The organism is Nocardia sp. NPDC050175, from assembly GCF_044459885.1.
Lineage (GTDB): Bacteria > Actinomycetota > Actinomycetes > Mycobacteriales > Mycobacteriaceae > Nocardia.
Map to the genome: position 1 here is coordinate 225,377 of NZ_JBITJI010000004.1, position 113,322 is coordinate 338,698.

108 protein-coding genes and 2 tRNA genes (1 of these 110 running past the window's edge) are annotated in these 113,322 nt (G+C 66.7%); 53 read left to right on the forward strand and 57 right to left on the reverse strand.

Annotation, left to right across the window (positions count from 1 at the left end; all coding sequences use genetic code 11):
• The first annotated feature begins 624 nt into the window (after positions 1-624).
• Genes ACIBK2_RS15535 through ACIBK2_RS15545 form a run of 3 tightly spaced genes read left to right on the forward strand, consistent with a single transcriptional unit; the run spans position 625 to position 4,073 of the window.
• Complete coding sequence (locus ACIBK2_RS15535; protein WP_396967656.1) at positions 625-2,514, forward strand: ThiF family adenylyltransferase; 1,890 nt, start codon at positions 625-627, stop codon at positions 2,512-2,514.
• Positions 2,511-3,566 (forward strand): 3-oxoacyl-ACP synthase III family protein, encoded by a 1,056-nt coding sequence (locus ACIBK2_RS15540; RefSeq protein ID WP_396967658.1) that lies wholly within the window; start codon positions 2,511-2,513, stop codon positions 3,564-3,566. The genes ACIBK2_RS15535 and ACIBK2_RS15540 overlap by 4 nt, the downstream gene beginning before the upstream one ends.
• A gap of 12 nt (positions 3,567-3,578) precedes the next feature.
• Positions 3,579-4,073 carry a hypothetical protein gene (locus ACIBK2_RS15545; RefSeq protein WP_396967660.1) on the forward strand — a complete coding sequence of 165 codons (495 nt, stop codon included), beginning with the start codon at positions 3,579-3,581 and terminating at the stop codon, positions 4,071-4,073.
• A gap of 242 nt (positions 4,074-4,315) precedes the next feature.
• On the opposite strand, the gene ACIBK2_RS15550 is transcribed toward ACIBK2_RS15545, so the two are convergent.
• Both ACIBK2_RS15550 and ACIBK2_RS15555 read right to left on the reverse strand, forming a co-directional pair.
• Positions 4,316-4,624, reverse strand: a complete 309-nt coding sequence (locus ACIBK2_RS15550) for a hypothetical protein (protein ID WP_357383003.1) — start codon at positions 4,622-4,624, stop codon at positions 4,316-4,318.
• The gene (locus tag ACIBK2_RS15555) at positions 4,621-4,860 is read right to left on the reverse strand and encodes a DUF6364 family protein (protein ID WP_150403078.1); all 240 of its coding nucleotides are present in this window, start codon (positions 4,858-4,860) and stop codon (positions 4,621-4,623) included. Before ACIBK2_RS15555 ends, ACIBK2_RS15550 begins: the two co-directional genes overlap by 4 nt.
• 85 nt (positions 4,861-4,945) lie before the next feature.
• Between ACIBK2_RS15555 and ligD the strand changes: the two genes are divergently transcribed.
• The 9 genes from ligD (at position 4,946) to ACIBK2_RS15600 (ending at position 13,843) form a co-directional block, all read left to right on the forward strand.
• Entirely contained in the window at positions 4,946-5,920 is a 975-nt protein-coding gene (ligD, locus tag ACIBK2_RS15560; protein ID WP_396967663.1) for a non-homologous end-joining DNA ligase, read from the forward strand.
• Positions 5,921-6,419: 499 nt separating this feature from the next.
• On the forward strand, positions 6,420-7,370 hold the full coding sequence (locus ACIBK2_RS15565; protein WP_396967665.1) for a D-isomer specific 2-hydroxyacid dehydrogenase family protein: 951 nt from the start codon (positions 6,420-6,422) through the stop codon (positions 7,368-7,370).
• 183 nt (positions 7,371-7,553) lie between these two features.
• Positions 7,554-7,910, forward strand: a complete 357-nt coding sequence (locus tag ACIBK2_RS15570) for a nuclear transport factor 2 family protein (RefSeq protein ID WP_379282479.1) — start codon at positions 7,554-7,556, stop codon at positions 7,908-7,910.
• A 46-nt stretch (positions 7,911-7,956) separates the two neighbouring features.
• On the forward strand, positions 7,957-8,376 hold the full coding sequence (locus ACIBK2_RS15575; protein ID WP_396967667.1) for a hypothetical protein: 420 nt from the start codon (positions 7,957-7,959) through the stop codon (positions 8,374-8,376).
• 228 nt (positions 8,377-8,604) lie between these two features.
• Complete coding sequence (locus tag ACIBK2_RS15580; protein ID WP_396967669.1) at positions 8,605-9,558, forward strand: alpha/beta hydrolase; 954 nt, start codon at positions 8,605-8,607, stop codon at positions 9,556-9,558.
• 2 nt (positions 9,559-9,560) lie between these two features.
• Complete coding sequence (locus ACIBK2_RS15585) at positions 9,561-10,466, forward strand: SDR family NAD(P)-dependent oxidoreductase (protein ID WP_396967671.1); 906 nt, start codon at positions 9,561-9,563, stop codon at positions 10,464-10,466.
• 7 nt (positions 10,467-10,473) lie between these two features.
• On the forward strand, positions 10,474-11,394 hold the full coding sequence (locus ACIBK2_RS15590; RefSeq protein WP_396968468.1) for a ferritin-like domain-containing protein: 921 nt from the start codon (positions 10,474-10,476) through the stop codon (positions 11,392-11,394).
• Positions 11,395-11,399: 5 nt separating this feature from the next.
• The gene (locus ACIBK2_RS15595; protein WP_396967673.1) at positions 11,400-12,902 is read left to right on the forward strand and encodes a flavin-containing monooxygenase; all 1,503 of its coding nucleotides are present in this window, start codon (positions 11,400-11,402) and stop codon (positions 12,900-12,902) included.
• A 122-nt stretch (positions 12,903-13,024) separates the two neighbouring features.
• Entirely contained in the window at positions 13,025-13,843 is an 819-nt protein-coding gene (locus tag ACIBK2_RS15600) for a MerR family transcriptional regulator (RefSeq protein WP_396968470.1), read from the forward strand.
• A gap of 16 nt (positions 13,844-13,859) precedes the next feature.
• On the opposite strand, the gene ACIBK2_RS15605 is transcribed toward ACIBK2_RS15600, so the two are convergent.
• The 3 genes from ACIBK2_RS15605 to ACIBK2_RS15615 all read right to left on the reverse strand — a co-directional run bounded on the left by ACIBK2_RS15605 (position 13,860) and on the right by ACIBK2_RS15615 (position 16,897).
• Complete coding sequence (locus ACIBK2_RS15605; protein ID WP_396967675.1) at positions 13,860-14,741, reverse strand: alpha/beta fold hydrolase; 882 nt, start codon at positions 14,739-14,741, stop codon at positions 13,860-13,862.
• An 81-nt stretch (positions 14,742-14,822) separates the two neighbouring features.
• Entirely contained in the window at positions 14,823-15,590 is a 768-nt protein-coding gene (locus tag ACIBK2_RS15610; RefSeq protein WP_396968472.1) for an ABC transporter permease, read from the reverse strand.
• A 26-nt stretch (positions 15,591-15,616) separates the two neighbouring features.
• Positions 15,617-16,897 carry a glycosyltransferase gene (locus ACIBK2_RS15615; RefSeq protein ID WP_396967677.1) on the reverse strand — a complete coding sequence of 427 codons (1,281 nt, stop codon included), beginning with the start codon at positions 16,895-16,897 and terminating at the stop codon, positions 15,617-15,619.
• An 81-nt stretch (positions 16,898-16,978) separates the two neighbouring features.
• On the opposite strand from ACIBK2_RS15615, the gene ACIBK2_RS15620 reads away from it, so the two are divergent.
• The 3 genes from ACIBK2_RS15620 to ACIBK2_RS15630 all read left to right on the forward strand — a co-directional run bounded on the left by ACIBK2_RS15620 (position 16,979) and on the right by ACIBK2_RS15630 (position 20,969).
• Positions 16,979-19,543 (forward strand): cytochrome P450, encoded by a 2,565-nt coding sequence (locus ACIBK2_RS15620; RefSeq protein WP_396967679.1) that lies wholly within the window; start codon positions 16,979-16,981, stop codon positions 19,541-19,543.
• Between the two features lie 44 nt (positions 19,544-19,587).
• The gene (locus tag ACIBK2_RS15625) at positions 19,588-19,779 is read left to right on the forward strand and encodes a hypothetical protein (RefSeq protein WP_396967681.1); all 192 of its coding nucleotides are present in this window, start codon (positions 19,588-19,590) and stop codon (positions 19,777-19,779) included.
• 95 nt (positions 19,780-19,874) lie between these two features.
• The gene (locus ACIBK2_RS15630; protein ID WP_396967683.1) at positions 19,875-20,969 is read left to right on the forward strand and encodes a methyltransferase; all 1,095 of its coding nucleotides are present in this window, start codon (positions 19,875-19,877) and stop codon (positions 20,967-20,969) included.
• Here the strand turns inward: ACIBK2_RS15630 and ACIBK2_RS15635 are convergent.
• Complete coding sequence (locus tag ACIBK2_RS15635; RefSeq protein ID WP_396967685.1) at positions 20,966-21,538, reverse strand: TetR/AcrR family transcriptional regulator; 573 nt, start codon at positions 21,536-21,538, stop codon at positions 20,966-20,968. The two genes, ACIBK2_RS15630 and ACIBK2_RS15635, sit on opposite strands and share 4 nt — an antisense overlap.
• A gap of 150 nt (positions 21,539-21,688) precedes the next feature.
• On the opposite strand from ACIBK2_RS15635, the gene ACIBK2_RS15640 reads away from it, so the two are divergent.
• The gene (locus ACIBK2_RS15640; protein ID WP_396967687.1) at positions 21,689-22,450 is read left to right on the forward strand and encodes a class I SAM-dependent methyltransferase; all 762 of its coding nucleotides are present in this window, start codon (positions 21,689-21,691) and stop codon (positions 22,448-22,450) included.
• A 198-nt stretch (positions 22,451-22,648) separates the two neighbouring features.
• A complete protein-coding gene (locus tag ACIBK2_RS15645) occupies positions 22,649-23,281 on the forward strand; it encodes a hypothetical protein (protein ID WP_396967689.1) in 633 nt (210 codons plus the stop codon).
• Between the two features lie 16 nt (positions 23,282-23,297).
• Here the strand turns inward: ACIBK2_RS15645 and ACIBK2_RS15650 are convergent, their stop codons facing one another.
• From ACIBK2_RS15650 to ACIBK2_RS15690, 9 genes are all read right to left on the reverse strand, one after another.
• Positions 23,298-23,645: a hypothetical protein gene (locus tag ACIBK2_RS15650; protein ID WP_396967691.1), complete on the reverse strand. Its 348-nt coding sequence runs from the start codon at positions 23,643-23,645 to the stop codon at positions 23,298-23,300.
• 149 nt (positions 23,646-23,794) lie between these two features.
• Positions 23,795-24,724 carry a hypothetical protein gene (locus tag ACIBK2_RS15655; protein WP_396967693.1) on the reverse strand — a complete coding sequence of 310 codons (930 nt, stop codon included), beginning with the start codon at positions 24,722-24,724 and terminating at the stop codon, positions 23,795-23,797.
• Positions 24,706-25,314 carry a nitroreductase family protein gene (locus ACIBK2_RS15660; RefSeq protein WP_396967695.1) on the reverse strand — a complete coding sequence of 203 codons (609 nt, stop codon included), beginning with the start codon at positions 25,312-25,314 and terminating at the stop codon, positions 24,706-24,708. Before ACIBK2_RS15660 ends, ACIBK2_RS15655 begins: the two co-directional genes overlap by 19 nt.
• Complete coding sequence (locus ACIBK2_RS15665; protein ID WP_396967697.1) at positions 25,314-26,300, reverse strand: ScbA/BarX family gamma-butyrolactone biosynthesis protein; 987 nt, start codon at positions 26,298-26,300, stop codon at positions 25,314-25,316. The genes ACIBK2_RS15660 and ACIBK2_RS15665 overlap by 1 nt, the downstream gene beginning before the upstream one ends.
• Positions 26,297-27,217: a nucleoside-diphosphate kinase gene (locus ACIBK2_RS15670; RefSeq protein WP_396967699.1), complete on the reverse strand. Its 921-nt coding sequence runs from the start codon at positions 27,215-27,217 to the stop codon at positions 26,297-26,299. Before ACIBK2_RS15670 ends, ACIBK2_RS15665 begins: the two co-directional genes overlap by 4 nt.
• On the reverse strand, positions 27,214-28,305 hold the full coding sequence (locus tag ACIBK2_RS15675; protein WP_396967701.1) for an SDR family oxidoreductase: 1,092 nt from the start codon (positions 28,303-28,305) through the stop codon (positions 27,214-27,216). Before ACIBK2_RS15675 ends, ACIBK2_RS15670 begins: the two co-directional genes overlap by 4 nt.
• Before the next feature lie 67 nt (positions 28,306-28,372).
• A complete protein-coding gene (locus ACIBK2_RS15680) occupies positions 28,373-28,642 on the reverse strand; it encodes an acyl carrier protein (RefSeq protein WP_396967703.1) in 270 nt (89 codons plus the stop codon).
• Positions 28,639-32,187 carry an AMP-binding protein gene (locus ACIBK2_RS15685; protein ID WP_396967705.1) on the reverse strand — a complete coding sequence of 1,183 codons (3,549 nt, stop codon included), beginning with the start codon at positions 32,185-32,187 and terminating at the stop codon, positions 28,639-28,641. Before ACIBK2_RS15685 ends, ACIBK2_RS15680 begins: the two co-directional genes overlap by 4 nt.
• Entirely contained in the window at positions 32,177-34,873 is a 2,697-nt protein-coding gene (locus tag ACIBK2_RS15690) for a phosphoenolpyruvate synthase (protein WP_396967707.1), read from the reverse strand. The genes ACIBK2_RS15685 and ACIBK2_RS15690 overlap by 11 nt, the downstream gene beginning before the upstream one ends.
• Before the next feature lie 223 nt (positions 34,874-35,096).
• On the opposite strand from ACIBK2_RS15690, the gene ACIBK2_RS15695 reads away from it, so the two are divergent.
• The 3 genes from ACIBK2_RS15695 to ACIBK2_RS15705 all read left to right on the forward strand — a co-directional run bounded on the left by ACIBK2_RS15695 (position 35,097) and on the right by ACIBK2_RS15705 (position 37,356).
• On the forward strand, positions 35,097-35,801 hold the full coding sequence (locus tag ACIBK2_RS15695) for an ESX secretion-associated protein EspG (protein WP_396967709.1): 705 nt from the start codon (positions 35,097-35,099) through the stop codon (positions 35,799-35,801).
• Positions 35,802-35,887: 86 nt separating this feature from the next.
• Entirely contained in the window at positions 35,888-36,262 is a 375-nt protein-coding gene (locus tag ACIBK2_RS15700) for a hypothetical protein (RefSeq protein ID WP_357383055.1), read from the forward strand.
• Positions 36,259-37,356 carry a hypothetical protein gene (locus ACIBK2_RS15705; RefSeq protein ID WP_396967712.1) on the forward strand — a complete coding sequence of 366 codons (1,098 nt, stop codon included), beginning with the start codon at positions 36,259-36,261 and terminating at the stop codon, positions 37,354-37,356. Before ACIBK2_RS15700 ends, ACIBK2_RS15705 begins: the two co-directional genes overlap by 4 nt.
• Positions 37,357-37,907: 551 nt before the next feature.
• Here ACIBK2_RS15705 and proB read toward each other — a convergent pair.
• The 10 genes from proB to ACIBK2_RS15755 all read right to left on the reverse strand — a co-directional run bounded on the left by proB (position 37,908) and on the right by ACIBK2_RS15755 (position 50,682).
• Complete coding sequence (gene proB / locus ACIBK2_RS15710) at positions 37,908-39,044, reverse strand: glutamate 5-kinase (RefSeq protein ID WP_396967714.1); 1,137 nt, start codon at positions 39,042-39,044, stop codon at positions 37,908-37,910.
• A complete protein-coding gene (locus ACIBK2_RS15715; RefSeq protein ID WP_396967716.1) occupies positions 39,041-39,235 on the reverse strand; it encodes a hypothetical protein in 195 nt (64 codons plus the stop codon). The genes proB and ACIBK2_RS15715 overlap by 4 nt, the downstream gene beginning before the upstream one ends.
• A 128-nt stretch (positions 39,236-39,363) precedes the next feature.
• Positions 39,364-40,818, reverse strand: a complete 1,455-nt coding sequence (obgE, locus tag ACIBK2_RS15720; protein WP_396967718.1) for a GTPase ObgE — start codon at positions 40,816-40,818, stop codon at positions 39,364-39,366.
• A 156-nt stretch (positions 40,819-40,974) separates the two neighbouring features.
• Positions 40,975-41,241, reverse strand: a complete 267-nt coding sequence (rpmA, locus tag ACIBK2_RS15725) for a 50S ribosomal protein L27 (RefSeq protein ID WP_396967720.1) — start codon at positions 41,239-41,241, stop codon at positions 40,975-40,977.
• A gap of 22 nt (positions 41,242-41,263) precedes the next feature.
• A complete protein-coding gene (gene rplU / locus ACIBK2_RS15730; RefSeq protein ID WP_040732804.1) occupies positions 41,264-41,575 on the reverse strand; it encodes a 50S ribosomal protein L21 in 312 nt (103 codons plus the stop codon).
• A 344-nt stretch (positions 41,576-41,919) separates the two neighbouring features.
• Positions 41,920-45,015: a translation initiation factor IF-2 N-terminal domain-containing protein gene (locus ACIBK2_RS15735; protein WP_396967722.1), complete on the reverse strand. Its 3,096-nt coding sequence runs from the start codon at positions 45,013-45,015 to the stop codon at positions 41,920-41,922.
• A 506-nt stretch (positions 45,016-45,521) separates the two neighbouring features.
• The gene (ndk, locus tag ACIBK2_RS15740; protein WP_357383066.1) at positions 45,522-45,938 is read right to left on the reverse strand and encodes a nucleoside-diphosphate kinase; all 417 of its coding nucleotides are present in this window, start codon (positions 45,936-45,938) and stop codon (positions 45,522-45,524) included.
• Between the two features lie 61 nt (positions 45,939-45,999).
• Entirely contained in the window at positions 46,000-46,416 is a 417-nt protein-coding gene (locus ACIBK2_RS15745; RefSeq protein WP_396967724.1) for a DUF4233 domain-containing protein, read from the reverse strand.
• 73 nt (positions 46,417-46,489) lie between these two features.
• Positions 46,490-47,860, reverse strand: a complete 1,371-nt coding sequence (locus tag ACIBK2_RS15750) for a bifunctional folylpolyglutamate synthase/dihydrofolate synthase (RefSeq protein WP_396968474.1) — start codon at positions 47,858-47,860, stop codon at positions 46,490-46,492.
• Between the two features lie 95 nt (positions 47,861-47,955).
• Positions 47,956-50,682 (reverse strand): valine--tRNA ligase, encoded by a 2,727-nt coding sequence (locus ACIBK2_RS15755; protein WP_396967726.1) that lies wholly within the window; start codon positions 50,680-50,682, stop codon positions 47,956-47,958.
• Positions 50,683-50,802: 120 nt separating this feature from the next.
• Between ACIBK2_RS15755 and ACIBK2_RS15760 the strand changes: the two genes are divergently transcribed.
• Together ACIBK2_RS15760 and ACIBK2_RS15765 are read left to right on the forward strand one after the other, a co-directional pair.
• Complete coding sequence (locus ACIBK2_RS15760) at positions 50,803-51,144, forward strand: helix-turn-helix domain-containing protein (protein ID WP_396967728.1); 342 nt, start codon at positions 50,803-50,805, stop codon at positions 51,142-51,144.
• 342 nt (positions 51,145-51,486) lie between these two features.
• Positions 51,487-52,161: an AAA family ATPase gene (locus ACIBK2_RS15765; RefSeq protein WP_396967730.1), complete on the forward strand. Its 675-nt coding sequence runs from the start codon at positions 51,487-51,489 to the stop codon at positions 52,159-52,161.
• A gap of 8 nt (positions 52,162-52,169) precedes the next feature.
• Here ACIBK2_RS15765 and ACIBK2_RS15770 read toward each other — a convergent pair whose 3' ends face one another.
• Both ACIBK2_RS15770 and ACIBK2_RS15775 read right to left on the reverse strand, forming a co-directional pair.
• Positions 52,170-53,120 (reverse strand): diacylglycerol kinase, encoded by a 951-nt coding sequence (locus tag ACIBK2_RS15770; protein ID WP_396967732.1) that lies wholly within the window; start codon positions 53,118-53,120, stop codon positions 52,170-52,172.
• A complete protein-coding gene (locus ACIBK2_RS15775; RefSeq protein ID WP_396968476.1) occupies positions 53,117-54,694 on the reverse strand; it encodes an FAD-binding oxidoreductase in 1,578 nt (525 codons plus the stop codon). The genes ACIBK2_RS15770 and ACIBK2_RS15775 overlap by 4 nt, the downstream gene beginning before the upstream one ends.
• 139 nt (positions 54,695-54,833) lie before the next feature.
• On the opposite strand from ACIBK2_RS15775, the gene ACIBK2_RS15780 reads away from it, so the two are divergent.
• Both ACIBK2_RS15780 and ACIBK2_RS15785 read left to right on the forward strand, forming a co-directional pair.
• Positions 54,834-55,436, forward strand: coding sequence for a TetR/AcrR family transcriptional regulator (locus ACIBK2_RS15780; RefSeq protein ID WP_396967734.1), 603 nt, complete (start codon positions 54,834-54,836; stop codon positions 55,434-55,436).
• 103 nt (positions 55,437-55,539) lie between these two features.
• Positions 55,540-57,090 carry a glycerol-3-phosphate dehydrogenase/oxidase gene (locus tag ACIBK2_RS15785; RefSeq protein WP_396967736.1) on the forward strand — a complete coding sequence of 517 codons (1,551 nt, stop codon included), beginning with the start codon at positions 55,540-55,542 and terminating at the stop codon, positions 57,088-57,090.
• Here the strand turns inward: ACIBK2_RS15785 and ACIBK2_RS15790 are convergent.
• Both ACIBK2_RS15790 and ACIBK2_RS15795 read right to left on the reverse strand, forming a co-directional pair.
• Positions 57,087-57,632, reverse strand: a complete 546-nt coding sequence (locus tag ACIBK2_RS15790) for a GNAT family N-acetyltransferase (RefSeq protein ID WP_396967738.1) — start codon at positions 57,630-57,632, stop codon at positions 57,087-57,089. The genes ACIBK2_RS15785 and ACIBK2_RS15790 overlap by 4 nt on opposite strands.
• Positions 57,633-57,649: 17 nt before the next feature.
• Positions 57,650-58,321, reverse strand: a complete 672-nt coding sequence (locus ACIBK2_RS15795) for a TetR/AcrR family transcriptional regulator (protein ID WP_396967740.1) — start codon at positions 58,319-58,321, stop codon at positions 57,650-57,652.
• Positions 58,322-58,534: 213 nt separating this feature from the next.
• On the opposite strand from ACIBK2_RS15795, the gene ACIBK2_RS15800 reads away from it, so the two are divergent.
• Positions 58,535-59,950, forward strand: a complete 1,416-nt coding sequence (locus ACIBK2_RS15800) for a DHA2 family efflux MFS transporter permease subunit (RefSeq protein ID WP_396967742.1) — start codon at positions 58,535-58,537, stop codon at positions 59,948-59,950.
• A 69-nt stretch (positions 59,951-60,019) separates the two neighbouring features.
• Positions 60,020-60,856 carry an NAD(P)H-binding protein gene (locus tag ACIBK2_RS15805; RefSeq protein WP_396967744.1) on the forward strand — a complete coding sequence of 279 codons (837 nt, stop codon included), beginning with the start codon at positions 60,020-60,022 and terminating at the stop codon, positions 60,854-60,856.
• A gap of 614 nt (positions 60,857-61,470) precedes the next feature.
• Here the strand turns inward: ACIBK2_RS15805 and ACIBK2_RS15810 are convergent.
• Positions 61,471-62,481 carry a hypothetical protein gene (locus tag ACIBK2_RS15810; RefSeq protein WP_396967746.1) on the reverse strand — a complete coding sequence of 337 codons (1,011 nt, stop codon included), beginning with the start codon at positions 62,479-62,481 and terminating at the stop codon, positions 61,471-61,473.
• Between the two features lie 169 nt (positions 62,482-62,650).
• On the opposite strand from ACIBK2_RS15810, the gene ACIBK2_RS15815 reads away from it, so the two are divergent.
• Positions 62,651-63,031 carry an FHA domain-containing protein gene (locus tag ACIBK2_RS15815; protein WP_396967748.1) on the forward strand — a complete coding sequence of 127 codons (381 nt, stop codon included), beginning with the start codon at positions 62,651-62,653 and terminating at the stop codon, positions 63,029-63,031.
• Positions 63,032-63,204: 173 nt separating this feature from the next.
• On the forward strand, positions 63,205-63,792 hold the full coding sequence (locus tag ACIBK2_RS15820; protein ID WP_396967750.1) for a hypothetical protein: 588 nt from the start codon (positions 63,205-63,207) through the stop codon (positions 63,790-63,792).
• A gap of 68 nt (positions 63,793-63,860) precedes the next feature.
• On the opposite strand, the gene ACIBK2_RS15825 is transcribed toward ACIBK2_RS15820, so the two are convergent.
• Entirely contained in the window at positions 63,861-64,697 is an 837-nt protein-coding gene (locus ACIBK2_RS15825; RefSeq protein WP_396967752.1) for a hypothetical protein, read from the reverse strand.
• Positions 64,694-65,050 (reverse strand): hypothetical protein, encoded by a 357-nt coding sequence (locus ACIBK2_RS15830; RefSeq protein ID WP_396967754.1) that lies wholly within the window; start codon positions 65,048-65,050, stop codon positions 64,694-64,696. The genes ACIBK2_RS15825 and ACIBK2_RS15830 overlap by 4 nt, the downstream gene beginning before the upstream one ends.
• Positions 65,051-66,043: 993 nt before the next feature.
• Here ACIBK2_RS15830 and ACIBK2_RS15835 point away from each other — a divergent pair.
• The 3 genes from ACIBK2_RS15835 (at position 66,044) to ACIBK2_RS15845 (ending at position 69,788) form a co-directional block, all read left to right on the forward strand.
• Entirely contained in the window at positions 66,044-68,341 is a 2,298-nt protein-coding gene (locus ACIBK2_RS15835) for an FdhF/YdeP family oxidoreductase (RefSeq protein ID WP_396967756.1), read from the forward strand.
• Positions 68,334-69,173 (forward strand): formate dehydrogenase accessory sulfurtransferase FdhD, encoded by an 840-nt coding sequence (gene fdhD / locus ACIBK2_RS15840; protein ID WP_396967758.1) that lies wholly within the window; start codon positions 68,334-68,336, stop codon positions 69,171-69,173. The genes ACIBK2_RS15835 and fdhD overlap by 8 nt, the downstream gene beginning before the upstream one ends.
• A gap of 78 nt (positions 69,174-69,251) precedes the next feature.
• Entirely contained in the window at positions 69,252-69,788 is a 537-nt protein-coding gene (locus ACIBK2_RS15845) for a hypothetical protein (protein WP_396967760.1), read from the forward strand.
• Positions 69,789-69,982: 194 nt separating this feature from the next.
• On the opposite strand, the gene mihF is transcribed toward ACIBK2_RS15845, so the two are convergent.
• The gene (gene mihF, locus ACIBK2_RS15850; protein ID WP_029895202.1) at positions 69,983-70,297 is read right to left on the reverse strand and encodes an integration host factor, actinobacterial type; all 315 of its coding nucleotides are present in this window, start codon (positions 70,295-70,297) and stop codon (positions 69,983-69,985) included.
• Positions 70,298-70,827: 530 nt separating this feature from the next.
• Between mihF and ACIBK2_RS15855 the strand changes: the two genes are divergently transcribed.
• The 6 genes from ACIBK2_RS15855 to ACIBK2_RS15880 all read left to right on the forward strand — a co-directional run bounded on the left by ACIBK2_RS15855 (position 70,828) and on the right by ACIBK2_RS15880 (position 75,546).
• A complete protein-coding gene (locus tag ACIBK2_RS15855) occupies positions 70,828-71,205 on the forward strand; it encodes a nuclear transport factor 2 family protein (RefSeq protein WP_396967762.1) in 378 nt (125 codons plus the stop codon).
• A gap of 191 nt (positions 71,206-71,396) precedes the next feature.
• Positions 71,397-72,212 (forward strand): hypothetical protein, encoded by an 816-nt coding sequence (locus tag ACIBK2_RS15860; protein ID WP_396967764.1) that lies wholly within the window; start codon positions 71,397-71,399, stop codon positions 72,210-72,212.
• 222 nt (positions 72,213-72,434) lie between these two features.
• Entirely contained in the window at positions 72,435-73,049 is a 615-nt protein-coding gene (locus ACIBK2_RS15865) for a DUF3558 domain-containing protein (protein WP_396967766.1), read from the forward strand.
• 3 nt (positions 73,050-73,052) lie between these two features.
• On the forward strand, positions 73,053-73,445 hold the full coding sequence (locus ACIBK2_RS15870) for a hypothetical protein (RefSeq protein ID WP_396967768.1): 393 nt from the start codon (positions 73,053-73,055) through the stop codon (positions 73,443-73,445).
• Positions 73,442-74,764 carry a hypothetical protein gene (locus tag ACIBK2_RS15875; protein ID WP_396967770.1) on the forward strand — a complete coding sequence of 441 codons (1,323 nt, stop codon included), beginning with the start codon at positions 73,442-73,444 and terminating at the stop codon, positions 74,762-74,764. The genes ACIBK2_RS15870 and ACIBK2_RS15875 overlap by 4 nt, the downstream gene beginning before the upstream one ends.
• Positions 74,765-74,766: 2 nt before the next feature.
• Positions 74,767-75,546 carry an ESX secretion-associated protein EspG gene (locus ACIBK2_RS15880; protein ID WP_396967772.1) on the forward strand — a complete coding sequence of 260 codons (780 nt, stop codon included), beginning with the start codon at positions 74,767-74,769 and terminating at the stop codon, positions 75,544-75,546.
• 7 nt (positions 75,547-75,553) lie between these two features.
• On the opposite strand, the gene ACIBK2_RS15885 is transcribed toward ACIBK2_RS15880, so the two are convergent.
• Positions 75,554-75,937 carry a DUF4254 domain-containing protein gene (locus tag ACIBK2_RS15885; protein ID WP_396967774.1) on the reverse strand — a complete coding sequence of 128 codons (384 nt, stop codon included), beginning with the start codon at positions 75,935-75,937 and terminating at the stop codon, positions 75,554-75,556.
• 56 nt (positions 75,938-75,993) lie between these two features.
• A complete protein-coding gene (locus ACIBK2_RS15890; protein ID WP_396967776.1) occupies positions 75,994-76,455 on the reverse strand; it encodes a DNA-directed RNA polymerase subunit beta in 462 nt (153 codons plus the stop codon).
• Between the two features lie 246 nt (positions 76,456-76,701).
• Here ACIBK2_RS15890 and ACIBK2_RS15895 point away from each other — a divergent pair, with 246 nt between their 5' ends.
• The 3 genes from ACIBK2_RS15895 (at position 76,702) to ACIBK2_RS15905 (ending at position 78,733) form a co-directional block, all read left to right on the forward strand.
• On the forward strand, positions 76,702-77,586 hold the full coding sequence (locus tag ACIBK2_RS15895; RefSeq protein ID WP_396967778.1) for a helix-turn-helix domain-containing protein: 885 nt from the start codon (positions 76,702-76,704) through the stop codon (positions 77,584-77,586).
• Positions 77,583-77,795 (forward strand): DUF397 domain-containing protein, encoded by a 213-nt coding sequence (locus tag ACIBK2_RS15900; protein WP_396967780.1) that lies wholly within the window; start codon positions 77,583-77,585, stop codon positions 77,793-77,795. The genes ACIBK2_RS15895 and ACIBK2_RS15900 overlap by 4 nt, the downstream gene beginning before the upstream one ends.
• Positions 77,796-77,899: 104 nt before the next feature.
• Positions 77,900-78,733 carry an aminoglycoside adenylyltransferase domain-containing protein gene (locus tag ACIBK2_RS15905; protein ID WP_396967782.1) on the forward strand — a complete coding sequence of 278 codons (834 nt, stop codon included), beginning with the start codon at positions 77,900-77,902 and terminating at the stop codon, positions 78,731-78,733.
• 80 nt (positions 78,734-78,813) lie between these two features.
• Here ACIBK2_RS15905 and ACIBK2_RS15910 read toward each other — a convergent pair whose 3' ends face one another.
• From ACIBK2_RS15910 to ACIBK2_RS15920, 3 genes are all read right to left on the reverse strand, one after another.
• Complete coding sequence (locus ACIBK2_RS15910; protein ID WP_396967784.1) at positions 78,814-78,975, reverse strand: hypothetical protein; 162 nt, start codon at positions 78,973-78,975, stop codon at positions 78,814-78,816.
• Positions 78,976-79,125: 150 nt separating this feature from the next.
• Positions 79,126-79,842, reverse strand: a complete 717-nt coding sequence (locus ACIBK2_RS15915) for a GNAT family N-acetyltransferase (RefSeq protein ID WP_396967786.1) — start codon at positions 79,840-79,842, stop codon at positions 79,126-79,128.
• 28 nt (positions 79,843-79,870) lie between these two features.
• Positions 79,871-80,065: a hypothetical protein gene (locus ACIBK2_RS15920; RefSeq protein WP_396967788.1), complete on the reverse strand. Its 195-nt coding sequence runs from the start codon at positions 80,063-80,065 to the stop codon at positions 79,871-79,873.
• A 138-nt stretch (positions 80,066-80,203) separates the two neighbouring features.
• On the opposite strand from ACIBK2_RS15920, the gene ACIBK2_RS15925 reads away from it, so the two are divergent.
• On the forward strand, positions 80,204-81,901 hold the full coding sequence (locus ACIBK2_RS15925; protein WP_396967790.1) for an alpha/beta fold hydrolase: 1,698 nt from the start codon (positions 80,204-80,206) through the stop codon (positions 81,899-81,901).
• An 87-nt stretch (positions 81,902-81,988) separates the two neighbouring features.
• Positions 81,989-82,504: a hypothetical protein gene (locus ACIBK2_RS15930; protein WP_396967792.1), complete on the forward strand. Its 516-nt coding sequence runs from the start codon at positions 81,989-81,991 to the stop codon at positions 82,502-82,504.
• A gap of 279 nt (positions 82,505-82,783) precedes the next feature.
• Here the strand turns inward: ACIBK2_RS15930 and ACIBK2_RS15935 are convergent, their stop codons facing one another.
• Positions 82,784-83,401, reverse strand: a complete 618-nt coding sequence (locus tag ACIBK2_RS15935; protein ID WP_396967794.1) for a LysE family translocator — start codon at positions 83,399-83,401, stop codon at positions 82,784-82,786.
• A 110-nt stretch (positions 83,402-83,511) separates the two neighbouring features.
• On the opposite strand from ACIBK2_RS15935, the gene ACIBK2_RS15940 reads away from it, so the two are divergent.
• Positions 83,512-83,964: an Lrp/AsnC family transcriptional regulator gene (locus ACIBK2_RS15940; RefSeq protein ID WP_150403128.1), complete on the forward strand. Its 453-nt coding sequence runs from the start codon at positions 83,512-83,514 to the stop codon at positions 83,962-83,964.
• A 3-nt stretch (positions 83,965-83,967) separates the two neighbouring features.
• On the opposite strand, the gene ACIBK2_RS15945 is transcribed toward ACIBK2_RS15940, so the two are convergent.
• The 7 genes from ACIBK2_RS15945 to ACIBK2_RS15975 form a co-directional block, all read right to left on the reverse strand.
• Positions 83,968-84,243, reverse strand: coding sequence for a ribosomal protein L7/L12 (locus ACIBK2_RS15945; RefSeq protein ID WP_396967796.1), 276 nt, complete (start codon positions 84,241-84,243; stop codon positions 83,968-83,970).
• Positions 84,244-84,278: 35 nt separating this feature from the next.
• Positions 84,279-84,737, reverse strand: coding sequence for an STAS domain-containing protein (locus tag ACIBK2_RS15950; protein WP_396967798.1), 459 nt, complete (start codon positions 84,735-84,737; stop codon positions 84,279-84,281).
• Positions 84,738-84,928: 191 nt separating this feature from the next.
• Positions 84,929-86,209 carry an ATP-dependent Clp protease ATP-binding subunit ClpX gene (clpX, locus tag ACIBK2_RS15955; RefSeq protein WP_150403131.1) on the reverse strand — a complete coding sequence of 427 codons (1,281 nt, stop codon included), beginning with the start codon at positions 86,207-86,209 and terminating at the stop codon, positions 84,929-84,931.
• A 448-nt stretch (positions 86,210-86,657) separates the two neighbouring features.
• The gene (locus tag ACIBK2_RS15960) at positions 86,658-87,329 is read right to left on the reverse strand and encodes an ATP-dependent Clp protease proteolytic subunit (RefSeq protein ID WP_357383138.1); all 672 of its coding nucleotides are present in this window, start codon (positions 87,327-87,329) and stop codon (positions 86,658-86,660) included.
• A gap of 66 nt (positions 87,330-87,395) precedes the next feature.
• Positions 87,396-87,986, reverse strand: coding sequence for an ATP-dependent Clp protease proteolytic subunit (locus tag ACIBK2_RS15965; protein ID WP_396967801.1), 591 nt, complete (start codon positions 87,984-87,986; stop codon positions 87,396-87,398).
• A gap of 193 nt (positions 87,987-88,179) precedes the next feature.
• A complete protein-coding gene (gene tig / locus ACIBK2_RS15970) occupies positions 88,180-89,595 on the reverse strand; it encodes a trigger factor (protein WP_396967803.1) in 1,416 nt (471 codons plus the stop codon).
• A 169-nt stretch (positions 89,596-89,764) separates the two neighbouring features.
• Entirely contained in the window at positions 89,765-90,340 is a 576-nt protein-coding gene (locus ACIBK2_RS15975) for an FKBP-type peptidyl-prolyl cis-trans isomerase (RefSeq protein WP_396967805.1), read from the reverse strand.
• Positions 90,341-90,450: 110 nt separating this feature from the next.
• On the opposite strand from ACIBK2_RS15975, the gene ACIBK2_RS15980 reads away from it, so the two are divergent.
• The 4 genes from ACIBK2_RS15980 to ACIBK2_RS15995 all read left to right on the forward strand — a co-directional run bounded on the left by ACIBK2_RS15980 (position 90,451) and on the right by ACIBK2_RS15995 (position 99,030).
• Complete coding sequence (locus ACIBK2_RS15980; protein WP_396967807.1) at positions 90,451-92,916, forward strand: phosphoketolase; 2,466 nt, start codon at positions 90,451-90,453, stop codon at positions 92,914-92,916.
• Between the two features lie 68 nt (positions 92,917-92,984).
• The gene (locus tag ACIBK2_RS15985) at positions 92,985-94,766 is read left to right on the forward strand and encodes a 3' terminal RNA ribose 2'-O-methyltransferase Hen1 (protein ID WP_396967809.1); all 1,782 of its coding nucleotides are present in this window, start codon (positions 92,985-92,987) and stop codon (positions 94,764-94,766) included.
• A complete protein-coding gene (locus ACIBK2_RS15990) occupies positions 94,766-97,360 on the forward strand; it encodes a polynucleotide kinase-phosphatase (RefSeq protein WP_396968478.1) in 2,595 nt (864 codons plus the stop codon). The genes ACIBK2_RS15985 and ACIBK2_RS15990 overlap by 1 nt, the downstream gene beginning before the upstream one ends.
• A gap of 434 nt (positions 97,361-97,794) precedes the next feature.
• Positions 97,795-99,030, forward strand: a complete 1,236-nt coding sequence (locus ACIBK2_RS15995; protein WP_396967811.1) for a serine hydrolase domain-containing protein — start codon at positions 97,795-97,797, stop codon at positions 99,028-99,030.
• A 1-nt stretch (position 99,031) separates the two neighbouring features.
• Here the strand turns inward: ACIBK2_RS15995 and ACIBK2_RS16000 are convergent, their stop codons facing one another.
• Positions 99,032-99,421: a DUF1801 domain-containing protein gene (locus ACIBK2_RS16000; protein WP_396967813.1), complete on the reverse strand. Its 390-nt coding sequence runs from the start codon at positions 99,419-99,421 to the stop codon at positions 99,032-99,034.
• 68 nt (positions 99,422-99,489) lie between these two features.
• On the opposite strand from ACIBK2_RS16000, the gene ACIBK2_RS16005 reads away from it, so the two are divergent.
• Positions 99,490-100,134: a TetR/AcrR family transcriptional regulator gene (locus ACIBK2_RS16005; protein WP_396967815.1), complete on the forward strand. Its 645-nt coding sequence runs from the start codon at positions 99,490-99,492 to the stop codon at positions 100,132-100,134.
• Here the strand turns inward: ACIBK2_RS16005 and ACIBK2_RS16010 are convergent.
• Both ACIBK2_RS16010 and ACIBK2_RS16015 read right to left on the reverse strand, forming a co-directional pair.
• The gene (locus ACIBK2_RS16010; protein WP_396967817.1) at positions 100,121-101,554 is read right to left on the reverse strand and encodes an MFS transporter; all 1,434 of its coding nucleotides are present in this window, start codon (positions 101,552-101,554) and stop codon (positions 100,121-100,123) included. The two genes, ACIBK2_RS16005 and ACIBK2_RS16010, sit on opposite strands and share 14 nt — an antisense overlap.
• Positions 101,555-101,617: 63 nt before the next feature.
• On the reverse strand, positions 101,618-102,388 hold the full coding sequence (locus ACIBK2_RS16015) for a trans-aconitate 2-methyltransferase (RefSeq protein ID WP_396967819.1): 771 nt from the start codon (positions 102,386-102,388) through the stop codon (positions 101,618-101,620).
• 264 nt (positions 102,389-102,652) lie between these two features.
• Here ACIBK2_RS16015 and hspQ point away from each other — a divergent pair, with 264 nt between their 5' ends.
• Positions 102,653-102,880, forward strand: coding sequence for a heat shock protein HspQ (gene hspQ, locus ACIBK2_RS16020; protein ID WP_396967821.1), 228 nt, complete (start codon positions 102,653-102,655; stop codon positions 102,878-102,880).
• 25 nt (positions 102,881-102,905) lie between these two features.
• On the opposite strand, the gene ACIBK2_RS16025 is transcribed toward hspQ, so the two are convergent.
• Positions 102,906-103,109, reverse strand: coding sequence for a hypothetical protein (locus ACIBK2_RS16025; protein WP_396967823.1), 204 nt, complete (start codon positions 103,107-103,109; stop codon positions 102,906-102,908).
• Positions 103,110-103,360: 251 nt separating this feature from the next.
• On the opposite strand from ACIBK2_RS16025, the gene ACIBK2_RS16030 reads away from it, so the two are divergent.
• Positions 103,361-105,085 (forward strand): type IV secretory system conjugative DNA transfer family protein, encoded by a 1,725-nt coding sequence (locus tag ACIBK2_RS16030; protein WP_396967825.1) that lies wholly within the window; start codon positions 103,361-103,363, stop codon positions 105,083-105,085.
• A gap of 36 nt (positions 105,086-105,121) precedes the next feature.
• A complete protein-coding gene (locus ACIBK2_RS16035; protein ID WP_396967827.1) occupies positions 105,122-106,186 on the forward strand; it encodes a serine hydrolase domain-containing protein in 1,065 nt (354 codons plus the stop codon).
• Positions 106,187-106,188: 2 nt separating this feature from the next.
• Here the strand turns inward: ACIBK2_RS16035 and ACIBK2_RS16040 are convergent, their stop codons facing one another.
• The 5 genes from ACIBK2_RS16040 to ACIBK2_RS16060 form a co-directional block, all read right to left on the reverse strand.
• Positions 106,189-106,656 (reverse strand): flavodoxin family protein, encoded by a 468-nt coding sequence (locus ACIBK2_RS16040; RefSeq protein WP_396967829.1) that lies wholly within the window; start codon positions 106,654-106,656, stop codon positions 106,189-106,191.
• Positions 106,657-106,789: 133 nt separating this feature from the next.
• Entirely contained in the window at positions 106,790-107,686 is an 897-nt protein-coding gene (locus ACIBK2_RS16045) for an RNA polymerase sigma-70 factor (protein WP_396967831.1), read from the reverse strand.
• On the reverse strand, positions 107,683-108,825 hold the full coding sequence (locus ACIBK2_RS16050) for an NAD(P)/FAD-dependent oxidoreductase (RefSeq protein ID WP_396967833.1): 1,143 nt from the start codon (positions 108,823-108,825) through the stop codon (positions 107,683-107,685). The genes ACIBK2_RS16045 and ACIBK2_RS16050 overlap by 4 nt, the downstream gene beginning before the upstream one ends.
• Positions 108,826-109,010: 185 nt before the next feature.
• Positions 109,011-109,084, reverse strand: a tRNA-Pro gene (locus ACIBK2_RS16055).
• Positions 109,085-109,131: 47 nt separating this feature from the next.
• Positions 109,132-109,205: transfer RNA gene (locus ACIBK2_RS16060), tRNA-Gly, on the reverse strand.
• A gap of 914 nt (positions 109,206-110,119) precedes the next feature.
• Here ACIBK2_RS16060 and ACIBK2_RS16065 point away from each other — a divergent pair.
• Positions 110,120-111,070 carry a diguanylate cyclase domain-containing protein gene (locus tag ACIBK2_RS16065; RefSeq protein WP_396967835.1) on the forward strand — a complete coding sequence of 317 codons (951 nt, stop codon included), beginning with the start codon at positions 110,120-110,122 and terminating at the stop codon, positions 111,068-111,070.
• Between the two features lie 115 nt (positions 111,071-111,185).
• On the opposite strand, the gene ACIBK2_RS16070 is transcribed toward ACIBK2_RS16065, so the two are convergent.
• On the reverse strand, positions 111,186-111,998 hold the full coding sequence (locus ACIBK2_RS16070; protein WP_396967837.1) for an Fpg/Nei family DNA glycosylase: 813 nt from the start codon (positions 111,996-111,998) through the stop codon (positions 111,186-111,188).
• Between the two features lie 13 nt (positions 111,999-112,011).
• Positions 112,012-112,485, reverse strand: coding sequence for a ribose-5-phosphate isomerase (locus ACIBK2_RS16075; protein WP_357391733.1), 474 nt, complete (start codon positions 112,483-112,485; stop codon positions 112,012-112,014).
• Between the two features lie 178 nt (positions 112,486-112,663).
• On the opposite strand from ACIBK2_RS16075, the gene ACIBK2_RS16080 reads away from it, so the two are divergent.
• Positions 112,664-113,322, forward strand: the 5' portion of a protein-coding gene (locus ACIBK2_RS16080) for a M48 family metallopeptidase (RefSeq protein WP_396967840.1). The gene runs 421 nt beyond the window's last position; the window shows 659 of its 1,080 coding nt (coding positions 1-659); its start codon is at positions 112,664-112,666; its stop codon lies beyond the right edge, outside the window.

Sequence of the window (113,322 nt, forward strand, 5' to 3'; positions counted from 1 at the left end):
CCGCGCCGGTGTCCTCAGGATCTGCACTCTGTCTCGGGATCGGCACTCGGAATAGGGCCCTAAAGCCAGTGCAGGTCCCGAGTTAAGGTGCGGATTCTGCTGTCGGCGTGGCGAGTTGGAGGCCGCTCACCCTTTGTGTTATCCGAACACCCCCTGTACGCGGTGTTCGGGTAACACAAAGGGTGAGCGGCTGGGTTCTAGCCCGGTGATCGGGCTGTCAGTGTCGGGATTTGCACTACTTCTCGGGATCTGCCGTTGAACCCAAGTCGGAATAGGGCCCGAAAGCCAGTGAAGAATCAAGCCGTACACCCGCTGTGTCAGCTGCACACCCACTACAGGCGGTGTCGGGCTGACACAGTGGGTGTACGGATGGGTTCTCGCGTAGCGATCTGCCGCGGTTGCGCCCTCGGGGTGCCCGAATCGTCCCTTTGGTGCTCAAGATCAAATGTAGCTACTATGTAGCGATCGCCAGGTTGCGCTGCTCTGCGCGCGGATCTGGCGAATCTTCTCGCTGTTGGATCTGCCGGTTGTTATCGCGTTTGCGTTCTGTGGTTCCGCTTCGCCGCTCGGCATATCTGCAGCTCCAACCCCTCTTTCACGCATCCCTGGAAAGGACCACGCCCCGTGGCAGCATCGGGCGGACTGTGCGCACCCGCGCACGGATACTCCGCATGCGATCGTAATCCTGCTGTGCAGTGGCATATTTCGGCGTGTTCGGTGCCGCGTGACGGCATCGAACAGGCGGATCTGGTCGCTGAGTTACGCGAGTTACGTGCCAGGATTCTGTATGACCGGGGTCGGCGGCCGGACTTTCAGGCCGCCGACGGGACGCATGTCGATGATCAGGAATTGGATTACGGTGCATGGCATTTCGTGGCGCGATGGGAGGCGGACGGCGTCCCGCTCGGCTATATTCGGCTGTCCACACCGGCTACCGGTGACCTGTTCCAGTCGCGTGCGTACCTCGGCGACGAGGCCTACGACGCGGTGCTCGCCGCCGAGGGCGTGACCACTGGCGAGACGTTCGAGCACAGCAGATTGGTCGTCGAGCATCGTGCCCGCAAACTTGGCTTGGGTGCATTTCTGAACGCCGTGGCAATCGGCGCGGCCCACCATCTCGGCGCGAAGATCATGATCGGCACCTCGGGCACCAAGGACGGCCAGGATCAGTTCCACGGCCGGTTCGGCTTCGACCCGGTGGCGGGCACCCGTCGCTACGTCGAGCGCTACACCGAAGACGTGGTGATCCTGGTCCATCGGACGGCGGCGGGTGCGGGTGAATACACCGACCTGGTCGCCGAGATGTCCGCGCGGTTTCCCACCTGGGCGCCGATAAGTCGTTACGCCGCAACGATCCCGGCGGATCAGCACGCCGCGCCGCCGGCCCTGCGATCGAGCGCTCCCGATGACGTCGACTGGCGGCCGGTGTTGTTCGAGCCTGCGCGCGCCGCCGACCGGGCCGCACTGGCCGGACTGCTCGAATCCGGCGTGGTCGGCGCGGTGCACGACACCATCGATACCCAACTCGTCGAGTTGATCCACAGCCGCGAGCCCTCCCGGCGCACCAGTGGCAGCGCCCTCGAAGCCGATGTGGCCACCCAGCTCGCGGGCGTCGAACCGTGGGCGTACGGCACCTGGGTCTGGTATCCCTGGTCCGCCCGGCTGGTGCACGTGCTGCCGCGTGCGGAGTTCCGCCTGGTCCGCACCGATCGCAATCGTGAGAAGATCCAACGCCCGCAACAGCGCCGCCTGCTCGATCGCAGAATCGGGATAGTCGGTCTATCGGTAGGTAACTCGGCCGCGGTCACCCTCGCACTCGAGGGCATCGGCGGCGCCTTCCGTCTCGCCGATTTCGACGAGTTGAGCCTGTCGAACATGAACCGCTTGCGCGCCGGGGTGCACGACATCGGCGTCGGCAAGGCGGTGCTGTGCGCGCGTCAACTGTTCGAGATCGACCCGTACCTGGACATCGAGATCATGCCGACGGGGCTCACCGAGGCCACCATGACCGAGTTCTTCGGCACCGGCGCGGCGGTGATCGACCTGCTCGTCGAGGAATGCGATACCCCGTACGTCAAGATCGCGGCCCGCGAACATGCTCGCGCCCTTGGCATTCCGGTGATCATGGACTGCAACGATCGCGGGATGCTCGACATCGAACGATTCGATATCGAGCCGGACCGCCCGCTGCTGCACGGCAGGCTCGGCGATATCACGTCGCGCGACCTGCCGACCCTCACGGCCCAGGACAAGGCCGATCTCATCCTCGCGATGGTCGACGCGGACCGGATCAGCCCCGAGCTCGCCGCGGCGTTCCCGGAAATCGGTCGGACACTGAGCAGTTGGCCGCAACTGGCCTCCGATGTCGCACTCGGCGGCGCACTCGTCGCGGAGGCGGCACGGCGCATTCTGCTCGGAGTGCCGTGCGAATCCGGGCGGTTCTACATCGATCTCGAGGCCCTGATCGCGCCGGAGCACAACACCGTCACGCCGCGCGAGAGCGCGTTCGCATGAACGCGGTGCTGGAGGAGCCGGTACCGCGGATCGCACCGGTCCGCCCGGCGATCCCGATTGCGGTGGCGGGCACCGGAATACACCTGCCGGACCGGGTCATCACGAACGAGCAGCTCACCAGGACGCTGGACACGACCGACGAGTGGATCGTCGACCGTACCGGTATCCGGGAACGTCGGCGGCTGGCCGCGAATCTGGCGGTCTCGGACATGGCCGCCGCGGCGGCGCGCTCCGCACTGACCGATGCGGCACTCGCGGCGGCCGACCTCGACGCGGTCATCGTGGCCAGCTACACCTCGGATCAACCGCTGCCGTCCACCGCCCTGATCGTCAAAGAACAGATCGGGGCGCACCACGCGCTGCCACTCGACATCACCCAGGCCGCCTGCGCCAACGGGCTGCAGGCAATCCTGGTGGCGGCGCACCTTTTACAGGTGTCGGCGCGGGCGGTCCTGGTCGTCGCCGCCGACTGCGCCTCGCGGGTCACCGATCCGCGCGACCGGACCACCGGGGTGTTCTTCGGCGACGCCGCGGGCGCCGTCGTGCTCACCCGCACCGAGTCCGCCGGTGCCGGATTGCTCGCCTGGGACTTCGGCTCGCAGCTGTCCTACGACGTGGAGATCCGGGCGGGTGGCTCGCGGCTGCCGACCACCGAACACACCGTCGCCGACCGGGATCACTATCTCCGGATGGACGGCCGGGCCGTGTGGGCGACCGCGACAAGTCAACTGCCGCAAAGCATTCGCACCGCCGCGGCGGGCGCCGGTCTGCTGATCACCGAGATCGATCATTTCTTCCTGCACCAGGCCAACCTGAACATCCTCACGGCGGCCATGACCGAACTCGAGGTCCCGATGGAGCGGGCGCCGATCACCCTCGATCTGCTCGGCAATACCGGTTCCGCCGGTGTTTTCACCGCACTGCATCATGCCAGCATCCGTGGCCGTATTCGCCCCGGCGATACCTACCTGATGTCTGCCATCGGCGCCGGATTCCAGTGGGGCACACTGTGTTTTCGGCATCCGACGGCCGCCTCGGGCGAATTGGACTGAGCGGCGCGGTTTTTGACGGACGCCGTGCACGGTGATCGTTCGCGAGTCCGGTTCGATCACCTGTACGGCGCGGCGTGGGTAGTGGGTAGTGGGCGGCGGTTCCCGGACACCCGCCGTGCCGCCGTGTTCGGTCGGCGACGAGCGCTCCGGTCGGTCGACGAGCGCTCGGTCAGTCGGCGACGAGGCGTTCGGTCAGCGACGAGGCGTTCGGTCGGCGACGAACGTCCGGTCGGCGACGAACGTCCGGTCGGCGACGAACGTCCGGTCGGCGACGAACGCCCGGTCGGCGACGAACGCCCGGTCGGCGACGAACGCCCGGTCGGCGACGAACGCCCGGTCGGCGACGAACGCCCGGTCAGCGACGAACGCCCGGTCAGCGACGAACGCCCGGTCAGCGACGAACGCCCGGTCAGCGACGAACGCCCGGTCAGCGACGAACGCCCGGTCAACTACGAACGCCCGGTCAACTACGAGCGTCCGGTCAGTGGCGGGAGTCTGGGAGGGTGATCGTTTTCGGGTCGGGTTCGATTCGGCGGGTCGCGCTCAGGTGGTTGTCCGGAGGCAACGGGCGTCGGGGTTCGCGGACGCCTGCGGTGCCGCCGCCTCCTTCGCGACCCGGTGGGCCGCCGCCGGTGGTTACCTTGCCGCCCAGCAATCTTCGAATGGCTCGCAATAGTTTTCTCATGAGGTCCAGTGTGCTCGCCGGACGGGCGGGCACAACGGTGTTCGCGGGTAGCGAAGGTGCTGGTTTACAGGCTGAGGGTGGCGCGTAGCCGGGCGTCGAGTGATTCGGATTCGGTGGTTGTCAGTTCGCCGAGTTGCTCGGTGAGCCAGGGGCGGTAGGCGCGGTGGAGTTCGAGGGTGTCGGCCCAGCCGTGTTCGGTGTGCGTCGCCAGGACATGGCCGGGGTCGGCGTCGCGCAGTGGGACGACGTGCAGCCAGCGGTAGGGGGAGGTGATCACCGCCGAGTCGGAGACCAGCACGACGGACATGCGTCGCGGCAGCGGAGTGCCGTCGCGCAAGGCCGGGGAATAGCGCCAGACCTCGCCCCGTCTCATGCGGCGCCGCGGGCGTCGGTTTCGGCGGCCTCGGTGACGTTCAAGTCGTCGTAGGCCGCGGCCTGTTCGGCGGCGTCGTCGACCGCCAACTTGGCCAGGCTGTCGTGCACGAGCGCGGTGCGCAGCGAGGCGTTGATCACCGAGGACAAGCTGCGATTCTGCTGGTCGGCCGCCTGTTTTGCCCATTCGGCCACCTGCGGATCCAGCGTCACGGTCACGCGCGTCGCCTTGCTCATACCAATATGCATACCAGAGTGCTGCACATTGTGACGCGCGTTTTCGGACGGCGAGCGGGGTGCCGGGTCGGCTATCGTCGGACGCGTGGCCAGCAAGGCTGCGGCGTCGGCCATCGAACTGGATGTCGGCGACCGCACGATCCGCATTTCCAACCCGGACCGGGTGTATTTCCCGGAGACCGGCGCGACGAAGCTCGACCTGGTGCAGTACTACCTGAGCGTCGGCGACGGCATCGTCCGCGCGCTGCGCGATCGGCCGTGCATGCTGCACCGCTTCCCGAAGGGCCTCGCCGGAGACAAGGTCCATCAGAAGCGGTTGCCCGCGGGCGCACCGGACTGGATCAATACGGTGCGCGTCTTCTTCCCCCGCTACAGCAGGCACGCCGACGAGCTCTGCGTGAACGAGCTGGCCGAGGTCATCTGGGCCGTGCAGATGTCGACGGTCGAGTTCCATCCGTGGAACTCCCGCGCGGCCGACACCGAGAGCCCCGACGAGTGGCGCATCGACCTGGATCCGATGCCGGACTGCCCGTGGTCGCGGGTGCAGCGGGTGGCCGGGGTCGCGCACGAGGTGCTCGATGAGCTCGGCGCGGTCGGCTGGCCGAAGACGTCCGGTGGCAAGGGTTTACACATCTACGTCCGCATCGCACCGAACTGGGGTTTCAAGGAGGTGCGCCGCGCCGCGCTCGCCTTCGCCCGCGAGGTCGAACGCCGCGCACCCGACGACGTGACCACCACCTGGTGGCGCAAGGACCGCGACCCGAAGCTGCTGTTCGTCGACTACAACCAGAACGCCCGCGATCACACCATCGCCGCCGCCTACTCCGTGCGCGGTGTACCGACCGCCACCGTCTCCACCCCGATCCGCTGGGACGAGATCCCCGACGTCGACCCCCGCGACTTCACCATCAAAACCGTCCCCGCCCGCTTCGCCGAACTCGGCGACCTGCACGAGGGCATCGACGACGCGCTCTTCGAGATAGATCAACTCCTCGAATGGGCCGACCGCGACAAGGTAGACGCCGACCTCGACCAGGAAACCGACCTCGACGAGGACTGACCCACCCGCTGCGCCGAAGCACCGCACCGCGCACAAATTCTCCCGACGCGCACAAACCAGCCAGCAAAATCACGCGCGCCAAACAAAATCACGCGCGCCACCGGCCGACCCAGCGGCCACAACGCGCGCACTCGATGGGCCCTCACCGAGTGCTGCGGGCGGCGCGCACCGATTCGCCCGACGCGCATGGAATTGCTGGCGGATTCGGGCGCGGCAGGCAAACTTGTGCGCGGCATCGGCGGATGCAACGGCTGTAAGGCACGCTCTCAGTGCGCCCTCGTCGGGTGCTGGGCGCGGGGCGCACCGATTCGCCCGACGCGCATGGAATTGCTGGCGAAATCGGGCGCACGGAGCGGGATTATGCGCGGGATGGCTGCGGGAAATGGGTGGGCGGGGTGGTACTGCGCCGGATGGCGGATCGGGTGCGGTGATAACGTCGCTGCGGCGCTGTCAGCAGCGTCGCGCGCACTCGCTGTACTGCTCCGAAGGAGGTCTATCCATGAGCCGACCGGCAGTAGCGATAGCGATTGGGCCCGCCGACCCGCCGCCCGCATTGGTGGCGAAGGCAGTTGTGGATGGCGGCGCGACGGTGGCCGAGCTCGACGCGGCGCAAGGCCTGATCTGGGTGGGGACGGCCGGGCAGTTTCCGAATGAGTTGCCGGACACGATCGAGTGGGTGCAGCTGCCCGCGGCGGGCGTGGAGGAGTGGTTCAACGCGGGCGTGATCGCGGCCCATCCGAAGGTACAATTCACTTCCGCCGCAGGAGCTTTCGCGGCGAGCGTAGCCGAGCACGCGCTGATGTTGCTGCTTGCCGGAGTGCGTTATCTGCCCGAGCAGCTGCGCGCGGCCAGCTGGCGGCAGCAGGATTTCATCCCGCATATCGGTTCGTTGCGCGGTAAGACGGTCACCATCGTCGGCGCGGGCGGTATCGGGCGGGCGCTGATCCCGATGCTCACCCCGCTCGGCGCGCACGTGATCGCGGTCAACCGGTCCGGCAGGGCGGTTACCGGGCCCGGCATCCCCGACACGGTCGAAACGATTTCCACCGACCACCTCTCCCGGGTATGGCCGCGCACCGACCACGTGGTCGTCGCCGCCCCTGCTACCTCCGCGACCAACCATCTCATCGACGCGGACGTGCTCGCCCGGCTGAAGCCGCACTCGTGGGTCATCAATATCGCCCGCGGCAGCCTGATCGACACCGACGCTTTGGTCACCGCGCTCGCCTCCGGCGCGATCGCGGGCGCAGGGCTGGACGTCACCGAGCCGGAGCCGCTGCCGGACGGTCACCCGCTCTGGGTTCTCCCGAATGCCATTGTGACGCCGCATGATTCGAACCCGCCGCAGCTGCGCCTCGCCGCCTTCGCCGACCATGCGGGCGCGAACGTCGAGCGATTCGTCAACGGGAAAGACCTGCTGGCCCCAATCGATCCGGACCGCGGCTACTGAAAACCCTGATGGGACATTGCGGCGGGTAAGTAGGCCACCATGCCCCGCCCGGCGACGTACGTATACGACGGCGAAAAGTACTTATAGATGACTGATTCGGGGCACCCCCCTGCGGCCATAACGTAGTTCCTGTCAGCAAGAACGACAGCGAAACCGCAGATCACAGCCCCGAAGGAGCTCATCGTGAACACCATCGTCGCCCAGTACCTGGAAGCCTGGAACACCACCGACGCCGCCGACCGCAAGGCCGCGATCGCCCGGGTCTTCACCGAGACCGCCGGCTACACCGACCCGCTGATGGCGGTCGCTGGACACGACGCCATCGACGCCGGAATCGCCGCCGCGCAAGCACAATTCCCCGGCTGGACGTTCCGCCTGGCCGGCCCGGTGGACGCGCACCATGACCAGGTCCGGTTCACCTGGGAGCTCGGGCCCGCCGACGAGCCCGCCGTGGTTGTCGGCTTCGACGTGGCCATCGTCGAGGACGGCCGGTTCGCCAACGTGTACGGCTTCCTCGACAAGGTCCCCGCCGCAGCCTGACCAAACCCACTCCGCCACAAGCTTATTCACCGAAGGAACCTCTGCCATGACCACCACCGCCCCGTCCTACCTGTCCACTGTCATGACTCCCGGCCCGCAGTTGCTTCGCCTGTCGCTCCGCTTGGACGCCGTGGTCACCGGCGTCAACGGCCTGGCCTACGTCGCACTGGCCAAGCCGCTGGAGTCGCTGCTCGGCCTGGACACCGCGATCGGCATTCCGATCGGGATCTTCCTGACGCTGTACGGCGTGGCGGTGGCGATCATCGGCACCAGGCAGTCGATCAGCACCGGCGCCACCCGCGTGGTGATCGCGGGCAACGCGGCCTGGGTGGTGGTCAGCCTCGCCGCGCTCGTCGAAGGCGCGCTGGAGCTGAACCTGGTCGGCTCGATCTGGGCGGTCATGCAGGCGGTCACCGTCGGCGGATTCGCCGCCCTGCAGTACCTGGGCCTGCGCAAAGCTCAGTAAGCACACCGATAACTGAATATCTCAAACCCCGACGATCGCGGCATCAGCACACAGCTGATGCCGCGGTCGTCGTCGCAGGTCAACCCATATCTCCATCAGCCTGCAATAAATGTGCCATTGACAACTGGCACATTCATCGATGATTCTGAACGCATGACAAGGTCAACGAGGACCTCGATCCCAGGGGGTCGGCAGCCGGCGGAGCCGGCGGGGTGGGTTAGCCCAGGCGTGCCCACCACGGCCTCCACTCGGGCCACCGTGGCCGCGGCGGTCACCCAGTTGGGGTTGCGTCCGCTGAACAACGCGGTGCCGATGAACGCCCCGGGAGTATGGTTCGCCCGCAAGCTCGTCGCCACCTTCATGGCCGTCGGCGGCCCGGTGCCACGCGGCACCGCCGTCACCCCGGTTCGGTCCGGGCCGGTGCGCGGCGAATGGGTCCGTGCCGCCGGCGTCTCCTTCGGCAAGCGCGCCATCTACTACATCCACGGCAGCGCCTACGTCATCTGCTCGGCGCGCACCCATCGCGGGCTGGCCGCGCAGTTGTCGCGCAAGACCGGACTTCCGGTCTTCGTCACCGACTACCGGCTCGCCCCCGAACACCGCTTCCCGGCGGCGGCCGACGACATCGAGGCCGGTTACCGCTGGCTGCTCGACCGCGGCTATGCGGCGAACGACCTGGTGATCGCCGGTGATTCGGCGGGCGGGCACCTCGCGCTCGACCTGCTCATCGAGAACGACCGCCACCACCTTCCGCAGCCGGCGGCCGTGGCGATGTTCTCGCCGCTGTTCGACCTCACCCTGAAGCTGGCCGCCGAACAGGAACGGCGCCACCGCGATCCGCTCATTTCGGCCGAGGCCGCGAGCCGGATGCCGCGCGAGTACACGCAAGGCCTGCCCGACGATCTGCCGCGGCTGCGGCTGACGGTGCCGAAGGGAATGCCCTTGCCGCCCATCCTCATTCAGGTCGGCGGGACCGAAATGCTCCAGGCCGACGCGCGAGCGCTGTGTGAGACGGTGCGCGCCGCGGGCGGCAACTGCGAACTAGAAGTTTGGCCCGGTCAGGTGCACGTCTTCCAGGCGTTGCCGACGCTGGTGCCCGAAGCCGATCAGGCCCTGACCCGCGCGGCCGAGTTCCTGCGCGCGGCACTGGCCGACCGCACTGTCTCCGAGAAGGTGAGCTGATCATGTTCGGACTGGAAAAGCTGCTGCCGCTTGGCAATCGGCCACGGCGCACGTACGGCGCGCGGGCGGTGGTGACCGGCGCGGGCAGCGGCATCGGCCGGGCCTTCGCGCTGGAGATCGCCGATCGCGGCGGCCAGGTGATCTGCGCCGACATCGATGAGACCCGGGCCGATCAGACCGTCGCGCTGATCGAGCGCAAGCATCCCGGCACCGCGCACGCGTTCCGCTGCGATGTGGCGCACCGCGAGGACGTGGAAAACCTTGCGCGCTTTGCCGAATCGCTGTTCGAGCGTCCGGTCAGCTTGGTGATCAACAACGCCGGTGTCGGTATCGGCGGAAAGCGCGTCGGCCAGGTCGGTTTCGAGGACTGGGAGTGGGCGCTCGGCATCAATCTGTGGGGCGTGGTGCACGGGTGTGAGGTCTTCACGCCGCAGCTGCGCGCCGCACGCCGGGGCGGGATCATCAATGTCGCCTCGGCGGCCGGGTTCGCCGCCGCACCGTCGATGGCCGTCTACAACGTGTCCAAGGCGGGCGTGATGTCGCTGTCGGAGACGATGGCGGCCGAGCTGAGCGGCACCGGGGTCGCGGTCACCGTGCTGTGCCCCACCTTCGTGAAAACCAATGTGGCCAAAGACGGTCGGATCACCCAGCAGTCGGCGAGCCTGGCCGACACCCTTATGCGCTGGACCGGCTTCTCGCCGGAATCGGTCGCCCGCACCACCCTCGACGCGCACGACCGCGGGCAGCTGTATGTGCTGCCGCAGCTGGACGCCCACGTCGTCTGGCGGCTCAAGCGCTACTTCCCCGCCCAGTACACCTATGTCCTCGGCCTCCTGGATCGGGTGCTGCCCCAGGACAACTCCCCCGCCACCGACCGCACCTCGGTCACCGACAAGACAGGAGTCTGACATGGCCATCACGATGGACTTCGACGACATGCTCGCCAAGATCAAGGACCGGCAGTGGGCACTGGCCGATATCGATTGGGACGCACCGGGTGCCGAGACCATCTCGCCCGAGCTGCACGCCAAGCTCAAGCCGTTCATGGCCGATCTGATGTGGATCGAGAACGTCGGCGCGCGTGGCTTCGCCGCGATGGCGAAGAAGGCGCCCACCGAGACGCTGCGCGAGATCTACCGCTACTTCCACGCCGAGGAGCAGCGGCACGCGAATGCCGAACTGGCGCTGATGCGGCGCTGGGGCATGCTCGACGGCGACGAGATCCCGCAGCCGAACATCAACGTCAAGCTGGTGATCGACTTCTTGGACAAGTACGCCGACGGCATGTCGCTGTCGTTCCTTGGCACCGTCATTCCGATGCTCGAGGTCGCGTTGGACGGCGCGCTGGTCAAGTTCATCATGGACGAGATCCACGACCCGGTCTGTCAGGAAGTCTTCAAGAAGATCAACAACGACGAATCCCGGCATCTGGCGGTCGATTTCGCGGTGATGGATGTGCTCGGACACGCACAGATCCGCAAGCTTGCCACCGATCTCGTCGGCGGCTGGCTGAAGCCGTCGCTGATCATCGGCGTACTGAGCTATGTGCCGCTGCTGAACAAGATGCGCGACAACATCGTCGAGATGGGCGTCGACGAGGAGAAGCTGTACTCGGCGCTCAAGCGGTACGCCAATGTCGGTGAGCGCAGCGAATTCGCGCGTCGGCTGCCGATGTATCAGCTGGTGAAGATGCAGGGCGGCTGGGTGATCGACCGCGGCCACCCGTATCACCTGGTCGCCGACGCGCTGGTGAAGATCACCGCCAGGGTGCCGAAGGCGCTGCTGCGCAGGGACCCGACCTGGGTCAAGGAAGTCACCTACGAGCCGGCGGCATGAGGCGGATGAACAACACGACACTCGACGTCGCCATCATCGGCGGCGGGTTCGCCGGTATCGGCGCCGCGATTCGCCTGAAGCAGAAGGGAATCGACGGGTTCGCCATCTTCGAACGCGGCGACGCGATCGGCGGCACCTGGCGCGACAACACCTATCCCGGTGCGGCGTGCGACATTCCGTCGCGGCTGTACTCCTATAGCTTCGCGCCGAACCCGGATTGGTCACACACCTACTCGGGTAGCAACGAAATCCTCGGCTACATCGAGTCGATGGCTTCCGAGTTCGGGCTCGGACCGCATTTCCGGTTCGGCAGCAACGTGTCCGGCATCGTCTTCGACGAGGAGGCCGGGCAGTGGGAGATCACCATCGACGGCCAGGGCACGGCGCGCGCCCGCGCGGTCGTGCTCGCCTCGGGACCGTTGGCCAATGCCAGCTTTCCGAACATCCGCGGGATAGAGGAGTACGCCGGGCACAAGATCCACAGTGCCCGTTGGGATCACGACTACGACTTCACCGGCAAGAAGGTCGCGGTCGTCGGCACCGGGGCCAGTGCGGTGCAGATCATTCCCGAGCTGGTCGATAAAGCCGCCTCGGTCAAGGTCTTTCAGCGCACGCCGGGCTGGGTGTTGCCCCGGGTCAACCGGCGCACCAACGCGGTGACCAAGGAGATCTACCGCCGGGTGCCCGCCGCCGAGCAGCTGGCTCGGCAGGCCTGGTTCTACGGGCACGAGTCGGTGGCGCTCGGCGTCGTCTGGAACACGCCGCTGACCCGCGTCGTCGAACTGGTCGGCAAGGCCCAATTGCGCAGGCAGGTCAAGGATCCCTGGCTGCGGCGTCAGCTCACGCCGGACTTCCGGGCGGGCTGCAAGCGGCTGCTGATGACCGACGACTACTACCCGGCCCTGCAGCGAGACAACTGCAAGCTGATCACCTGGCCCATCGCCAAGCTCTCCGAGCGCGGCATTCGCACCGCGGAAGGTGTTGAGCACCAAGCCGATTGCATCGTCTTCGCGACCGGCTTCGACGTGTCCAAGACCGGTACGCCGATCCCGGTCGTCGGTCGAGACGGCCGGGTGCTCGCCGATGAGTGGTCGGGCGGTGCGTACGCCTACAAGAGTGTGGCGGTGTCCGGGTATCCGAACCTGTTCCTCACGTTCGGACCGAATTCGGGGCCCGGCCACAACTCGGCGCTGGTGTACATGGAGGCGCAGATCGACTACGTGGTCAGCGCCGTCGGCACCATCCTGAAGGAGGATCTGCGCGTCCTCGACGTCAAGAAAGACCGGCAGGATCGCTACAACGCGGGCATGCAGCGCAGGCTGACCAGCACCACCTGGAACTCGGGCTGCCGCAGTTGGTATCTCACCGAGGATGGTTTCAACGCGACCATGTACCCGGGGTTCGCCACGCAGTACGTCAATCAGCTGCGAACCGTCGACCTCGCCGACTACACGGTGGTTGCGTCGGACCGGAATGTACGGAAGCCCCGGATCGCGGCGGTTTCCTAGATGACGGGTGCCGGCGGCCTTGGCGATAGACTCGGTCGGTCACGCGGCGTGAGCGACAGGCCCGGAGGCGGTAGCTTGCGTAACCACGGAGGGCCCGTGAACGCCGCAATTGGACATTGACCGTGCTGTTCGGCCGCCGGCAACCCGGCGCCGCGGTGGGCGAGGAGGTGGAATCGATGGAGTACCGCATCGACGACCTCGCGCGCGCCGCGGGCACCACCACTCGCAATGTGCGCGCCTACCAGGAACGCGGCCTGCTGCCCCCGCCCGTCGGCAAGGACGGCCGGGCCAGCATCTACGACAATTCGCACCTGGAACGGCTGCGGCTGATCGACGCGCTGCTACAGCGCGGGTTCACCACCTCGCACATCGGCGACTTCATCACCAGCTGGGAAACCGGCAAGGACCTCACCGAGGTGCTCGGCCTGCAGCACGCGGTCACGGCATCCTGGGCCAAGGATGAAACCTTCGAGGTCCCCCGCGAGCTGATCGGCACCATCCTCGGCGCGGAGGCCGACGAACTCGTCGACCGCCTGCGCGAGATGAAACTGGTGCGGCTGGAAGGTGACACCGTGGTGTTCACCGAAACCCAGCTGCTCACCTCGTTCGCCGAGCTGCACGAGTACGGCCTGGAACTGCGCACCCTCATCGAGATCTACGCCAAGGTCGCCGACCGCATCGATGACATCACCCACATCATGATCACCGCCGCCAAACAGCACATCATCGACGAGCACGGCCCCGGCTGGCTTCCCGACACCAGCAGCGAAATCGCCGACACCACAACAATGTTGAGTAAGATGCGCGAACTGGCCGTAGCCTCGGTCCACTCCACCCTGGCCCGCTCCCTCGACGTGACCCTGCGTCACGAACTAGGCGACTACCTCGCCACCGCCGCCGAACGCGAACGCGCCAGAACGGATTCACACCCCGACTCCTAGCGTGCCGCGGGCCGAGTTAAACCCGGGCCGAATCGTGCTTGTCGGCGAAGGCCAGGAGGCGGGGAATCACCTGCTCCGGAATCGCCCACAGCATGTCGTGCCCCACGCCGGGATAGCTCTCGATGTCGGCGGAGGGAACGTGCTGCCTGGCACGGCTCGCCGCCTGTTCAGGATCGTGCAGGACCGTATCGGCGCCGAAGAGGATCAGCAGCGGCGTGGTGATGGCGGCGAACCGTTCGTCGGTGAGCGGGCGCGGCAACGGTAGCGCGAGCCGGAACTTCAAGCCCGACAACACCATTGTCCACTCGTCGTCGGTGAGCTCGATGGTCGGGGAGAGCCACTCGTTCAACTTCTGCATCTTCGCCTTGGTTGGCCGGATACCGGCGACGATGAATTTGAAGATCAAACCCCAACGCAGCCTGGCGAAGACGGCGGGTGTCGGTTCCAGCAGGCTCAGGCTCGCCAGCCGGTCAGGATGATGGGCCCCGGCCACGGCCGCTATCCACGCGCCGAGCGAGTAGCCAACGAGGTGGACGCGATCCACACCGAGTCCGGTGATCACCTCGGCTACCCACTTGGCGACATCGGTCTCGTCCCGCACCGGCGCGGTCTGCACGCAGCGTCCCGGCCACCCGATGATGTCGGGGGTGTACACGACGCGACCGCGGGCCAGCTCCTCGATGAACGGACTCCAGAACAGGCAGTTGCCCGATATCCCCGGCAGCAGTAGCAGCGGTGCCCCCTCCCCCGCTCCAGATTTACGCACTCGCGTTGTCCCGAACGATGTTTCGACGTCGATTTCCGTCGATGGCACCGCCCACTGCGCGGCCAATGTTTCATAAGCCCGCAGATAGGTGGACTCCACCTCGGCGTTGGTGAACCGTCCGATCTTCGGCATGATCTCCCCTTCCATCTTGATGGTATCAACGTACCATATAAATGGTATGGACGTACCACCAAAGGTCGTACGGTGCGAGTTTCAGGTGCGGGAACGGCGCGCGAATAATGCTGCGGCGCAGGTGTATCCGAGGATCGCCAAGCCGACGGACCAGGCCACCGCGAGGCCCGCGCTGTTCCCCGAATCGGATCCGTTGAGCAGTGCGCGGAGCGTATCGATCACCGGGGTGGCGGGTTGATGCTCGGCGAAGCCGTGCAGCCAGGAGGGCATGGAGGCGGTGGGTACGAAGGCGCTGCTGATGTAGGGGATGAACATGATGGCGTAGGTGAATCCGCCTGCGGCTTCGGGGTTTTGCGCTAGTAGGCCCAACGCGACCGCTATCCAGGTGATCGCGTGAACGAAGAGCAGGGTAATCGCAAGCGCACCCAGCCATGCGAAAGTGCTTGCGGTGGGCCGGAATCCCAGGAGCAGGCCGACGATGAGCACGATGCCAACGGCGAGCATGTTGCGTACGACGCCTTCGCCCACGTGTCCAGTCAGCAGAGCTTGCCGGAAGATCGGCAAGGTGCGGAAGCGGTCGACGGCGCCGGTGCGTAGGTCGGTCGCTACCGCAGTGGCGGTGATCGATGCGCCGAAGCCGGTGCACAACAGAATGATTCCGGGAATTACGTAATCGATGTATAGGCCGTCTACCTGGATCGCGCCGCCGAATACGTAGACGAACAGCAGCATGATCAATACCGGCAGCAGCAGCGAGATGAGCAGGGTGTCTCGGCTGCGTAGCGTGTGCCGCACTGCCCGCCGGAACATGACGGCGGAATCGGTGTAAGCCGTTGCCAGCCGGCTCATCCGCCCGCCGGCGAGCAGGCGCCTGCTCACCCGGCGGCTGCCTCGATGATATCGGCCGTTCGGGGCGTGGCGTCCGCGTGCGATTGCAGTTCTCCCGCAAGGGCTTTCGTGCGCTGCGCGGTCCCCTGCTCCAGCAGGGTGCGTACTCCGGTTTCCAGCCCATCGCGGTCGAGTTTGCGGAAGCTCAAATGAGCGCCGACGCCGAGACGTTCGACCTGGGCACCCCACATCGGCTGGTCGAACGACACCGAGCAGACCAGTGTCGGCAGGCCCGCGCGCAAGCTCTCGAAGGTGGTGCCGATGCCGCCGTGATGAACCGCGGCGGCACAGACCGGGAAGACGATGTCGTGCGCGACCGGGCCGACAACCTTCACCCGCGCACCGGTTTCCGCGTCGGCCGCGGCCAGATCACTCCAGCCAGCACTCACCAACCCGCGGATGCCGAGGCTCTCGCACACCTCCTCGACGATGGCCAGTACGGCCTGGGTGTCCCGAATCGGCATGCTGCCGAAGCCGAAATACACCGGCGGCGCACCCTCGGCGATCCAGGCGATCACCTCGCCGTGATCGGCGGCCAGCTCACCGAGGGCTTCGCGCGCGGTCCGTTCCAGCGGGAGGAAGCCGACGAGCGGCCGCCGCTCGCCCCACTCCTCGGCCAGGCCGGGCACCAGGACGGGATCATAGATCTGCACCTCGGGCACGCCCTCGCGGGCGAGCACGGCGGCCGGGCTCGCGGTCGAGCGCGGCAGGCCGAGTTCCTTGCGAAGCTGGTTGAGGTACTTCATGAAGACGATCCGGCGCAGGTTCTCGGCGAGTAGCCAGGTGGCCTGGTTGACCACACCGGGCGGCTGCCAGTCCGACGGCAGCGCGCCGGGGAACGGATATGCAGCATTCTTCCGACACGGAAAGCCGTGCAGCGAGACCATCGGCACCCGCATGGCCTCGGCGACCGACGCGGCCCGGTCCTCGGTGAGCATCGTCGACACGATGATGTCCGCGTTGGCGCAAACGTCGATCACCTCGCGGTTCATCTGCTCGGCGTATTCGGCCATCTGCTTGCCGACGAGTTGCATCAACCGGAAGCTGCTGCCCGCGGCCAGCGCTTTCTGGCCTTCGTCGGAGGAGTAGAGCTGTTGCACGTCCGGCCCGCAGCTGACGGCGGACAGGCCGGTGCGGGTGGCGAAATCGACCAGGTTCGGCGGTGCGCCGAGTAGGACGTCGTGGCCGCGCCTGCGTAACTCGAGCCCCAGCGCGACCGCGGGTTGCACGTCACCGCGGGTGCCCGTCAACGGAATCGCCACTCTCATGCAAGCTCCTGTCGCGCCGCGCCTCGGCGACTCGTCGTTCTTCCAGCGTGCGCGTGGTGCACATGTCCGTACCGTGGTCCCATGCACGTCGCGCTGTTCACGGACTTCCATCCCGCGACCCTCGGCGGGATCCAGACCTCGGTACATGCCCAGCGCCGCGGGCTCGAGCGGCTCGGCCACCGCGTCACCGTGATCACCGCGCCCACGCCGGAATCTACCGAAGTCGAGCAGGACATTGTGGTTCTTTCCGCACTCGGAGGGGTTGTGGTGAACGGTTTCGCCATGGTGTTGCCGACTCCGGCGAACAACCGGTTGATCGACGCGACGTTCGCCGAGCGCGGTCCGATCGACATCGTGCACACCCAGACCACCTACGGCGTGGCCATCGCCGGACTCCGCGCGGCGCGCCGCCACGGCATTCCCGTCGTGCACACCGTGCACAGTCGCGACGACGTCTTCATCGCCAACACCTCCCCCGTGCCGTACCTGTCCGCGCTCACCATGCGCGCGCTGCACGGCCGATTCGTTTCCCACCGGGGACGGATGCCGCGCAACAACGAATCCCGAGCGGCGCGGCACGCCTGGCGCACCATGGTCGCGCAGGCGCAGGCCGCCGATCGGGTGATCGTGCCGACCGAGCACTTCGCCGAACGCATCCTGGCGCACGGGCTGGAGCGGCCGCTTCAGGTGATCTCCAACGGAATCGATGACGAACTCCTCGACCGTGCGCCTGAACCGAGCACGACCCGAAGCGGCCCGCTGCGAATCCTCTGGTGCGCCAGGCTGTCCGGTGAGAAGCGGCTGCTCGAAGCCATCGAAGCGGTACGGCGAGTGGCGAACTGCACGTTCGACATCTACGGCACCGGCGACCTGCAAGAACGTGCACAAGCGGCGATCGAAACGGGCGGACTGAGCGGCCGCGTCCGGCTGCACGGCGCGGTCAGCCAGGCGGACTGTCTTGCCGCGATGGCGACGCACGACGTATTGCTCTTTCCCTCTTCAGGTTTCGACACCCAGGGCATGGCGCTGCTGGAGGCGGTGGCGATGCGGCTGCCGGTCGTCTACTGCGATCCGGATCTGGCCGAGACGGTGCCTGCGGGCGGCGGTGTCTGTACCCGCGACCCGTCGGTGATAGCAATCACCGATTCGTTGCGCGAACTCGCCGATCACCCAGAACAATTGGCGCCGATGCGCAAGATCCTCACCGACCGGGCCGATGCCGCACGGCAATCCCGGCTCACCGAATCGATCCTGTCGATCTACACCGACCTTGTCGGAGGTACGAAACCCGCTATGCCGCAGTCTGTTCCGAATGTACCCACCGCCCCGGGACGGCTTCCCCTGCTCGGGCACAGCGTGCTGGCGCTACGCGACGGCCTGAAGTTCGTCACATCGCTGGCCGAGGTCGGGCCGATCGTCCGGATCTATCTGGGGCCGCGACCGGCGTATGTGCTCACCACTCCGGACCTCATTCGCGAGCTGAGTTTCGGTGAGGCAGGCGAATTCCACCGCGAGGAACTGCGCGACGCGATCCAGGAGGTCATTCGCGGCGCGTCCAATGTGCTCAGCGGCAAGCCGCACGAGCTGCGCCGCCGGATGATCGCGCCCGCGCTGCGGCAGCGCCGGTTGAACGAATACGCCGTGGTCGCCGCCGATCTCGCGAATACCTGGTCGAAGTCGCTACGGCCGGGCCAGCAGTTGAATTTGGTCGACGAAGCACATCGGCTCGTCCTCGACACGATCTCCTCGACCCTGTTCACCGCCGACTTCGGCGCGGACGCGAAACGGGAAGTCCAGCAGAACATTCCGTGGCTGCTCGGCCAGGTGATCCAGCGTGCCGCGTTGCCGACGCCGGTGCGCCGCCTGCGTTTCGTCGCCAATCGCCGGTTCACCACCAAGTCCCGCCGGCTGCGCGCCGAGATCGGTGCCGTGGTCGCCGAATACCGCAGAGCGGACCACGATTTCCACGATGTGCTCTCCGCGCTGGTGCGCCACAGCGACCCGGAGACCGGCACCCGGCTGTCGGACGAGGAGATCATCGACGAGCTGCTGCTCATGCTGGCCGCCGGTGTCGGTTCGACCGCGTCCATCCTGGGCTGGGTGTGGCACGAGATCATGCGCAATCCGGTCATCGCCATCGAATTGCGCCGCGAGCTGGACGATTTCGTCGGCGACGCCCCGGTCACCCCCGACCATGTCGCGGAACTGCCCTACCTGCGACTAGTCGTGCTGGAAACCCTGCGGTTCTGGGGTCCGTGGGTCAGCACGCACACCGCGGACGGCCCCGTCACGCTGGGCGGCACCACCCTGCCCGACGGCGCCATGGTCGTGTTCAGCCCGTACATGATCCACCACAACGCGCACTACTACCCGGAACCGGAAACCTTCGACCCCGATCGCTGGTTCCCCGGCCGGGTCGAGGAGATCGACAAGAAGGCGATCCTGCCGTTCGGCGTCGGCCTCCGGCACTGCCCGGGCAACAACTTCGCCCTGCTGACCATCACTCTCGCCACCGCCGCCCTCTTCTCCCGCTGGGAGCCGGTCGCCGACCCCGGCTACCGGGTGAAACCGTCGAACCGTGATTTCGTCGCCGCCCCGTCCCGGCTGCCTGCGGTGCTGCGGGCGCGACATCAAGCGCGCGAATGAAGGGTCTGCGATGAATTCTGCGCCGCCAGGTCGTCAGCACAACTATGGACACCAAGAACCTCGCTGACCTCTATTCGTTGCCGGAGCTTGATTGGGCCTCCGGCCAGGCGCTCACCGCCGAGTACAGGGCCCCGGCCGCGGGCCCGCCGCCCTGGCACGTCTACCGCATCACCGCGACCACCGCGACGGCCCTCGGCACGGTAGAACCCGGCGGCGCGACTCGCTGGCGTTTCTGAGCATCCGTCGGCGGGGGTTCGGCGCGACGCATCGCAGGCCCGTACCCTGCTGATTGGCGCAAAGTGCCGACCGTCTAGCGGATGGGAGTCGCCCTGTGGCATCCGACCAGCCGAGAATGCCGCCGCCAGGGCTGGTCCGCGCGGTCGAGTTGGTGCGCAACGGTTTGTCCGTCGCCTATCGCAAGTTGGTCCCCGGCCAGCTCGCTGTGATGGAGATGCTTGCCGCCGGTTGGTTGACGCAGGCGATTCATGCCGCCGCCGAGCTCGGGATTGCCGACGCGCTGGCCGATGGGCCGCGTAGCGGGGCTGAGCTGGCAAAGGCGGTCGGGGCCGATGAGGACGCGCTGCATCGGTTGCTGCGGTTGCTGATCGGGCACGGCATGTTCAAGAGGCGCCGAGACGGCAGGTACGCGCTTACTCCGATGGCGAAAGCGCTGCAGCGTGATACCGATGTCTCGCTGCGCGACGCGGCCCTGTTCTTCGGCTCCCCGATCCACCGGGACAACTGGTCGCATCTGGTCGACGCGGTTCGGACCGGCAAGCCGGTCGGCGAAGCGCTGCACGGGATGTCGTTCTTCGAGCACGCGCGGACCGACCGGACGCTCGGCACGCTGTTCGACAATGCGATGACCAGCATCGGCAGCCTCGGCCTCGCTCCGCTGCTCGCGGCCTACGACTTCGGCCGCTTCGAGACCCTCGTCGATGTCGGCGGTGGCGAGGGCGCGATGCTCGCCGAAATCCTGTGCCGTGCACCGCGATCCAAGGGTGTCCTGTTCGAACTGCCGGAGGTGGCCGAGTCGGCGGCCGGTCGGCTGACCGACCTCGGATTGGCCGAGCGCTGCACGGTCGAGCGCGGATCGTTCTTCGACGCGGTCCCGCAGGGCGGTGACGCCTACATCCTCAAGCACATCCTGCACGACTGGCCGGAGGACGACGCGGGTCGAATCCTCGCGACGGTCCGCGCGGCGATGAAACCCGGTGCCCGCCTGCTGGTTATCGAGCTCGTCGTGCCGGAGAACGCACGCCCGCATCCCGGCAAGTTCATCGATCTGGAGATGCTGGTGAATACCGGTGGCCGTGAACGCACCACGGACGAGTACCGGAAGTTCTTGGCGCGCTTCGGGTTCAGGCTGACCCGGGTGGTTCCGACCGTCTCGCCGGACAACATTCTCGAGGCCGAGCCCGCTTAAGGTGTCAACGCTCCCGCGATGACCGCGTTGACGACCCTGCTGACCGCGGCAGGCTCCGGCGGCGTGCCTTTGCGGTCGGCGAACAACAGATGCCCGGCCCCGATCAGCGTGGGCGCCAACACATCTATGTCGGCCACCGCGACGATGCGGCCCTGCTCCTGTTCGGCGCCGAGGTACGACGCGATCATCTGCGTAGCCTCGGCCATCAGCGGGACGCCGGTCGGTCTGGTCCGACGCAGCCTGGCGCGCAACTCATCTCGGAAGGTGACCAGACTGACGATCGCCACGGCGACCGACCCGAATACGTCCGTCAGCGCGCCGCTGAGATTGCCGACGACGGTGCCGGTGCCCGCGGACTCGCGCAGGGCGGCGGCCTGATGGTCGATCCGGGCGATGCGGTCGAGCACTAGTTCGGCGAGAAAGTCGTCGAAGTCGGCGAAATGCCGGTGCAGCACGCCCTTGGCGCAGCCCGCCTCCGCGGTGACCGCGCGGCTGGTCAGCGCGCTCGGTCCGTCCTGGCGCAGGATGCGTTCGGCGGCGTCGAACAGCTGCTCGCGTACGTCGCGCATGGCCACTCCTGTTGGCACCGTGTACTTCTCCTTACGTTGTCGTGCCCAAATCGGTTGAGGAGTGGGCATGTGCCCACTTATAGTGGGCACATGCCCACTCTACCGCCGGAGCAACCGTCATCCCCCCAACAATCTCATCAAGCTCGCGCGATGGCGGAGTCGTTCGGTGTGGACGCCGAACGCTACGACCGCTCCCGACCTCGTTATCCCGAGGCGATGGTGCAGTCGATCGTCGCGGCAAGTCCGGGACGGGATGCGCTAGACGTCGGCATCGGCACCGGCATCGTCGCCCGGCAGTTCCAGGCGGCGGGCTGCCGAGTACTCGGCGTCGAACCGGACGAGCGGATGGCCGACTTCGCGCGACGCAACGGCACCGAGGTCGAGGTGTCCACCTTCGAAACCTGGAACCCCGTACGCCGGACCTTCGACCTCGTCGTTGCCGGGCAAGCCTGGCACTGGGTCGATCCCGTCCTCGGCGCGGCCAAGGCGGCCGAGGTGCTGCGCCCCGGTGGCCGGTTGGCCTTGTTCTGGAACGTGGGGCAGCCACCGCGCGAACTCGTGGACGCCTTCGCCGAGGTCTACCGCCGCCTGCTCCCCGACTCCCCCGCCACCCGCGGGCTCGCGACCTCGGCGGTGCAGATCTACCTGGCCGGGTGCGACAAGGCCGCCGACGGCCTCCGCGAGACGGGCGCCTTCGGCGATCCCGAGCAGCAGCAATTCCATTGGAAGCAGCGATACACCCGCACCGAGTGGCTGGAGTTCTCGGCCACCACCGGCGTCGCCACCCAACTCCCGCAGGCCGTACTGGACGAGGTGCTCGGCGACCTCGGCGCCGCCATCGATGAGGTAGGCGGCAGCTTCACCGCGCAGTACACGGCGGTAATGGTCACAGCGGTACGACTCACCACCTGACCGGAGGTCTGCCTGGTCCGTTCGAGAAGTTTGTTCCATCTGAGACCAGGTGAAAGTTTCTGGGCCCATCCACAGCGTGCGCGGCATCGAATAGGTCATGACACGGACATCCTGACCCGAGTTCTGGTAGCGATGTCCGAGTGCGTATTGATCTGGACGGTCCATTGACAGGAACCACGACGAATCAAGGACGGAATGATGGCTGCACGTTGGTCCGCGCTGGTGATAGCTGGGTTCTCGACAATACTGATCGCCGGTACTGCCGGTGCCGCTCCGGCGCGCGTACCAGATGATGTGAAGGGAGTACGCGACGCCTTCTGCAATATCGGAAAAGTTCCCACTCCTCCTATAAATCCACGGGATGATTTGGAAGGCGCGCAAAGGCAGTTCAGCGATGAAGGGATCCTGGCCTATCACGAGGGCGAGAAAATGACTCCGTTGGATTACCGGTACGATCCGATGCTGCGATCCCTGCGCATTGTATTGAACCCCGACGGCAAATTCGGGCCGAAGGGTGGCAACAGCTACTCCGACGCGGACATGCTTCGGGCGTACCGGTACTACTCCTGCAAGGGCATTGTCGAGTTCATGACGGAATACAACAATCAGAAAGGGTTTCGTTCCGAGGAACCGGTCAAGATGAAGGAGGGATACAATACGGACAAACAGATCAACGAGCTCTACCATCAGGCATACCTGATAGAGAAACAAGCAGTGAAAGATGAGCAGGCACGCCAAGGCCTCAAAGTCACGGTCTTTTACGATGAACTGAGTCCGGAAGAACGAAAGAAGTTGGACGATCAGAACAAGACGGACGACGACGATCTTTAACGACTACCGGTCGTAACTATCTCGGTGATACGAAGGCACGGGTGGTAATGCCGAGCGCGCTGCTTGTCACGCAGGAGGCGCGCATCGGCTGACCGACCGCGGCCGAGGCGGAGTCGGTGCCGGAGTAGGGGCCGAATATCGGGGCGTCCGGGGTGGACGGGACGCTGATGCCGAGGCATTCGACCTCGAGGATGGAGGAGCCGTAGCCCTCGTGACAGAGGGCGACGGCGTCGGTCAGGCCCCGGTCGATGAAGCAGCCACCGGGGTCGGCGGCCGCCGGATGGGCTCTGCCGATCATCAGGCCGCAGGCGAGCACTACCAGGCAGCCACCTCCGATGATTCGCCGCAACTCGGTGCGCAACATGAATCCCTTTCTCAGTCCGATTGGGTAATTCATAGTCCGGTGCCGACCGGTTGCCGCGTCGGCGTGAAGCGTCTCTGCCCAGCGCTATTCCACCAGACACGAGGCTTACTCGGGCGGGACACGCACGGTGGCACCGGCACCGTTTGCGGCTAAGGCAAGGTCAGGGCCTGGCCGATGAGGGTGAGGTAGAGCGCGAGGATGAAGACGACGGCGGGGAGGGCGGGATAGTCCGTTCGGTTCCCTCGGAGGAAAGTCCAAGCAGCGGAGACCGGAATCGCCAGCACTAGCGCGGGGAGCCTGGCAATGAGTGATCCGGGTGGCGAGTACTCCCACGGCTGCACCAACGCGACATCGCACAGCACGGCCGCAACCGCACATACCAGCGAGGCCGCCACACTTCCCTTGGCGCCCAGGGCATTCGAGTACAGCAGCTCGTCCGGTCGACGTTCGCGCGATGTCTTCCTGGCGAACTCGAACTGGAGGAACGCACCGGCGAAGATCCCGGCGACCGCCGCGGCCTGCCAGTGTGCGCGTACCTCGCCGGTGTCGATCGCCGAGACCACGAGGTAGCCGGTGACGAGAAGTTGCACCGGATAGGTGACAACGAGATTGACCAGGATGTTGGTGCGGACGGTGGCGAATAACCGCTCCAAGCCCCACAGGGCCAGGCCGTAAGCCATTGCCACAGCGATCATTACGGCAGAGCCCACGGAGAGTGCGAGGCTGGCCGCGATGGCGCCGATGGCGATGAGACCCATGGCGACGCGCAGTTCGACGGCGCTCACCGCGCCGGTTACCAGCGGACGGTCCGGGTTGTGCACGCGGTCGTATTCGAGATCCTTCTGCTCGTCGACCATCCGCAGATACAGCAGGACGAACGCGACCACCACGATCCGGACCATGGTGGACCAGGTCGGCCGCCATGCCGAATCAGGCTGCGTCACAAGGGAAGCGGTGCCCTCCAGGGCGAGCACCCAGAGCACGCCGTACAGCAGGTAGTGCGGCTTGTACATCACCGCGGTGAACCGGGCGATGCGCGCGGCCGACACCAGCGGGTTGGTCACGCCCACCGATCCCACATGGTCACCTCGGTGGCTGGAGTGCGCCGTCCAGGTGCGTCACTGCCGGGCAACAGGCGCGCGACCGGGAGCATGGCCAGCTGGGTCACCTCGCCGAACGGGATGCCGAGCAGGTCCGCGACCTCACGCTCGTAGGCCAGGTGCGCGGTCGTCAGGCACGATCCGAGCCCGCGCTCGCGCAGGGCGAGCATGAAGTTCCATACCGCGGGGTAGATCGACCCGTAGAAGCTCGCCAGCCGCAGCGGCGACGGAGCCTCCGGCAACCGGCCGAGCGAGCAGACGAGGATGAGCGCGGGCACCTCGGCCAGATGCTCCGCGAGATACCGGCCGGAGGCGAGATCGCCGAGTTGATCAGGTCGCGGTATACGTCCGGACAGGTTGGCGGCGAAGCCCTTTCGGTAATACTCGGCGATCTGCTGTTTGGTCTCACCGTCCTGCACGATGAGGAATCGCCACGGCTGCCGGTTGCTGCCGCTCGGTGCCTGCACCGCGATATCCAGGCACTCCAGCAGGTCTCGTCGCTCGACCGGCCGCGTCAGATCGAGGCGACGGCGAAACGATCGGGTGGTGGTGAGCAACTCGGTCGCCATCAGCGATCGGCCTCCGCTTCGTCGAAACCCAATTCGTCGTCGGCGAATTCGAGATCGACCTCGGCCGCGACCGCGTCGGACTGCCGGATCTCGCAGTGGATCACCGTCCGGTCGGCCTGCTGCCCGGTGATCTCCGCGACGCACTCCGCCGGCCGGTCCAACTCTACGAACCGCTCGAAAGAGCTTCCGATACATTCCAATTGGGGTGATCGGTGCAGCACCATGGCCAACGCGGTCTGCCTGCACGCCTCGATCAGCAGGCTGCCGGGAACGTGGTCGAGCTGGTGATCGAACAGAAACGGGTGGCCGAGGTCGGGGACCAGCGTGGCACGCGCGGTGGTGCCGGACAGGTGCGGCGGGGCGATCACGACATTGCGCCAGTTCTCCCGACCGACCTCGGCCGAGCCGGCACGGTCGGCGAGTGCGGAGGCGCCGAGAAATGGCCCGAGGCCGAGGCTTTTCCGGAAGCCGGCGCGCAGCGCCGTCCATTGCTGCGGCGTCATCCAGGAGAAGGAGCCGTCGACGGTCATCATCGACTCGTCGGCACAATCGATTTCGAGCACCATGTCCACGCCGTGCACCGTCTCGCCGCGCAGGTGCCGCCGCGGCACCCGCGCCCGCATCACGAGATCTGCGGGGGCGGTGCCGATTTCCCAGGCCGCGGTGTCCGCGCCGGTGCCGTTGAACGTGCGCACGACGAACGCCATATCGGCGGGGACACCGTAGAACTCGTGACTCAGCGCGATGGCGGCCTGCCTGGCGGCCTCCATCACCAGCAGCGGATCATGGCGCAGGGCAAGCGATCCGGTGTGGTCGCCGTAGTAGGCGTGCATCCGCGGTAACTGGGCGCCGACCACGAACTCGTCCTCGGCGACGGTGTCCAGCGAGGTGACGAACACCTCGGACACCGCGCACCGGTGCGCCAGCGCACGCGAGATGGTGCGGAGATGGGTCGCTGTCTTCACCGTTTCCACGTTCGCCGTCACGGTCGTTCCTCCAGCCAGTCTTTCGCGGTCACCGGTCGCAGCGTTTGCGGCTGCGTGCCGACCCGCATCGGGAGTACATAGGACCCGAGCACGATCACCGACCACGGATCGAGTTCCCGCCCGTCGGCCCACCCGGAATACAGCAGTCGCGCGCAGTCCGCGTCCGCCTGTGGGTCGAAAGCGGGATCGGCCGGGGCACCGGCCGACGCCAGATCGCGCAGGATCCGCTCGACCGCGGCGGCACGGTCGAAGCTGCGGGCGGGGGCTTGCGCGTACAGGTCGTTCGCGATCGCGCGGGCCGCGGACGAGCGGTCGACGCCCTCGCCTGCCTCCGCGATCACCCGCGCCCGATGGTGCTCGTCCAGGTAGACGGCGAGCTCCCGCAGCACATCGGCGGGATCGTCGGGCGAATGCACCAGATTCAGCAGGTAGCTGTGGCGGCCGAGCAGATAGCGCAGCTCGCCGGGCTTGCGTTTGCGGGGATCGGTCGCGCCCTTGGCCTCGGTAAGGCGCACGGGGACAGGGAGTTCCGCGTCGCCGCCGCGCACGACGAGCACCAGCACGTCCGAAATGCCGACGAGCAGATCGGCCAAGCGCCTGCGTTCGGGTGAGGCGATATTCCAGGCGAAATACCACAGTGCGCGGGCGAAGTGCCGGTCGACCGCGACCCGGAAGGCGGAGACCACTCGGAAGTCATTGTCCGCCAGCCAATTCAGCGTCGGCTCGACGGACCTGGCGACGATCGCATCCGGCTTGAGCAGCAGCATCGAGTGCTCTCTGGCGAACTTCGCGGCGTCGACACCGAGGCGGTCGAGTTGGTCGACGGTCTCCTGCAGGTAGGTGTCGTCGACGTAGGCCGTCACCTTCTCCTGCTGCGGTGTCAGCGCGGCGAGCAGCTCGCGCAGCGCGGCGCTCATCGTTCCGTCCCGCCGGAGTCGTTGCCTGCCAACACTTCTTCGATCGACGGCAACGGCACGCCGAGGTAGCCGGATTCCAGGCAGTAGTCCAGCAGCACCCGCAGATGCTCCTTGCCGGTCGACGGTGGTGGTTTACCGAGCAGCACTTCGGCATTCGCCGTGTCGAAGGCCAGCCGCCGCTCGAAGTAGCTGGTGTAGAGCGAGCCGATGCGCCGGTAGTACTCCCGCTCGATGGCGCCGAGATCGTCCTCGCGGAACGTCGCCGCGGGCACGAAGGTCGCGACCTCGAACGACGGGTATTCGGCGAGCACGTCGGAGACCTCGCGCAGCGACAGCGTGTCCCGACCGAGTGCGTGGAAGGTGCGGTGGGTGGCGGAGTCGAAATCCAGGACGACCGCGGCGATCACGTCGGCGACGTGATCGATCGGCGCCAGCGAGAGCGTCGCGTCGTAGCGGCCGGGCAGCGAGCGCAGCTTGCCCTCGACCATGAGCTTGACGACGGTGTAGAGGTTCTTGTACTCGCGGATCACGCCGGTGCCGCTCGCGCCGGTCACGATGCCCGGCCGGACGATGGCCCAGCGCATGCCCTGCTCCCCCGCCGCACGCACCAGCTGTTCGGCGCGGAACTTGCTCTCCTCGTAGCCGTTTCCGAAGGACTGGCCCGCGTCGAGCTCCTCCTCGCCGATGATGCCGCCACGCCGTCCACACACGTAGGCCGTGCTGACGTGTACGAGCGGGACGTCCCAGGCCTGGGCCAGCGCGATCGCGTTGGCGGTACCCTGCACGTTGAGCTCGTGGTAGTCCGTTTCGCCCGCGTCGAACGCGGTGGTGGCCGCGCAGTGCACGATCATGCCGACGCGTTCGGACAGGTCGGCGGAATCACGCTGGGACAGGCCGAATCCGGGGCTACGGATGTCGCCCGCGACCGGGCTGCCCGCGCCGAGGACGGTGCCGTCATTGCGGACGATCGACGAATTGCTGTGCAGCACAGCGGCGACCGGGCGACTCGCGGCGGCCAGTCGGGCAACCACCTCCGCGCCGACGAGTCCTGTTGCGCCGGTCACCAATACGGTGTCGCGCGCGCTCATGACATCACCGCGCCGACACGCGGCTCCGTGATGCGCGGAGGCGCACTATGGTTCACTCGCCGGCGGCTCATGACTGATCTCCCGCAGCCAACGCTGCCGTGACCAGGGTGATGACCTCGCCGACGCGGCGCACGCCGACCAATTGTTCCGGCTTGTAGCGCGGCAGGCCGAACGAACGCTCCAGCACGACGGTCAGCTCCATCAACCGGAGTGAGTCGAAACCCATGTCCTCGATGAGTCGTTGGGTGTCGCCGGTCGAGGCCTGGGGATCGGGCGCCATGGCGTGCACCAGCTTGCGCACTCGTTCCGCCACTTGGGCGTCGGCTACGGCGGTCATGACGGCACCGCGTCGTCGCGCAGGTGTGGTTGCTGGCCGCCGGAGGTCAGCAGGTCGCGGGCCTCGTCCAGCGGCAGGTCGGTGTCGAGATAGCCTGCGATGCGCAGCCAGTCGTAGCCGATGGCCAGTGTGCGTCGCCACTGTTCGCGTGAGTCGAACGAGGCGGGGAAGTTCGTGGCGTCGGGGTCCGCGGCGACCGAGCGCACCAGCGTGACGAAGTCGTCGAGGACCGTGATGCCGGTGGCGGTGTCATCGGCTGCCGAGAATCGCACTTGCCGAGCCGCTTCCAGCCGCGCGAGCAGGTCGTCACGGCGCAGGGCATGCGGAGGCAGGAGACGGCGGAGGGTGGCCGACGGTGCGACGTCGGCGGGCAGCGGGTGAATGCCGAAGGCGGACAACACGACCCGAACGCCCATCGCGATCATCCGGTGCGCGGCGATATCGGCGACGGCGCCCTGATCGTTCTTGACCGCACCCGCCAGGTCCTCGCGAGCGTTCTCCAGCACGATGTTCGACCACACCAGGCTCATCGCACACTCGGTGAAGCGGCGCGCGGGCAGCGGTGACAGGGTCGCGATCGCGTCGTCGCGTGCGGCGCCGGTGACGCCGAGGGCGGGGGCCAGGGCGGACGGCACCGGCGTGTACGGCCGCACCGGTTTGCACATGGCCAGCGCCGGGGTCAAGACTTCGCCACGGCGCCACTGCAATCCGACGAAGCCCAGCCGGAGGAACTCGGCCAGGTCGGCGGTGCTGTCGTGCTGCTGGCGGGCCAGTACCGCGGCGAGTGAATGGCGGAACACCACCGAGCGCCAGGCGCGGGCACCGCGGTCCGAGAGGACGAAAACGTCACTGTCACCGCGGATGACATGTACGCGCTGGCCGATGGCCCAGGTGGTGACGCCGGGCACCCGCGCGAACAGCAGCTGGTCGGGATCGTCGATGACGCCATCGACGCCGAGGTCGGTGGCGAGTTCGAGAACCTGCGCCCAGGTCGCCTGCTCGGACAGGGCCCGCGCCTTCGCATCACCGAGCACGCCTGGCAGCGCGTCGCCGTAGGCCCGTTTCGAGTCGTCGCCCGCCCATGCTCCCGGATCGCTGAGATCGCGGTAACGGTCGATGAGTTCGTCGCCGCCGATCCGATCCAATTGCTTTGGCAGCCATTTGGTTTCGAGATAGCTTTCACCGCGACGGGCGGCCCAGCCCTTGATGGCCTGCAGCAGGCCGTCGCGTGCCCAGTCGATCGCCTCGTCGCGCGACTTCAGTGTGCGCAGGGCAATGGCGTATCGCAGGGCCTGCTTGGCTCGGGCTGTCCACCAGTCCGCGATCAGTGTCGTGAACGTGGAATGTGTTAGCAGCGTGCGCAATTCGTCGACATCCGGGGTGCCCGGCCGGACTACTGTCGCCCGCAGGAATCGTTGGCACCGGTTGAGCAGATCCTCGTCGAGCTCGGTCACGGTGGCGGCTTTCGCTACCTGTTCGAGCTGCCGCCGGAGTTGGGACTCCGAGCGAGTGCGTACTTCGACTCGGCGGCCGTCGATGAACAGCACGGTCGGCAGCGTGGGTAATTCCTCGTCGCCGGGTGCGAGTACCAGGAGGTCGACGTCGGAGCCCTCGTTCCCGAAACCCTCGGCCAGTGATCCCTCGAACAGCACGGTCGAATTCGGTGGAATTGCCACGCTTTCCAGCGCGGCGTCGAGCAACTGACTGACCCGCTCGGCGGTCAGCGTCGGCACGGGGGCGTCGTCTGCGATCCCGACCCGCTGCCTTCCAGGCAAACGACGGATCCGAGTCGCGTCGTCAGGCACGACTCGATTCCCGCTGTCGCCGGAATGACGAAGCGTTTCGCCGGAAGGGCCCTCTGCCTCGTGCACAACCGCGTCCGCCAATGCCCCACTGCGGAACTGCTCCCACATGTACCGCCTTCGCGGCTTGCCACTCGACGTGCGCCGAATGATGCCGCGCGGACCGGTAACGATGGTGACCGTCCGAGCGGGCCCCAATTCGCCGCGAATAATTTTGCGCGCCTCCGGAATCCAGTCACCCGGCTTGGACTCGGCGAACAGCGCGATACCTTGCTCACCCGGCTCGGTGATCGCGACGGCAGCGAGTTTGCCCTTGGTGATCCCGGTTTCCTGCGCAACACGGGACTCGATGTCCTCCATGAACACCGAACGCCCGCGCACCTTCAAACTCGACCCCATCCGGCCGAGCACGAATACCTCACCGCGGTGCAGGAATCCGGCATCGCCGGAGTACAGCGCCCCGCCGGCGATCCTGGTCGACGCGCCGTCCGAATCGTCGGAGTAGCCGAGCGCCACCGAGTCACCGACCACCACCATCTCGCCGAGCGTGCCGTCCGGCAGCTCGTGCCCGTCCGCATCGACCACCGTCACAGTGGATTCGGGTGTCGAGTAACCGAGACCGGTGATCCAGCCCGCGCCGTCGACGCGATGGATGTCGTCGAGCAACTCCCGCTCGAGGATGGTGACGGGTTCACCGAAACGCAGCGTCGGGGTGTCGATCCGCAGGGCGGTGATCGGGCAATGCCGCGCCGAGGAGGTCACCATCAGTGTCGACTCGGCCAACCCGTAGGCCAGCGTGTAGGCGCTCATCGAAAAGCCAAGGGGGCCCGTGAGGTTCGCGAACGACTGGAGATCGGCCACCTCGACCGGCTCGGAACCGACGGCGAGCGTGCGCCAACCGGACAGGTCGAGGTCGGCGATCTCCTCGGGCGAAACCCGGTGCGCCACATAGCCGAGCGCGAACGACGGCGACGGCGAATGCTGGGCGTGCGCCATCGCCCGCAGCCAGCGCGCGGGCTCGCGCACGAACTGGTCCGGGCGCATCAGGTACAGATCGCCCTGATTGGTGACGGTGGTGAGGAACGCGCCGACCAGACCCATGTCGTGATACAGCGGTAGCCAGGACACCATCGCCTCGCCGTCGCGCCACTCGACCAGTGCGGAGATCATCGCGATGTTGTTGGCCAGATTGTGCCAGCTCACCCGCACGCCGCGCGGGGCGGCGGTGGAGCCGGAGGTGAATTGCAGGAGCGCGCATTCATCGGGCTCGCCGAACACGCGCTCCTCTGGCGGGCACGGGCGCAGCGTGGACGCGTCGATCACCAGCGGTTCGTCGGTGCGGCCTGCCGCCGTCGCCGCCTGCCGCACGAACTGCTCGAATTCGATCGAGGTGACCACCAGTCGCGGCTTCGCCTGGACCAGGATCGCGGCGATGTGGGCGATGATCTGGTCGAGGTCGCCGAACATCGGCGGCGCGACCGGCGTGAACACCCCGCCGCACGCCCAGACCGCGTAGAACGCAGCGACACAGGGAAACCCGGTCGGCATGATCACGCAGGCGCCGTCGCCGCTGCCCATTCCGTGTTGCCGCATGAGGGCGGCGATCGACCAGGTCTGTTCGGCCAGTTCGGGATAGCTTCGATGCGCCCAGCCGTCGGCCTCGTCGGCCAAGTGGATCCCAGCCTGCCCGGCCGGGTCGGCTAGCCAATCACGTACGGCCGCAACGTCTTTGTCATGCTCCATCGCGGACATCTCCTTCGGCCAGCACAGTAACCGTTCCGTTTGTGCCATCGACCCGAATCCGCATACTGGTCCGTACCTTTTTGGTCACGTCCTTGACCTGGACCACCGTCGGCACCCCGAGTTCCCGCGCCACGATCGCGACATGGGTGAGCGGGCTGCCACGCTCGATGACCAGCGCCGACGCCGAGGGCAGCGCGGCCACCCAGCCGGGATCGGTCCGATATGCCACCAGAATGCCACCCGCCACGTCGCGCGGCTCGTCGACGACGACGGCGGTCCCCTCGACGATCCCGGAGGCCGACGGGGTGCCGGTGAACACCGTCCCGGCCTCGGCCGCCGGAGTGTCGGTGATCGGCACCCAGCCCTGCCCCGCCAGCTCGGCCCGGCCGAACGTCGCCCCGGTGGTGACGAACCTGGCCGGCGCGACCAGCCCGGCGTCCTTGGCGCGCTGCGCTTTTCGCGTGCCGACGAGGTCGCGCAGGTCCGCGGTGTCGGCGCCGTCGTAGCAGCCGCGCAGCTCCTGCACGGTCAGGTAGAACACGTCGGAGAACTCGTCGACGACGCCGCGCTCGGCCAGGTCGCGGCCCATCACCCGGATCATCCGCTTGACCATGCCGAAGGCCCTGGTCCGGCAGAACCGGAGCCGCTCGCGGTGCGCGGCGCAGCGAGAAACCTTGCCGCGCAACCATTCATAGATTCGGCGGCGGAAGCCGTGCAGGTGGGTGTCGAGGTATTCCTCGGCCTCGTCGTGGTGGCCGAGTGGTGCGTCGGGCAGTGCGCTGCGCAGCATGACGAACAGGCTCGCCGGATCTTCGCGCAGGTCCGGCGTTTCCAGTTTGAGTTCGTCCAGGCTTCGGTAGCCATAGCGATCGATGTAGTCGTCGACCTTGTCGCGGAAGTCCGGGTGGTCCGCGAGAGCCGGGTAGATCTGTTCCGGCGCAGTCGAATTCACCAGGGTGGTCAGTTCGGGATCGATGCGCGCCACATCGGCGAGTGCCTTCATCGCGCGGGCGGGTTCGGCGGATTCGACATCGGCGCCGGGGCCGACCACCGCGTACAGGAACCACTCCGGTGCTTTGGGCAGCAGCAGCTTGGTCAGCAGGAACATCAATCCGGTGCAGGTCAGCAGGATTGCGTCGAGCACCATCAGCGGGCCCCAGCGTTCGACCAGGTCGCGGTCCACGTTTCGGTAGGCCTTGTACGCTTCGGCGCCGGACAGCGCGGTGTAGTCGATCGCGTCGTATTCGTCGTAGACGCGATAGAAGTCGGTCATGAACTGTCCGACGATGTCGTCGATGCCGAACAGTCGCCGCAGATACGTGACGGTGGTCAGCGTGCGCGACCGCAGTCGACTCAACGGGTTACCGAAGGTGAACGGGCGCAACGTCTTCGCGACCTCGTCGGCCAGCGGCTCGTCCACACCGAGCGCAGCCTCTAGCACCTTGCGATTCAACGGGTAGCCCGGCGCGATGCCCACCATGCGATACCAGTGCAGCAGGTTGTAGTAGACGCGGCCGTGAAAGTAGCCGAGCAGCACCGGAGTCCATCGCTCGGTCTGCCGCAGTTGCGCGTCGGGTACCCGTAGGGATTTCGCGTAGCCGTGGTAGACCCGGCCGTAGATGTCGGCGGCTGTCGTGTAGGTCAGCGGGGAGGTGAGGCCGTTGAAACTCTCGATGATGTTGGAGTTGTCCCAGATTCGCTGTTCGCCGTCCGGAACCGCCTCGCCCGCGCCGCGGATGATCGCGCCGGGTCGAGCACCGAGCGTGGTGGTGATCGGGCGCGACTGCAGGAACCAGAGCCCGGCTTCGTCGATCGCCCATTCCACGTCCTGCGGGGCGTCGAACTCGGCCTCCACCTTGCGGCCCAGTTCGGCGACCTCGGCGATCTCGGCGTCGGTCAACGCGGGCAGTTCGCGATGTGCCGGGTCGATCTCGCTGATCACGTAACCCTGCTCGCCCTCGACCATGTACGACCGGTCCTTGTCGCCCAGCACGGTTTCCAGCACCGCGCCGGAGGATTTGTCGACCACCACCGAGTCGGCGTCCACCGCGCCCGACACCAGGCCCTCACCGAGCCCGTAGACCGCGCTGATGACCAGTTCATCGCGTGCGCCGCTGATCGGGTTGGCCGTGAACATCACGCCGCTGGCCCGCGCCGCGATCAACCGTTGCAGCACAACGGCGACCGCGCCCGCCCTCGGCTGCTTGTTGGCGAAGGCGTAGCGCAGCGATCGTTCCGAGAACGCCGACGCCCAGCAGTCACGCACCCGGTCGAGCACCGCGTCGATGCCGTTGACGTTCAAAAAGGAATCGAACTGGCCCGCGTACGAGTGCTCGGGGCCGTCCTCGGCGACCACCGACGAGCGCACCGCGATCGGGCCGCCGAGTCGCGCGTAGGCGGCGGCGATCAGCTCGCGCACCTCGGCGGGCAGCGGTGCCGCGACGATCTCGGCACGCAACGCGGCAGCGGCGACGAGTGTCGCATCCAGGTCATCCAGCCGTGTGACCTCGGTCACTTCTCGCAGGAGATCGGTCTCCGCGGTGAATCGCGCGAAGACGTCGGTGCCGAGCACGGTCCAGTCCGGGACCCGAAACCCGCTCTGCCGCAGGCGGTGCAGACCGCGCGCTTTACCGCCGCCGACGGCGGCGATCGTCGCGATATCGGTCCACGGTCCAAGCACCTGCACGGCATGCTCCCATCACCCCTGATCATCGTGTCGCAGCACAGCGCTCCGACGCGTCGAGCCGAGCCAACGAGCAAACGTAAGGGGTTGTATGGATATATCCGAGAATTCACCGCAGTGTTAGCCCACAATCCTAGGTGCTCGGTGCGGCAACCGCCCCAGCGAGCGACGACCGTTAAGCTACAAAGCAGATTCGGTGGTGTGTTGTGAGGATGTGATTCGGGCGGTGAGTTGGACCTTCACTCCGGACGAGTTCGCCCACCTCTGGCGCGAAACCGACCTGGACCGGCACCCGTATCCGCTGCGCATCCTGGAGACGCCGCGCACCGAGGACGAGGCCGACCGGCTGCGCGCGACGCTGAACGAACGGCTGCCGCTGCGCGCCGACCCCGATCTGAGCGCCTGCCTGCGCATCCTCGCCGCGCCGCACACCAGGATCGTCGCGATCGGCGGCACACACACGCCGGGCAGCGAGATCCGGCTGCTGGCTGCCGCGATCTTCGATCGGGCCGTGCTCGCGGTGCAGGAGCCCGGCTCGACGCCGGAATTCGGCGGGCGCGTTCGTCTCTCGATCGGGCACAGCGGCAAGCTGGGCACCCGGATCGCCGGTCTGCTGCCCGACGCACCGCCCGGGCGGGAACCGGCGCGGGTCGCGCCGACGGACGCCGTCCGCGACGAGGAGACGGTGGTCGCGCGGCAGCCGACAGCACCACGCATCCGCAAGCTGCTGCTGAAACCGCACAGCGCGGAAGGACATATCCGGATCGAGCCGGCACTGGACCAGCCCACTCCGGCGCCGCCGATCCACTACACCTGGTTCGACGTCAAAGGCGACGGGCGTTACCTGATCAGGGCGGGCAAGGAAGTCCACATCACGCCCGCCTCGGCCGAACAGATCGGCGCGCAACTGCAGAAGCGCATCCAGCCGTGATTTCCGATGCCGACCGATAACCACTGCTGCCCGCGGCAGCGGCCACGGGCTAGTCTGAGGCTGACCGACCATCTCAGGGGTGTGCGATGACGATCGAGACCAGCCGAGCCGATATCGTCCGGTTCAAGCAAGCGGCCCAGGCAGGCAGCGTCCAATTCGATCCGGCCGCGGCGCGACGTTGCGCCGAGATGTACGACCAGCAGGCCGAACGACTGATCCAACTGCAGCAACGCCTCGAAACCGCCGCGGAACTGGGCGGATTCGGCGGATTCGTGTCGGCGCAACAATTACAGGCCGGGTTCAATCACAAAGCACGGGATGCCGCTACGTTGCTGGATCACTACATCGAGGCCGCCTACCGGATGAAAGAAGCCTTCCTGATCAGCGGCGGATTACTAGAAGAAGCCGACGCCGCCAACGCCGCCGCCCTGCGCGCCGTCGCATCGAGGCTCCCGCGATGACCGGAAACGATCCCGACTACATCAGCTCGATGGAACATTTCGAGTCGATGCGCCACGAAGAGATCTACGCCAAGACCCAGCAGATCGACGCGGCACAGATACTGCGCGCCTCGGTCGCGTGGCTGGAGGTGGCGGGCACGCTCAGCACCTCGTTCCCGCTCACCCGCGGCAGCGTGGACCGCGTGATGAACTCGATGGAGTGGAAGGGTGCCGCGGCCGACGCCGCGTTCGCCAGCATCCGGAGCTTCGCGGCCTCGGCGGATGAACTCGCCGCGGTCATGGGACAGGTGGGCGCCAGGCTCGGCGGAGTGGCCGCGGCAGCCGAGGCGGTCAAGATCGCGGTGGCACCACCCGGCTCGTCCGGGCCGATCGGTGCCGTGGCGCGACTGCTCGAGGCCGCGCACGTCATCGACGCGAAGATGGCCGAGGAAGCACTGCGGCAAGAGGCCGTGCTTGCGATGAACATGGTGTACAAACCGGCGTACGGGTTGGCAGGCAAGGCCGTTCCGGCGCTGCCCGCACCGCCGGAGACCTCCGCCGAAGTCAAGCCCGCGCCCACTGCACCACAACAACGTCGCCCCGCACCGCCGACTGTGCCGGAGTACACGCCGCCGCAGACCCCGCCGGCCCAGCCGAACGGTCACCCACCGACCCCTGCTCCCGCCCCATCGGCACCGGAATCCCAAGCGCCGCCGAGCACTACGACGCCGCCACGCCCGGTCCCCGACCCACAGCCGACACCACCACCGACCACACAGCAGGCCCCGCCGACCCACCAGGCGCCCCCGCCTGCACCACCGACTCCCGACGCACCGCCGACCCAGCAGGCCCCGGCGCCGCCCCAACCGGCTCCGGCACCACAACAGGCGCCACCGCCTCCGCCAACTCAGCAGGCGCCTCCACCACCACCGCCGTCGACCGAGCAGGCACCCCCACCGCCACCCCCGGCGCCGGCCCCCGGCCCGGTGCAACCGCCTGTCCCCCTTCCTGATCCAGGCGGCCAGCCAGGCGTCACCGGCCCGATCCCGGCGGAAGATCAACAGCAACCACCGTCCACCACCAACCAACCCGGAGTTGTGCCCTCACAGAAGTAACTGGCACACCAAATTCGTTGATGCGCAACGTAACTGAGACTGAGGCGATGGGCTTTCACGTAGCGACCTGGCCGCGGCGGCAATGGGAGAGCTCGATAACCAGCGATCTCGGCTCCCGAGGTGGTCGAGCTACCGCCGTACACCCGCTGCCTCAGCCCCACACCCAGCACAGGCGGTGTGAGGCTGACACTGACGGTGTACGGATAGGTTTTCGCGCGACGACCTGGCCGTAATGCCGTTCTAGAGCGCCATTTCGGGCAACTAACGCGCCAGACGGCAGAGCACGGCGACCACTGCGTGCACCGAAACCCACTTGACGTACGTTGTGTGCTCTTGACGCAAGCTGCAACCTACGTCAAGAGCGCACTTCGTGCGTCAAGTCGCCAGGACCGCCTGGTTTAGTGGTCCTCGATGAGTTTGTGTGCGTGAATCGCCGAGCGGTACAACTTCGGACATAGGCGGCTTGTAACCCACTTGACGTAGGTTGTGTGCTCTTGACGCATGCTGCAACCTGCATCAAGAGCATGCTTCGTACGTTAAGTCGTTGAGGGTTAGACGTTTACGAGGTCGTCGGCGTGGATTACGGGGCGTTGCATGGTTTCTGGGAGGTCGGCGGTGGTGTGGCCGAGCATGGTGGTTAGTTCGGTGCTGTCGTAGGCGACTACGCCGCGGGCTACCAGGCGGTTGGTGGTGGTGATGAGGTCTACTACGTCGCCGCCGTAGAAGCGGCCTCGTAGGGCGGTGATGCCTGCCGCCAGGAGAGAGCGGCGGTTGGCTACTGCGGTGGCGGCGCCGTCGTCGATCAGGAGGGCGCCTCGGCTGTCGGCGGCGTGGCGGACCCAGAACTTGCGGGCGGACAGGCGGGTTGGGCGGGCGGCGAAGGCGGTGCCGACCTTGCCGGTGGTGAGGGCGTCGGCGGCGGAGGTGGCTGCGGCGAGGAGGACGGGGACGCCTGCGTCGGCGGCCAGGCGGGCGGCGGAGAGTTTGGATGCCATGCCGCCGGTGCCGAGTGCGCCACCGCTGCCTGCGATTACGCCGTCCAGGTCGGCGCTGCTGTGTACCTCGGGGATGAAAGTCGCTGCGCCCTTGCGGGGGTCGCCGTCGTAGAGGCCTTCGACGTCGGAGAGCAGGACCAGGGCATCGGCGCCGACGAGGTGAGCGACCAAAGCGGCGAGGCGGTCGTTGTCGCCGAAGCGGATCTCTTCCGTTGCGACAGTGTCGTTTTCGTTCACCACCGCGATCGCGCCGAGGGAACGGAGGCGGTCCAGTGTGCGCTGTGCGTTGCGATGATTCTCGCGGCGTGCGAAATCGTCGGCGCTCAACAGGACTTGGCCGACCGTGCGGCCATAACGGGCGAACGAGGTGCCCCACGCGTGCGCCAGCGCCAGCTGACCGACGCTGGCAGCAGCCTGTTTGGTGGCCAGATCGCGAGGGCGACTACTCAGTCCGAGCGGCGCGATCCCCGCACCGATCGCACCCGAAGACACCACCACCACATCGGATCCCGCACGCATCCGCGCTTCTACGGCATCGGCGAGCAGATCGAGGCGTGCGGTATCCAGCCCACCCTTCAAGCTGGTCAACGCCGACGACCCGATCTTCACCACAACCCGGCGGGCCGACGCGATCGCCAGCCTCGCCTCACTCGAGCCCGAATCCGACTCGGTAGCACCCGAACTCACTGTCATCGCAATCGAACTCCCTGCGCAGCAATAGAACTCGCCGACACCAAACCTACCGTCACCGGCTCAACCAAGCCCGAGCTCGCCATCACCAGCTCGAGCGAGGCCGAGCTCGCCACCACCAGCTCAACTGAAGTCGAGTCCTCTGTCACCAGCTCGACCGAGCTCGGGCCCGCCGTCACCAGCTTCGTCGTCACCGATCCCACTGTCATACCGGCGAATGTCTCGATCGAGTCTGGATCCCACACGGCCGATCTACCACTCGAATCCGGCCTACACCGGAATGGGGCGGGCTCTCGCTGCAGTGACGGGAAGCCGCGCACGGCTACTCCTCGTCGTCCTTCACCAGTCCACGCCGCACCCGCGAGGCGTGCTTGCGCTCGGAGGCGCTGATTCGATCGTCTTGTTCCAGGCGGATATCGGTGCCGCGGCCGGTGGGCACCATGTCGATGCCTGCGGAGATCTGCGGCTCCCATTCGAAGGTCACGTTGCCGATGGTCACCGGGGCGCCGGGCTCGGCGCCCTGCTTGACCAGTTCGTCTTCGACGCCGAGGCGGGCAAGGCGGTCGGCGAGGTAGCCGACGGCCTCGTCGTTGTCGAACTGGGTCTGGACGACCCAGCGCTCGGGCTGCGAGCCACGCACGATGAAGCCGCCCGGCTCCTGTGGGTCCGCGATCACGCTGAAACCGGTCTGGTTGACCGCGATCGGGCGGATCACCGGACGCGCGGGCGCCGCCTTCGGATGCGCCTCGCGGTACTTCAGCACCAGGTCGGCGAGCGCGAAGGTCAAGGGCCGCAAGCCTTCTCGGCTCACCGCCGAGATCTCGAAGACCGGCCAGCCACGTGCGGTGAACTCGGCGGTGACCATCTCGGCCAGCTCGGCCGCATCCGGCACGTCGATCTTGTTCAGGATGACCACGCGCGGCCGGTCGGCCAGGTCGCCGAGGTCGGCGTCGGCGCTCAGCGCAGGTCGGTAGGCCGCGAGTTCGGCTTCCAGTGCGTCCACGTCGGAGACGGGGTCGCGACCAGGTTCGAGGGTGGCGCAGTCGACAACATGCGCGAGTACCGCACAACGTTCCAGGTGCCGCAGGAAGTCGAGGCCGAGGCCGCGCCCTTCGCTGGCACCGGGGATCAGGCCGGGCACGTCGGCGACGGTGAAAGTCGTATCGCCGCTGAGCACCACACCGAGGTTGGGCACCAGGGTGGTGAACGGGTAGTCGGCGATCTTCGGCTTGGCCGCCGACAGCACCGACACCAGCGAGGACTTGCCCGCGGACGGGAAGCCGACCAGGCCGACATCGGCGACGGACTTCAGTTCGAGGACCAGATCGACCTCGTCGCCGTCCTCGCCGAGCAGCGCGAAGCCGGGGGCCTTGCGCGCCTTCGAGGCGAGCGCGGCATTGCCGAGCCCACCGCGACCGCCACGGGCGGCGATGAACCGGTTGCCCGCGCCGACCAGGTCCATCAGGACCTTGCCGTCGCCGTCGAGCACCATGGTGCCGTCGGGCACCTTGAGCAGCAGGTCGACGCCCTGCTTGCCGTCACGGTTGCTGCCCTCGCCCGGCTTGCCGTTGCCCGCCTTGGCATGCGGGTGGAAGTGGAAGTCGAGCAGGGTGTGCACGTTGGGGTCGACCTCGAGGATCACGTCCCCGCCGTTGCCGCCGTTGCCGCCGTTGGGTCCGCCGAGCGGCATGAACTTCTCGCGGAGTACCGAAGCACACCCGTGTCCGCCTTTGCCGGCACGCACGTGCAGTACGACACGGTCGATGAACTTGGACATTTCCGAATCATCCTCCTTCAGGACTGGTCGATCGCAGTGGTGCGTCTGTGAAACGCGGTGATGTCTTGCTGAAAATGCGCTCTATCTTGCGAAAACGCGAAAACGGGCCAGGGTGGCGACCCTGACCCGCTCGGCTGTTGTCTGGAGAGGTTAGGCCTAGGCCTCGACCGGCTCCGGGACGACGATGTTGATGGTCTTGCGTCCGCGCTTGGTGCCGAACTCGACCGCGCCCGCCGCGAGGGCGAACAGGGTGTCGTCACCGCCACGACCGACGTTCACGCCGGGGTGGAAGTGGGTTCCGCGCTGACGCACCAGGATCTCGCCTGCGTTGACCTTCTGGCCACCGAAACGCTTGACGCCGAGGCGCTGGGCGTTGGAATCGCGGCCGTTCCGGGAGCTGGACGCACCCTTCTTGTGTGCCATAGCTGAATCTCCTCGGGATGTCTTACTTGATGCCGGTGACCTTGATGACCGTCAGCGGCTGACGGTGACCCTGACGCTTGTGGTAGCCGGTCTTGTTCTTGAACTTGTGGATGCGGATCTTCGGGCCCTTGGTCTGCTCGACGACCTCTGCGGCCACGGAGACCTTGGCCAGCTTCGCGGCGTCGGTGGTCAGGTCGGCCCCGTCAACGACGAGAACCGGATCCAGGGCGACGGAAGTACCCGGCTTACCCTCGATCTTCTCGACCTTCACCAGGTCACCGACCGCGACCTTGTACTGCTTTCCGCCGGTCTTGACGATCGCGTACGTTGCCATCGGTCGGCTTCCTCCACTCGATTAAGTACAGTCATGTTTCTTCTCGCGACACAACTGCGCGACGCGAGATGTTCTTGGCTGGCTTGCTGCGCGGGGCGTGATATAACGCCCATCGCCAGGCAGCGACCGACCTAGGTTACCAGAGCACCCCTTCAGCGACACAATCCGCCCGTCGGCAGCCTGCGAGCAACCCTTTTCCGCCGGGAGTTCGGTGCGTTTCCCGTGTTGCGGCGGACTCGCTGAGCACGGTCATAAACCGCCTCAGAGTGCCCGTCACACAACGACGCGGCCGATCGCACCCAAGGGTGTGACCGGCCGCGTCGAGGCTGTCAGATCAGCTGCTACTACTCCGCAGGCGGCGGGCCCGCGGGACGGCCGACGGCACGACGCCGCGGCCTGCGCACCGGCACCTCGACCGGAACGTCGGCGGTGAAGTCGACGGCGGGTGCGGGAGCCTGCTCCGGGGTCGGCAGCACGAACACCGCACCACTGCTGTCCGCAGCGGGAGCGGCGGCCGAACGGGCGACCCTGCGCCGCCGACTCGTGCGCGGCGCCGGTTCCGGCGCACCGTTGGTTACCGCACGATCCTCGGCAGGCGGTGTCACCGATTCCGCAGGAGCCACCGGTGTCTCGACAACCGGTGTGGTCTCGACAGTTTCGGTATCCGCGTCCTTGACGACCTCGGCCTCGGCCGTGACGACCTCGGTCTCGAGCGGCTCGACCGCCACCGACTCACTGGCCGCGGCGCTCGACTCGTCCGGGCCCGCCACCGACTCGTCCGTGACCACACCCGACTCGTCCTCGTCCGCATCATCACCGTGATGCGCGGCCATCGCCAACGCGACCGGATGCGCCCGCTTGACGGCGATGTCCTCCTCGGACTCCACCGGCGCGGTCCCGTTGGTCGCGACGACCGGCGCGGCGGGTGCCGCACCCTTGTCGCGGCCACGGCGGCGACGCGATCCGGTTTCCCGAGCCGCGCCCCGCGCACCCCCGTCGTCGCCGGAGGACGGCTCGACCGGGTAGGCGTGCACCAGGATGCCGCGCCCATGGCAGTGCTCACAGGTGGTCGAGAACGCCTCGACCAGACCGGTGCCCAGCTTCTTACGAGTCATCTGCACCAGGCCGAGCGAAGTCACCTCGGACACCTGATGCCGGGTGCGGTCCCGGCCGAGTGCCTCGGTGAGCCTGCGCAGCACCAGATCCCGGTTCGACTCGAGCACCATGTCGATGAAGTCGACGACGATCATGCCGCCGATATCGCGCAACCGCATCTGGCGCACGATCTCCTCGGCCGCCTCCAGGTTGTTGCGGGTGACCGTCTCTTCCAGGTTGCTGCCGCCGGAACCGGTGAACTTGCCGGTGTTCACGTCGACCACCGTCATCGCCTCGGTGCGGTCGATCACCAGGGTGCCGCCCGAGGGCAGCCACACCTTGCGATCGAGCGCCTTGGCGAGCTGTTCGTCGATCCGGTAGGCCTCGAACACGTCGACGCCGTTGTTGTCGTGCCGGGAGACCCGGGCGAGCATCTCGGGCGCGACGGTGCCGATGTACTTCTCGACCGTGCTCCAGGCCCGCTCACCCTCGATGACGAGCCTGGAGAAGTCCTCGTTGAACAGGTCGCGAATGACCTTGACCAGCAGGTCGGGCTCTTCGTACAGCGTCTTGGGCTGGCCGTCGTTCTTGCCTTCGGCGGCCTTCTCGATGGTGCGCCAGGTCGCCTGCAGCCGTTCTACGTCGCGGGCCAGTTCGTCCTCGGCGACGCCCTCGGACGCGGTGCGGATGATCACACCGGCGTCGTTGGGGACGATGTCGCGCAGGATTTCCTTGAGCCGCTTGCGCTCGGTGTCGGGCAGCTTGCGGCTGATGCCGGTGGAGGTGCCGCCGGGCACGTACACGAGGAAGCGGCCGGCCAGGCTGATCTGTGTGGTCAGCCGGGCGCCCTTGTGCCCGACCGGATCCTTGGAGACCTGGACCAGCACGAGCTCGCCGGGCTTGAGCGCCTGCTCGATCTTGCGCTCTTTGCCGCCGAGACCGGCGGCCTCCCAGTTCACCTCGCCCGCGTAGAGCACGCCGTTGCGGCCGCGGCCGATATCGACGAACGCCGCCTCCATGCTGGGCAGCACGTTCTGCACCTTGCCGAGGTAGACGTTGCCGACCATCGACGCGGAACCGGTGCTGGTGACGAAGTGCTCGACCAGGATGTTGTCCTCGAGCACCGCGACCTGGGTGGCGGTCGGATGATCCGGGAACGCCTTCTCGCGCACCACCATCACCCGGTCCACCGCTTCGCGACGGGCCAGGAACTCCGACTCGGTCAGGATCGGCGGACGACGCCGACCGGCCTCGCGACCGTCCCGCCTGCGCTGCCGCTTGGCCTCGAGCCGGGTGGAACCGGTGATGCCCTGCACCTCGTCGACGGCGGTGGCGCGGCTGCGGCTCTTGTTCCGCGGCTCGCGCTCGTGCACGACGGTGTTCGGCGGGTCGTCCTCGGTGGTGGTGGCGGCCTCGGCCTCAGGGGCGTCGCCCGCCACCTTGCGACGGCGACGACGACGGCGGCGACGGCTCGCGCCCTCCGGCTCGTTCTCGTCGTCCTCGGTGTCGGCGTTGTCGTCGGACGAGTCGCTGGCGTCCGTGTTGTTGTTGCTGTTGTTGTCGGCGGTGTCGCCGCTCTGCTCGTCCTCGGTGTCGTCCGAGTCGTTCTCGTCGTCGGCGTCGTTCTGCTGCTCGCCACGACCGCGACCGCGGCCACGACGGCCACGACGCCTGCGACGCGGCTGACCATCGGCGTCGCCCTGCTGGTCGGCCGAGTCCTGCTCGTCCTCGACCGTCTCGGGCTCTTCCTCCGGCTGCGGCTCCTCGACCGCCGGCTCTTCGCGCTGAACGACACGCTCGGTGCGGCGCTTGCGGCGGGTCTGCTCGGCGGCCGCGGCATCCGGCGGCAGGAACAGCGGGGCCTGCACGACGGCGGCGGACTCGAACACCACCGGCGCGGCGACGTGCGGCTCTTCCCGGACCGGGTGGGTGAACAGCTGCACCGAGGGCTGGTGCGCGACTTCGTTCGGGTTCTCGGCGCCGGAGTTGCCGATCAGCGGCTCGGGCGCGGAGAAGACCAGCCCACCGTGACCACGGCTAGGCGCGGGTTCCGGTGCCGCCGGGGCCTCGACCGGCTTCGCCGCAGGCGGCTCGACCGGCTGCTCGGCCGCGACAGGCGCTGGGGCATCGCCCTCCGGCGGACCGAGCGCGTCGCGGACAGACTCCGCGATCGCCCGATCGACGTTCGACTGCGCGCTGCGCGCGTCGGACCCCAACTCGGTGAGCTTGGCCAGGATGCGTTTGCTCGTTACCCCCAGCAGCTTGGCGAGTGCGTGAACTCGGATTCGCTCCGGCAATTGTTCGGCATCCTGTGGTGTTGTTTCCAATGGCTCTTTTTCGGCCACGAAGTCTCCTCGGACCCCCGGGCGCGTCCCTCCCGGTAAGGAGTGAAGCGGCCGACGCGGGGGCACTATCCGTTCGCCTCACGCCGCTCAGCGCAAGGTCATATGGTCTCGCCCCGCATGTCCGGTTATCACCATGTTGTTCGTCGGTTTGGGCTAACTGGTCACGCGGCGCCTGGCTGTTGGCTGAACTCCACGATTGTGAGCGCTCATCCAGCGTGCCGACGCGAACAGCAGGCCCAGCGACCGGGCCTTTTGTCCGTGGCAGCGATGATCGGCATCGAACCGCGGTGTGTCATCCGGCTGCGATGGCCCCGATAGTCCACGTACCTGCGCGAACAGTCGGCATCAAAAGCAGCCGATGTCAGTATCCCATACCGAGCGCCGCGGGTTCGCCGCGGCGCACGACTAACCTCGCTAAAGCTCGGTTAGCCGCGCACCGCTGGGCGCTGTGTCTTTGGCTCACTCGCTGCGCTCGCTCACGACTGTGTTCAACTCGCAAACTATTTTCAGGCCGAAAACTCCGGAAACCACAGAGCTATCTCACGCTTGGCCGATTCGGGCGAATCGGACCCATGTACCAGGTTCTCCTGGGTCTCCAGGGCGAAGTCCCCGCGAACGCTGCCCGGTACGGCCTTTTCGACCGGGTCGGTGCCGCCGGCGATCTGCCGGAATGCCGCGATGGCGCGCGGCCCCTCCAAAATGGCCGCGACTACGGGGCCGGAAGTGATGAATTCGATCAGGGAGCCGAAGAACGGCTTCTCGGCGTGCTCGGCGTAGTGGCCCTTGGCCAGGTCCTCGGACACATGCTTCAGCTCGAGGGCCGCGATCTTCAGGCCCTTGCGCTCGATTCGTACCAGCACCTCGCCGACGAGGCCACGGGCCACACCGTCCGGCTTGATGAGTACCAACGTCTGCTCAGTCACGGCGCACACTCTAACCGGCACCCCCGGTGGGTACCGAACTCGCGGTTCGATCGGCGCCGATTCAGGAGGAGCGCTGGGCCCGCTGACTCGGCAGCAAACCCTTCTCCATCCGGCCGCGCACGTCCGCGCGCAGCACCAGAATGAAGCCCCAGACCACCGCGAAAACGATGCCGATGACGCCGATGGACAGATGGATGAACATGCCGAGCAGCACGAATACCTGCAGCCCGAGATTGAACGGCATCGCCCACGACCTGCGCTGCACGCCCGCACCGAGGAACATCACCACGGCGAGCACCACCAGGTAAGTGCCCGAGACCCAGGTGACCCCGCCGCCCACCGAGCCGACGACCGGCAGCGCGAGCAGCACCACGATCGCCTCGAGGATCAGCGTGCCCGCCATGACGCCGCGGAAGCCCTTCCACGGATCGGTCGTCGGCGCGGGCACCGAATCCGGTTGGGCCTCGGGCTCACTCATGACTCCACCTCGCTGCGCTCGGCTCCGTCGCGCGCGAGGCGCCCTGTGTCTATGGTTCGTTCGCTGCGCTCACTCACGCGGGGTCCTTTCCGAACAGCGCGCGCGTCGCGCCGGCCGTCACCACGGATCCGGTCACCACGACCCCGGCACCGGACACCATCTCCCCTGCCTCGCCGATTTCCTCGGCGATGGCGATGGCGGTCTCCAGCGCGTCCGGCAGGGTCGGCGCGGTGATCACCCGCTCGTCGCCGAAGCGCTGCACCGCGAGGTCGGCGAGCACGTCGACGTCCATCGCGCGCGGCGATCCGTTGCCGGTGACGACGATCTCGTCGAGCACCGGCTCCAGCGCGGTGAGGATGCCGTCGGCGTCCTTGTCGGCGAGCACGGAGACCACACCGACCAGCTTGCGGAAGTCGAACTCCGCGGTCAACGTCGAGGCGAGCGCCTGCGCGCCCGCCGGGTTGTGCGCGGCGTCGATGAAGATGGTCGGCGCGCTGCGCATCCGCTCGAGCCGGCCCGGGCTGGTGACGCTCGCGAAACCCGCACGGATGGCTTCGATGTCGAGCTGCCGGTCGGCGCCCGCACCGAAGAACGCCTCGACCGCCGCGAGCGCGAGCACCGCGTTGCGGGCCTGGTGCTCGCCGTGCAGCGGCAGGAAGATCTCGTCGTATACCCCGCCGAGGCCCTGTAATTCGAGCTGCTGGCCGCCGATCGCGATCTGCCGGGCCAGCACCCGGAATTCGCCGCCTTCGCGCGCCACGGCCGCATCCACCTCGACGGCTCGACGCAGCAGTACGTCCATCGCCTCGGGGTCCTGCTCGGCGATGACCGCGACGGTGTCGCGCGGAATCAGGCTCTCCGGCGCACGTTTGATGATCCCGGCCTTCTCACCCGCGATGGACGCGATGTCGGGGCCGAGATAGTCGGTGTGGTCCAGGCCGATCGGCGTGATCACCGCGACCTGTCCGTCGATCACGTTGGTGGCATCCCAGGTGCCGCCCATGCCGGTCTCCACGATCGCGACATCGACCGGCGCCTCGGCGAAGGCCGCGAACGCCATGCCGGTGAGCACCTCGAACTTGCTCATCGCCGGACCGCCCGCCGCGGCGGACTGCGCATCGATCATCTCGATGAACGGCACCAGCTCGCGATAGGTCTCCACGTATTGGGCCGGCGTGATCGGCGCGTTGTCGATGCTGATCCGCTCGGTGGCCAGCTGCAGGTGCGGGCTGGTGATCCGGCCGGTGCGCCGGTGCAGCGCGGTGAGCAGCGCGTCGATCATCCTGGTCACCGAGGTCTTGCCGTTGGTGCCCGCGACGTGGATCGCCGGGTAGCTCTGCTGCGGCGAGCCGAGCAGGTCCATCAGGGTGGCGATCCGGGTGAGCGACGGCTCGATCTTGGTTTCCGGCCAGCGGGTGTCGAGTTCGGCCTCCACCAGCGCCATTTCGGCCAGTTCGACCGGCGACGGCCCGGAACTCAGCCGCGGTCCCGCGGCCGGGTGGCGGAGGTCGTCGCCGTACTGCGGTTCGGGTTCGTGATTCATTTACCGCTCAGTTCTGCGAGTCGGGCGCCGATGCGCGCCACCTCGGCGGCGGCGACCTCTTGGCGGTCCTTGATCTTCGCGACCACCGGCTCGGGCGCCTTGGCGAGGAAGGCCTCGTTGCCGAGTTTGGCTGCGGTGCCTGCCAATTCCTTCTCCGCCGCGGCCAGGTCCTTCTCCAGGCGGCGGCGTTCGGCGTCCAGGTCGACGGCGCCGGAGGTGTCCAGCTCGACGGTGACGGTGGCACCGCTCAGCCGGACCTCCACGGTCGCGGTAGCCGCGAATTCGTCGCCGGGCTCGGTGAGCCGGGCCAGGTTCGCGACCGAGTCGTGCAGTGCGGTCAGACCGGCGGTGTCCAGGCCGATGAGCTTGGCCGCCACCTTCTGCTTGTCGGCCAGGCCCTGATCGCCGCGGAACCGGCGGATCTCGGTGATCAACCGCTGGGTATCCGAAATGCGCTGGGCCGACACCTGATCCGCAGGCACACCGGAGGCCTGCGGCCACGCGGCGATCACCAGGGACTCGCCGTCGGTCAGTGCCTGCCACAGCGATTCGGTGACGAACGGGATGACCGGATGCAGCAGCCGCAGCACCGCGTCGAGCACGGTGCCGAGCACCACCTGGGTGGCCTCCGCGCGGGCGCCCTCCTCGGCGAACTGCACCTTGGTCAATTCCAGGTACCAGTCACACAATTCGTCCCAGGCGAAGTGGTACAGCGCCTCGCAGGCCTTGCCGAACTCGTAGCCGTCCAACGCCGAATCCACTTCGACACGGACCTCTTCGAGCCGATCCAGGATCCAGCGGTCGGCATCGGTGAGCTGGGCGCGGTCCGGCAGGTCACCGGTCCGGGCGCCGTTCATCAGCGCGAACTTGGTGGCGTTGAACAGCTTCGTGACGAAGCTGCGCGAGGCGAGCGCGTGCTGTTCGCCGACCGAGAGGTCACCGCCGGGATGCGCGCCGCGGGCCAGCGTGAAGCGCAGTGCGTCGGCACCGTATTCGTTGATCCAGGCCAGCGGGTCGATGCCGTTGCCGCGCGACTTCGACATCTTCTTGCCGTACTGGTCGCGAATCAGGCCGTGCAGGAACACATCCTTGAACGGAACCTGATGCCCTTCCTTACCTGCTGGCCCACCCGTCGCCCGACCACCACCCCCCACGGAATCGCTTCGCGATGCAGTAAGCACCGGGTCGTCGCCGACGAAGGTGCCGAACATCATCATCCGGGCCACCCAGAAGAACAGGATGTCGTAGCCGGTGACGAGAACGCTTGTCGGATAGAACTTCTCGAGTTCCGCAGTGGCGTCGGGCCAGCCCATGGTGGAGAACGGCCACAGGCCCGAGGAGAACCAGGTGTCGAGCACGTCCGGGTCCTGCACGTAGCCCTCGGGCGCGGTCTCGTCGGGGCCGACGCAGATCACTTCGCCCTCGGGGCCGTACCAGATCGGGATGCGGTGGCCCCACCACAGCTGCCGGGAGATGCACCAGTCGTGCATGTTGTCGACCCAGTCGAACCAGCGCGGCTCCGAGCTGGCCGGGTGAATCACGGTGTCGCCGTTGCGAACCGCGTCACCGGCGGCCTTGGCCAGCGATTCGACCTTGACCCACCACTGCATGGAAAGCCGCGGTTCGATCGGCTCGCCGCTGCGCTCGGAATGCCCGACGCTGTGCAGGTAGGGCCGCTTCTCGGCGACCACGCGGCCCTCGGCGGCCAGCCGCTCGCGCACCGCGACACGCGCCTCGAACCGGTCCATACCGTCGAATTCGGTTCCGGTGTCGATGATTCGACCGCGCTCGTCCATGATGTTGGGCATCGGCAGGTTGTGCCGCAGGCCCATCTCGAAGTCGTTCGGGTCGTGCGCGGGGGTGATCTTCACTGCGCCGGAACCGAATTCGGGATCGACGTAGTCGTCGGCGATGATCGGGATCTGCCGCCCGGTGATCGGGTGCTCCAGGGTGGTGCCGATCAGCGCCTGGTAGCGCGGGTCGTCCGGGTGCACGGCCACGGCGGTGTCGCCGAGCATCGTCTCCACCCGGGTGGTGGCCACGATCACGTGCGGTTCGTTGTCGTCGAGCGAGCCGTACCGCAGCGAGACGAGCTCGCCGGGGATCTCCTGGAAGTTGACCTCGATATCGGAGATCGCGGTGCGCAGCGCGGGTGACCAGTTGACCAGTCGCTCGGCGCGGTAGATCAGGCCCGCGTCGTAGAGCCGCTTGAAGATCGTCTGCACGGCCTGGGACAGGCCGTCGTCCATGGTGAATCGGTCGCGGCTCCAGTCGACGCCGTCGCCGAGCGCGCGCATCTGCCACTGGATGGCGCCGCCGGATTCGCGCTTCCAGTCCCAGACCTTGTCGATGAACAGCTCGCGGCCGAAGTCCTCCTTGGTCTTGCCATCGACGGCGAGCTGCTTCTCCACGATCGTCTGGGTGGCGATGCCCGCGTGGTCCATGCCGGGCAGCCACAGCACCTCGTAGCCCTGCATGCGCTTGCGGCGGGTGAGGGCATCCATGATGGTGTGGTCAAGGGCGTGGCCCATGTGCAGGTTGCCGGTGACGTTCGGCGGGGGCAGCACGATCGAGTAGGGCGGCTTGTCGCTGGTCGCGTCGGCCGCGAAATAGCCAGCGGCTACCCAGCGCTCGTACATCGAGGCCTCTACCTCGCCGGGGTTCCAGCTCTTGGGGAGGGCATCGGCACGATTACGCGTCTTGTCAGGGGCTGCGCTGGTCACCCGACGATTCTAGTGGTCCGGCTCAATCGATTTCCGCAGGGTGCGCCGCCGACGGCGGACGGTCGCACCGAATGCGCACGGTGGGCGTTGCGTCCCGCGCGTCGTGTGAGACTTGCCGGTGTGAGTGAGCTCGGCGAATTCCTGAGGGCCAAGCGTGCGTCGATCGCGCCGGAGCGGGTCGGGCTGGCGCCGGTCGGCAATCCGCGCCGGGTGACCGGGCTGCGCCGCGCGGAGGTTGCGCAGTTGGCCGCGATGAGTGTGGATCAGTACACCCGGCTGGAGTTGGGCAGAGTGACGCGCGTCTCGGACGAGATGCTCGGCGGCATCGCGCGGGCGTTGTTACTGACCGAGGCCGAGCAGTCGTACCTGCGGCTGCTCATGGTGCCGCACAACGGAATCGGACAGAAAGAAAGGCGGAGTCTTCGGTGGATGAGGGACACCGAAGACTCCGCCTACACCTGAAAGCTTACCGTCCCAACTGGAAGGGTTCGGGAATCCATAAGCAATTCTCAGAATCTGGCATTTTCTACCCCTGATCTCCGGATTATCCGGTCGAAACGGGCACCTGGGCGGCGGCTGGCGAGCGGTCGGCGAGCGCAGGCACGTCCGCGCGCGAGCCTGCGGCAAGACGTCCGGTTAGTCACAATTCGACTATGTCCGTATTGTCCGTTCTTGCCAGATCGGCCGCAGGTGCGGACTCTGGAAGATGTGAACGCATCCGCTGGTCCGATTCAGGGAAATCTCAGTGAAAATGCAGGGTTTTCCCCGTTGCCGGAGCAGCGGCCGCTGCGGACTCTGGAAGAGGTGAACCCTCCGCTCGCCACGTTGCCGCCACCCTCTCCCGAGGCACTACTGCCCTTCCTCGCGCCGGATGCCGTGCACGATCTCCGGGGCCGGGAGATCGATGAGCTGCACTATCCGCCGATGACGGCGCTGGTTGTCGCCGGGATACCGGGCGCGGGCAAAAGTACCGTCCTGCGCCGGTTCTTCGGCGCGACCACCGAGGCCGAGGATCCGTCCGGTGGGCCGGAGGGATCGATGGTGCTGGACTCGCTGCAAGCGCGGAACAGGTTGCGGCACCGGCTCGGCTGGCTGCCCTATTCGCTGTGGCGACCGGTCGTGCACGTCGCGCATTTCGCGGGAATTCGTACGGCACTGCGGGATACGGACGGGCCGGTGGTCATCCACGACTGCGCGACCACCGGTTGGGCGCGACGGATCATCTCCCTCTGGGCCGCCGGGTACGGCAGGGAGTTGCACGTGATCCTGCTCGATGTACCGACCGCGGTGGCCCGCGCCGGTCAGCACGCCCGCGGGCGGCGGTCCAATCGAATGACGTTCGTACTGCACTGCTTTCGCTGGCGACGGCTGATGGAACGACTACGCGCCGGCGGTGGCCTGCGGCCCGCACCGGAGTCGCTGGTGATCGTCGACCGGATCAATATCAATCGCATGCGCCGAGTCACCTTCGCCGCGTAGGGGATTCCTCAGGGGACCAATACGGTCAGTGCGCCGGGAACGGCACGAATGGTGATCGGCAGCATTCCCGCGGGTTCGCCGTCGGCGGTGGCAGGGGCGCCGGGTGCGGTCAGGGTTATTTCCGCGGCTCGATACTGCTTTACCTCGGGGTGGTTCTGCCGTTTGCCCGCGGACAGTGCGGGCAGCAGGCGCAGCATCTCCGAGCGGGACAGCTTGCCGACCACGGTGAGGTCGAGCAGGCCGTCGTCGAGCACCGCGTCCGGGCAGATCAGCATGCCGCCGCCGTAGGTGCGGGCGTTGCCGACCGCGACCATCACCGCGTTGGTCTCCACCGACGATCCGCCGCCGGGGTTCATCAGTCCTTCGGTGACCGCGCCGGTCAACTCGACCTGGTAAGGCACGGTGAACCGGCCGGAGATCTCGGCCAATGCGGCGACGGTGTACCGCAGCCGTCCCCTCGGCCAGCGCATAGCGTTGGCGCGCAGGGTGACTCGGGCATCGAACCCGGTACCGGTGACCGTGGCGAACCACATCGGTGCCGACGCGGACGACTCGATCTGACCGAGATCGATGGTCCGGGTTCGTCCGTCGATCACGATGTCGGCCGCGGCGACCGGATCCTCGGTGGGCACACCGAGTTCCCTGGCGAGGTCGTTGCCGGTGCCCGCCGGGATCAAGCCCAGCGGCACACCCGTTCGCGCGACTGCACCGAGAGTGACGTTCATCAGGCCGTCGCCGCCGATGCAGACCACCGCATCCGAGTTTTCGCGCTCGATCGAATCCCGCACCAGCCGAACCGTTTCGGCGGCCGACGGCGCCCGTACTTCGGCCACCTCGACCCCGCGTTCCCGGAATCGGGCCAGCGCCGCGGCCGCGACGTCCTGACCGGCGCCCAGCCCCGCGTGCCGATTGGTCACCACGGTGACCGCACGCACGGCGCGGGATGAATTCTCCGTCACGGAACCAGCTTTCCAGGATTGAGGATGCCCGCGGGGTCCAATTCGGCTTTCACCGCGCGCAATACGCGCACCCCGAGGTCGCCGATCTCGGCGGACATCCACGGGCGGTGATCGGTGCCGACCGCGTGATGGTGCGTGATGGTGCCGCCCGCCGTCACGATCGCACCGCCGACGGCCTGTTTCGCCGTGTGCCACTGGGCGATCGGATCATCGAGCTGCTTGGCGACAATGGTGAAGTACAGCGAGGCACCGGTGGGGTAGGTGTGCGAGATGTGGCACATGATCAGCGGCGGGGTGCCCTGCCCGGCGAGCGAATCGGTCAGTGCCGCAGTCACCTTCGCCTTGAGATTGGCGAGGTTCGCCCAGGTGGTCGCGGTCTCCAGCGTCTCGCACAGCACGCCGACGTCTAAGAGGGCGTCGCGCATGTACGGCGCGCCGAAGCGTCCGTGTTCCCATTCCCTGGCCGGAGTTTCGCCCAGTGCGGTGCCGCCCGCGGCTGCGAGTAGCGCGCCCGCTTCAGTGCTGCGGGCCGCGACATGCGCTGCGGAGCCTTCGAAGGTGGTGATGGCCAGGCAGCCGGACACCGCGTTGCCGCCGATATCGCCAGCACGCGCCAGGTTGACCCCGGTCTCGGCCTCGTCGGACAGTCGGAGCACCGTCGGCGCCGCACCGGCCTGCACGACCGAACGCAGTGCGGCAGCGCCGGTTTCGAAGTCGGGGAACGACCATCCTTGGTAAGCAGTGGTTTCCGGCACCGGGTGCACTCGCACGGTGACCTCGGTGATCACCCCGAGTGCGCCCTCCGAGCCGACGAACAACTCGCGCAGGTCCGGACCCGCCGCCGATGCGGGCGGACGACCGAGTTCCACCGCACCGGTGGGCGTTGCGATTTTGAGCCGCTGCACCATGTCGTCGAAGCGCCCGTAGCCTGCCGAGGCCTGTCCGGACGACCGAGTCGCGGCGAACCCGCCGATGCTGGCGAATTCGAAGCTCTGCGGGAAGTGCCCGAGCGAAAGTCCGTGTGCGCGAAGCAGTTCCTCCGCGCGCGGTCCGGTGAGTCCGGCGCCCAGTGTGGCCATGCCGCTGACCGGGTCGATCTCCGACACCGTGTCCAACCTGCGCAGGTCGACCGCGATCACCGTGTCGAAGCGACCGCGCACCGGGTCGACGCCGCCGACGACGCTGGTGCCGCCGCCGAACGGCACGACCGCGATGGCGTGCTCGGCGCAGTAGGCGAGCACGGCGAGCACCTGGTCGTGATCGGCGGGGAAGACGATGGCATCTGGTGCGTCCTGTGGCCCCTCGGCGCGGCGACGCAGCAGGTCGGGGGTGCTCTTGCCGCCCGCGTGCCGCAGCCGATCGTGGTGGTCGGCCGAGACGTTGTCCGGGCCGACCACCTCGACCAACCCGTCTCGTTGGGCAGGCGTGAGCGCCGACTCTCGGAGTGACACTTCGCCCTCATCGCGGCGCGCCACCGGGTCGCCGGACACTCCGAACACCTGCATCAGGAGGCCCCGGATCTGTGCCGATAACGGCTTGTGTCCGGCCGGAATGCCCCAGGCATCCCAGACCATACTCGCCGCGACCCCGGTTACGCCCGAGTTTTTCGCCGGAGCCAATCCCTCGCCGGTGTACTTCTGCGTCTCGACCATGCGTTACAGTTTGACATAGAATGTCAAGCAGTAACGAACCCGAACTCTCTAAGGTGATGCCTTGACCGCTCCAGTCGACGACGCACTGTCCGCCATCGACCTGGCGATCCTCGACGCGGCCCGCCGCTGCGTGGAGGAGTTCGGCGTGCGCCGCACCACCCTCACCGAGGTGGCCCGCCGCGCGGGCGTCAGCAGGCCGACCGTCTACCGGCGCTGGCCGGACACCGGGGCGCTGGTGGCCGAGCTACTGGTGCGCGAGCTGCGCGCGATCGTCGCCGCCACCATGCCCACCGCGGGCATCGGCCGCACCAGGCTGGTCACCGGCATCGTCGCGGGTGCCGTCAAGGTTCGCTCGAATCCGTTGTTCGGCAAGATCTTCCGCACCGACACCGACTTGATGCTCACCTACGTCTTCGGCCGCCTCGGCCGCAACCAGCGCGCACTGATCGAGTTGTTCACCGCGGGAATTCGTGAAGGTCAGCAGGACGGGTCCATCCGCGAGGGCGCCCCGGAACAGCTGGCCACCATGCTCCTACTGATCGCGCAGTCGGCGGTTCAGTCGGCGGGCACCGTCGCTCCGCTGCTGGCCGGAACCGACCTCGACGCCGAGCTGGCCAACGCGCTCGACGGCTATCTCGCACCTAACGATCGAAAGGTGCTGTGACGATGACGCATTCGGCGAACACCACGGCGATCGATCACCGCAAGATGACGGCGATCGGTTACGCGCCCGTCGGCAGGACAACTGATCTCGGAAAGGCGATGCGATGACAGCGGATTCAGTGTCGAGGGGAGATTCCGCGCTCAACGCGGACCGTCGCACCCGGGAGCTGCGGCGGCTCGGCGATGAGTCGGAAATCGACGTCCTGGTCATCGGCGGCGGCGTCACCGGTGTCGGCGCCGCACTCGACGCGGCGGCACGCGGGCTGCGGACCGTGCTGGTGGAGCGGCACGACCTGGCGTTCGGGACCAGTCGATGGAGTTCCAAACTGGTGCATGGCGGGCTGCGGTATCTGGCCAGCGGTCAGGTCGGCATCGCGCACGAAAGTGCCGTAGAGCGAGGCATTCTCATTCGCACCACCGCACCGCACCTCGTGCGGCCACTCCCGCAGCTGGTGCCGTTGCTGCCCAGTATCGGTGCCGCGCAGAGCACGCTGGTGCGCGCAGGTTTCCTGGCGGGTGACGTGCTGCGGCGCGGCGCGGGCACCCCGGCCGCGATCCTGCCCCGTTCCCGCCGAGTGGCAGCCGCCGAGGCCCTACGGCTCGCGCCGACCGTGCGCCGCGACGGACTTCGCGGCGGACTCCTGTCCTGGGACGGACAGCTCGTCGACGATGCCCGTCTGGTCGTCGCCTTGGCGCGCACCGCGGCCGCGGCGGGTGCGACGGTGCTGACCCGCGTGGAAGCCCTTGACGTGACCGGCAATTCGGCGAACCTGCGCGACACCCTGACCGGCGACACCATGACCCTGCGCGCCCGCGCGGTCGTCAATGCCACCGGCGTGTGGGCCGACGAGGTCGACCCGAGCATCGAGCTACGCCCGAGCCGCGGCACTCATCTGGTGTTCGACGCCGAGTCGTTCGGCGGCCTCACCGCCTCGCTGACCGTCCCGGTGCCCGGTAGCACCAGCCGTTTCGTCTTCGCCTTCCCCGCCGCGCACGGCCGGGTGTACCTCGGCCTGACCGACGAGGACGCGCCGGGCCCCGTCCCGGACGAGCCGAAGCCCACCGAAGCCGAAATCGACTTCCTGCTCGACACCATCAACACCGCTTTGCGTGAACCATTGACCCGCAAGGACATTCGCGGCACCTACGCGGGCCTGCGCCCGCTGCTGAAGACCGCGGACGACAGCACCGCCGACATCTCCCGCAAACACGCGGTCCTGCACTCCCCCACCGGCGTCATCACCATCGTCGGCGGCAAGCTCACCACCTACCGGCAGATGGCCGAGGACGTCATCGACGCCGCCGTCACCCGCGCCGGCCTCACCGCAGGCCCGTGCCGCACCAAACGACTTCCCTTGGTGGGCGCGGTTTCCGGCGCCGCCCGCGACCGCATCGACGCCCCGCCGGTCCTGATCGACCGTTACGGCAGCGAAGCGGCCACCATTCTCGCCGCCACGCAACACAATCCGGCCCTCGCCCAACCGGTGGCCGCCGGAATCGACGTCACCGCAGCGGAATTCCAGTTCGCCGTCACGCACGAGGCCGCCCTCGACGCCGACGATCTGCTCGACCGCCGCAGCCGCATCGGCCTGATCGCCGCGGACCGTGCGGCCGCCACCCCGGCCGCGATGGCCGCGCTGGCACCCGCCACTTAGGTCTCCGAGACGGTCCCGTCGAACGACCACGAATCGAGATCGGCGCTCATGGAGGCGCGCGGCCAGTCGTCCAGGCCGTGCGCCGCCTCGGCCGCGCGGATCGCGTGCAGACCGGGTGTCTGCTCCTCGTCGCTCAGGTAGCGGAAGCCGAGGCGCTCGTAGTACGGGCCGTTCCAGGCGACGTCGATGAAGGTGGTGAGGGTAATCGACTGCATGCCATGGTCTTTCGCCCAGAACACGGCGTGATCGATCAGGCGTTTGCCGATGCGTTGGCCCCGGTATCCGGGCAGCACCGACACCTGGTCGATATGGGCGTCGCCGTCGACAACGCCGAGCACCAGGTAGCCGATCGGATGGTCGCCGTCGTCGGCCCACACCCACGCCCGCCCGGCGCGCTGGAATTCACGTAGCGTTTCCAGCGAGGGCGGTTCATCCTCCGCCACCGCGGTCATGCCGATATCGGCGAACGGTTTACCCGCTGCGATCTCGATCTCCTGCAGGGCTGGCAAATCGACCTCGGTCGCCGGTCGGATCACGGACACCCCTGACATCTTAGAGTTCAGGTGACCGGCGTGGCGAGAATGCCCTCGATCAGCACCCGGAGCGCCCATTTTCCGCGGGCATCGCCCTCGCCCGACAGCAGCGCTTCCCGCATCACCGTGATCATCGGATAGCGCTCCGGCGGCAGCTCGGCGAATTGCCGGGCGACGTCGGCGACGTGTTCGGTCTGCGGCATGTCCTTGGTGTTGTACGCGCTCTGTTCGGCGGCTGCCGCGGTGATGTGCAGGTAGAGCAGGTCTACCGCCCACGCGTTGGTGAGATCGTCCACGCCGCCCTCGGCAAACAGCGCCAGCATCCGATCGAAGAGCAGCAGGGCGTTCTCCCCGGTGGGAATCCCACCGAGCGCGACGAGCGCCAGCCCTTCGTGCTTGCTCATCACCGCCACGGTCGCATCGACCAGCGCGACCAGCCGTTCGCGCCAGCTGCCGCCGGTCGGTTGCGCGATCGTGCCGAGCACGTGGTCGAGCATGGCGGCCATCAGGTCGTCGCGGTTGGCGACGTAGACGTAGAGCGACGCTGCGCCGGTGTCCAGTTCTTGTGCGACGCGGCGCATGGTCAGCGCGGCGAGGCCGTCCTGGTCGAGGATGCGCAGGCCGGTTTCGATGATCACGTCACGGCTCAGCGGGGCCTTCGCCGGACGGGCCCGGCGGCTGACGGGCGCGCTGTTCATGCCTGGGCCTCGCTCGCGCTCGAATCCGCCGTAACCGCAGCGGTGGCTGTGCTCATTTGTCGCTCTCCGCTCTCTCGCATGCTGTCGAGCATACGCCCTTAACGAACACCGTTTGACACGAACGCCGTTCGTCTCGTATCGTTCTCTCAAACGAACAACGTTCGTAACGATCGCAGTTCGATCGAAGCTACTCCACCTCGAAGGAGGTGCCCCATGACCACCGTCACGCACCCCATCCCCGCAACTCCCCAGGTCACCAGCCGGATGTGGGCCGTACTCGCCGTCATCATCGCGGTCGAGGTCCTCGACCTGCTCGACTCGACGATCACCAACATCGCCGCCCCGACCATCGCCAAGGACCTGCTCGGCGGCCAGTCGCTGATCCAGTGGCTCGGTGCGAGCTACGCCCTCGCGCTCGGCGTGCTGCTGGTCGTCGGCGGGCGGCTCGGCGATCGCTTCGGCAAGCGCCGCCTGTTCCTGATCGGCCTGGCCGGGTTCACCGTCGCCTCGGTCGCCTGCGGGCTGGCCTTCGACCCGACCTCGATCATCGCCGCCCGGCTGGTTCAGGGCGCGTTCGGTGCGCTACTGATTCCGCAGGGTTTCGGCATCCTGACCGCCGTCTTCCCGCGCGAACAGCTCGGCAAGGCGTTCAGTGTGTTCGGGCCCGCCCTCGGTCTGTCCGCGGTCGGCGGCCCGATCCTGGCCGGTTTCCTGATCGACGCCGATCTGTTCGGATTCGGTTGGCGCGCCATGTTTTTGATCAACATCGTGCTCGGTGGCGCCGCGTTCGCCGCCGCCTACCGTCTGCTGCCGTTCGACAGCGGCGATCACACCGTTTCCATCGACGGGCTCGGTGCCGGACTGCTCGGTGTCGCGATGTTCGGCGCGCTGTTCGGCCTGATCGACGGCTCCGACCATGGTTGGACCGCCGTGCCGCTCGGCTCGCTCGCCGCCGGTCTGGCCTGCTTCGGCTTGTTCGTCCGACGCCAGCTGACCGCCGCAAATCCACTGATCAAGCCGACGCTGTTCAAGAACAGAGGCTTCACCTCGGGGCTGCTGCTCGGTCTCGTGTTCTTCGCCGCAGTGTCCGGCCTGCTCTACGTCTTGTCACTGTTCCTGCAGAGCGGGCTCGGCTACACCCCGACTCGTGCCGCAATCGGCCTCGCTCCGTTGGCCGTTGGCATCGTGGTCTCCTCGATCGCGGCCCATCAGTTCATCGCCCGGCTCGGTCGCAACCTGATCCTGATCGGCCTGCTGATCACCTTGGCGGGCACCGGTTTGCTGCTGTCACTCGCCGTTACCGCCGGAACAGACGTCGCCCCGTGGGCGCTGGCCGTACCGATCCTGGTCCTCGGCCTTGGTCTCGGCACCTGCTTCGGCACCATTTACCAGGTCACCATCGGTGATATCGAACAAGCCGAGACAGGCAGTGCCAGTGGGTCTCTCACCGCCGTGCAGCAGCTCGCCAACGCTATCGGCGCGGCCGCCGTCACCACGGTGTACTTCCACTCCGCAGGCGTCGGCCAGGTGCACGCGCTAACCGTCAGCCTGACCCTGGTCGCCGCCATCACCCTCGCGAGCTGTGGTCTGGTGCGCCTGCTGCCACGCAACGCGCCTGCCGAGCACTGAGGTTCACCACGAACTTGCGCTGTTTTTCGTGATCAACTACCCGAATTCACTACTCATCAAGGATTTCTCATGATTCTCATCACCGGAGGCCGCGGCGCGGTCGCCACCCAACTGCTCACCCTGCTGCACGCCGATGGACTCGCTGTCCGGGTCGGCTCCGGCCGACCCGAGGAACTCCAGCTGCCCGCCGACGTCTCGGCCGTCGCCTGTGATCTCAAAGACCCGAACACTTTTCCCGCCGCCCTCGCCGGAGTCACCTCCGTGTTCCTTTACGCGGAGGCCGCCGCGATCAAGGAATTCGTCGCCGCCGCAACCGAAGCCGGTGTCGAGCACATCGTGCTGCTGTCCTCGTCCGCGGTGCTCAGCCCCGACCCCGCCGCCAACCCGGTCGCGAAGGCGCACCACGACGCCGAGCTCGGGCTCGCCGACGCCCCGATGACGGTCAGTGTGCTGCGTCCCGGCGCCTTCGCGGGCAATGCCCGCAGCTGGGCCCGGGCGATCAAGGCCGGCCGCCCGATCAACCTGCCCTACCCGAATGCCTACGCCGATCCGATCCACGAAATCGACGTCGCCGCAGCCGCGTACGCCCTGCTCACCGCGCCGGAACATCGCGGGCAACAGCACACGCTGACCGGTCCCGAAACCCTCACCTTCACCGAGCAGATCGACCTCGTCGCCGAAATCACCGGCCGCACTATCACTGTCGACCAGGTCACGCCCGAAGCGTGGAAGCAGCAGATGGCCGACTACATGCCTGCCGCCTACGCCGACGGACTGCTCGACTACTGGCGACTCAACGACGGCATCCCGACGGAGATCACCGACACCGTCGCCACCCTCACCGGCCGCCCGCCGCGCACCTTCACCAGCTGGATCGAAGAGAACGCTGCCGAATTCACCAGCTGATCGCCGGGCAGCCGTTCCGATGCTCGCAGACTGAGGCCGAACACCGTTTCTGTCAGCCGTCCACCTCCTGTACTGGGTGAGCGGCTGACAGAAACGGTGTTCGGCCTTGCTGCGGAGGGTGGGTGCGCCCGTACGGGCAGATGCGACTGGCGAATTCCGGGTGCGCCGAGCTTGCCGAGCGGACATATCCGATGTTGGCCTGGCAAAACTAGGCGATTTTGCCAGCCGACACGCGGGGTTGCGACGCGCGAAGCAGCGATGCACCCCCAGTGTCAGACGAGACGGTCACCACATTTGCGTTTACGGGCGAAACGGGACGAACACCACGCCGACGGGATCCACGGTCGGTCGGCCTGTTGCCGGGTGAACGGCGAGAATCCCGGCGGCACTGCTGAATTCAGCGGTCGGCCAATTCTTCAGCCTGAGTGCCACAACCTAGCCGCGTGAGTCCCACCCACCGCCGCCACGCGCCGATCTGCCCGAGGCACACGCTCTATGCTGGGCTCGAATGTCGGTAGTGCGCCGGGAAGGAGGGCGCGGATGCGCAGCAAACCAGCCACTGTTGGTATCGCGCAAGGTCATGGCCTTGTCGCGCGCTTCGGTGGCGTAGTTGTCTATCTGGCTGGTGAAACCGCCGCCACGGATCGGATCCTCGGCAGCATCGAGGCGGTCGCGGAGGCCGAACATCCCGGAGCGGCGCTGGCCCAACGGCTGGCCGCCGTCGTTTTCGGCGGAACCTCCGAGACGCCCCCGTTCGGCGTGGTCGCACCGACCGGCGACGGAACCCTGATCCTGCTGCGCGGACCAGTCTTCGCCGAGATCAACGGCGCGGAAGGCACTCGACGGCTCGATGGAGCACGCGCGTTCACCTGGGTCGACGAGATCGTGCGCGAACCGCTGCGCCGAATCACCGTCGGCACCGACACCGGAACAACACTGAAGGCCTTGCCGCGCACTGACCTCCGCGCAGGTGTCGTCCCCGGCGGTGGCTTCGTCCTGAACGTCCCTGTTCGTCGTGCGAGCAAAACGACCAAGGGTTCTGCGACGCTCCGCCCCTCCACGTCGAGTTCCGCGACACCGCGCCCATCCACCGCCACATCGAGTTCCGGGGAACCCCACCCGTCCGCGTCAAGTTCCGCATCACCCCACCCGTCGGCGTCAAGTTCCGCCTCTCCGCGTCCGTCCGCCGCGACATCGAGTTCCGGGTCACCCCAGCCGTCCGCGTCGAGTTCCGCGACACCGCGCGGGACGTCGAGTTCCGGGGCCCCCCGCCCGACCGCAGCTGCGGCGGCTTCCGAGCCCGCGCCGACCGTCGCCGCCGGATTCGCCGCCACACCCGAACCCACCGGTGCCGACGAGGCCGTCGATGTCTCCGCGTCCGCGCCTGCCAATACGTCCACCTCAGCAGCATCGGTGACTTCGGATTCCGCCGCCTCTGTCGCCTCGGACGCCCAGACCTCCGCAGCCTCGGCAACGTCCGATGCGCCGACCTCCGTGACTTCCGCTACGTCATCGAACGCCCACGCCTCGTCCGCGGCCAAGTCCTCCGCTGGCCAGTCCGCGTCGAAATCCGGCCCCTCGGCGAACCGATCCGCTGCGGCAGCATCGTCGGCCGCCTCCTCCACGAAGCTCCGTTCGAGCGAATCGGCGCGGCCACGGGCAAGGCCGCGCCCGCCGATCGGAACCCGTCCCGCGGCAGACCGCCAACTTGCCTGGTCCCAAACTCACCAGCCCGGCGCACGACCTGAACCCGTTGCGCTGCACAAGAACTCGGCTGACCGCGCCACTCGCCTCATGCGTCCCGCCGCCGAACACGACCAAGCCGCAGGCACTCTCGTCCTCGAGAACGGCACCGCCTACCCCCTCGACCGCCCCTACGTCATCGGCCGCGGCCCGCAAACCGACGACTCCGTCCGCGCCGCCACCGCCGCCCCCATCGTGATCCAACGCGACCGCCACGTCTCCCGCGTACACGCCTACGTCTCGGTCGCCCGCGGCAAAGTCTTCGTCCGCGACGCCACCGCCACCTCCGGCACCTTCATCGCCCCACCCGGCACCGACCAGTGGACCCGGATCGGCACCGACCCCACCGAACTCCGCCCCGGCTGGAGCGTCCGCATCAGCGAACGAGTACTCACCTACCGCTGCCCCAACGAAGACCACCGCGAATCCTGACTAACCACCGGCAATCCGCTACTGCCACTGGATACCTGCCGAAATCACGCGTATGGCTGGGTATCGCAAGGTTCGCCGATCACCGGCACGACCCCATCCGTGTCGTGTGCGGCAACGAAGAAATGGCACACCCTGGTTGTTCCAGCAAGAATCCTGACCACCTTGGAGAACCCGTGCCCGTACTGCGATCCACACTGTTCGCCGCCGCGTGTGTTGCCATGTTCTTGCCCGGAACTGGGGTGGCGCTCGCCCAGGACCGCGCCCTCGAACCGGAGCCCGGTATTCATGCGGCCCGTGCCGAGACACCTACACAGGCCCTGATCGCTCAGGCCCAGGCTCGCGCCGACAGCGCCGCTGCCCGCGCTCACGCTGCCGCCGGTATCGCCAACGCCGCCGCTGCTGCCGCCCACACCGACGTCCCCACCGAAGTCGGCGACGCCAACGCAAACGCCGCCGAAGCCGCCACTAACGCCCACGCTGCAACGACCAAGACGACTACTGACGCCACAGCCCTCGCCGCCGATGCTGCCGACAACGCCACCACTGTGGTCGACGTTGCCATCGAGGACCGCGCCGACACCGATGCCGTCGTCACCGCCACCGCCGCCGCGCAAGAAACGGCAGAACGAGCCGCGAAGGCCCCTAACGATGTCAAGTTGGCCAATGATGCTGCCGAGGCCGAGGAGAACGCCGTCGCGGCCAGCTTCAAGGCGTTCGGTGCCCCGAAGGTTACGAAGATCGCCCGGGTCAAAGCGTCGTAAACGGTAAGAAACGAAGACCGCCCCGAGTCCTGGCAAACAAGCCACGCCGATTCGCGCGCACCATGTCCCTATTCGGTTGCGGGCTTCGGTTCTTCGGCCGGAAGCCGATGGATCTCGGCCTCATCGAGATCCCCCGAGTCGTCGTCGAGATCGTCGTCCGGTTCTGGTGGCGGGGACGCGTAGCCGAGCAGGAACGCAACGGCGGCAGTAACTCCCGCGAAGGCCAACCACAGGCCGGTGTCGGGTACCCACCATCGGGCCACCGACGCGATGAACGCGAATACCAGTCCGATCCCGAGCCCGGGCGCGAGCAACCGTAATCCGCGCTGCCAGCGTTCAGCCGAAAGTCGTTGGCGTGCAATGGCGAATGCCGTGTCCGCGAAGCCAAGTACGGTGAGAACGGCAAGCGCTAGCCCGAACAATCCGTACACCGACCACAGCGATCCACGCACATCGGTGATCACCGGTATCGCGGCGACCGGTGCATCGCTCCCGCCGTAGACCGCGAGCTCACCGCCGATCAACCCGGTCGCCTGCCCCGCCAACCCACGCAGCTCCAGCCGATACTGCAGCGACTCGGCTTTGCCTGGCGCAACCGTCAATTCGACGGCGGTGGAGTAGGAGAAGAAGCCGAGACCGAGCACGTGTCCCGCGAGATCTACGTGCCGGATCTCCAGCGGGTCACTCGTATTGTTCGTCAACTCGATCGCGATCCGAATGGTGCTGTCCGGCACGAGCCGCAACGGCCGATCCACCGACGTTCCCGCGATATCGTGCCCGTCGATATTCGCGGCCATGTCGACCCCGTCAGGTCGTGCATCCGCTTGCGCCGCCGTCCATCCCAGCACGATCAGCAGCAGCACCGGCCAGAGAATCCGCCGAATGCCATGGGAACCACCGCTCATTCGCCCCTCCGTGCAAGTAGATGCGACGCGAGGCGGTGTCCGTAATACCACCCACCGAGCACGAGGAAGAACAGGATCACGGTCACCGTGAACGTGTCCGCCCCGATACTGCCGACCAGCACCACATCCAGCGGCGCGACCAACGTGCGCCCACACTTAGCCGTCACCTGATACCTGCCGACATCCACCGTCCCGGTGACGAGCGGCACCTCGAACGCCCCATCCACCCCGGCGACCGTCTTCCCGACGGCAACGTCGCCGATCGTCACATCGACCGGCGCCTGCGGATCACACCCGTGACCGCTGGCCGTGACTCCAGCACCGGGCCCGACCGAGGACGGCGTGAGATCCATTGCGGGAGGCGGTAATCGAGGCGGCGGGGGCGGCAGCACCTCCGGACCGGGCGGCAATACTGCCGGTTTTCGCACCGGATTCCTGGGTGGCACAACAGCATCCGGCGGCCTGACCGGCGGAAGTGGTGGCGGAATCGCCTCCTCCGGGGGCGGCGGGATCACTTCCGACGGCTGATCGGGCGATGTCGTCGAGGTGTCAGGCGGCAGTGTCGTCGTAGTTATGGGCGGACTCGTGGTCGGACTCGTGACAGGAGGACTCGTAGTAGGCGGAGTGGTGATAGGCGAAGTCGTGACATCCGGCGTCTGCGTATCAGTTGATGGCGGAACGCTCGGGCAGGTCGTCCCATCCGACCCACCGCAAGGCTGGTCCACCCGACGAGGCAGCGGCCCATCGTGTGTCTCGCTGTCATCCCCCGGCGGCAACGGACTAGTCGGCTGCCGTGCAAACACCGGCTCAGCGCGAGTCCCAGGTTCCGCCAGCCCACGATCTGGCGACCACCACTGCGGCTCGACTATGGCAGGCGCCGCCGCGACCGAACCCGCTTGACCGAAAACCGGAAACCCAAGCAGCACAACCCCACACAGCAGCCCAGCAACCCCGAAGAGGACTCGGCTCGCGCGTCTCTTCCCCACCTGCCGACGCCCTGCGCCGGCACGCGCAGCAACTGGTGCCAGCGTCCCCATCGGCCATGCTCTCGGTAGGCGTACCACCGCCCTCGCGCCGACCCTGCCCGGTTCGAGGACGGACTCCGTACGACCGCGCCTACGTGCGTGCGATCCCTCGCATCGTAATGCCGTGCGCGCCAATGCGGAGTCAACTCGGATGAGCCCAGTTGTCCGGCTATCGCCGAGTTAGCGCTGGTGCGGGATCTGGGGAGGCCGCTGCCCACTAGGGTCAGCGCGGGTACCGCACCCGCATCGCCCTGAGTGCATACCATCGAAGTAGCTGGTCCCCTGCCCGACTCAGACAGCGCGAAGAGGACAATACGAACTATGCACCGTAATGGGCCGACCGAGGATATCGATGAGTCCGCGCTAACCGTGACCGCGCCGAAAGAGCAGGCTGCGGGTGTCACCGCGGTCGCGGTGTCGATGAAACGCGCGGTCGAGGAGATGGGTGTGATCCGGACCGCCCGCACCCTCGCTCGGGTCAATCAGGTGCACGGCTTCGATTGTCCCGGTTGTGCCTGGCCGGAGCCGACCGGTCATCGCCGCCCGGCCGAGTTCTGTGAGAACGGCGCGAAGGCGGTCGCCGAGGAGGCGACGCTGCGCACGGTCACGCCGGAGTTCTTCGCCGCGCATTCGATCGATGAGCTGGCGGACAAGTCGGGCTATTGGCTCGGCCAGCAGGGCAGGCTGACGCACCCGATGGTGTTGCGCCCCGGCGACACCCACTACTCCCCCATCGCCTGGGACGACGCCTACCGGCTGGTCGCGGATCACCTGGGCGCCTTGACATCTCCCGACGAGGCCGTCTTCTACACCTCCGGCCGCACCAGCAACGAGACCGCGTTCCTCTACCAGCTGCTGGTCCGTAGTTTCGGCACGAACAATCTGCCGGACTGCTCGAACATGTGCCACGAGTCCTCGGGCGCCGCGCTGACCAGCTCGATCGGCATCGGCAAGGGTTCGGTCTCGATCGATGACTTCGCCGCCGCCGACCTGATCATCGTCGCGGGCCAGAACCCGGGCACCAACCATCCGCGCATGCTCAGCGCGCTGGCCGACGCCAAGACCAAGGGCGCGAAGATCATCGCGATCAACCCGCTGCCCGAGACCGGCCTGCTCGGCTTCCGCGATCCGCAGACCGTGAAGGGCTTCACCACCGGCGTGTCCATCGCCGACCACTTCCTGCAGATCCGCCTCGGCGGCGACATGGCGCTGTTCCAGGCGCTCGGCAGGCTGCTGTTCGAGGCCGAGGACCGCGCGCCGGGCACGGTGGTGGACCAGGAGTTCGTCGACGCGCACTGCACCGGTTTCGCCGAATACGAAAAGCAGGTCCGCGCGGTCGATTTCGACACGGTACTGGAGGCGACCGGCCTCACCCAGGCCGAACTCGACCGCACCGCAAAGCAATTGGCCGAGTCGAAGAACGTCATCATCTGCTGGGCCATGGGCCTCACCCAGCAGGCGCACGGCGTCGCCACCATCGAGGAGGCGACGAACCTGCTGCTGTTGCGCGGCATGATCGGCAAGCCGGGCGCGGGCGTCTGCCCGGTGCGCGGGCATTCCAACGTGCAGGGCGACCGCACCATGGGCATCTGGGAGAAGATGCCCGACGCGTTCCTCGACGCGCTGGACCGAGAATTCGGCATCACCAGCCCGCGCGAGCACGGCTTCGACACGGTCGACGCCATCCGTGCCATGCGGGACGGGCGGGCGGCGGTGTTCTTCGGGATGGGCGGCAACTTCGTCTCGGCCACCCCGGACACCGCGGTGACCGAGACCGCACTACGCAATTGCGCACTGACCGTGCAGGTTTCCACCAAGCTCAACCGCAGCCACGTGGTGCACGGCAAGACCGCGCTGATCCTGCCCACCCTCGGCCGCACCGATCAGGATCTGCGCGACGGCCTGAAACAGCAGGTGTCGGTGGAGGATTCGATGTCGATGGTGCACCTGTCCACCGGCAGGCTGAAGCCGGTGAGCGAGCACCTGCGCAGCGAGGTCGCCATCGTCTGCGATCTCGCGCTCACCCTGTTCGGCGCGGACCACCCGGTCCCGTGGGCGCGCTTCCGGCGCGACTACGACACCATCCGCGACGCGATCTCCCGGGTGGTCCCCGGCTGTACCGACTACAACACGCGGGTACGCGCCCGCAACGGCTTCGTCCTACCGCATCCGCCCCGGGACAGCCGCGAATTCCGTACCAGCACAGGCAAAGCCAACTTCGCGGTGAACGAACTCAGCTGGACCCCGGTCCCCGAGGGCAGGCTGATCCTGCAGACGCTGCGCAGCCACGACCAGTACAACACCACCATCTACGGCCTGGACGACCGCTATCGCGGCGTGCACGGCGGCCGCAAGGTGGTGCTGGTGCACCCCGACGACATCACCGCCCTCGGCTTCGCGGAAGACGATCTCGTCGACGTGATCTCGGAATGGACCGACGGTACCGAGCGCAGCGTCAAGGGTTTCCGGCTCATCGCCTACCCCACCCCGCGCGGCAACGCGGCGGCCTACTACCCGGAGACGAATCCCCTTGTCCCGCTGGACCATGTCGCGGCACGGTCGAATACGCCGGTGTCCAAGTCGGTAACCGTCAGACTCGAACGGGCAAGCAATGAGTAGAGTCACCGCCCGCCGCAGAATGCGCCGGATCTCGCCGACGGGTGAGATCCAACGCCCCGACACCCTGGCCGTCGAAGAACCACTCGAGATCCGGATCGGCGGCGAATCGCTGACCGTCACCATGCGCACTCCAGGCAACGACGTCGACCTGGTGCACGGATTCCTGTTGAGCGAGGGCATGATCGGCGTCGCCGAGGAGATCATGGCGGCCCGCTACTGCGCGGGCACCGACGACGAAGGTCGGCAAACCTACAACGTCCTCGACCTCACTCTGCGCAACCCGGTTCCGATGCGGCCACGGAACTTCCTCACCACCGGCGCCTGCGGCCTGTGCGGCAAGACCGCCCTCGATGAGGTGCGCACCCTCTCCAAATACCCGATCGCCGCGGGCGGGGCCGCAGTGGACACGCAGGTGCTGGCGGGTATGCCGGACACCTTGCGCAGCAAGCAGATCCTGTTCGAGGCGACCGGCGGCCTGCACGCGGCGGGCCTGTTCACCACCGATGGCACCGCACTCGCGGTGCGCGAGGACATCGGCAGGCACAACGCCGTGGACAAGGTGATCGGCTGGGCGCTGCGGGAAAACCTTGTTCCCGCAAGCGATCTGGTGCTCATCGTCAGCGGGCGCGCCTCGTTCGAGCTGGTGCAGAAGGCGGCGATGGCGGGCATTCCGATGCTCGGGGCCGTCTCCGCGCCGAGTTCGCTCGCGGTCGATCTGGCGGCCGAGACGGGCCTCACCCTCGCCGCGTTCCTGCGCGGCGACACGATGAACGTCTACACCCATCCGGATCGGATCGTCGCCACACCGAACGCCACGTCGATGCTGGCCTGATCACCCTTGCCTGGACCGGGTGTCCGTTTTACCGTAGCAGCACGTAATCGGAGCAGTCGGGCGGGAACGGAGTGACCGATGCGGTTTTCGGTGGAGGGCACGCCAGAGGGGTTACGCGTGCGGATGCGGTTCGAGCAGTACCGCCGCCGCCTGTTGAGCACCCGAATCGCCTTGGCGGTCTTGGCGGTTCAAGGTGTCGTCATCGGACTGTGGGCGACCATCGCGCCGCATTCCTGGTACACCAGCTTTCCCGGCTTCGGCATGCACTGGATCTCCGCCGACGGCCCATACAACCACCACCTCGCCGGCGACGTGGGCGCGTTCTTCCTGGGGCTCGCCGCGGTGACCATCGCGGCCCTCGTGTTCAACAGCACCGCCGCGGCGCGCATCGCGGGTATCGGCTGGCTGGTCTTCAGCGTGCCGCATTTCGTCTATCACGCCTTCCACCAGCCCATGGATATGAGCGGCGTCAGTTTCGCCATCAGTCTCATTGCCGCGGGCTTGCTGGTCGCCCTCGCTCTCGCCTGCATATTGCTGCCGCCACGCGGGGACATCCCGATGTCGGACCCGGCACCGCTCAACGTCAAGTTCCCGAGTCGGCGGCGCACACGTTAGCTGGACACCGTCAGCCGCACCGACGACAACGCCCCACAGCCCGTATGGGCGCTGTGGGGCGTTTGTACTGTCTGTGCGGCTGGGGGCTGAGCTACGTGGTCAGGACCGCGAGCAGGCGGTCCTTCGCGAGGCAGAGCCGCGCCACCGACGTGAGGTTTCGTTCCCCGGTTGGATCAACCGCGAATCTAGCTGGATCAGTCCTTCAGGGCGTCGAGCAGCGCCGCACGCTGACGTGCGCCGAGCCCGCCGATCCGACGATCCTCCGGGATCTCCGCCTGATCCATCAACTTGGCGGCCTTCACCGGTCCGACACCGGGCAGAGCCTTGATCACCGCGGCGACCTTGGTCTTCTTGACCAGCTCATCAGAGTCGGCCTTCTTCAGCAGGTCGGCGACCGAAACCTTGCCCGCCTTCACCTTGCCGATCAGTTCGGAGCGCGCCTTGCGGACCGCTGCCGCTTTGGCCAACGCTTCAGTGCGCTGCTCCGCGGTCATGGTAGGCAGTGCCATGTCTCCTCCGCTTCCACTCGTCACTCGAACATCTGGTTGACCGGACCGAGTAAACAGCACTCCACCGGCAGCGCAAGGCCGACACACCGGGACCGGTTCGGCGGAGTTAGCGATGAGTTTCCTGGCTCGGGGTCGACGAAAGCAGTAATCAGCGGGCAAAGAAGCCGAAAACCGCCCCTGTTCCGCTAGGCGGACCGGTGGTAACACGGCGCCCGGTCGGAGCGACAGAATTAACGAAAGCATCAGCGCGGGATAAAGGTTCAACGGCGAACCACGGGGGATCAATGACGATCCCCGGCAGCGGGCGCGATCGAGTTTTCGGGTCGTCACCGGGTCCCAGCACGCGGGTGCCGACAACAGCACAGCGACTGCGGGGGCATTCCAACTTTCGGGGGGATTCCCCACTGCCCGAGCCACCTCGTCCGGGCCGTGGACAGCGCAACGTCAGCGCGAACCGATCCTTGACCGCCCCCGCGGCTGTGCTGCTACTGTGCCGAATTAGAACACGTTCCAATTCGGCAGGAGTTCCGATGACCAAGCAGATCCGCGATGTGATCGAGCAGTACGTCAAGCTGGTCGGTGCAGGCCCGACCGAGGCGATCGTCGAGCTCTACGCACCCGACGCGACCGTCGAAGACCCGATCGGCACGCCGGCCCGCAACGGGCACGCCGCCATCCGCGAGTTCTACGACGTGCTCGCCGCGCTCGACCGGGACACCGAACTGCGGCCGGAGACCGTGCGCATCGGCGGCAACGAGGCGGCGTTCATGTTCACCATCGTCACGCGAGTCGCCGGACAGCGCTTCACCCTCTCGCCCATCGACGTGATGGAATTCGACGACGCAGGCAAGATCACGCACATGCGCGCCTACTGGAGTCAGGAAGACATGGCCATCGAGCCCGAGTGACTCGCCGGGATTTTCGGCGCAGATAACGCTCGAGCGTGTCCTCGGCGCGCGGAATCGACTATGAAGAGTAGGTGTCGATGCCACCTGTCCGCTACCCTCGCAGCGAGCTACTACCCAGCTCCCGGTGATCGGGCAGCCCGGCATCTCCCGATTTGTCGAGTTCCGTTCAGCCCATCCACTTTTGGAGCAGCATGCCCGAGGAACACCCCTTCGACGAAGTCGCGCAGTTGGCAAGGCGGGTCGAGCGGGCCCGCGGTCGACTGGCCTACCAGTTCGATCCCGCGCTGACCGAGGCACTGGCCGAGGACGAGCTGGAAGCCGAACGTGAACTGGCCGAGCGCATCCGCACCCAGGACCGCGGGCAGCGCTGGAAGTACGCCGAGGCCGTCTCCAACGCCGCCGACCGCGCCAGGCAGACCAAAGAAGCCATCGAAAAGGCCGACATCCGCGACCTGCTGATGGCGCGCAAAGCCATTGCCGCGCAGCGCCGTGAGTCCAGCCCGCACGCCCAGCTCGCCTCGCTGTACCGGCATCGCGCCTGGTCGCTGCGCGCGCTGGCGGGCGTGGTGATCGCGGGCATGCTGTGGTCGGCGGTCAACGTGCAGCACAACATCGCGCCGGACGGCGTCACCGATCCGCTGTACTGGTTCAGCTATCTGGTCGAGGCGATGATCAGTGTCTGTCTGGTGATCATCATGATCGGCACCACCAAGCTGGCCGAGTGGGGTGTGCTGAACAGCCGCACCCAGGTTGTCGCGGCCGAAATCGTGCTGCTCGCGCTGACAATCGGCTTGAACACCTACCCGCACGTGCGGGACGCGCGCTGGTTCGACGCGGGCGTGCATGCGGTCGCGCCGATGATGATCGGTGTCGCGCTGCTGACCCACAATGCGGCGAGTGCGCGATACAGCCAGGCGATCACCCGGGCCACCGAGCACATCCAGGAGAACCCCGATCGGCCGCGACCGATGTTTGACGGCACGTTGCTCGGGGCGCAGCGCGGGTAGTCGGCGGCACCGCTTTGCCGGGTGGGCAACCGGTTTGCTGAGCGCTGCCGCGTGAAGTTGGCGCTCCCGGCTCGCCGGGAGAACTGCCGATCGGCTGCCAAATGAGCACGTGTTGTTGCGGCTCGTGAGTGGTCGGCGGTACGGTTTGCCCAGGTAACAGGGGTGGGCACCGGGACGCATCCACCTCGGATGGACTTCACGCGCCGGCGGTAAGGGGAACGAATGACCAGCAGGGGGAACAAGCTGCGTGGTATCGCCCTGGTAGTGGGTGTTGTGCTGGTGTTGGCGGGGTGTCAGAAGACGACGGATGGGCCGCCTACTGAGACTGGGGTGGCGAGTGCGACCGGGGCGACGAGTTCGAGTGTGAAGCCGTCGGGGTCGAAGGATCCGGATGCGGCGATCTGGGATCCGTGTACGGCGCTGCCGGACGATGCGTTGCGGGCTGGTGACCTCAGCCCAGACACACGCTCCAAGGATGTTGCAGGCATAGACCCGACGGGCTGGAAAGTTTGCAGTTGGAGGTCATCCGCCCGCTGGTACACCCTCGCAGTGCTGTCTGGTGACCCCACTCTGCAGCAGGTCCAAGGGCGTCAAGATTTCGAGAGCTTTACACCCCTCACCATCGGAGGGCGTTCGGCACTGCGCTACTTGTTCGTCGGTGACGAAAAACGACTCGATTGTGGTGTAGCCGTCGAGGTCCCCCAAGGCAAAGCTAACGGAACCGTGGCATTTCTAGTGACCACCCGGTACTCGGTCGGCAAGCTAGGCGACCCTTGCGAGCAGGCGATCAAGCATGCCAACGATTTTGCAAAGTACCTGCCTGGCGGAGGGAACTGAACAATGGAATCGGCTGCTCAGCAATCAGACTGGCGACAGCTGCTCGACCGCGCCAATGCTGGCGAACTGAGGTTGAGTCCAGATGTCGGCAAGGATTTGGACGCCAAGTGCGTGGCCTACCTCGACGACCTCGATGGCATCCGTGACACTTCACGAGAAGTTCAAAACGTCTCAGGCTTCGGTGGTATGCCGTCAGGACCCATCTTGGAACGAAAGTTCTCACTAAAAGGCAAAGACGGCGAAACTTCACTCCAGTCGTCCCTCGAGACGCACATCGATGAAGTCAAACTCATGCGGCAAGTCTTCGCGCAGGCCATGGCAAACTATTCAGGAGTAGACGAAAGCAACCGTCAGGACATTGCGGCCATCAACATCCCGGGGGTGGGCAGCCCATGAGTCAGGACGACTACCAAGCGCGGATCATTGCGGCTCAGCAGCAGTGGAATGACGACCGTACCGCCATCTACTCGCATCGCAGCAAACTGGCGCAGGAGATCGAGCAGGGCTATGACCCGCCATCGATCGCCGACCCTGGCGCGGATCTGCTCGTGATCGAGACCGGCACGCTGAAGGATCTGATCAGCAAGGTCGAGGTGATGCAACCAAGTCGGGCGTGGGAAGCCTCACAGATGTGGCAGAACATCAGTGCCGCCTTCCGGGAGAAGTCGCACACGTTTGGTGACGCGATCAAGGCAACCGTCACCAACGGGTGGGAAGGTCAGGCCGCAGATCAGGCGGTCCAATCGGTCGGCCGGTACGTCGATATGTCGCAGCAACTGACACTGTCCACCGAGCTCATCTCCGTAAAGCTGTCCGAGTTGTATACCGGCCTACATCAAACGCAGGCACTGATGCCGCGTGCCAGCGACAGCAGCCCTGATCTGCGCGGCAAGACGCTGCCCAGTGAGGGCGTACTGAAGGTCGACGACCACAACCAGACCGAGGCGACGGCGGAGGCGCGGCGCGTGCTGCGGACGGTGTATTGGCAGGTGGCGAACCAGACTGACAACGGGGTTCCCGTGGTGCCGAATAGTCCGACGCTGGTGAACAATCCGAATCAGCCGGTCAGTCCTCCTTCACCGTCGTCGAACTCCCCGGGTCCTTCCGGCACTGGCGATCAGCCGAAGCAGGAGAACCCGACCACGTCCGAAGACAAGTCCGGTGATAAGTCGGGCGACAAGTCCGGGGATCCGTCGCAGGATCAGAACTCCCCCGGCACTCAAACGGCGAGCGATAAGTCGCAGACCAATCCCGCTGGCACAACGCCTCAATCCACCACTCAGGCAAACAATCCCACGTCGACGCCGAATACCACTGCTGCCAGCACGACGAGCCCGAATGCGCCAGGCACTACACCAGGGGTGACCCCGGCGCCCAGCCGCAGCACTACGCCGGGCAGTCCGACTACCCGCTCGCCCGGCAGCCCCGGAAGTCCTGGCAACCCAAGCACTCCCGGCACACCGTCTCCGGGTCGGAGCATCCCCGGCACCCCGCAGCAGCCGGGAACCGTGGCCCCGCTGGCCGCCCGCGCGGGCACCAGTACCGGTGCCGCGGGCCGCCCTGGCATGGGTGGCATGCCGATGGGTGGTGCCGGCGGCAAGAAGGATGACGACGAAAACGCGCATCAGACCAAGGATTACTTGATCCGGGACTGGTCGGAGGAGCTCCTCGGTGAGCCGAATAAAGCTGTGCCCCCGGTGATCGGGGAAGACTGAGCGTGCGCAGTTGGAGATTCACCGGCCAGGAGTTCGATATCCTCTGGTCGGCCTACGGTCGCGACCGCCTGCCGTACCCGCTGGCTTTCCGCCCGACCACCGCGGTCGATTGGGATGATCTGGTGCGGCAACGGGAGTCGGCGGTTCAGGCACTACTCCCCCAGTATTCGGAGAATCTCGAACTCGCCTTGTCGACGTTGCTGGACCCCGAGACACGGGTCGAATCCAAGGGTTTCGGCGGCTCAGGTCTCGCCGCGGTGTTCCGATTCCACGGCGCGGTCCGAAATGGTTCCGGCGCCACCCTCATCCAGCTGCCCGGCACGGCCGAGGACACCGGTGGCGACGTGATCATGGGCTTGTGCGCGCCGAACGAAGTGGCCGCCGCAGCGGTGGCCGCGCTGCCGAAAGCGCAGGCGGGCACCCACCCCGCCGTCAGTTTCCGTCGAGACGAGATCGCCGCCGACCGGCAGCGCTACAGCCGTCGCGCGAACGAAGTCAGCATCAACGATCAACTCAATCGCATGTTCAAACGCGACCGCACCGCCGTCGGCGAGATCACCGTGTTCCCTGGCCCTGCAATAGATTCCAGGCCGACCCACGACGGCCGCGGCTTCCTCTGGACCGACTATGCAGAGGACGGCCGCTACTACATCAAGTCAGGCGACCCGATCGTCGCCACACCCATGAGCCCCACGTCGATGACCAACGAAATAGCCCGGCTCCTCGACCTCACCCGCCGCTACTACCGCATGGAAAACGAACAGACCAAAGCAACATGGTGAGAGAGCACTACGGTCCGCCGGGCAGGCGCCTACGCCCAGCACACACCTCGGCGGCCAGATCGTCGTAGCCGACGGCCAATTCGGCGAGCTGTTCCCAAGCATCGCCTAATTCCCATGGCGACGCACTGGCCAGGGCCGCGAATGCGCAAGCCGTGAATTGAGCGAGGCGGTCGATTACAGCGCCGAGGGTTTCGGTATGGATGTGCGCGGCGCCGTGCGAGGGTGGCAATTGCAGGGTGATCCAGCGGTTGATGTCGCGTACCAAACCTGCACGCCGCGAGTCGATGTCATCGATATACCTGCGGTCGGCGATGGTGTCCCTGGCCGCGCACAGCCGTTGCTCGTGCAGGTCGGTCAGCTCACGTGCGAGGCGGAGCAGTGGGTGGTCCACCGCCACTTCTCCCCGACATGCCTGCAGCAGTTCATGTTTCGGAGGGAGCGGGTCGGTCAACACCGGGGCCCTCTCGTGATGCAGGAATGCACTGCGGTGAGCAGGATCAGGCCGGACGGGCGGAAGGTGTCGCGCGGAGCGACTATCCAGTGCCGTTGGCCGGTGCGGGTGTCGATAGGTGCAGGCAAGGCAATCTCCGCGCCATTCGGCACGACGGTGACGTTGCGGCGCAGCAGTTCCGGGAACCGGCTCATGTCGGTCGGCAGGTCAGGGCGGCACAGGAAGGTCCAGCGTCTGGACCTCAGGTGGGAAATGATGGGGCCGAGGGTGATTCGGCTGTGCAGCAAGTCGTCGCGCACGTATTGGCCGAGTGAGGCAGGCATGGTGATCGCGCCGATTCTGCCTGTCCGCACGATGATTCGGCCGACCTCAGGGTGGATGCCCGCGGGTAGACCACAGGTGCGCCGGTAGTAGGTGCACCGCGAAGCTGGTGTGTCGGTGAACATCAGGTTGTCCATGGGAAGCCTCGACTCGCATCGCCGGTTCAAGGGTGCGCCCGGCGGATAACGAAGTTGCTAGGTTTGTGGTGGACTCGCTAGCCGCTTCACCGGGCGCACGTCAACAAAACACCTGTCAGGGTGGTGATGTGTGCGGCTTCGGGTGGCCCGAATGAAGTCTCCCGATTCCCCAGCAAACCTCCCGCGGCAGTTGCCATGATCTACCCGATGCGGGTCGAGCGGCCCGCCCGAAGTGGGGAGGACTTCATGCCGGACACCGGATCTACCCTGCCGCGAAGGCAACTCGGCCGGTATCTGACGGAATGGCGCAGTCGTGCGGGGATGAGTCAGCAGAAGGCTGCCGAGCTACTGGAAATGGGCTCGAGCAGTCTGCAACGCCTGGAGCGCGGTCAGAACAGCCGGATCAAGGCGCGGGATATTCAGGCCGCGTGCGATCTGTATGGGGTGCCGAGCGAGCTGGTCGAGGCGTTCATTGGGCTGGCCCGGCAGGCGGGCGTCAAGAGTTGGTGGCACGAATATGGCGACCTCATACCGAAAGACTTCGATGTCTTCGTAGGCCTTGAATCGGCCGCAGTCGAGTTGCGCTCCTACCATCCCGAACTGGTACCCGGCCAGTTCCAAACCCCCGACTACCTGCGGGCCCTGGCCGAGCTTCGTTTCCCGGAGGCTGCTGCGGCCGAACATGACCGGTGGATTCAACTGAAGATGCAACGGCAGAACATAGTTACGCGCAAGACAAACCCCACCACGGTCAAGGCCGTGATCGGCGAGGCAGCGCTACACCGCATATCCGGCAGCCCGAGAACTATGGCCGAACAGCTCAAATGGCTGGCCGACGTCAGCACACGGCCGAATGTCACAATCCAAGTACTTCCCTTCCGTGCTGGGTTCCCTGTCGGGGCATACATCGGCCCCTTCGTCATCCTGGACTTCGGGGTGACAGTCACCGGAGAACAGGTGGAGCCAACAGTGGTCTTCATCGAAGGAAGCTCGATCGGCAACCTGTACCTCGAAAAACCGGACGACGTCAGACGATACGATGAGTTGTACGAGGGCATCAGTCAGGCAGCGTTGGATGCCACAGCCAGCAGGAATCTGTTCCGGCAGGTAGCAAGGGAGTATCTAGCGTGACCGTCGACCTAACTGGCGCTGAATGGTTCAAGAGCAGCCACAGCAACCCCGACGGCGACTGTGTAGAGGTCGCGTTCCTCACCAACGGTCTGGTCGGAGTCCGAGACTCCAAGAACCCCAACGGTTCCGCGCTCGTCTTTACCCCCGGTGAGTGGGACGTCTTCACCACCGGAGTGCTCGACGGAACGTTCAACCGCCCCCAGCCTTGAACGTAGCGAGTCCATTTCATAGTCAACGGCAGATGGTCGCTGCCATCCGCCGTTGACTATTAAGCCCAGCCCCGACCGGACCCGATTCCGGCAGACTCGGATTCATGTCGCTTCCCGCAGTCGTCGAAGACACCGTCGAGTTCTATCTGACCTCGGTCGATGCCGAGGCTCCCGGCCTGATCGAAGGTCTGTATCTGGAAGGATCGTTGGCGCTCAACGATTTCCGCCCGCATACCAGTGACATCGACTTCGTCGCGATCACCGCGAAACCGCCCAACCCCACCGAGTTCGACGCACTCGAACGAGCGCATGCGGCACTTCGCGAACGGCAGCGTCACCCGTTCTTCGACGGGATCTACCTGACCTGGAGCGACCTTGCGGCAGGCCCGCAAGCCACGGGCGAGCGGCCATCCAGCAACAGCGGACGACTAGCGAAACTCGGTGGCGGACAGCATAATCCGGTCACCTGGCACACCCTCGCCGAGCACGGTGTCACCCTGCGCGGACCGGCCGCTGCCGACGTCGACATCTGGACCGATCCCGATGCGCTGGCCGCGTGGCAGAACACCAACCTCGATGAGTACTGGGCCGCCGGATTGACTCGCGCTGCTCAGCTGCTCAGCAAAGACGGCCTCTTCCTGCTCACCGACTACGCCACCGCCTGGACCGTCACCGGCATCGCCCGCCTGCACTACACCATCGCCACCGGTGACATCACCTCGAAAGAGGGCGCGAGCCGCCACGCCCTGCAATCCTTCCCCCGCCACTGGCACCGCATCGTCGACGAGGCACTGCGCCTGCGGCGCAACGACTCTCGCCGATCGCTCTATCGAAACCGACTCGCCCGCCGACGCGACATCCTCGCCTTCGGCCACATGGCGATCGCCGATGCCCACCACATCTTCCAAAGCCGACCCGAGACACCGCACGCCGAGTAACGAGACGAACTTCGAAACCTTCAGGCACGCAGCGCCTTACCGAGCCATCTCCTCTGGATGCGCGACCGATCGAAATCGATTCACTTCGGGTAATGGCGACGCAGGTTGGCGGCGAGGATGCGGTCGAGCGTGCGGTCGGACAGTATCCGGGCCAGGCGGGTGATCAGGGCGGCATCCCGGCCGATGGTGTAGCGAGTGCGCGGCTTTCCGGTGGTCACGGCCTTCGCGATGACCCGCGCCACGCCGTCGACGGGCGTGCCACGCGAGACGCCACGGCATCGCAGGCATGGAACTAAGCGGCTACCTCGCCGCCGACAAGTGGCACACCACAGCAGACGACGTCATCGACACCCTCATCCGAATGGTCGCGAACGCAGGCGTAACGACATAGCTCAGCTGTTCAGCCGGAAGCTGAGCTGGGTGCCGAGTTCATGGAAGCCCAATGCCAGGGCGACGCGTCTGGACTGCGGCACCCGAGCCCGCCACTGGGTCAGCAATCCGGCTTCGAGCGCGTGGACCACCGCCGCGGACGCCGTCATGCGGGCCAAGCCCTGACCGCGCCGGTCCGGTGCCGTCAGCACGGAAAGGTGAGCGGTTCGGCTCGGCCAGGTCCGGTATCCGGCGGCAGCGATCACCTTGTGGCCGTCCCGGATGACAAATGCGGGGGACGTGATCTCGTCCAGTCCGCTTTCCTCCGCGTCGTGATCGCCTGCCAGCGTCGCGAGGTAGCGTAGATCAGGATGCTCGACGGGCAGCGCCTCGAGTGCCAATGAACCTGGCGCAGGCCGGAAGTCGCCCTCCTCCAGATAGGCCAACGTGGCCGGGCCGAGCACCTCCGCCAACGGCAACGCCCTGCCGAGCAATTCGGGATCGACAAGCTCATCGACCGCCAGTTCGGCGGCGCGAATCGTCTCTGCAGCAACGAGACTGGGAGCGGTCGCGATCGCTTGCCCTTGCAGCGCAATGACACCCGCCCATCCCGGCGGACAAATCAATGCCTTCGGCGAGACCACCACACTGACGCCGATCGCCGATGAGAACGAAACCGGCACCGCAGCCAACCCTTCCCAGAGCGCTCGAGCTTTGGTCAGCACCGGTTCCGTCGACATGACGTCAGTATTGTTCGTGCAACGACACTTACGCCGACGGGCTGGCGATCAGGCACCACAGGGACAGGAGCGGGGTGGAGTTGCAATCCCACCCGACGACGGACTCGGTCGGCGTCGCAGTGGCCGGTTCGAGTGGCAGGGTGTCGGCCATGGCAGTTCCGCCACCAACCAGAGTCGCGGCGCCGATCAGGGCGGCAACGAAGATTCCACGCAGTGCGTGCATTCGAAACTCCTCATACGTCGGGTGGTAGCAACCTGAACGTAATCGCCGAAGCCTCACGTCGCACGACCCGAATTCCGTTGCCCCCGGACCGAGCCTGATTAGACTGGCGCAAGGCCCATTTGGGTGGAGGGGGATTCCATGCGCCGAATACGGCGACCTGTCATCGTGCTGCCGGTATTGGCGCTTGTCTTGTCACTCGCGGCCGGACACGCGTCGGCCGACACCTCGTACAACCTCGAATTCCAGCCGCCACCTGCACATTTCATCGAACTTCCCGACAGCGAACCACAAATCCCCGCGGCGATCGCGGGCCAGCGCCTGGACTGGAAGCCGTGCACCGAGGTCGGGCTGATCGCCGCCGCGAACGGCAATCCGGCCGCCGGTGTTCGTGCGCCCCTACTCGACGGGTTGGATTGCGCGACGGTGCGCACGCCGCTGGATTGGACGCAGCCCGAAGCCGGGCCGGTCGCGACCTTCGAAATCTCGCGGCTCCCCGCCCGAAAGCCGGCATCACGACAGCTGTTGACCAGCCCAGGTGGTCCCGGAGCGGGGTCCTTGCTCAATCCGATCGAGTGGGCGACCGCGTTTCCCGAGCTGCGCGAGACCTACGATCTGCTGGGTTTCGATCCGCGCGGCACCCGCCTGTCCAGCACCGACCAGGATTGCGACGCAACCATTTCGGGCGATCCGCTGCTCCTGGGCACCGGTCGTAACGACCGTACCGACGTACTCGACTTCTCGGCCGAATCGGTGCGCCTGCAGTTGGGTCAAGCCCGCGACTGGGTTCGATCATGCGTCGACCGGACACCGGATGCGTCCACGGCCGGGACCATCACGTACTGGCAGACCGTCCGGGATCTGGACCTGGTGCGCGCACTCTTGGGCGCACCGACCTGGAGCTATCTGGGCGCCTCGCAGGGCACGATGCTCGGCCTCGAACTAGCGCGCACCTTTCCCGACCGCGTCGATCGCATGGTGCTCGACTCAGTGGCCGACCCAGCGGTCTCCACCGCAGCGGGATATGCCGAACGATTCTCGCGCCAGCAGAAGGTGATCGAGCAACAGTTCGCACCGTGGCTCGCCGCACGCCACACAGTATTCGGTGACACCACCGACGCGGTACTCGCCGCACTGACGAGACTGCGCGCCGACCTCACCGCCCACCCGATCCCGCTACCGCTCGACCGCACCTTCAGCGGCAACGATCTCAACACCCTGTTCTTCGGCGTCGACAACAGCCCCTACGAAGTGCTGGAACGCAAACTACTGACCTTGCGCACCGGGATCGACTCTCCCTCGGCTACGACACAACTCAACGCCGCCATGACATTTCGGATGACGCCCCTGCTGGACGAGCTCGCTCAGGATGTCCTCCTGGCCAGTTCGCGCATCGGCTGGTGGACCGCTCGCAACTGCAATATCGGCCCCTGGAGCCATAACCTCGACGAGGTCGTCGACACCGCAAGACAACTCGCCGCTCGCGCGCCATTGACCTACTTGGGCCTGGGTTTTGCCGCGGTATGCGCGTTCTGGCCCGAAACTCACACTGGCACAGGCTCGGCGGACTACGACCGGATCGGCTCCGCAGTTCTCCTCGCCAACGAGCGAGACCCGGTCACACCGATCTCGGGCGCCCGCACCGTCCGCTCGACCATCCCGAACGCACGCCTGGTCACGGTGGTCGGTAAGCCCGGCCACCTCGTCCTGCCACAAACCAAACCCAAGGGCCTCCCCGGTTCCGTCCCCGGCACCAGCTCGTGTGCCCGAGCCGTCACGGTGGACTATCTCGTCCACGGACGAATCCCCGACCGCGACACACCGTGCCAGCCGGACTGAAAACCGTTGTTCGAGGTGCTCGAGCCGACTCGATCCGGACGGTCGTGTCGCCCGGCGACGGCGGGCGCGCGCACTAGATTGATCGTCATGTCACGAGATGCAGCAGCGCAGATCAGGGCACTTTTCGCGGATTCGGTTGGCCGCGGATTCGATCCGGGCACGGTGGTGGGCGCGGACGATGCCGAGATCGATGCGATGGCGCAAGCCCAGCGGGTGGCCGCGGTGCCGGAGTCGGTTCGTGAGGTGCTGCGCCTGATGGGTCGTGAGCTGGGCCGCTACGAATCCCTTGGGGGTTCGGGTCGCCGGAGACTGGGGGTTCGCGCGATCTATCCCGAGGACCGGAAGCGGGCGGAGAACTTCGCCGAGTACGACAGCTCGCTGACCGATCCGCGACATCTGCTGGTGTTGTCCGTGCTCGAGCTGGACGAGGGCTGGTTCTACGAGGTGGTCGACGGTTCGCAAGTGACAGAACCCGATCCCCCGGTGTGGTTCGGCAGCAGCGACGGCTTCCTCGCATCGCCGACCTACCCGTCGGTGACCGTGTGGTTCGCGGGAATGTGCGCGGAGGTCGAGGGACTGATCGCCGGGGACGTCGACCGCTAGACAGGAAACTGCCCCAAGGTTGATGTTCGAGGTCAACCTTGGGGCAGTGGGGATTGCACGGGCCGCGGATGCCTGCAGGTGTTCACCCGCGAACCGGTCTATCTACCTACCGGAGGACCCGAGAGCGCCCGCCACTCCACCCATGAAGTCGGTGACAGCGATGTATGCAGCAGCAATGGCGACCAACAGGAACTCCATGACATATACATCGCGTGCCGTAGCGATTCGTTACCACTGATCCAACGATAATTTTTCGCCGCCTGTCGGAGCCGCTCCCACTCACACGAGACGTTCCACCAACAGCAACGTCCCGATGATGATCATGGCTACGCCGGAGATGCGGGTGACGATGCGGGCGGCGGTGGGGCGGGCGCGCAGGACGGTGCGGGCCAAGACGCCGACGCACAGGTAGATCGCGGCGCAGCTGAGGGTGTGGATCAGGCCGAGGGTGCCGATCTGGGCGGCGAGCGGCCAGGAGCCGGTGCGGTCGGTGAACTGCGGGAGCAGGGCCAGGAAGAGCAGGATCGCCTTGGGGTTCAGTCCGCTGATACCGATGCCGCGCAGGACGCTGGTGCCCCACCGGGCGGGGCTCGTCTCCTCGGGCATGGCGGTGGGGGTGCTCGACGAGGCCAGTGTCGTGCCGCCGAGCCACATCAGATACAGCCCGCCGAACACCGTAAGCGCGGTCAGTACAACGGGATTCCGGTCGACCACCGCCGCGACGCCGGCCGCGACCACCGCGGTCAACGCGACATACCCCAGGAGCAGTCCGCCGACGGCAGGCACCACCGATCGCTCACGCAGACCGGCGGCGATCGCGTACGCCCAGTCCGCGCCGGGGACGAGGATCAGCAGGACCGACACGGTCCAGAACGCCGCGATGTACCCGACAGCCATGCCGACCTGCTCCCTTCGAACGAATACCCGAAGGAAGGATAGGCGAGTTGATCAAGGAGGTGATTCCAAGTTTTCGCAGCTCGGCGGCCATATATGGAAGGATCTTCCCCATGGATCGCGTTGACCGGAAGATTCTTGCCGAGCTACAGCAGAACGGGCGTTTGACGATCACCGAACTCGCCGCCCGAGTCCGGCTGAGCCTGTCGCCATGCCACCGTCGGCTGCGGGAATTGGAGAAGTCCGGCGTAATCCGCGGCTACCGCGCGCTGGTCGACGCCGCGGCCGTCGGGCTGACGTTCGAGGCGCTGGTCTTCGTAACGATGCGCCAGGAGGATCGCACCACCGTGGCCGCGTTCGAGCAGGCCGTCGCGGAGATACCGCACGTGCTGCAGGCGCAACGCCTATTCGGTGACCCGGATTTCCTGCTGCGCATCGTCGCGGCGGATCTGCCTGCGTTCCAACAGCTTTACGACGAGAAGCTGGCCACACTACCCGGCGTTCAACATTTGACCTCGACGCTGGTGATGAAGCACGTGGTACTCGAACGACCTGTGCCGCTGTAGAACTCAGTACGGGTAGCGACGCTCGACGGCGTCCTTGGCCTCTTTGAGACCGGCGCCGGTCAGCTCGCGATAACGCTTGATCGCTTGAATCTTCTTGCCGTCGGCCAAGATTGCGTCGATCTCGACCCAACTGAAGGCGGGCCGAGGGCTAGTCGGCACCGCCCCGATCGGTCCGGCGGGATCGGCAGGCAAGTCCTCGATCCCCAGATGCCTGAGGATCAAGTCGACTTTATAGTTCAGCGCGTCGATCTTCCGCTCGAGGCGGCGGTTGTCAAACATGCTCGAATCGTAGTGACCGCCACCGCCACGGAAAACTACGCGGCGTCGAGCACCGCGTCGACGAGGTTGGCGGCGGTATCGAAAGCGGCGACATCACCCGCGAGTTCCAACAGCCGGTCGACACAGCGCGGGCCGGTGACCAGGCGGATTCGGCGGCCGGTATGCCCAGCCCAGTCCCGCGCCTCGATCAGCACGTGCAGACCGGCGACGCCGAAGAACGTCACCTGGGACAGGTCGACGACCACCAGCGGTCCGGCCGTGCTCAATGACCCGATCAGCTGCGTCTTGAACTGGTCGGCAGTGTAGTAGTCCACCTCGCCCGCGAGAGCACAAAGAGTAACCCGGTCGCTGGGAGCGGTGAGAGAAATACTCAGTCGGGCTTCCGGCTCGGGACGACTCGGCAACTTCGCTCGACTCGGTGCCACACCTCGGCTCGACATCGGTCTCGACGTGGTACTCGCGGGGAACGCTGAGGAAGCAAGAGTGGTCGACATGAGGATCTCAGTCCTGTCGCGCACGGCAATTGACGTCTGTTGCCGGCAATGCGTTGCGCCCTGGGCTACACCTGAGCTCCAGAACTAGGCTGTTCGCTCAACCCTGAATACCGGGTACCCAGAACGAGCGTCTTTACACAAAGAAAAAAGCCACCGCAGGTGTGCGGTGGCTTCTTTCAGGTCTGTCGTGGTTACGCCGACTTCTCCCGGCGTTCCGTCCGCTGCGCCTTGCGAGGCACGATGGTCGGCAGCACGTTCTCGGTGACGGTGTCGGAATCGACGACCACCTTGGCGACGTCGTCGCGGCTGGGGATGTCGTACATCACCGGCAGCAGGACTTCCTCCATGATGGCGCGCAGGCCACGAGCACCGGTGCCGCGCAGGATCGCCTGATCGGCGATCGCTTCCAGCGCGTCGGTGGTGAACTCGAGGTCGACCCCGTCCATCTCGAACAGTCGAACGTACTGCTTGACCAGCGCGTTCTTCGGCTCGGAGAGGATCTTGACCAACGATTCCTTGTCCAGGTTGGTCACCGAGGCGACGACCGGGAGGCGGCCGATGAACTCGGGGATCAGGCCGAACTTGATCAGATCCTCCGGCATCACCTCGGCGAAGTGATCGGCGGTGTCGATCTCGGACTTGGACCGCACCTCGGAGCCGAAGCCGATGCCGCGGTGGCCGGTCCGCTCGGAGACGATCCGCTCCAGACCCGCGAACGCGCCCGCGACGATGAACAGCACGTTGGTGGTGTCGATCTGGATGAACTCCTGGTGCGGGTGCTTGCGTCCGCCCTGCGGCGGCACACTCGCCTGGGTGCCCTCCAGGATCTTCAGCAGCGCCTGCTGCACGCCCTCGCCGGAGACATCGCGGGTGATCGACGGGTTCTCGCTCTTGCGGGCGATCTTGTCGACCTCGTCGATGTAGATGATGCCGGTCTCGGCGCGCTTCACGTCGTAGTCGGCGGCCTGGATCAGCTTCAGCAGGATGTTCTCGACGTCCTCACCGACATACCCGGCCTCGGTCAGCGCGGTCGCGTCGGCGATGGCGAACGGGACGTTGAGCATCTTGGCCAGCGTCTGCGCCAGGTAGGTCTTGCCGCAGCCGGTGGGGCCGAGCATGAGGATGTTCGACTTGGTCAGCTCGACGACCTCGCCGCGGCTGTCGCGGCCCTTGTCGCCGGCCTGAATACGCTTGTAATGGTTGTAAACGGCCACCGCGAGTGTGCGCTTGGCGGTGTCCTGCCCGATCACGTAGTTCTCCAGGAAGTCCCGGATCTCCGCGGGCTTGGGCAGCTCATCGAGCTTGACCTCGCTGGACTCGGCGAGTTCTTCCTCGATGATCTCGTTGCATAGATCGATGCACTCGTCGCAGATGTACACCCCTGGTCCCGCAATGAGCTTCTTGACCTGCTTCTGGCTCTTTCCGCAGAACGAGCACTTGAGCAGATCGCCGCCATCTCCGATGCGCGCCATCTCGTGGGTCCCTACTTCCTTGTCCGCGTGCAACCGTCCGTCCAGGTTGCCAGCTATCTGCCGCGTTACTTGTCAGCGCCACCGGCCATGGTCGCAAACGCATCGACCGGTTCCGGTGGGTGAGGCAGTGCTGTCAACCGGGAGCAAAGGTCCCTAGGTTGACCGTACCTGGTGTGTGCGATGGAGGTCGACAACTCGAGCATGTTTCTCCGCCGGGTTGTGCGAGTTCTCACGGCACCGGAGCGCGTTGTATCCGTTCAGCAGCCTTTTCGTGCTCCGGCCGCTTGTTTCATCGTGGCTGGTGACCGCAGCGTTTCCGGGCCAGCCGTCGCACTGGAGCAGTCCGGCCGGGCAGCATGCCACTAGGCACACTTCCCGGCCGGAATTCCCTGGGGTAAAGCAATTTACGAGCAAATCTCCGCCGGGATCGGCGATTCGCCCCGTTCGATCACTTCTTCTGCGCGCTGAGCTTGCGGTAGTCGAACACCTGGTCGATGATCCCGTACTCCTTGGCCTCGGCGGCCGTCAGGATCTTGTCGCGGTCGGTGTCCTTGCGGATCTGATCCGCGTCCTTGCCGGTGTGGAAGGCCAGCGTGGTCTCCATCAGGCGACGCATCCGCTCGATCTCGGCGGCCTGGATCTCCAGGTCCGACACCTGACCCTGGATGCCACCCTCCAGCGACGGCTGGTGGATCAGCACGCGAGCGTTGGGCAGGCAGGCGCGCTTGCCGGGGGTACCGGCGGCCAGCAGCACGGCCGCGGCCGAGGCGGCCTGGCCGAGGCAGACGGTCGCAACATCGGCGCGCACGTACTGCATCGTGTCGTAGATGGCCATCAGTGACGTAAACGAGCCACCTGGCGAATTGATGTACATGGTGATGTCGCGGTCGGGATCGAGCGACTCGAGCACCAGCAGCTGCGCCATGACATCGTTCGCCGAGGCGTCGTCCACCTGCACGCCGAGGAAGATGATGCGCTCCTCGAACAGCTTGTTGTACGGGTTGGACTCCTTGACGCCGAAGCTCGAGTGTTCGATGAAGGACGGCAGGATGTAGCGCGACTCGGCGCCCTGCGGCGCCATACCGCCGAGCGCTGCGCGTGGGTCAAACTGGTTGGCCATCTTTGTCTCCAAAGTCTGTGTGTGTAAGCCGCTGATGCGCTGAACGGACAAAGGTCCGGATGGCGCCTACTTGTCGCTCACGCCGTTGGTCTGATTCGCGTGGCTGATCACGCGATCGATGAAGCCGTACTCCAGCGCCTGCTGAGCGGTGAACCAGCGGTCGCGGTCGGCGTCGATCGCGACCTGCTCCACGGACTTGCCGGTGTGGTGCGCCTGCAGCTCGTTGAGCTCACGCTTGGTGTGCGCGAACTGCTCGGCCATGATCGCGATATCGGCCGCGGAACCACCGATGCCTGCCGACGGCTGGTGCATCATGATCCGCGCGTGCGGCAGGGCGTAGCGCTTGCCCTTGGTGCCCGCAGTGAGCAGGAACTGACCCATCGACGCGGCCAGGCCCATGCCGTAGGTGGCGATGTCGCACTCGGCGAACTGCATGGTGTCGTAGATGGCCATACCCGCGGTCACCGAACCACCGGGCGAGTTGATGTAGAGCGCGATGTCCTTGGTCGGATCCTCCGCGGTGAGCAGCAGGATCTGCGCGCAGATCTTGTTCGCGATGTCGTCGTCGACCTGCGTGCCGAGGAAGATGATGCGCTCACGAAGCAGCCGCTCGTACACCGAATCGCTGAGGTTGAGACCAGCAGTCGCGGATGTCATGACGACCCCTGCCTGATTGACTGTCACGGATACCTGCCTTTTCTTACCGGCTCGTTGGCCGACGGCCATCTCTGGTTCGTTGTCACAAACATTAACGAAGCAGGGCGGCACCGAACTCCCGGTACCGCCCTTCTTCGCTCACAGCGCAATCAACGCAGCTTGCCGCCGCATGTCACGCGTGCATTCCATAAACTTATTCGGCCTTCGCCGCGGCGGTCTCGGTCGACTCGTCCTCCGCGGCTGCGTCGGTGATCACCTCGACCTCGTCGGCAGCCTCGACAGAATCATCTGGGGCACCGAACATTTCGGCGGTGTCCACCGTGTTGCCCTCGGAGTCTGTCACCTGCACCTTGCCGACCACGCCCGCGAGGGCCTTGCCGCGCCGGACGTCGGCGAAGATCGCGCCGAGCTGGCCCGCCTGCTGCACCTGCTGGATGAACTGCTCCGGCGCCAGGCCGTAGCGCTGCGACTGGAACAGGATCCGCTCGGTGAGCTCGTCCTGGCCGACCTGGGTGTTCTCCGCCTCGGCGATGGCGTCCAGCAGCAGCTGGGTGCGCACCGACTTCTCGGCGGACTCCTTGGCGTCCTTGTCGAACTCTTCGCGGCTGGAGCCCTGGGCCTCCAGCGCCTCGGCCAGCTTGGCCTCGTCGTGGTCGAAGCCGTGCACGGCGTCGTGGGTGACGGCGTCGATCTCGGCCTGCACGACCGCCTCGGGCAGCGGCACCTCGACCTGCTCGAGCAGGGTCTCCAGCACCTTGTCGCGGATCTGGCCTGCCTGCTCGACCTTCTTGCTGCGCTCGACCCGGCTGCGCAGGTCGGTCTTCAGCTCCTCGAGGGTGTCGAATTCGCTTGCCAGCTGGGCGAAGTCGTCGTCGGCCTCGGGCAGCTCGCGCTCCTTGACGGACTGCACGGTGGCCTTGATGACGGCTTCCTTGCCCGCGTGCTCACCGGCGACCAGGGTCGAGGTGAACTCCTTGGACTCGCCGGCCGACAGGCCGATCAATGCCTCGTCGAGGCCCTCGATGAGCTGGCCGGAGCCGACCTCGTGGGACAGGCCGGTGGTGGCCGCCTCGGGGACATCCTCGCCGTCGACCGTCGCCGACAGGTCGATCGACACGAAGTCGCCGTCCTGCACCGCGCGCTCGACACCGGTGAGGGTGCCGAAGCGCTGACGCAGCGACTGCAGCTGCTCGTCGATGTCCTCGTCGCCGATGGTGAAGGCGTCGACGGTGACCGCGAGGGTCTCGTAGTCCGGCAGCGTGAGCTCGGGGCGCACGTCGACCTCGGCGGTGAACGCGAGCTCTTCGCCGTCTTCGATCTTGGTGATCTCGATCTCGGGCTGGCCGATGACCTTCACGTCCGCCGCGGTGACGGCCTCGCTGTAGCGACCCGGCAGCACGTCGTTGACGACCTGCTCCAGCACCGCGCCGCGGCCAAGGCGGGCCTCGAGCAGCTTGGCCGGCGCCTTGCCCGGACGGAAGCCGGGGATCTTGACCTGCTTGGCGAGTGCCTTGTACGCGCGATCGAAGTCCGGCTTCAGTTCCTCGAAGGGCACCTCGACATTGATCCGGACCCGGGTCGGGCTCAGCTGCTCGACGGTGCTCTTCACGGACATGCTCCTTGTTCGTCGTCTGTTCTGGTTGAGACGCGATCCCCCGTCGTCCCGGACTTCTACCGGGACCCCGGCACCCGCCGGGCTGGCGAGGGACGCGGCGTACGCATCCCGACCAGGTTAGTTGACCGGCCGGGGCGGGCTGCACTCGGCCGGTTTTCGGGCCCTACTTGCCGACCGACACCGCGTCGGTCACGAAGACCAGCGTCTCGTTCGGCGCGATGCCGCTGCGGCCGCTGGCGCCGTAGCCGAGGTCCGGCGGCACGATCAGCAGTCGGCGCGCGCCCTGCTGCACGCCGATAAGTCCCTGGTCCCAGCCCGGAATAACCTGTCCGCCACCGAGGGTGAGCTGGAACGGGGTGCCGCGGTCGAAGGAGCTGTCCTTCTTCTGTCCGTTGGACCAGGTGATCAGTGCGTAGTTCATGGTGAGCGCCTGACCCGAGGCGGCGCCGGGGCCGGTGCCCTGGATGAGGTCCTTGGTGATGAGCTTCTTGGGCGGGTCGCAGTTGTCGGGGAGGGTGATCTTCGGGGCGGTGCCGAAGTCGCCACTCACCTTGATGTCCTCCGCCGTGCATTCCCGGCCCTTGCTCACCGTCGGGCCGCCCTGCGCCTGCGCGCTCGCCTTCGGGGCGGAGGAAGAGGAAGGAGTGGACGACGCCTTGTCGTCCGAGCCACAGGCGACCAGAGTGCACGCTGCCGCGGCCATGGTGCCGATCCCGATGATCCTGCCGAGTGTCTGCATGCGGCGAACCTAGACCATCGCGGCGGCGAACGTCCCAGTCGCCCTTCGCGCGTCGAACTGCCGTTAGGCTGGCACTGGAATTCTCCCCCTAGGACGAGGAGAGTCGGCGCATGACGAACCCGAGTGCGGGTAGTGATACCTCGGCCGACAATGTCGGTGGCGCGGGCGGCGACACCGTTGCCCCGCAGCCCTATCGATTGACCGACCTCGCGGGTCCGCTGGACCGCGACGAACTGACCTCGATCGACGCCTGGTGGCGGGCCGCGAACTATCTGGCCGTCGGGCAGATCTATCTGATGGCGAATCCACTGCTACGCGAGCCGCTGCAGGCCGAACACATCAAGCCGCGGCTGCTCGGTCATTTCGGCACCGTGCCCGGGTTGAATCTGGTGTGGGTGCATGCCAATCGGGCGATTCGGCAGCGCGGGCTCAGCGCGGTCTTCGTGGCCGGGCCGGGGCACGGCGGGCCGGGGCCGAACGCGTGCGGCTGGCTGGAGGGCACGTATTCCGAGCTGTACAGCCACATTCCGCAGGACGCGGCGGGGATGGGTACGTTCTTCGCGCAGTTCTCCTTTCCCGGCGGGGTGCCGAGTCACTGCGCGCCGGAGACGCCCGGCTCGTTTCACGAGGGTGGTGAGCTCGGCTATTCGCTGATGCATGCGTTCGGCGCGGCGCTGGACCACCCGGACCTGACGGTGTTCTGCGTGATCGGCGACGGCGAGGCGGAGACCGGTCCGCTGGCCACCAGCTGGCATGCCAACAAGTTCCTCAATCCGGCGCGCGACGGCGCGGTGCTGCCGATCCTCGCGTTGAACCAGTACAAGATCGCGAATCCGACCATCCTCGCGCGTATTCCGGAGGCGGAGCTGGTTTCGCTGCTGCGCGGGTACGGGTATGAGCCGATCATCGTGTCGGGTAGCGATCCGACCGAGGTGCATCAGGCGATGGCCGTCGCGGTGGATACCTGCATGGAGCGCATCGCGCAGATTCAGCGGGCCGCGCGCGGTGGCACCGATGGGGTGCGGCCGATCTGGCCGATGATCGTGTTGCGCACGCCGAAGGGGTGGACCTGTCCGCCGATGGTGGACGGTGAGCAGGTCGAGGGCACGTTCCGGGCGCATCAGGTGCCGTTGCCTGCCGCGCGGACCGACGCCGGTCACCGGGCGGTGTTGGAACAGTGGCTGCGGTCGTATCGGCCGGAGGAGTTGTTCGACGAGTTGGGCAGGCCCGTTTCGGAGCTGCTGGACCAGGTGCCGGATGGTGATCAGCGGATGAGTGCCAATCCGATTGCCAACGGCGGCATGCTTGTTCGTGATTTGAACCTGCCGGACTGGCGCGACTTCGGGGTCGAGGTGGCCACGCCCGGCGGGTCGCAGCACGAGGCGACGCGGGTGCTCGGCGGCTGGTTGCGCGAGGTCACCCGGAACAATCCGGACAACTTCATCACCTTCGCGCCCGACGAGCTGGCCAGCAATCGGCTGCAGGACATCCTCGAGGTGACCGGTCGCAACTGGCAGGCCGAAATCGGTGAGTACGACGAGCATCTCGACCGCACCGGGCGGGTGATCGAGGTGCTGTCCGAGCACATGTGCCAAGGGTTGCTGGAGGGGTATCTGCTCACCGGCAGGCACGGGGTGTTCACCTGCTATGAGGCGTTCATCCACATCGTCGACGCGATGTTCAACCAGCACGCCAAGTGGCTCGACGCCAGTGCGGGGGTGCCGTGGCGGCGGCCGATCGCGAGCCTCAATTATCTGCTCTCGTCGCATGTTTGGCGGCAGGACCACAACGGGTTCACCCATCAGGATCCCGGCTTTCTCGATGTGGTGCTCAACAAGAAGGCGTCGATCGTGCGGGTCTATCTGCCGCCGGACGCCAACACGCTGTTGTCCACCTACGACCACTGTCTGCGTTCGCGGCACTACGTCAACGTGGTGGTGGCGGGCAAACAGCCACAGGCGGACTGGCTTTCGGTGAACGAGGCGGCGGAGCACTGCGCGCGTGGGATCGGTATTTGGGATTGGGCTGGTCACAACGACGAGCTCGGCACTATTCCGGATGTGGTGCTGGCCTGTGCCGGTGACGTGCCGACGCTGGAAACCCTTGCGGCGGCGGCGATTCTGCGTGATCGGCTGCCCGCGTTGCGGGTGCGGGTGGTCAATGTGGTCGATCTGACGCGGCTGCAGCCGCAGGACGATCATCCACATGGGTTGCCCGACAGCGAGTTCGACACGTTGTTCACGCACGACCGGCCGGTGATCTTCGCGTTCCACGGTTACCCGTGGCTGGTGCACCGCCTCACCTATCGGCGGGCCAACCATGACGGGCTGCACGTGCGTGGGTACCAGGAGCGCGGGACCACCACCACGCCGTTCGACATGGTGATGCTCAATGATCTGGATCGGTATCACCTGGTGATGGATGTCATCGATCGGGTGCCGAGCCTGGGTGAGCGAGCCGCCGGGCTGCGGCAGGAAATGGTGGACGCGCGGTGGGAAGCGCGGGCGTGGACGCGCGAGCACGGCGAGGACATCCCCGAGGTCGCCGACTGGACTTGGCCGTACCCGACCGCATGAGCGTCGACCCGGTTCGGTGGGTTGAAACTTCCTTGCGCAGGTTAAGGCGGGTAAGCGACGATCGCTAGATGCTACTGACGATCACTTGCACACCACCGGAGGGCGCCGCATGGCCGGCGACCGACCTGGGGTTCTTGCTGCACAAGAACCCCGACCGGGTGCAGGCGTTCGATCAGTCCTACGGCACCGCGCATGTCGTGTACCCGGAGGCGACGGCCGCCCGATGCACCGCGGCGCTGATGCTGGAGATCGATCCGATCCGCTTGGTGCGTGGACGTTCACGCGGGACACCGGATTTCAGTCTCGGACAGTACGTCAACGACCGGCCGTATGCGGCGTCATCGCTGCTGTCGGTGGCGATCGGCGCGGTGTTCCGCACCGCGCTACACGGGCGCTGCACGCTGCGGCCGGAGCTGGTCGAGACGGCACTGCCGTTGCGGATCGAGCTGCCCGCGGTGCCCTGTCGTGGCGGGGCGGAGGTGGCCGAGCGGATGTTCGCGCCGCTCGGCTGGGCGGTAACGGCCACTCCCCTGCCGTTGGATCCGGCGTTTCCGGAGTGGGGTGATTCGCATTACCTCCGGGTCGAGTTGTCCGGGACCGTCCGGTTGTCCGACGCGCTCTCGCACCTCTATGTGCTGCTGCCGGTGCTGGACGGGGCCAAGCACTACTGGCTGGCGGCGGATGAGGTGGACAAGCTGATCCGAGCCGGTGGCGGATGGTTGGCCGAGCACCCCGAACGCGGATGGATCACCCGGCGATACTTGGCGCGACGGCAGTCGCTGGTGCGTACCGCGTTGGCCCGGTTGGCCGAGTTGGAAGAGGTGGAGCCGGAGGCATTGGACGCGGTGGAGGAGGTGGACGACGACTCGAGCGGGGTCGGTTCCGCCGAAACACGTTCCGCGACAAACCAAGCGGCTTCCACCGAGAGCGATTCGGGCACAGCAGATTCCGGTGACGCGGCGGTGGTCCGCATCGACATGTCGGTGAACAACTGGCGCGACGAGGAGACCCGGGTCCTGGACGACTCGGTGAGCGACGGGGTCATCGCGACAGCAATCGACGGCGACAACACGGTGGTGACCGACAGCGGCAACGCGACGGCGGCCGACAGCGGAAGCGGCAGCGGCAGCGGGACCGACGGCCCCGGTGCGGCGAGGACGGCTGAGCACGGTGAGGGCGAAACATCGCGGGGTACAACGTCTTTGGCGGTGATTCGGCGGGCCGCAGTGCGTGCGGCGTTGCATGAGGTCGGTGCGCGGCGGGTGCTCGATCTCGGTTGCGGGGAAGGTACGTTGTTGCGGGAGTTGCTGTCGGACAAGGCATTTACTGAGATTGTCGGGGTGGATGTGTCGATGCGGGCGTTGCATATCGCCGAGCGCAAGTTGCGGCTCGAGCGGCTGCCTGAGCGGGTGGCGCAGCGGCTGACTCTGCGGCAGGGGGCGCTCACCTACACCGATGCTCGGTTGCGTGGTTATGACGCGGCGGTGTTGATGGAGGTCATCGAGCATGTGGATTTGCCGCGTCTCGGGGCGCTGGAGCACTCGGTGTTCGCGGGAGCGGCGCCGGGGGCGGTGCTCGTCACCACGCCTAACGCGGAGTTCAATGTGCGCTATGAGACGTTGGCGGCCGGTACGTTTCGGCATGTCGACCACCGATTCGAGTGGACCAGAGCGGAATTCGCGGCGTGGGCCGACCGAGTAGCGGCGCGGTACGGGTATACGGTGCGGTTCGTGCCGATCGGCGAAGCGGACGCGGAGTTCGGGGCGCCTACGCAAATGGCGGTATTCACGAAGAACGAGTTCAACAACACCGAGGTCACGGCGACTTCGACTAGGGAAGGGGCGGCATGATGGCGGAACTCTCGGTGCCTGAGCTGTCCCTCGTCGTGTTGATCGGCAGCACCGGGTCGGGCAAGTCGACGTTCGCGCGCAAGCACTTTCGATCGACCGCGGTGGTTTCTTCGGATGCCTGCCGTGGCATCGTCAGCGATGACGAGAACGACCAGTCGGCCACACCGGACGCGTTCGCGCTGTTGCACCATATCGCCGGTGTTCGGCTGCGGCGCGGACTGCGCACGGTCGTCGACGCGACGAACGTGCAGGCCAAGTCGCGGCAGGAGCTGATCGCGGTGGCGCGTGCGCACGATGTGCTGCCGGTGGCGATCGTGCTCGACGTGCCGGATTCGGTGTGCCTGGAACGCAATTCGGCGCGACCGGACCGGGCGGCGCTCGGTGCGCACGTGGTGGTCCGGCAGCAGCGTGAGCTGCGGCGCAGCCTGCGCGGGTTGGAGCGTGAGGGCTTCCGCAAGGTCTATGTGCTGCGCGGAGTGGCGGAGATCGAAGCGGCGACCATCGTCGACGAAAAGGCGTGGAACGACAAGCGCGAGCTCACCGGGCCGTTCGATGTGATCGGTGACGTGCACGGCTGCCGTGGCGAGTTGGAAACGCTGCTCGGCGAACTCGGCTATGCCGTCGACCGCGACGAGGTGGGCCGCGCGATCGGCGCGAGCCATCCGGCGAGTCGCACCGCGGTGTTCGTCGGCGACCTGGTCGATCGCGGGCCGGATACTCCGGGCGTGCTGCGGCTGGTGATGGGCATGGTCGCGGCCGGAACTGCCTTGTGCGTCACCGGGAATCACGAGAACAAGCTCGTGCGCGCGCTCGACGGCAAGCAGGTTCGAGTGGCGCACGGTCTGGCCGAGTCGCTTGCGCAGCTCGACGGCGAGGACGAGGTTTTCCGCAAGGCGGCGCACGAGTTCTGCCGTGGGTTGGTCAGTCATTATGTGCTCGACGGCGGCAAGCTCGTCGTCGCCCACGCAGGGCTGAAGGAAGAGTTCCACGGGCGCGCGTCGGGCCGGGTGCGGTCGTTCGCCATGTATGGCGAAACCACCGGGGAGACAGACGAATACGGGCTGCCGGTGCGTTACCCGTGGGCCAATGACTATCGCGGCCGCGCCACCGTGTTGTACGGGCACACGCCGGTGCTCGACTTGCAGTGGGTGAACAACACGCTGTGCCTGGACACCGGCGTGGTGTTCGGCGGCAGGCTCTCGGCGTTGCGGTATCCCGAGCGCGAGCCTGTTTCGGTTGCGGCGGAGTCGGTTTGGTATGAACCGGTGCGGCCGCTGGAAGCGACCACGATCAGCACGGCCGAGGGCGTGGTGCACCGGGATCCGGGCGTGCTCGACCTGGATGACGTGATCGGTCGGCGCGTGGTGGAAACCCGGTATCACGGGCGGGTCGGCGTGCAGGAGGAAAACGCCTGTGCCGCACTGGAAGTGATGAGCCGTTTCGCGATCGACCCGCGCTGGCTGGTGTACCTGCCGCCGACGATGTCGCCGTGCGCGACCTCGGAACTGCCGGGCTACCTGGAGCATCCGGCGGAGGCGTTCGCCTACTACCGCGCCGAGGGCGTCGACCAGCTGGTGTGCGAGGAGAAGCACATGGGTTCGCGGGCCGTGGTCCTCGTTGCCCGCTCCGCGCAGGCCGCGCGGGACCGATTCGGCGTCGACGACGGCGGCACCGGCGTGATCTACACCCGCACCGGCCGCCCGTTCTTCGACGATCCCGAGCACACCGCGACCCTGCTCGCCCGCGTACGAGCGGCAGCGGAAACCGCAGGGCTGTTCGATGAGCTGCGCAGTGAATGGCTGCTGCTCGATACCGAGCTGATGCCATGGTCGGCGAAGGCGATCGGCCTGCTGCGCAACCAGTACGCGGCCGTCGGCGCGGCCGCACGGGCCGCACTGGGTGCCACCACCGAGGTCTTGGCGGCGGTGGCGGAACGCGGACTGGATGTCGCCGACCTTGCGAGCCGCACCGGGGCACGCAAGGACGACGCCGCCGCGTTCACCGATGCGTACGGCCGCTACTGCTGGCCGGTCGATGGCATGGCCGGACTGCGACTCGCGCCGTTCCAGATCCTCGCTGGCGAAGGCGCGAATTACGCGGTACGCGAGCATGATTGGCACCTCACACTGATCGACCGCCTAGTCGCCGCCGACACCGAACTGTTCACGCCGACAGGCCGCATGTTCGTCGATCTGACCGCCCCGGACAGCACAGCGGCCGCCACCACCTGGTGGACCGAACTCACCGCAGCCGGCGGCGAGGGCATGGTGGTCAAGCCACGCCAGTCGCTGGTCCGCGGACCGAAGAAGTCCGAGGGTTCAACAGGCGACGGCAGGTTGGTACAACCCGGCGTCAAATGCCGCGGCCCCGAATACCTCCGAATCATCTACGGCCCGGAATACCTACGCGAACCCAACCTCGACCGCCTCCGCTCCCGCGGCCTCGGCCGCAAGCGCTCAATGGCACTGCGCGAGTACGCCCTCGGCCTCGAAGCCCTAGACCGACTCGCCGCCGGCGAACCCCTGTGGCGAGTACACGAAGCCGTCTTCGCGGTACTAGCGCTGGAGTCCGAACCGGTCGATCCGCGGTTGTAACCGGGTGCAAATCGCGCGGCGCATGCTTCTGGGCGGCGCGAGACGCTGCACAGCCGCACAGGTTCTGACGTCCGCACGCGAATCACACGTCGAGTCGTGGTGCGGGACATCAGAACGGGTGTGCAGCCCGCAGTTCGCCACGCCGGAAGCAGAATCTGCGCACTCTCTCGGGACCTTCACTGCCTCTAGGGCCCTATTCCGAGTGCCGATCCCGAGACAGAGTGCAGATCTTGGCGATACCGGCTCGGGGAGCACCGGGGGGAAGCGGCCCGCGACCTGGGTAAAGCTGGTGGTGTAGCACGAATTGCTCGGACGGCAACTGTCTCAGACCCATTGCATGCGGCAACTGATACGCGTTACCGTTGGTGTTAGCAGGCTGCTTGCAAGTGTTACCGGGGTGGCTTGTCCGGCGTTCTGGACAAAGGAGTCTGACCATGCCGTTAGCGAGCTCGGACAGCGCGCCCAGTGCGGGGTACATGCTCATCGATGACCGTTTCACCGTGGTGGCTGCGAAGTTTTTCGGGCTGTTCCGGCGCAGGCGGCAGGGCGGTGGTGCCCTGGCGGTCTACCTGAACGGCGAGCCCGTGCTGGATATCTGGGCGGGCTGGGCGGACAACGACCGGCGGTGGCATGCCGACACGATGGCGCTGTCGTATTCGACCGGCAAGGGTGTGGCGGCCACGGTCATACACCGGCTGGCCGAGCGCGGTGTGCTCGATTACGACGCGCGGGTGGCTACCTACTGGCCGGAGTTCGCGGCGAACGGCAAGGCCGACATCACTATTCGCGACGTGCTGAACCATCGCGCCGGATTACAGCGCACGCGAGGGCTGCTCGACGATCCGGCGGATCTGCTCGATCACGATGCCTTGGCCGCCGCCATCGCCGCCTCCGCACCGGATCCGATGCGACTGCGCGCGTCCGGGTATCACGGGCTCACCTTCGGCACGATCGTCGCCGAAATCGCGCAGCGGGCGACCGGGCGCACGTTCGCCGAGCTGGTTCGTACCGAACTGGCGGAACCGTTGGGCGACAACGACTTCTATTTCGGCGTCCCGCAGCATCAGCGCCATCGGCTGGCCAAGCTGTCGCCGCGGCTCGGCGTCGCGCGGGTGCCGTTCGATCGGATGATCGCGCCGTTCGCCTCGATGAAGGCGGTGCACTCGGCGCGTAGCGCGGTGTACGACGGGTGGGCCGATATGACGCTCGGCGAGCAGCCCTACGACACGATGATGCCGGGCTGGAACGGCGTTTTCACGGCTCGGTCGCTGGCGAAGATGTACGGCGCGATCGCCAACGACGGCATGATCGGCCGTCGGCGCCTGCTGCGGCCGGAAACCACCCGATTGATCGCGGAGATGCCGCCGGGCAGCAGGTTCGACTATGTCCTCGGCGCCCCACCGCATTTCGCCCTCGGCTATCACCGCGGGATCGTCGGCACCAAGCTGACGCGGCAGGCGTTGGGGCACTTCGGGATCGGTGGATCCGGCGGCATCGCGATGCCGAGGCTCGGTCTGTCGGTCGCGTTTGTCACCAATCACCTTGGTAATCACGCGATGTCACTGGGTGACGCGCGGCTGCCGATATTGGCCATGCTCGCGCAGCGAGCTGCCCAAGGCCTGGAAGGCACTGGCGAACTGTCGGACTCCCTCGACGCCGCGGTCGGCTGAGTCAGCGTCTGAGTTTGCGCCAACCACCGGCGCGATTGTTGGCGATGATCTGCTCGAACATCGCGAGAAGCGGTGCGGCGGGGACCTTTTCGCCTTCTCGGACGGAAACGGTTCGTGCGGTCTTGTTGTCGTGGCCCGCGGTGATGATGCCATCCGGGTCCGGCACGATGGCTCCGTCGTAGAGGAACACGTTGACGTGCGTTTTCGCCGCGAGCAGGGCGCAGATGTTGCCGTCGAGCACGAAGTACGGCTGCACGGTCCGCTTGATGGTCTCGACGACCGCCGGGTCGGCGGCGTGCACCAGTTCGCGCACCTCCTGGCAGATCGCTTGCTGCCAGGCGGGCAACGCGTCGATATAGGTGTCGACGCGCGGATCAGTCTCGTAGGACATGGGCCGATACAAACACAAAACGAGCGGTCCGATGACCGTTTCTCGCCAGCCTGAGTACGATCGACCGTATGGAAAGTGCCCCCGACGCCTCGGTCCTCGCCCGGCGCGAGCCCGCCGAGATCACCGACAAGCGCCTGCTCCGCGGCGCGAAGACGCGGCAGACGGTGCTCGACCACGCGGCGAATATCGCCTCGCTGGACGGCCTGGAGGGATTGAGCTTCGGCAGGCTCGCCACCGAGGCCGGACTGAGCAAAGCGGGCATCCAGACGCTCTTCAAGACCAAGGAAGCGCTGCAGCTGGCCACCATCGACTACGCGCGTGACCTGTTCGTGGACACGGTGGTCGAACCAGCCCGGCCCGTATCGCACGGTGTCGCTCGGCTGCGGGCACTTGTCGAGAACTGGCTCGGCTACGTGGAGCATCCCCTGTTCGCCGGCGGCTGCTTCTGGGTGGCGAACATGCCGGAGCAGGACAGCAGGCCGGGGCCGGTGCGCGATGCGCTGGTCCGCGACCGTCAGGCGTGGGTGCGCATCCTCGAGCGCGAACTGGGACACGCGGTGACCGCGGGCGAAATCGCCGAGCTCGACGCGGGACTGGCCGCCTTTCAGATCGACGCCGTGCTCTGTGCGACCAACACGGCGCTGCGTCTCGACGACAAGGAGGCCATCCGCCGGGCCTGGCGCATCGTCGAGAGCTTCCTTACTTCGCCCTGACCGCGGGCAGCCGGAACACCAGTATCGTCACGAGGATCGCGAGCAGGCAGGTCGCGATCGACGACATCGCGAAGGCGTGTCCCGCCGCCGCGGCGCCACCGTCCGTGCCGGGATGGAACGAGGCGAAGAAGACCGCGCCGATCACCGCGACGCCGAGCGCGCCACCGACCTGCTGCGCGGTCGACAGCGCGCCCGACGCGGTGCCGACGGAGTCCGGGCTGATTCCGGACAGCACCGTGCTGAGCAGCGGGGTGATGAGCAATCCGCCACCGACGCTCTGCAGCATCAGCAGTGGAATCACCAGTGCCGGAGTGATTTCGGGGCCGTACAGCAAGACGACGGCGGTTGTTAGATAGCCGGTCGCCACCACGATCGAGCCGACTTCCAATACGCGCCGACCGTATTTCGGCATCAGCCGACTGGCGACCATGCTGAAGACGAAGAATGTTGTCGCGGCGGGCGCGTACACCAGACCCGCGCCCAGTGCGGACAGGCCGAGCCCCTCCTGCATCGAAATCGACAGTGCCAGATAGTAAGACGTCAGGAACGCGTACACGCACAGGACGAGCACGATGCCGACCGCGAACGAGCGCTGCGCGAACAGCGCCAGTTGCACGAGCGGGTCGCCACCCGCGCGATCGACCCCTCGTTCGATCGCGACGAACACAGCGAACGTGGCCGCGCTGGCCGCGAAGCAGGCCCAGGTCCACCATGGCCACCCGGCATCGCGGCCCTGAATGAGCGGGAAGGTGAGCAGGACGAGCGCGACGCTCAACGCGAGTACGCCGGGAACGTCCAGCTTGCGCGCGCCGGCCGCGCGTGACTCCGGCACATACTTCGCGGCGAGCAAGATCGTCGCAACGCCGATGGGCACATTCACCCAGAACACCCCGCGCCACTGCGAACCGAACAGATCGGCCCCGATCAGCAACCCGCCGATGAGTTGACCGCCGATGGTCGCCATGCCGATCACCACGCCGAGCACACCGAATACCCGATGCCTGCCGTGCTCGGGCACCAGCACCGCGATCATCGCGAAGACCTGCGGAACCATCAGTGCGGCCCCGAGTCCCTGCACGACCCGCGCCGCGATCAACATGCCGGGGTCCTGCGCGGCGGCGCACGCGATCGAGGACAACGTGAACACGACCGCGCCGAGGATGAAGATCCGTTTGCGCCCGTACACATCCGCGAAACGGCCGCCGGTGATCATCAGTACCGCGTAGCTCAGCTGGTAACCGGCCAGGATCCACTGGAGTTGCCCCTCGGAGGCGCCGAGGTCCGCGCGGATCGCCGGGCCCGCGACCACGACGATGTAGGAGTCGAGGATCGCCATGAACATGCCGATCATGACGACCGACACGGCGGGCCACGGCACGACGGCCGGACTCGTGCCGACGGGTTGTCTCACATCCACCATAATGGAGACAATACGGTCGTACGTATGTTTATGGCAACCGATATCGGGGCGCTCGAATTCGCCTCAGGCTGAAGGCTTGTGCGCCACCGCGAAGATTCGGCGGAACGGGAACCAGGTGGTGCCGTCGGATTTGGCCGGGTACGCCATCTGCAGGCGAGGTGCCAGTTCGGTGCGGAATTCGCGCCAGTCTTCGTCGTCCAGGGCCGCGCGGATCGGGCGCAGTGCGGTGCCGGATACCCACTCCAGCACGGGATCTGGGCCGGAGAGCCGCTGCAGGTAGGTGGTCTCCCACACGTCGACCTCGACGTTGTCGACCGCGAGAACCGTTGCATATTCGGCGGGAGTGGACACCGCGTCGGCACTGCGCAGTGCGATCTCCCCCAACCCGGCCTGCCAGCGCGCCTCGGTGGCCAGCGCGCGGATCTCGCGGTGCGACGGCGCGTCGAAGTTGCCGGGCACCTGCATGGCGAACCAGGCGCCGGGCGGCAGCGCGTCGAGCCAGTCCGCGAGCAGCGTCAGGTGGTTCGGAACCCATTGCAGGACAGCGTTACTGACGACGACGTCGGTCTCGGCGTCCGGCGTCCAGTCGTTGACGTCGAGTACTCGGGCGTTGATTCCGCGCTGCTGCGCCTCCTCGACCATCTCCGGCGAGGAGTCGAGCGCGTCCAGTTGCGCGTCCGGCCACCGTTCGGCGAGCACGCCGGTGAGGTTGCCCGGCCCACAGCCCAAATCCACTACCCGGCGCGGTTTTTCGGCATCGATCCGGCCGATCAGTTCGAAGAACGGGCGTGCCCGATGATCGGCGAAGTCCAGATACTTCTTCGGATCCCACATACGAAACCCTTCTCGTAAACAGTACGAGCGTACTTAGTACGATTGTACTGTATGGCACTGCCGCCTCAGTGATGCCACGCATGCCGACCGGAGAAACCGTTCCGATGGAAGAAACCGACCAGTTTGCTATGCTCGACGGACGGATAGTCAGCACCCGCGGCAGGTGTCGCTCGGATCTTCGTTGCCGCCCGCTCGGTACCAGTTGATCAATGTCGTTGCACGCAAGCCAGATACAGTGAGCTGTATCGGAAAGGTGCGTGAATCATGACGGAACCCAAATTCGCGATCGGCGATCGAGTCCGCCACGTATCCATGGGTCACCACGGTGTCGTAGTCGCTGTCGACAGAGAACATTCCACAGCCCACGACGCCAACGACCTCAGCCTCAACCCGGCCATCCGCTCCAGCCCTTGGTACAAGGTGACCTTGGAAAACGAGCAAGGCCAGCCGGTAGACAGCTACCTGTCCGAATCCCAACTGGACTCCGAGTAGGCAGACGCCACCGGCTGCGACCCACTCAACTGAGTCGCAGCGCCTTTGCCATCGTGCGCTGCGGTCCGGGGCCACCCGGGCATCCGGCGTCGCTGAATCCGTTGCGCCGGTACAGCGCTACCGCGTGCTCGTTGTCGGGCGAGACCGTCAGCAGCAGAGCAAGCGCCGCCAGCCGCAATTCTCGCCAGACCTGCCGGTCATCCGAACGCGCCACCCGCACATCGATCACGATGCGAGGGTGCCCGCCGGCGAGGGCGACCGCAATCGGTGGTGCACTGCTGGACACGCGATCATGGGGAACTGGTGCTGTTGCCACTCGCGATACCAACACCAGTTCCCTGTGATCCACTGACCAACTGGGTGGTGGGCCGAGTTGTGTCTGGCGGCGGGTGGATTCCGCTGACACTCTTGTACGCACAGCAGAATTCAAAGCAGGGGGGATCGATGGTGGCGAGGGTGTGGCGGAAGCCGGGGGCCGAGGTGACCGTTCTCGTTCGAGTGCTCATCTTGGTTGTTCTCGGCGTCGGAATCGTGGTTGCCGGATTGCATATCGGGAACGCCAGATCAGTTGTTCACCAGAGTATTCCGGCGAATCCGGGCACTGCCATCGCAGACCTGATCGGCGGCGATTTGTCTTGGCCGAAGGGTGCGACCGCGGTGGTGATCGGTGAGATCGCCATTATCGGTTTGGGCTTGTTCGTGCTGCGGTGGGTTCGCGAGCGCAGGTCCCGCGGACGGCCCGCCGTCGACGGCAAGGCCGGGTTGCTGGCGACCGGTGCAGCGCTCGAATCGCTGACGGCAGGCGGTGCACGATTGACGGCACAGGCGCTCGGCGTGCGGCTCGGATTCGAGGACGCACCCGGCGTTGCCATCGGCACCGCCGTCGCCGATGGTTGCCGACTGTACGGATCCTACGAAGATCTCCACCTCGACATCTGGGGTCCCCGGCAAGGGAAATCGACGTGCCGGGCGATCCCTGCGGTCCTCGACGCCATCGGCGCGGTGATCACCACGTCGACGAGCCGTGACGTCGTCGACGCCACCCGGGGCGTGCGAGAAGCCAAGGGCAGCCCGGTCTTTGTATTCGATCCGCACGGGATAGCCGATGAACCACCTACCTGGTTCTGGAACCCACTGACTTGGGTGGACGGCGACGACACTCGCGCGGCGCAACTGGCCCGCCACTTCGCTGACGCCGACGCCCGCAGCGACCGCGACGATTACTTCGAGATCCAGGGCGAGGAGCTACTCGCCATGCTGTTTCTGGCCGCATCCGTGGACCGGCGGCCGATCACCCAGGTGTGGGAATGGGTGACGAACCCGGTCGACACCGAACCTATCGAATTACTTCGCCACCATGGATCCGGTTTCGCCGCGTCGGGCCTTGCCGCGATCTACAACACCGACGTACGGCACCAACGCGGGATCTTCGGCACCGCCATGAAAATGGCTCGCCCCCTGCGGTTTCCCAACATTCACCCGTGGATCACCCCGGGCTCCGACAGGCTGGAGTTCGATGAGCTCGAGTTCATCGAGCGGGGCGGAACGCTGTACGCCTTGTCGGTGGAGGGGCGGAATTCGGCGGCACCGTTGGTCAGCGCGTTCATCGAGACAATGCTGGATGTCGCTGCGCGACGGAATACCCGGTTGATGCGTGAGGTGTCGATCAACATGCCGGTGCTCGCGGTTCTGGATGACGCCGCGAATATGGTTCGGTGGCGGGACTTTCCGCAGCGATACAGCTATTACGGCTCGCGCGGCGTTGTTTTGATGGCGATGCTGCAGTCGTGGGCACAAGGCGTCCGGTGCTGGGGGCCGGAAGGCATGGACGAGTTGTGGTCGGCGGCGACCATCAAGGTGCTGGGTGGTGGTATCGACGATGGCCCGTTTCTCCGTGACCGGGTGGGCGGAATCGGCAGCCACGAAGTCGCGACCCGATCAGTTTCGGTGTCCGCCCGCGGCATCGGCTATTCGACATCGATCGCGTCGGCCAACACGCTCGGTGTTTCGGAGCTACGGTCGTTGCCGCGCGGTCGAGCGGTGCTCTTCGCCGCCGGTGTGCCGCCGGTCCTGATCAAGACCGAGCCGTGGTGGGAAGGGCCATACGCCGACGAGGCGCGAAAGTCCATCGCCGCTCACGGACCACGTAGCACGAGAGAGCTGATCGAACTCCTGCAACCTAGCGGGATTCCACCGAAAAACTAGTGGCTCGAGGGGTTCTCGGCGGGCTAGGTTGCGGAGATGGCGGAGATTCATGGGCGGTGCGATGGCCAGTTTGGTGCGGTCGCAGAGGCGTTGACGGCTTCGTTGGATGGGGATGATGTCGGGGCCTCGGCGGCGGTGTTTGTCGACGGCGAAGCGGTGGTTGATATTTGGGGTGGGTATGTCGATGCCGAACGTAGTGAGGCGTGGGGGCGGGACACGATCGTCAATGTTTGGTCTACGAGTAAGACGATGGTGGCGTTGTGTGCGTTGATTTTGGCTGATCGGGGCGAGCTCGACTTGGATGCGCCGGTTGCCGAATATTGGCCGGAGTTCGCGGCTGCAGGGAAACAGGATGTGCGGGTAAGGCATCTGTTGGGTCATACTGCGGGGCTGCCGGTTTGGGATGTGCCGGTTACGGCGGATGAGTTGTATTCGTGGTCGGCGGTCACTGGGCGGCTGGCCGCGCAGGCGCCGCTGTGGGAGGCCGGGAGTGCGGGTGGGTATCACTCGATCACGTTCGGTTATCTGGTCGGTGAGGTTGTCGCGCGGGTGAGTGGGCGCAGTGTTGGCAGGTTTTTTGCCGAGGAAGTGGCTGGGCCGCTGGGTGCGGATTTTCATATCGGGCTGGGTGCCGAGCACGATCGGCGGGTGGCGAGACTGATTGCCGCGCCTGAGGGTGATAAGCCTGAGGGGTTCGAGGTCGGGGTGTCCGATGCCAATACTGTGGCTTGGCGGCGGGCCGAGATACCTGCGATCAACGGGCATGGGAATGCTCGCTCCGTTGGCTTGGTGCAGTCTGTGCTGGCGTGTGGCGGCACCGTCGGTGGGGTTCGGTTGCTGTCGCCGGAAGGGTGTGAACGCGTCTTCGAGGAGCAGTTCCACGGGGTGGACCGGATTCTGAACCAACCGATCCGCTGGGGCCTTGGCTACCGCCTGGAGAATCGCACCGCCTCGTGGGGCGGGTGGGGTGGTTCGCTGGTGCTTGTCGACTTCGAGCATCGAATGACGGTGTCGTATGTGATGAATCAGGTGCTGTGGGACGCGGGTTATGACCGGTCCCTCAGCATCTTGATGGCCGCGTATGAAGCGATCACCGACTGAATTCAGGCGGCGATATGGGCGCGGAGGCGTTCGGCGAAGGTGCGGGCTGCCGCGAGGTCGGCGCCGTTGGGGCGGTTCTTCTTGATGCCGCCGAAAGGCTTGAACGGGGCGAAGGTGTCGAGCGCGCGGCAGGAGAAGGTTCCGGTTACCTCGAAACCCTTCTGCTCCAGCAGCTTTACCAGTGGGCGGGAGAAGCGCTGGAAACGCGCCTCGGGAAAACCGCTGGTGGCGAAGACGAAGGCCTTGCGTCGCTGTTCCTGCGGGAGGGACTCGACGAACTCGCGTAGCTGAGTGTGGAAGGCGCCCAGGAAGATTCCCGAGCCGAAGCCGACGAGGTCGTAGTCGGCGAGTTCGCCCGGATCGATCTGGTCGGGGGTGACGACTCGGGCCGAGAGGACATGGCCCATGACGTCGGCGATTCTTTTCGTGTTGCCATGGGATACCGAGGTGCACACGAGGACGGCCTTCATGACGATGCTCCTTCACGTTGGGAAGATCCGGTCTTCCTCGGAGACACCGCCCGATCCGCGATCGTGACATCCGGGCGGCTGTGGTCTCGATCACTTCCGCGGTAAGCGATAACACGTTGCACGGTAACGGTTTTCATAAGATGTCCTGCGGCCGTTCGAGGGGGCGCGGCACGTCGGCGGATTGCAGCTTTTCCGGATTGCGTACCGCGTACAAGCCGGTGATGAGGTCCCCGTCTATTTCGATCATCAGGACGGTGTCGAGATGCCCGTCCGCACCGGACCGGAACAGCAGCGCGGGCAGTGCATTGAAGCTGCCGAACTCGACGGCCATGTCCGCCATGCTGTTCTGGGCGAGCCCGATGATGAACTTGGCGACCGGCGCCGCACCGGTGACCGGGCGGCCCGCGACGATCACGCGGCCGCCGCCGTCCGAGATCTGGACGACGTCGGGTGCGAGCACGTCCATCAGATTTTGCACCTCGCCGGTGCGTGCGGCCAGCAGGAAGCGGCCGATCACCGCACGATTGGTGTCGGCGTCGGGTTGGAAGCGTTTGCGGCGGGCCTGCACGTGTTCGCGGGCCCGGTGCGCGATCTGGCGCACGGTGGCGTCGGACTTGCCGATCATCTCGGCGATCTCGACGAGGCTGTGGCCGAACACCTCGGACAGCACGAACACGGCCCGCTCGGTCGGCCCGAGGGTCTCCAGCACGAGCAGCATCGCCATCGACACCGATTCGGCCAGCAGCACATCGTGGCTGGCGTCGTGTTCGGTGCGGATCGGTTCGGGCAGCCAGTTGCCCACGTAGTCCTCGCGGCGACGGCGCGCGGACCGTAATTGGTTGAGTGCCTGTCGCGTAACGATCTGCACGAGGTAGGCGCGGGGATGCTCGACTTCGTCCTCGTCGATGTCGCGCCAGCGAAGGTAGCTGTCCTGCAACACATCTTCGGCGTCGGCCGCGCTGCCGAGGATCTCGTAGGCGATGGTGAACAGCAGCGGCCGGAACTGGTCGAACACGCTGGGCTCGGTCATCGGACTGCGATCGAGTTCGGCACTGTCGAAGTCGGGCCGGGCAGCCAGCGGTAAGCACGGGGGAACCGCATCGAGCTGACGGTGAAGCGGCACACCCGTTCCTTGACCACTGCGGCCACCCGCCCGGACAGAACGAACCCGCGAGCGCTGTCATCGCGGTGCGTGGCCTGAATGAACCCGTCGCGCCGCCCGAGGCTGATCGCCTGCCCGGCCAGGCCGAGCGACAGCGGCTCCGGGCGTTGTCCCCTGAGCAACGCGAGCACGGTGTCGGCGCCATGTGCGCCCATGGGTATCGCGGCCTGACAACTCATCCTCAAGTGCTCCCCCACATGTCGAGGTGGTGCGGCGGCGTCCCCGACGCCGACGATCCGTCCATGATCAACACACACCAACGTATCGTCGGTGCGCAGCCGGCCGTCCGCAGCCACCGGTAGGCCGCTGCGCAGCGCCAAGTCCGGCACGCTGAACGAGCCTGCCCATACTGTGCAATCGCTGGGCAGCAGACCGGTGTCGGTTGCAACGCCATCGGGCCGGATTCCAGTGACCAGCACCCCGGTACGCAGCCGCACACCGGCTTTCGTGAGTTTGCCTTCGATGCTCACACGGCTCGACTGCGGCAACCACCCGGCCACCGACTGCGATACCAGCTCGACCACCAAAGACGGGTACCGGTAGGCGATTTCGGCGGCAGTTTCGATCCCCGTCAGGCCGCCACCGATCACCACGACCCTCGCCCCCGCCGACAGACTAGGTAGTCGCCTGCGCAACACCTCGGCGCCAGCCAGGTCGGCGATACTGCAGGCGTATTCGGTCCCTGACGGACCTTGGGCGGCCGTACTGCCCACCGCGTACAGCAGATAGTCGAATTCGAGTGCGGCACCGTCATCGAGCCGCACCGAACGCTCACCGATCTCCTCCACCGTCGCCACCCGCAGGCGGACGTCGCGGTGCAGCAGCCCCCTTCGCTCCTGCACTGCGCTCGCCCCACCCGCCGCATGCTCGTGCAACCGAATCCGCTCCACGAACTCCGGCCGCGGATTGACCATCGTCACGCGCACCTCCGACCGCCCAACGGCGGCAAGCCGATTCGCAGCCATAACCCCCGCATAACCCGCACCGACAACCACCACGTGCGCCACCGCGACCACCTCCGTCCAGCCCGACCCGACATCTCGAAGACACCGCCCGAGCGGCGACCGTGACAGCGGAGGAATGTGGCAACGATCACACCCGCGAGCGCGGAAAAGGGGGCCACAAAACGAAATCGGCGCTGGCCATAGCACCCAAAGGGTCCTCGACCAGCGCCGGAACGCTCAATTCGTTGTCGGGGTGACAGGATTTGAACCTGCGACCCTCCGCTCCCAAAGCGGATGCGCTACCAAGCTGCGCTACACCCCGTTGTCCCTCGCGGCGGTTATCGGCCGCCGCCGAGGCTGAATTCCGTGTGGAGCGGGTGACGGGAATCGAACCCGCACCATCAGCTTGGAAGGCTGAGGTTCTACCATTGAACTACACCCGCAGGCAAACGACATCGATAGGATCGCCACGATGTCGTGTGCGTCCCGACTGTACCGAACCCTGCTTCGCAAATGCCAATCAGCCCCCCGCGCACGGGGATAGCGCAGCCGTGTGTCCGGTCGTCAGCGCGACACCCTATGGTGAGTCTCGCACGCCAGTCGCCCCGGTCAGGGCGTGGCGCGCGGTAGCAGAACTTAATGAAATTAAGAGGGATCTCTTCCTTGAAACTCGGGCGTGTCGGACCGGAAGCGGGGAGCATATGGGACGCGTGACGACTCCTGTCGGGGGGAGCCGTGGCCCACGGGGTGGCCACCAGTCACGCCCGACCGGTCGCGGAGAGGATGCCACCTATGGGGACATCACGACTCGCCGAAATCGCACTAGCAGGAAATTGCTCAGTGCGACCGACCGCCGGGTGTGCTTGTGGCAGGAAAATCCGGCTCCACACCACCACTGGGCAGAAGACCCGCAGACCCTCGGCTACTCCCACCGCTACTTCGGCGCCGCGACCAGGCAGGCGGCCCAGCGGGCCGACCGCACGGCCACATCGCGTCGAGGCGTGGCGAGCGGCCGGGGGGACCCGCATGGCGAGGCGCTACAGCGTGTCGCCAGCGCGTCTCGGCGCGACTTCTCAGCGAACGAAATCCGGGTGTAACGCCGACGCGATTCCAGCGATCTCATATCCGATCGCCATTCGCGAGGCATCGAGAACACGTTGCAAAACAGCGTTTTTTGATGCCGGGTGGCTTGCTAGGATCCTTTTTGCCGGACGGGGGTATCTGGAAAGGGGGCGGTGAGCGTGCGCCGAGCGAGGTGGACACAACCGCGTAGCAGTGCGAACGATCGGGGTGACGTCGGCACCTGTGTCAGCACAGGGCCTCTGGGTACCGACGCCACCTGCGCAGGGTGAGTTCGATGTCGATCGATATCGAGCCCCCTGTCGCCGCGATGGCCCGCGCCTGGGCCCGCGCGGTGTGCGCCGAGCCGGGTTCCGGCGCGGCGCCCCAACACCTGGAACCGGTACTCATCGAGATCGTCGAGCAACTGCTCACGCTCGCCAGGTCCGAGCCGTTCCCGGTGCCGCAAGCACGGCTGCTCGGCGCCAAGCTGTCCGAGGCGCCGTTCGACCGGATCCGGATGCTGGCGCAGGCCTCACGCTGGCTGCTCGGCTTCCCGTCCGGTGCGCCCGGTTCGCTCGTCGCCACCCGCTGGCCGTTCGTCGCCAGTCAGGCCATCGACAGCTACGCCCAGGCGCTGCAGGAGCGTGCGCTGGCGCAGCAGGAGCAGAACCTCTCGGCCAAGGTGTCGCTGCGCGTGCAGGAGATCGCGGCGCTGCAACATCGGCTCCGGCACGAGGCGACCCACGACGCACTCACCGACCTGGCCAACCGCACCCTGCTGCAGGACCGCGTCCGGCTGATGGCGACCGACCCGAACCGCGGCGTCGGACTGCTGCTGATCGACCTGGACCGGTTCAAGCAGATCAACGACGGCTACGGGCACGCGATCGGCGACGAGGTACTGGTCGAATTGGCCAACCGCCTGCGCGAGGTGTGCGCGCCGGACACGGTGATCTGCCGGTACGGCGGCGACGAATTCGTGCTCGCCGTCAACCCGCCGCAGAACACCCTCGGCGATCTGGCCAGTCGGATCGTGTCCGCGCTGCGCGACCCGGTGTGGTCGACGGCCGGGCCGGTGCCGGTCTCGGCGAGCGTCGGCACCGCCTTCAGCCCGCCCGGAAGTTCCTGCGATTTCAGCGATCTGCTTCGCCGCGCCGACCGCGCGATGTACTCGGCGAAGACGGCGGGCGGGCGGCGGTTCGCACTGGCCGACGAGCCGGCGATCGACGAGGCCGTCGCAGGTTGAGGGGATAGTCCGGTTGACAGGTGCGGCACCGGAAGCGATTCCGGGCCGCCGTGACCGTGGCCGGACGAATCAGGAACGCGAGGCATGACTTCAGGCGCCGGACAGCCGGACTGGGCTAACCAGGCTGACAGGTGGGGCACCAGAAGAGGTTTCGGGCCTCCATGACCGAATGGGCGATCGGGGTGCCGCAGATGCGGCAGGGGGCGCCCTGGCGGCGGTAGACGTAGGTGCGTGGGCGGTCGGTGGCGTATGACGGTTCGCCGTGGTCGTCTTCGGGGCGGACCACGACCATCTTGCCGACGCGGACGCCGACCTTCATCAACGCGACCAGGTCGATCCACATCGCGGCCCACTCGTCGGCGGACAGCGCGGTGCCGGGCCGGTGCGGCGAAATGTGATGCCGGAAGAGCAGTTCCGCACGGTAGACATTGCCGACGCCTGCGACCACCTGCTGGTCCATCAGCAGCGCGCCGATCGCTCTGCGCGAGCGCCGCATGCGCTGCCAGGCCCGGTCGGGATCGGCGCCGCGGCGGAGCGGATCGGGACCGAGTCGATCGGTGAGCGCGGAAACCTCTGGGGCGAGCAGGACTTCGCAGGCGGTCGGCCCGCGCAGGTCGGTGCCGAAGCCGGGCTGCCCGTCCGATGCGCCGAGCATCCGCATCCGCACCTGTCCGACCGGCTCCCCCATCGGCAGCTCGGACTCGGTGAACTTCCCGTACAGGCCGAGGTGCACGTGCACGATCAGACCCGAGTCGTAATGGTGCAGTAGGTGTTTGCCCCACGCCTCGGCACGCGTCAGCAGGTGACCGTCGACGCGGGCGGCACCCGCCGCGAACTTGCCCTGCGGGCTGGACACGCGCACCACACCGCCCGCGAGGCGCTTGTGATGCAGCCTCGCGAGCCGGTGCAGCGTATGACCTTCAGGCACAGACGGTTACAGCTCAGTACGCCGGAACCGCCGGGGCGACACCGGACTTCTCGTACTCGGCGAGAATGTCGATGCGCCGCTGGTGCCGGTCCTCGCCCGACCATTCGGTGCTGACGAACGCGTCGACGATGGCCAGCGCCTCCTCGGTGGAGTGCATCCGGCCGCCGATGCCTGCCAGCTGAGCGTTGTTGTGCTGCCGGGCAAGCTGGGCGGTCTCCACGCTCCAGGTCAGCGCGCAGCGGGCGCCGGGCACCTTGTTCGCGGCGATCTGCTCACCGTTGCCGCTGCCGCCGAAGACCAGCCCGAGGCTGCCCGGGTCGGCGACGGTGCGGCGGGCCGCCTCGATGCAGAAGGCCGGGTAGTCGTCGAGCGCGTCGTACTCGAGGGCGCCGCAGTCGACCACCTCGTGGCCCGCCTTTTCCAGATGGTCCTTGACGTGATTCTTCAGTTCGAAACCGGCATGGTCGGCACCGAGGTATACGCGCATGGCAGGCATTCTGTCAGGCCCGTTTCCGGCTCGTTACGAAGGGGCACGCGGCCCGATTAACACCGGCGGCTGCTATCGCGAATCGAGAGATACCTCGCGAGTGTCCTGAGCCACAGCGTCGCTGTGGACATGGCCGAGGAGCCGCCGCCGTTCCCAGCAACTGAATAGAGTTCATTTCATGCAGCCGCACGAACCCCAGCCCCATCAGACGGGCCAGCACGTCGACCCGTATGCCTCGGCCGGGTGGGCGCAGCCGCAGGACGCGTCCTATGGCTCCCAGCAGCCCTACGGCTCCCCGCCGCCCTACCCCGCTCCCCCGCAGTACGGCCCCTACCCCGGCGCTCCCGTCCCACCGCCGCTGCCACCGCAGCAGCAGCCGCGCGGGCTGTCACCGTTCGGGATGCCCGCCAGGCACAGCTGGGAGATCCCGATGCTCATCGTGGTCGTCCTGCTGACCGTCCTCGCGTACGCGATCGCCGTGCTACTGCTGGCGACGGGCAACTTCGACCAGTACGTCCTGTTGCTGGTGTTCGCGCCGATCCTCATCTGGCTCGGCCGCGGCGTGCTCTATTCGACCCAGCGGGTGAACGGCGTCAAGATGTCGCCGACCCAGTTCCCGGAGGGGCACCGGCTGGTGGTCGAGGCGGCCGCGCGGTTCGGCATGGCCAAGGTGCCCGACGCCTACGTGGTGCTCGGCAACGGCCAGATCAACGCGTTCGCGAGCGGGCACGGGTTCCGCCGCTTCGTCGCGGTCTACAGCGACCTGTTCGAGATCGGCGGCGCCGCACGGGAACCCGACGCGCTGGCGTTCATCATCGGCCACGAGGTCGGGCACAT

What these genes read in the sequence shown, in the direction of transcription:
- ACIBK2_RS15555 (WP_150403078.1), bottom strand. Translation starts at nt 4,860, where the DNA reads ATGAGCAAGGCGACGCGCGTGACCGTGACGCTGGATCCGCAGGTGGCC.
- ACIBK2_RS15625 (WP_396967681.1), top strand. Translation starts at nt 19,588, where the DNA reads ATGGACACCAAGAACCTCGCTGACCTCTATTCGTTGCCGGAGCTTGAT.
- obgE (WP_396967718.1), bottom strand. Translation starts at nt 40,818, where the DNA reads ATGTCCAAGTTCATCGACCGTGTCGTACTGCACGTGCGTGCCGGCAAA.
- ACIBK2_RS15870 (WP_396967768.1), top strand. Translation starts at nt 73,053, where the DNA reads ATGGAATCGGCTGCTCAGCAATCAGACTGGCGACAGCTGCTCGACCGC.
- ACIBK2_RS15785 (WP_396967736.1), top strand. Translation starts at nt 55,540, where the DNA reads ATGACAGCGGATTCAGTGTCGAGGGGAGATTCCGCGCTCAACGCGGAC.
- ACIBK2_RS15990 (WP_396968478.1), top strand. Translation starts at nt 94,766, where the DNA reads ATGGCGGAACTCTCGGTGCCTGAGCTGTCCCTCGTCGTGTTGATCGGC.
- ACIBK2_RS15550 (WP_357383003.1), bottom strand. Translation starts at nt 4,624, where the DNA reads ATGAGACGGGGCGAGGTCTGGCGCTATTCCCCGGCCTTGCGCGACGGC.
- ACIBK2_RS16000 (WP_396967813.1), bottom strand. Translation starts at nt 99,421, where the DNA reads ATGTCCTACGAGACTGATCCGCGCGTCGACACCTATATCGACGCGTTG.
- ACIBK2_RS16005 (WP_396967815.1), top strand. Translation starts at nt 99,490, where the DNA reads ATGGAAAGTGCCCCCGACGCCTCGGTCCTCGCCCGGCGCGAGCCCGCC.
- ACIBK2_RS15670 (WP_396967699.1), bottom strand. Translation starts at nt 27,217, where the DNA reads ATGAGCGCCGCGCTGCGCGAGCTGCTCGCCGCGCTGACACCGCAGCAG.
- rplU (WP_040732804.1), bottom strand. Translation starts at nt 41,575, where the DNA reads ATGGCAACGTACGCGATCGTCAAGACCGGCGGAAAGCAGTACAAGGTC.
- ACIBK2_RS16040 (WP_396967829.1), bottom strand. Translation starts at nt 106,656, where the DNA reads ATGAAGGCCGTCCTCGTGTGCACCTCGGTATCCCATGGCAACACGAAA.
- ACIBK2_RS16035 (WP_396967827.1), top strand. Translation starts at nt 105,122, where the DNA reads ATGGCGGAGATTCATGGGCGGTGCGATGGCCAGTTTGGTGCGGTCGCA.
- ACIBK2_RS15750 (WP_396968474.1), bottom strand. Translation starts at nt 47,860, where the DNA reads ATGGCGCTGGTGGAGGCCGAACTCGACACCCGCTGGCCGGAAACCAAG.
- ACIBK2_RS15980 (WP_396967807.1), top strand. Translation starts at nt 90,451, where the DNA reads ATGACGAACCCGAGTGCGGGTAGTGATACCTCGGCCGACAATGTCGGT.
- ACIBK2_RS15675 (WP_396967701.1), bottom strand. Translation starts at nt 28,305, where the DNA reads ATGAGCGCGCGCGACACCGTATTGGTGACCGGCGCAACAGGACTCGTC.
- ACIBK2_RS15815 (WP_396967748.1), top strand. Translation starts at nt 62,651, where the DNA reads ATGCGTCCCGCCGCCGAACACGACCAAGCCGCAGGCACTCTCGTCCTC.
- ACIBK2_RS15855 (WP_396967762.1), top strand. Translation starts at nt 70,828, where the DNA reads ATGACCAAGCAGATCCGCGATGTGATCGAGCAGTACGTCAAGCTGGTC.
- ACIBK2_RS15565 (WP_396967665.1), top strand. Translation starts at nt 6,420, where the DNA reads ATGAGCCGACCGGCAGTAGCGATAGCGATTGGGCCCGCCGACCCGCCG.
- ACIBK2_RS15685 (WP_396967705.1), bottom strand. Translation starts at nt 32,187, where the DNA reads ATGGAGCATGACAAAGACGTTGCGGCCGTACGTGATTGGCTAGCCGAC.
- ACIBK2_RS16075 (WP_357391733.1), bottom strand. Translation starts at nt 112,485, where the DNA reads ATGCGCGTATACCTCGGTGCCGACCATGCCGGTTTCGAACTGAAGAAT.
- ACIBK2_RS15935 (WP_396967794.1), bottom strand. Translation starts at nt 83,401, where the DNA reads ATGGCTGTCGGGTACATCGCGGCGTTCTGGACCGTGTCGGTCCTGCTG.
- ACIBK2_RS15975 (WP_396967805.1), bottom strand. Translation starts at nt 90,340, where the DNA reads ATGCAGACACTCGGCAGGATCATCGGGATCGGCACCATGGCCGCGGCA.
- ACIBK2_RS15595 (WP_396967673.1), top strand. Translation starts at nt 11,400, where the DNA reads ATGAACAACACGACACTCGACGTCGCCATCATCGGCGGCGGGTTCGCC.
- ACIBK2_RS15635 (WP_396967685.1), bottom strand. Translation starts at nt 21,538, where the DNA reads ATGCGCGACGTACGCGAGCAGCTGTTCGACGCCGCCGAACGCATCCTG.
- clpX (WP_150403131.1), bottom strand. Translation starts at nt 86,209, where the DNA reads ATGGCGCGCATCGGAGATGGCGGCGATCTGCTCAAGTGCTCGTTCTGC.
- ACIBK2_RS15865 (WP_396967766.1), top strand. Translation starts at nt 72,435, where the DNA reads ATGACCAGCAGGGGGAACAAGCTGCGTGGTATCGCCCTGGTAGTGGGT.
- ACIBK2_RS15640 (WP_396967687.1), top strand. Translation starts at nt 21,689, where the DNA reads ATGGCGGAGTCGTTCGGTGTGGACGCCGAACGCTACGACCGCTCCCGA.
- ACIBK2_RS15795 (WP_396967740.1), bottom strand. Translation starts at nt 58,321, where the DNA reads ATGAACAGCGCGCCCGTCAGCCGCCGGGCCCGTCCGGCGAAGGCCCCG.
- ACIBK2_RS15940 (WP_150403128.1), top strand. Translation starts at nt 83,512, where the DNA reads ATGGATCGCGTTGACCGGAAGATTCTTGCCGAGCTACAGCAGAACGGG.
- ACIBK2_RS15650 (WP_396967691.1), bottom strand. Translation starts at nt 23,645, where the DNA reads ATGTTGCGCACCGAGTTGCGGCGAATCATCGGAGGTGGCTGCCTGGTA.
- ACIBK2_RS15575 (WP_396967667.1), top strand. Translation starts at nt 7,957, where the DNA reads ATGACCACCACCGCCCCGTCCTACCTGTCCACTGTCATGACTCCCGGC.
- ACIBK2_RS15925 (WP_396967790.1), top strand. Translation starts at nt 80,204, where the DNA reads ATGCGCCGAATACGGCGACCTGTCATCGTGCTGCCGGTATTGGCGCTT.
- ACIBK2_RS15995 (WP_396967811.1), top strand. Translation starts at nt 97,795, where the DNA reads ATGCCGTTAGCGAGCTCGGACAGCGCGCCCAGTGCGGGGTACATGCTC.
- ACIBK2_RS15895 (WP_396967778.1), top strand. Translation starts at nt 76,702, where the DNA reads ATGCCGGACACCGGATCTACCCTGCCGCGAAGGCAACTCGGCCGGTAT.
- ACIBK2_RS15800 (WP_396967742.1), top strand. Translation starts at nt 58,535, where the DNA reads ATGACCACCGTCACGCACCCCATCCCCGCAACTCCCCAGGTCACCAGC.
- ACIBK2_RS15700 (WP_357383055.1), top strand. Translation starts at nt 35,888, where the DNA reads ATGACGATCGAGACCAGCCGAGCCGATATCGTCCGGTTCAAGCAAGCG.
- ACIBK2_RS15875 (WP_396967770.1), top strand. Translation starts at nt 73,442, where the DNA reads ATGAGTCAGGACGACTACCAAGCGCGGATCATTGCGGCTCAGCAGCAG.
- ACIBK2_RS15860 (WP_396967764.1), top strand. Translation starts at nt 71,397, where the DNA reads ATGCCCGAGGAACACCCCTTCGACGAAGTCGCGCAGTTGGCAAGGCGG.
- ACIBK2_RS15950 (WP_396967798.1), bottom strand. Translation starts at nt 84,737, where the DNA reads ATGTCGACCACTCTTGCTTCCTCAGCGTTCCCCGCGAGTACCACGTCG.
- ACIBK2_RS15645 (WP_396967689.1), top strand. Translation starts at nt 22,649, where the DNA reads ATGGCTGCACGTTGGTCCGCGCTGGTGATAGCTGGGTTCTCGACAATA.
- ACIBK2_RS16010 (WP_396967817.1), bottom strand. Translation starts at nt 101,554, where the DNA reads ATGGTGGATGTGAGACAACCCGTCGGCACGAGTCCGGCCGTCGTGCCG.
- ACIBK2_RS15945 (WP_396967796.1), bottom strand. Translation starts at nt 84,243, where the DNA reads ATGTTTGACAACCGCCGCCTCGAGCGGAAGATCGACGCGCTGAACTAT.
- ACIBK2_RS15660 (WP_396967695.1), bottom strand. Translation starts at nt 25,314, where the DNA reads ATGGCGACCGAGTTGCTCACCACCACCCGATCGTTTCGCCGTCGCCTC.
- ACIBK2_RS15890 (WP_396967776.1), bottom strand. Translation starts at nt 76,455, where the DNA reads ATGGACAACCTGATGTTCACCGACACACCAGCTTCGCGGTGCACCTAC.
- ACIBK2_RS15605 (WP_396967675.1), bottom strand. Translation starts at nt 14,741, where the DNA reads ATGCCGAAGATCGGACGGTTCACCAACGCCGAGGTGGAGTCCACCTAT.
- ACIBK2_RS15540 (WP_396967658.1), top strand. Translation starts at nt 2,511, where the DNA reads ATGAACGCGGTGCTGGAGGAGCCGGTACCGCGGATCGCACCGGTCCGC.
- ACIBK2_RS15845 (WP_396967760.1), top strand. Translation starts at nt 69,252, where the DNA reads ATGCGGTTTTCGGTGGAGGGCACGCCAGAGGGGTTACGCGTGCGGATG.
- ACIBK2_RS15825 (WP_396967752.1), bottom strand. Translation starts at nt 64,697, where the DNA reads ATGAGCGGTGGTTCCCATGGCATTCGGCGGATTCTCTGGCCGGTGCTG.
- ACIBK2_RS15620 (WP_396967679.1), top strand. Translation starts at nt 16,979, where the DNA reads ATGCACGTCGCGCTGTTCACGGACTTCCATCCCGCGACCCTCGGCGGG.
- ACIBK2_RS15905 (WP_396967782.1), top strand. Translation starts at nt 77,900, where the DNA reads ATGTCGCTTCCCGCAGTCGTCGAAGACACCGTCGAGTTCTATCTGACC.
- ACIBK2_RS15985 (WP_396967809.1), top strand. Translation starts at nt 92,985, where the DNA reads ATGCTACTGACGATCACTTGCACACCACCGGAGGGCGCCGCATGGCCG.
- ACIBK2_RS15930 (WP_396967792.1), top strand. Translation starts at nt 81,989, where the DNA reads ATGTCACGAGATGCAGCAGCGCAGATCAGGGCACTTTTCGCGGATTCG.
- ACIBK2_RS15915 (WP_396967786.1), bottom strand. Translation starts at nt 79,842, where the DNA reads ATGTCGACGGAACCGGTGCTGACCAAAGCTCGAGCGCTCTGGGAAGGG.
- ACIBK2_RS16065 (WP_396967835.1), top strand. Translation starts at nt 110,120, where the DNA reads ATGTCGATCGATATCGAGCCCCCTGTCGCCGCGATGGCCCGCGCCTGG.
- ACIBK2_RS15615 (WP_396967677.1), bottom strand. Translation starts at nt 16,897, where the DNA reads ATGAGAGTGGCGATTCCGTTGACGGGCACCCGCGGTGACGTGCAACCC.
- ACIBK2_RS15775 (WP_396968476.1), bottom strand. Translation starts at nt 54,694, where the DNA reads ATGGTCTGGGATGCCTGGGGCATTCCGGCCGGACACAAGCCGTTATCG.
- mihF (WP_029895202.1), bottom strand. Translation starts at nt 70,297, where the DNA reads ATGGCACTGCCTACCATGACCGCGGAGCAGCGCACTGAAGCGTTGGCC.
- ACIBK2_RS15585 (WP_396967671.1), top strand. Translation starts at nt 9,561, where the DNA reads ATGTTCGGACTGGAAAAGCTGCTGCCGCTTGGCAATCGGCCACGGCGC.
- ACIBK2_RS15805 (WP_396967744.1), top strand. Translation starts at nt 60,020, where the DNA reads ATGATTCTCATCACCGGAGGCCGCGGCGCGGTCGCCACCCAACTGCTC.
- hspQ (WP_396967821.1), top strand. Translation starts at nt 102,653, where the DNA reads ATGACGGAACCCAAATTCGCGATCGGCGATCGAGTCCGCCACGTATCC.
- fdhD (WP_396967758.1), top strand. Translation starts at nt 68,334, where the DNA reads ATGAGTAGAGTCACCGCCCGCCGCAGAATGCGCCGGATCTCGCCGACG.
- ACIBK2_RS15745 (WP_396967724.1), bottom strand. Translation starts at nt 46,416, where the DNA reads ATGAGTGAGCCCGAGGCCCAACCGGATTCGGTGCCCGCGCCGACGACC.
- ACIBK2_RS15920 (WP_396967788.1), bottom strand. Translation starts at nt 80,065, where the DNA reads ATGCACGCACTGCGTGGAATCTTCGTTGCCGCCCTGATCGGCGCCGCG.
- ACIBK2_RS15960 (WP_357383138.1), bottom strand. Translation starts at nt 87,329, where the DNA reads ATGGCCAACCAGTTTGACCCACGCGCAGCGCTCGGCGGTATGGCGCCG.
- proB (WP_396967714.1), bottom strand. Translation starts at nt 39,044, where the DNA reads ATGACAGTGAGTTCGGGTGCTACCGAGTCGGATTCGGGCTCGAGTGAG.
- ACIBK2_RS15835 (WP_396967756.1), top strand. Translation starts at nt 66,044, where the DNA reads ATGCACCGTAATGGGCCGACCGAGGATATCGATGAGTCCGCGCTAACC.
- ACIBK2_RS15610 (WP_396968472.1), bottom strand. Translation starts at nt 15,590, where the DNA reads ATGAGCCGGCTGGCAACGGCTTACACCGATTCCGCCGTCATGTTCCGG.
- ACIBK2_RS16045 (WP_396967831.1), bottom strand. Translation starts at nt 107,686, where the DNA reads ATGACCGAGCCCAGCGTGTTCGACCAGTTCCGGCCGCTGCTGTTCACC.
- ACIBK2_RS15965 (WP_396967801.1), bottom strand. Translation starts at nt 87,986, where the DNA reads ATGACATCCGCGACTGCTGGTCTCAACCTCAGCGATTCGGTGTACGAG.
- rpmA (WP_396967720.1), bottom strand. Translation starts at nt 41,241, where the DNA reads ATGGCACACAAGAAGGGTGCGTCCAGCTCCCGGAACGGCCGCGATTCC.
- ACIBK2_RS15705 (WP_396967712.1), top strand. Translation starts at nt 36,259, where the DNA reads ATGACCGGAAACGATCCCGACTACATCAGCTCGATGGAACATTTCGAG.
- ACIBK2_RS16015 (WP_396967819.1), bottom strand. Translation starts at nt 102,388, where the DNA reads ATGTGGGATCCGAAGAAGTATCTGGACTTCGCCGATCATCGGGCACGC.
- ACIBK2_RS15830 (WP_396967754.1), bottom strand. Translation starts at nt 65,050, where the DNA reads ATGGATCTCACGCCGTCCTCGGTCGGGCCCGGTGCTGGAGTCACGGCC.
- ACIBK2_RS15680 (WP_396967703.1), bottom strand. Translation starts at nt 28,642, where the DNA reads ATGACCGCCGTAGCCGACGCCCAAGTGGCGGAACGAGTGCGCAAGCTG.